At 65.9% G+C, this 115,343-nt stretch carries 102 protein-coding genes and 4 tRNA genes (2 of these 106 only partly in view); 71 read left to right on the top strand and 35 right to left on the bottom strand.

Going from position 1 to position 115,343, the window contains the following annotated elements; all coding sequences use genetic code 11:
- The 8 genes from ABIB27_RS01310 to ABIB27_RS01345 all read left to right on the top strand — a co-directional run.
- Positions 1–624 carry the 3' portion of a tetratricopeptide repeat protein gene (locus ABIB27_RS01310; protein WP_354253393.1) on the top strand. Its footprint begins 402 nt before the window's first position, so 624 of the gene's 1,026 nt are visible here — the last part of the coding sequence; its start codon lies beyond the left edge, outside the window; its stop codon occupies positions 622–624.
- The gene (locus tag ABIB27_RS01315) at positions 625–1,722 is read left to right on the top strand and encodes an NADH:flavin oxidoreductase/NADH oxidase (protein WP_354214046.1); all 1,098 of its coding nucleotides are present in this window, start codon (positions 625–627) and stop codon (positions 1,720–1,722) included.
- Positions 1,723–1,799: 77 nt separating this feature from the next.
- Entirely contained in the window at positions 1,800–2,036 is a 237-nt protein-coding gene (locus ABIB27_RS01320; protein WP_354214048.1) for a DUF3253 domain-containing protein, read from the top strand.
- Between the two features lie 99 nt (positions 2,037–2,135).
- Entirely contained in the window at positions 2,136–2,930 is a 795-nt protein-coding gene (locus ABIB27_RS01325; RefSeq protein ID WP_354214050.1) for an ABC transporter ATP-binding protein, read from the top strand.
- Positions 2,912–4,483 carry a transporter gene (locus ABIB27_RS01330; RefSeq protein ID WP_354214052.1) on the top strand — a complete coding sequence of 524 codons (1,572 nt, stop codon included), beginning with the start codon at positions 2,912–2,914 and terminating at the stop codon, positions 4,481–4,483. The genes ABIB27_RS01325 and ABIB27_RS01330 overlap by 19 nt, the downstream gene beginning before the upstream one ends.
- Positions 4,484–4,529: 46 nt before the next feature.
- Complete coding sequence (gene nagB / locus ABIB27_RS01335; RefSeq protein ID WP_354214053.1) at positions 4,530–5,312, top strand: glucosamine-6-phosphate deaminase; 783 nt, start codon at positions 4,530–4,532, stop codon at positions 5,310–5,312.
- Positions 5,313–5,433: 121 nt separating this feature from the next.
- Positions 5,434–5,775 carry a DUF3039 domain-containing protein gene (locus ABIB27_RS01340; protein ID WP_354214055.1) on the top strand — a complete coding sequence of 114 codons (342 nt, stop codon included), beginning with the start codon at positions 5,434–5,436 and terminating at the stop codon, positions 5,773–5,775.
- Positions 5,775–7,559 carry a DEAD/DEAH box helicase gene (locus ABIB27_RS01345; RefSeq protein ID WP_354253394.1) on the top strand — a complete coding sequence of 595 codons (1,785 nt, stop codon included), beginning with the start codon at positions 5,775–5,777 and terminating at the stop codon, positions 7,557–7,559. Before ABIB27_RS01340 ends, ABIB27_RS01345 begins: the two co-directional genes overlap by 1 nt.
- An 80-nt stretch (positions 7,560–7,639) precedes the next feature.
- Here the strand turns inward: ABIB27_RS01345 and ABIB27_RS01350 are convergent, their stop codons facing one another.
- Together ABIB27_RS01350 and ABIB27_RS01355 are read right to left on the bottom strand one after the other, a co-directional pair.
- Positions 7,640–8,272 (bottom strand): isochorismatase family protein, encoded by a 633-nt coding sequence (locus ABIB27_RS01350; protein ID WP_354214057.1) that lies wholly within the window; start codon positions 8,270–8,272, stop codon positions 7,640–7,642.
- A complete protein-coding gene (locus tag ABIB27_RS01355) occupies positions 8,272–9,600 on the bottom strand; it encodes a nicotinate phosphoribosyltransferase (RefSeq protein ID WP_354253395.1) in 1,329 nt (442 codons plus the stop codon). Before ABIB27_RS01355 ends, ABIB27_RS01350 begins: the two co-directional genes overlap by 1 nt.
- 96 nt (positions 9,601–9,696) lie before the next feature.
- Between ABIB27_RS01355 and clpS the strand changes: the two genes are divergently transcribed.
- The 6 genes from clpS (at position 9,697) to rdgB (ending at position 14,153) form a co-directional block, all read left to right on the top strand.
- Positions 9,697–10,089 carry an ATP-dependent Clp protease adapter ClpS gene (gene clpS, locus ABIB27_RS01360; protein ID WP_354214059.1) on the top strand — a complete coding sequence of 131 codons (393 nt, stop codon included), beginning with the start codon at positions 9,697–9,699 and terminating at the stop codon, positions 10,087–10,089.
- Positions 10,082–10,648 (top strand): DUF2017 domain-containing protein, encoded by a 567-nt coding sequence (locus ABIB27_RS01365; RefSeq protein WP_354214061.1) that lies wholly within the window; start codon positions 10,082–10,084, stop codon positions 10,646–10,648. Before clpS ends, ABIB27_RS01365 begins: the two co-directional genes overlap by 8 nt.
- Before the next feature lie 130 nt (positions 10,649–10,778).
- Positions 10,779–11,807, top strand: coding sequence for a glutamate racemase (gene murI, locus ABIB27_RS01370; protein WP_502909081.1), 1,029 nt, complete (start codon positions 10,779–10,781; stop codon positions 11,805–11,807).
- Positions 11,804–12,601: an MBL fold metallo-hydrolase gene (locus ABIB27_RS01375; RefSeq protein ID WP_354214063.1), complete on the top strand. Its 798-nt coding sequence runs from the start codon at positions 11,804–11,806 to the stop codon at positions 12,599–12,601. Before murI ends, ABIB27_RS01375 begins: the two co-directional genes overlap by 4 nt.
- A gap of 125 nt (positions 12,602–12,726) precedes the next feature.
- Entirely contained in the window at positions 12,727–13,485 is a 759-nt protein-coding gene (rph, locus tag ABIB27_RS01380; protein WP_354214064.1) for a ribonuclease PH, read from the top strand.
- Positions 13,482–14,153 (top strand): RdgB/HAM1 family non-canonical purine NTP pyrophosphatase, encoded by a 672-nt coding sequence (gene rdgB / locus ABIB27_RS01385; protein WP_354214066.1) that lies wholly within the window; start codon positions 13,482–13,484, stop codon positions 14,151–14,153. Before rph ends, rdgB begins: the two co-directional genes overlap by 4 nt.
- A 102-nt stretch (positions 14,154–14,255) precedes the next feature.
- Here the strand turns inward: rdgB and ABIB27_RS01390 are convergent, their stop codons facing one another.
- Positions 14,256–15,026 carry a VTT domain-containing protein gene (locus ABIB27_RS01390; protein WP_354214411.1) on the bottom strand — a complete coding sequence of 257 codons (771 nt, stop codon included), beginning with the start codon at positions 15,024–15,026 and terminating at the stop codon, positions 14,256–14,258.
- A gap of 127 nt (positions 15,027–15,153) precedes the next feature.
- Here ABIB27_RS01390 and ABIB27_RS01395 point away from each other — a divergent pair, with 127 nt between their 5' ends.
- Both ABIB27_RS01395 and ABIB27_RS01400 read left to right on the top strand, forming a co-directional pair.
- The gene (locus ABIB27_RS01395) at positions 15,154–16,155 is read left to right on the top strand and encodes a 3'-5' exonuclease (RefSeq protein WP_354214068.1); all 1,002 of its coding nucleotides are present in this window, start codon (positions 15,154–15,156) and stop codon (positions 16,153–16,155) included.
- Positions 16,156–16,210: 55 nt separating this feature from the next.
- A complete protein-coding gene (locus ABIB27_RS01400; protein WP_354214069.1) occupies positions 16,211–16,729 on the top strand; it encodes a DUF4395 domain-containing protein in 519 nt (172 codons plus the stop codon).
- Here ABIB27_RS01400 and ABIB27_RS01405 read toward each other — a convergent pair.
- Positions 16,716–17,795 carry an ADP-ribosylglycohydrolase family protein gene (locus tag ABIB27_RS01405; protein WP_354214071.1) on the bottom strand — a complete coding sequence of 360 codons (1,080 nt, stop codon included), beginning with the start codon at positions 17,793–17,795 and terminating at the stop codon, positions 16,716–16,718. The genes ABIB27_RS01400 and ABIB27_RS01405 overlap by 14 nt on opposite strands.
- Positions 17,796–17,978: 183 nt before the next feature.
- Here ABIB27_RS01405 and ABIB27_RS01410 point away from each other — a divergent pair, with 183 nt between their 5' ends.
- The 4 genes from ABIB27_RS01410 to ABIB27_RS01425 all read left to right on the top strand — a co-directional run bounded on the left by ABIB27_RS01410 (position 17,979) and on the right by ABIB27_RS01425 (position 24,893).
- Positions 17,979–18,932, top strand: coding sequence for an MIP/aquaporin family protein (locus tag ABIB27_RS01410; protein WP_354214072.1), 954 nt, complete (start codon positions 17,979–17,981; stop codon positions 18,930–18,932).
- A 99-nt stretch (positions 18,933–19,031) separates the two neighbouring features.
- Positions 19,032–20,246 carry an exonuclease SbcCD subunit D gene (locus ABIB27_RS01415; RefSeq protein ID WP_354214073.1) on the top strand — a complete coding sequence of 405 codons (1,215 nt, stop codon included), beginning with the start codon at positions 19,032–19,034 and terminating at the stop codon, positions 20,244–20,246.
- Complete coding sequence (locus tag ABIB27_RS01420) at positions 20,243–23,443, top strand: AAA family ATPase (RefSeq protein ID WP_354253396.1); 3,201 nt, start codon at positions 20,243–20,245, stop codon at positions 23,441–23,443. The genes ABIB27_RS01415 and ABIB27_RS01420 overlap by 4 nt, the downstream gene beginning before the upstream one ends.
- Before the next feature lie 97 nt (positions 23,444–23,540).
- Positions 23,541–24,893, top strand: coding sequence for an MFS transporter (locus ABIB27_RS01425; RefSeq protein ID WP_502909082.1), 1,353 nt, complete (start codon positions 23,541–23,543; stop codon positions 24,891–24,893).
- A gap of 31 nt (positions 24,894–24,924) precedes the next feature.
- Here ABIB27_RS01425 and ABIB27_RS01430 read toward each other — a convergent pair whose 3' ends face one another.
- Both ABIB27_RS01430 and ABIB27_RS01435 read right to left on the bottom strand, forming a co-directional pair.
- Positions 24,925–25,572: a phosphoribosyltransferase gene (locus ABIB27_RS01430; RefSeq protein WP_354214076.1), complete on the bottom strand. Its 648-nt coding sequence runs from the start codon at positions 25,570–25,572 to the stop codon at positions 24,925–24,927.
- 105 nt (positions 25,573–25,677) lie between these two features.
- The gene (locus tag ABIB27_RS01435; protein WP_354214078.1) at positions 25,678–25,965 is read right to left on the bottom strand and encodes a serine hydrolase; all 288 of its coding nucleotides are present in this window, start codon (positions 25,963–25,965) and stop codon (positions 25,678–25,680) included.
- Positions 25,966–25,987: 22 nt separating this feature from the next.
- Here ABIB27_RS01435 and ABIB27_RS01440 point away from each other — a divergent pair, with 22 nt between their 5' ends.
- Positions 25,988–26,128 (top strand): hypothetical protein, encoded by a 141-nt coding sequence (locus tag ABIB27_RS01440; RefSeq protein WP_354253397.1) that lies wholly within the window; start codon positions 25,988–25,990, stop codon positions 26,126–26,128.
- A 62-nt stretch (positions 26,129–26,190) separates the two neighbouring features.
- Here ABIB27_RS01440 and ABIB27_RS01445 read toward each other — a convergent pair whose 3' ends face one another.
- A complete protein-coding gene (locus ABIB27_RS01445; RefSeq protein ID WP_354214080.1) occupies positions 26,191–27,018 on the bottom strand; it encodes an alpha/beta fold hydrolase in 828 nt (275 codons plus the stop codon).
- 218 nt (positions 27,019–27,236) lie between these two features.
- On the bottom strand, positions 27,237–28,616 hold the full coding sequence (locus tag ABIB27_RS01450) for an amino acid permease (protein WP_354214082.1): 1,380 nt from the start codon (positions 28,614–28,616) through the stop codon (positions 27,237–27,239).
- A gap of 174 nt (positions 28,617–28,790) precedes the next feature.
- On the opposite strand from ABIB27_RS01450, the gene ABIB27_RS01455 reads away from it, so the two are divergent.
- The 6 genes from ABIB27_RS01455 to ABIB27_RS01480 all read left to right on the top strand — a co-directional run bounded on the left by ABIB27_RS01455 (position 28,791) and on the right by ABIB27_RS01480 (position 35,270).
- Positions 28,791–29,138 carry an Lrp/AsnC ligand binding domain-containing protein gene (locus tag ABIB27_RS01455; protein WP_354253398.1) on the top strand — a complete coding sequence of 116 codons (348 nt, stop codon included), beginning with the start codon at positions 28,791–28,793 and terminating at the stop codon, positions 29,136–29,138.
- Positions 29,139–29,271: 133 nt separating this feature from the next.
- Positions 29,272–29,982 (top strand): NUDIX hydrolase, encoded by a 711-nt coding sequence (locus tag ABIB27_RS01460; RefSeq protein ID WP_354214085.1) that lies wholly within the window; start codon positions 29,272–29,274, stop codon positions 29,980–29,982.
- A complete protein-coding gene (gene nadA / locus ABIB27_RS01465; RefSeq protein ID WP_354214086.1) occupies positions 29,979–31,313 on the top strand; it encodes a quinolinate synthase NadA in 1,335 nt (444 codons plus the stop codon). Before ABIB27_RS01460 ends, nadA begins: the two co-directional genes overlap by 4 nt.
- A gap of 31 nt (positions 31,314–31,344) precedes the next feature.
- On the top strand, positions 31,345–33,240 hold the full coding sequence (locus tag ABIB27_RS01470) for an L-aspartate oxidase (RefSeq protein WP_354214087.1): 1,896 nt from the start codon (positions 31,345–31,347) through the stop codon (positions 33,238–33,240).
- A complete protein-coding gene (gene nadC / locus ABIB27_RS01475) occupies positions 33,233–34,105 on the top strand; it encodes a carboxylating nicotinate-nucleotide diphosphorylase (RefSeq protein ID WP_354214089.1) in 873 nt (290 codons plus the stop codon). The genes ABIB27_RS01470 and nadC overlap by 8 nt, the downstream gene beginning before the upstream one ends.
- A gap of 7 nt (positions 34,106–34,112) precedes the next feature.
- Positions 34,113–35,270, top strand: coding sequence for a cysteine desulfurase family protein (locus tag ABIB27_RS01480; protein WP_354214090.1), 1,158 nt, complete (start codon positions 34,113–34,115; stop codon positions 35,268–35,270).
- Between the two features lie 19 nt (positions 35,271–35,289).
- Here the strand turns inward: ABIB27_RS01480 and ABIB27_RS01485 are convergent, their stop codons facing one another.
- From ABIB27_RS01485 to ABIB27_RS01495, 3 genes are read right to left on the bottom strand one after another with little or no spacing between them, the layout of a single operon-like run.
- Complete coding sequence (locus ABIB27_RS01485) at positions 35,290–35,781, bottom strand: GtrA family protein (RefSeq protein ID WP_354214091.1); 492 nt, start codon at positions 35,779–35,781, stop codon at positions 35,290–35,292.
- 17 nt (positions 35,782–35,798) lie between these two features.
- Entirely contained in the window at positions 35,799–36,647 is an 849-nt protein-coding gene (locus ABIB27_RS01490) for a fumarylacetoacetate hydrolase family protein (RefSeq protein WP_354214092.1), read from the bottom strand.
- Between the two features lie 60 nt (positions 36,648–36,707).
- On the bottom strand, positions 36,708–37,370 hold the full coding sequence (locus tag ABIB27_RS01495; protein WP_354214094.1) for a DUF1684 domain-containing protein: 663 nt from the start codon (positions 37,368–37,370) through the stop codon (positions 36,708–36,710).
- A 94-nt stretch (positions 37,371–37,464) separates the two neighbouring features.
- Between ABIB27_RS01495 and ABIB27_RS01500 the strand changes: the two genes are divergently transcribed.
- Both ABIB27_RS01500 and ABIB27_RS01505 read left to right on the top strand, forming a co-directional pair.
- A complete protein-coding gene (locus tag ABIB27_RS01500) occupies positions 37,465–38,271 on the top strand; it encodes a hypothetical protein (protein ID WP_354214096.1) in 807 nt (268 codons plus the stop codon).
- Positions 38,272–38,341: 70 nt separating this feature from the next.
- Positions 38,342–39,148: a transglutaminase-like domain-containing protein gene (locus ABIB27_RS01505; RefSeq protein WP_354214097.1), complete on the top strand. Its 807-nt coding sequence runs from the start codon at positions 38,342–38,344 to the stop codon at positions 39,146–39,148.
- 25 nt (positions 39,149–39,173) lie between these two features.
- On the opposite strand, the gene ABIB27_RS01510 is transcribed toward ABIB27_RS01505, so the two are convergent.
- From ABIB27_RS01510 to bcp, 8 genes are all read right to left on the bottom strand, one after another.
- Positions 39,174–39,644, bottom strand: coding sequence for a MarR family winged helix-turn-helix transcriptional regulator (locus tag ABIB27_RS01510; protein WP_354214099.1), 471 nt, complete (start codon positions 39,642–39,644; stop codon positions 39,174–39,176).
- Positions 39,644–40,753, bottom strand: a complete 1,110-nt coding sequence (locus tag ABIB27_RS01515; RefSeq protein ID WP_354214100.1) for an LLM class flavin-dependent oxidoreductase — start codon at positions 40,751–40,753, stop codon at positions 39,644–39,646. The genes ABIB27_RS01510 and ABIB27_RS01515 overlap by 1 nt, the downstream gene beginning before the upstream one ends.
- A 113-nt stretch (positions 40,754–40,866) precedes the next feature.
- Positions 40,867–44,088, bottom strand: a complete 3,222-nt coding sequence (locus ABIB27_RS01520; protein WP_354214102.1) for an efflux RND transporter permease subunit — start codon at positions 44,086–44,088, stop codon at positions 40,867–40,869.
- 66 nt (positions 44,089–44,154) lie between these two features.
- Complete coding sequence (locus ABIB27_RS01525; protein ID WP_354214104.1) at positions 44,155–45,657, bottom strand: malate:quinone oxidoreductase; 1,503 nt, start codon at positions 45,655–45,657, stop codon at positions 44,155–44,157.
- Between the two features lie 79 nt (positions 45,658–45,736).
- Positions 45,737–47,410: an ABC transporter substrate-binding protein gene (locus tag ABIB27_RS01530; protein ID WP_502909083.1), complete on the bottom strand. Its 1,674-nt coding sequence runs from the start codon at positions 47,408–47,410 to the stop codon at positions 45,737–45,739.
- A 159-nt stretch (positions 47,411–47,569) separates the two neighbouring features.
- On the bottom strand, positions 47,570–48,241 hold the full coding sequence (locus ABIB27_RS01535) for a fasciclin domain-containing protein (protein WP_354253399.1): 672 nt from the start codon (positions 48,239–48,241) through the stop codon (positions 47,570–47,572).
- A 217-nt stretch (positions 48,242–48,458) separates the two neighbouring features.
- Positions 48,459–48,540 (bottom strand) — tRNA-Leu (locus tag ABIB27_RS01540).
- A 158-nt stretch (positions 48,541–48,698) separates the two neighbouring features.
- The gene (gene bcp, locus ABIB27_RS01545) at positions 48,699–49,172 is read right to left on the bottom strand and encodes a thioredoxin-dependent thiol peroxidase (RefSeq protein ID WP_354253400.1); all 474 of its coding nucleotides are present in this window, start codon (positions 49,170–49,172) and stop codon (positions 48,699–48,701) included.
- 96 nt (positions 49,173–49,268) lie between these two features.
- Here bcp and ABIB27_RS01550 point away from each other — a divergent pair, with 96 nt between their 5' ends.
- Positions 49,269–49,724: a MarR family winged helix-turn-helix transcriptional regulator gene (locus tag ABIB27_RS01550; RefSeq protein ID WP_354214414.1), complete on the top strand. Its 456-nt coding sequence runs from the start codon at positions 49,269–49,271 to the stop codon at positions 49,722–49,724.
- Positions 49,725–49,865: 141 nt separating this feature from the next.
- Here the strand turns inward: ABIB27_RS01550 and ABIB27_RS01555 are convergent.
- The 3 genes from ABIB27_RS01555 to ABIB27_RS01565 form a co-directional block, all read right to left on the bottom strand.
- Positions 49,866–49,941: transfer RNA gene (locus ABIB27_RS01555), tRNA-Lys, on the bottom strand.
- Positions 49,942–50,056: 115 nt separating this feature from the next.
- Entirely contained in the window at positions 50,057–51,184 is a 1,128-nt protein-coding gene (locus ABIB27_RS01560; protein ID WP_354253401.1) for a PQQ-dependent sugar dehydrogenase, read from the bottom strand.
- A 10-nt stretch (positions 51,185–51,194) separates the two neighbouring features.
- Positions 51,195–52,406 (bottom strand): sunset domain-containing protein, encoded by a 1,212-nt coding sequence (locus ABIB27_RS01565; RefSeq protein ID WP_354214111.1) that lies wholly within the window; start codon positions 52,404–52,406, stop codon positions 51,195–51,197.
- A 324-nt stretch (positions 52,407–52,730) separates the two neighbouring features.
- Between ABIB27_RS01565 and ilvD the strand changes: the two genes are divergently transcribed.
- From ilvD to ABIB27_RS01625, 12 genes are all read left to right on the top strand, one after another.
- Positions 52,731–54,452, top strand: coding sequence for a dihydroxy-acid dehydratase (ilvD, locus tag ABIB27_RS01570; RefSeq protein WP_354214113.1), 1,722 nt, complete (start codon positions 52,731–52,733; stop codon positions 54,450–54,452).
- A 383-nt stretch (positions 54,453–54,835) separates the two neighbouring features.
- Positions 54,836–56,743, top strand: coding sequence for an acetolactate synthase large subunit (locus ABIB27_RS01575; protein ID WP_354214114.1), 1,908 nt, complete (start codon positions 54,836–54,838; stop codon positions 56,741–56,743).
- Between the two features lie 2 nt (positions 56,744–56,745).
- A complete protein-coding gene (gene ilvN / locus ABIB27_RS01580; protein WP_354253402.1) occupies positions 56,746–57,258 on the top strand; it encodes an acetolactate synthase small subunit in 513 nt (170 codons plus the stop codon).
- 101 nt (positions 57,259–57,359) lie between these two features.
- Entirely contained in the window at positions 57,360–58,385 is a 1,026-nt protein-coding gene (gene ilvC, locus ABIB27_RS01585; RefSeq protein WP_354214118.1) for a ketol-acid reductoisomerase, read from the top strand.
- Positions 58,386–58,508: 123 nt separating this feature from the next.
- Positions 58,509–60,098: a phosphoglycerate dehydrogenase gene (gene serA / locus ABIB27_RS01590; protein WP_354214120.1), complete on the top strand. Its 1,590-nt coding sequence runs from the start codon at positions 58,509–58,511 to the stop codon at positions 60,096–60,098.
- A 202-nt stretch (positions 60,099–60,300) separates the two neighbouring features.
- On the top strand, positions 60,301–63,096 hold the full coding sequence (locus tag ABIB27_RS01595; protein ID WP_354214122.1) for an ABC transporter permease: 2,796 nt from the start codon (positions 60,301–60,303) through the stop codon (positions 63,094–63,096).
- The gene (locus ABIB27_RS01600; RefSeq protein WP_354214124.1) at positions 63,093–63,848 is read left to right on the top strand and encodes an ABC transporter ATP-binding protein; all 756 of its coding nucleotides are present in this window, start codon (positions 63,093–63,095) and stop codon (positions 63,846–63,848) included. The genes ABIB27_RS01595 and ABIB27_RS01600 overlap by 4 nt, the downstream gene beginning before the upstream one ends.
- A gap of 33 nt (positions 63,849–63,881) precedes the next feature.
- The gene (gene metG, locus ABIB27_RS01605) at positions 63,882–65,441 is read left to right on the top strand and encodes a methionine--tRNA ligase (RefSeq protein WP_354214125.1); all 1,560 of its coding nucleotides are present in this window, start codon (positions 63,882–63,884) and stop codon (positions 65,439–65,441) included.
- A 264-nt stretch (positions 65,442–65,705) separates the two neighbouring features.
- On the top strand, positions 65,706–66,629 hold the full coding sequence (locus ABIB27_RS01610) for a hypothetical protein (protein WP_354214127.1): 924 nt from the start codon (positions 65,706–65,708) through the stop codon (positions 66,627–66,629).
- A 116-nt stretch (positions 66,630–66,745) separates the two neighbouring features.
- Positions 66,746–67,531 carry a class F sortase gene (locus tag ABIB27_RS01615; protein WP_354253403.1) on the top strand — a complete coding sequence of 262 codons (786 nt, stop codon included), beginning with the start codon at positions 66,746–66,748 and terminating at the stop codon, positions 67,529–67,531.
- Between the two features lie 77 nt (positions 67,532–67,608).
- Positions 67,609–68,661: a 3-isopropylmalate dehydrogenase gene (locus ABIB27_RS01620; RefSeq protein WP_354214130.1), complete on the top strand. Its 1,053-nt coding sequence runs from the start codon at positions 67,609–67,611 to the stop codon at positions 68,659–68,661.
- A 125-nt stretch (positions 68,662–68,786) separates the two neighbouring features.
- On the top strand, positions 68,787–69,899 hold the full coding sequence (locus ABIB27_RS01625; protein WP_354214131.1) for a branched-chain amino acid aminotransferase: 1,113 nt from the start codon (positions 68,787–68,789) through the stop codon (positions 69,897–69,899).
- A 121-nt stretch (positions 69,900–70,020) separates the two neighbouring features.
- Here the strand turns inward: ABIB27_RS01625 and ABIB27_RS01630 are convergent, their stop codons facing one another.
- On the bottom strand, positions 70,021–70,323 hold the full coding sequence (locus ABIB27_RS01630; protein WP_354214133.1) for a hypothetical protein: 303 nt from the start codon (positions 70,321–70,323) through the stop codon (positions 70,021–70,023).
- Between the two features lie 299 nt (positions 70,324–70,622).
- Between ABIB27_RS01630 and ABIB27_RS01635 the strand changes: the two genes are divergently transcribed.
- From ABIB27_RS01635 to ABIB27_RS01650, 4 genes are read left to right on the top strand one after another with little or no spacing between them, the layout of a single operon-like run.
- On the top strand, positions 70,623–71,420 hold the full coding sequence (locus ABIB27_RS01635) for an MBL fold metallo-hydrolase (protein WP_354214134.1): 798 nt from the start codon (positions 70,623–70,625) through the stop codon (positions 71,418–71,420).
- Positions 71,421–71,462: 42 nt separating this feature from the next.
- On the top strand, positions 71,463–72,239 hold the full coding sequence (locus ABIB27_RS01640) for a fumarylacetoacetate hydrolase family protein (RefSeq protein WP_354214135.1): 777 nt from the start codon (positions 71,463–71,465) through the stop codon (positions 72,237–72,239).
- A 59-nt stretch (positions 72,240–72,298) separates the two neighbouring features.
- Positions 72,299–73,813: a glutamate--tRNA ligase gene (gene gltX / locus ABIB27_RS01645; RefSeq protein ID WP_354253404.1), complete on the top strand. Its 1,515-nt coding sequence runs from the start codon at positions 72,299–72,301 to the stop codon at positions 73,811–73,813.
- Complete coding sequence (locus ABIB27_RS01650; RefSeq protein WP_354253405.1) at positions 73,813–74,553, top strand: HAD family hydrolase; 741 nt, start codon at positions 73,813–73,815, stop codon at positions 74,551–74,553. The genes gltX and ABIB27_RS01650 overlap by 1 nt, the downstream gene beginning before the upstream one ends.
- A gap of 270 nt (positions 74,554–74,823) precedes the next feature.
- On the opposite strand, the gene ABIB27_RS01655 is transcribed toward ABIB27_RS01650, so the two are convergent.
- On the bottom strand, positions 74,824–75,129 hold the full coding sequence (locus ABIB27_RS01655; RefSeq protein ID WP_354214140.1) for a hypothetical protein: 306 nt from the start codon (positions 75,127–75,129) through the stop codon (positions 74,824–74,826).
- Positions 75,130–75,295: 166 nt separating this feature from the next.
- Here ABIB27_RS01655 and ABIB27_RS01660 point away from each other — a divergent pair.
- The 4 genes from ABIB27_RS01660 to ABIB27_RS01675 all read left to right on the top strand — a co-directional run bounded on the left by ABIB27_RS01660 (position 75,296) and on the right by ABIB27_RS01675 (position 79,113).
- Positions 75,296–75,367, top strand: a tRNA-Gln gene (locus tag ABIB27_RS01660).
- 144 nt (positions 75,368–75,511) lie between these two features.
- Positions 75,512–75,584: transfer RNA gene (locus ABIB27_RS01665), tRNA-Glu, on the top strand.
- A gap of 200 nt (positions 75,585–75,784) precedes the next feature.
- Positions 75,785–77,500 carry a dynamin family protein gene (locus ABIB27_RS01670; protein WP_502909100.1) on the top strand — a complete coding sequence of 572 codons (1,716 nt, stop codon included), beginning with the start codon at positions 75,785–75,787 and terminating at the stop codon, positions 77,498–77,500.
- A complete protein-coding gene (locus ABIB27_RS01675; protein ID WP_354253406.1) occupies positions 77,497–79,113 on the top strand; it encodes a GTPase in 1,617 nt (538 codons plus the stop codon). Before ABIB27_RS01670 ends, ABIB27_RS01675 begins: the two co-directional genes overlap by 4 nt.
- A gap of 6 nt (positions 79,114–79,119) precedes the next feature.
- Here ABIB27_RS01675 and ABIB27_RS01680 read toward each other — a convergent pair whose 3' ends face one another.
- Complete coding sequence (locus ABIB27_RS01680) at positions 79,120–79,659, bottom strand: DUF1697 domain-containing protein (RefSeq protein ID WP_354214144.1); 540 nt, start codon at positions 79,657–79,659, stop codon at positions 79,120–79,122.
- A 79-nt stretch (positions 79,660–79,738) separates the two neighbouring features.
- The gene (locus ABIB27_RS01685) at positions 79,739–80,458 is read right to left on the bottom strand and encodes an IclR family transcriptional regulator (protein ID WP_354214145.1); all 720 of its coding nucleotides are present in this window, start codon (positions 80,456–80,458) and stop codon (positions 79,739–79,741) included.
- A gap of 113 nt (positions 80,459–80,571) precedes the next feature.
- On the opposite strand from ABIB27_RS01685, the gene leuC reads away from it, so the two are divergent.
- The 6 genes from leuC to ABIB27_RS01715 all read left to right on the top strand — a co-directional run bounded on the left by leuC (position 80,572) and on the right by ABIB27_RS01715 (position 87,135).
- Positions 80,572–82,038, top strand: a complete 1,467-nt coding sequence (gene leuC / locus ABIB27_RS01690; RefSeq protein ID WP_354214146.1) for a 3-isopropylmalate dehydratase large subunit — start codon at positions 80,572–80,574, stop codon at positions 82,036–82,038.
- Between the two features lie 9 nt (positions 82,039–82,047).
- Complete coding sequence (gene leuD, locus ABIB27_RS01695; RefSeq protein ID WP_354214148.1) at positions 82,048–82,650, top strand: 3-isopropylmalate dehydratase small subunit; 603 nt, start codon at positions 82,048–82,050, stop codon at positions 82,648–82,650.
- Positions 82,651–82,831: 181 nt separating this feature from the next.
- The gene (gene murA, locus ABIB27_RS01700; protein ID WP_354214150.1) at positions 82,832–84,157 is read left to right on the top strand and encodes a UDP-N-acetylglucosamine 1-carboxyvinyltransferase; all 1,326 of its coding nucleotides are present in this window, start codon (positions 82,832–82,834) and stop codon (positions 84,155–84,157) included.
- Between the two features lie 10 nt (positions 84,158–84,167).
- Positions 84,168–84,935, top strand: coding sequence for a lysophospholipid acyltransferase family protein (locus ABIB27_RS01705; protein WP_354253407.1), 768 nt, complete (start codon positions 84,168–84,170; stop codon positions 84,933–84,935).
- Positions 84,932–85,984 (top strand): NAD(P)H-dependent glycerol-3-phosphate dehydrogenase, encoded by a 1,053-nt coding sequence (locus ABIB27_RS01710; RefSeq protein WP_354214152.1) that lies wholly within the window; start codon positions 84,932–84,934, stop codon positions 85,982–85,984. The genes ABIB27_RS01705 and ABIB27_RS01710 overlap by 4 nt, the downstream gene beginning before the upstream one ends.
- A 2-nt stretch (positions 85,985–85,986) precedes the next feature.
- Positions 85,987–87,135 (top strand): D-alanine--D-alanine ligase family protein, encoded by a 1,149-nt coding sequence (locus tag ABIB27_RS01715; RefSeq protein WP_354214154.1) that lies wholly within the window; start codon positions 85,987–85,989, stop codon positions 87,133–87,135.
- 43 nt (positions 87,136–87,178) lie between these two features.
- Here ABIB27_RS01715 and ABIB27_RS01720 read toward each other — a convergent pair whose 3' ends face one another.
- Complete coding sequence (locus ABIB27_RS01720) at positions 87,179–87,685, bottom strand: DUF3515 family protein (RefSeq protein ID WP_354214155.1); 507 nt, start codon at positions 87,683–87,685, stop codon at positions 87,179–87,181.
- Between the two features lie 89 nt (positions 87,686–87,774).
- Between ABIB27_RS01720 and thiL the strand changes: the two genes are divergently transcribed.
- From thiL to rsmD, 4 genes are read left to right on the top strand one after another with little or no spacing between them, the layout of a single operon-like run.
- Positions 87,775–88,815: a thiamine-phosphate kinase gene (thiL, locus tag ABIB27_RS01725; RefSeq protein ID WP_354214156.1), complete on the top strand. Its 1,041-nt coding sequence runs from the start codon at positions 87,775–87,777 to the stop codon at positions 88,813–88,815.
- Between the two features lie 22 nt (positions 88,816–88,837).
- Positions 88,838–89,833, top strand: a complete 996-nt coding sequence (locus tag ABIB27_RS01730) for a DAK2 domain-containing protein (protein ID WP_354214158.1) — start codon at positions 88,838–88,840, stop codon at positions 89,831–89,833.
- On the top strand, positions 89,823–92,105 hold the full coding sequence (locus ABIB27_RS01735; RefSeq protein WP_354214160.1) for an ATP-dependent DNA helicase RecG: 2,283 nt from the start codon (positions 89,823–89,825) through the stop codon (positions 92,103–92,105). Before ABIB27_RS01730 ends, ABIB27_RS01735 begins: the two co-directional genes overlap by 11 nt.
- Before the next feature lie 9 nt (positions 92,106–92,114).
- Entirely contained in the window at positions 92,115–92,738 is a 624-nt protein-coding gene (gene rsmD / locus ABIB27_RS01740) for a 16S rRNA (guanine(966)-N(2))-methyltransferase RsmD (protein ID WP_354214161.1), read from the top strand.
- A 35-nt stretch (positions 92,739–92,773) separates the two neighbouring features.
- Here rsmD and ABIB27_RS01745 read toward each other — a convergent pair whose 3' ends face one another.
- Both ABIB27_RS01745 and ABIB27_RS01750 read right to left on the bottom strand, forming a co-directional pair.
- Entirely contained in the window at positions 92,774–93,574 is an 801-nt protein-coding gene (locus tag ABIB27_RS01745; RefSeq protein ID WP_354253408.1) for a spermidine synthase, read from the bottom strand.
- Entirely contained in the window at positions 93,574–94,803 is a 1,230-nt protein-coding gene (locus tag ABIB27_RS01750) for an aminotransferase class I/II-fold pyridoxal phosphate-dependent enzyme (protein WP_354253409.1), read from the bottom strand. The genes ABIB27_RS01745 and ABIB27_RS01750 overlap by 1 nt, the downstream gene beginning before the upstream one ends.
- A gap of 43 nt (positions 94,804–94,846) precedes the next feature.
- Between ABIB27_RS01750 and coaD the strand changes: the two genes are divergently transcribed.
- The 5 genes from coaD to mutM all read left to right on the top strand — a co-directional run bounded on the left by coaD (position 94,847) and on the right by mutM (position 97,978).
- Positions 94,847–95,326: a pantetheine-phosphate adenylyltransferase gene (gene coaD / locus ABIB27_RS01755; protein ID WP_354214165.1), complete on the top strand. Its 480-nt coding sequence runs from the start codon at positions 94,847–94,849 to the stop codon at positions 95,324–95,326.
- 157 nt (positions 95,327–95,483) lie between these two features.
- Positions 95,484–96,008: a YceD family protein gene (locus ABIB27_RS01760; RefSeq protein ID WP_354253410.1), complete on the top strand. Its 525-nt coding sequence runs from the start codon at positions 95,484–95,486 to the stop codon at positions 96,006–96,008.
- A gap of 36 nt (positions 96,009–96,044) precedes the next feature.
- Complete coding sequence (rpmF, locus tag ABIB27_RS01765; RefSeq protein ID WP_056738282.1) at positions 96,045–96,248, top strand: 50S ribosomal protein L32; 204 nt, start codon at positions 96,045–96,047, stop codon at positions 96,246–96,248.
- Between the two features lie 21 nt (positions 96,249–96,269).
- On the top strand, positions 96,270–96,998 hold the full coding sequence (rnc, locus tag ABIB27_RS01770; RefSeq protein WP_354214169.1) for a ribonuclease III: 729 nt from the start codon (positions 96,270–96,272) through the stop codon (positions 96,996–96,998).
- A gap of 8 nt (positions 96,999–97,006) precedes the next feature.
- Entirely contained in the window at positions 97,007–97,978 is a 972-nt protein-coding gene (gene mutM / locus ABIB27_RS01775; protein WP_354253411.1) for a bifunctional DNA-formamidopyrimidine glycosylase/DNA-(apurinic or apyrimidinic site) lyase, read from the top strand.
- On the opposite strand, the gene ABIB27_RS01780 is transcribed toward mutM, so the two are convergent.
- The 3 genes from ABIB27_RS01780 to ABIB27_RS01790 are packed head-to-tail and all read right to left on the bottom strand — an operon-like array spanning position 97,930 to position 102,688.
- The gene (locus tag ABIB27_RS01780; protein WP_354253412.1) at positions 97,930–98,961 is read right to left on the bottom strand and encodes an NAD-dependent epimerase/dehydratase family protein; all 1,032 of its coding nucleotides are present in this window, start codon (positions 98,959–98,961) and stop codon (positions 97,930–97,932) included. The genes mutM and ABIB27_RS01780 overlap by 49 nt on opposite strands.
- Entirely contained in the window at positions 98,958–101,672 is a 2,715-nt protein-coding gene (locus tag ABIB27_RS01785) for an alpha/beta fold hydrolase (RefSeq protein WP_354214172.1), read from the bottom strand. Before ABIB27_RS01785 ends, ABIB27_RS01780 begins: the two co-directional genes overlap by 4 nt.
- A complete protein-coding gene (locus ABIB27_RS01790; RefSeq protein WP_354214174.1) occupies positions 101,666–102,688 on the bottom strand; it encodes a 3-oxoacyl-ACP synthase III in 1,023 nt (340 codons plus the stop codon). The genes ABIB27_RS01785 and ABIB27_RS01790 overlap by 7 nt, the downstream gene beginning before the upstream one ends.
- Positions 102,689–102,968: 280 nt before the next feature.
- Here ABIB27_RS01790 and smc point away from each other — a divergent pair, with 280 nt between their 5' ends.
- Positions 102,969–106,553, top strand: coding sequence for a chromosome segregation protein SMC (gene smc / locus ABIB27_RS01795; RefSeq protein ID WP_354253413.1), 3,585 nt, complete (start codon positions 102,969–102,971; stop codon positions 106,551–106,553).
- 54 nt (positions 106,554–106,607) lie between these two features.
- Complete coding sequence (gene ftsY, locus ABIB27_RS01800; RefSeq protein ID WP_354214176.1) at positions 106,608–107,819, top strand: signal recognition particle-docking protein FtsY; 1,212 nt, start codon at positions 106,608–106,610, stop codon at positions 107,817–107,819.
- A 49-nt stretch (positions 107,820–107,868) separates the two neighbouring features.
- On the opposite strand, the gene ABIB27_RS01805 is transcribed toward ftsY, so the two are convergent.
- Positions 107,869–109,125, bottom strand: coding sequence for an MFS transporter (locus ABIB27_RS01805; protein ID WP_502909084.1), 1,257 nt, complete (start codon positions 109,123–109,125; stop codon positions 107,869–107,871).
- Between the two features lie 226 nt (positions 109,126–109,351).
- Between ABIB27_RS01805 and ABIB27_RS01810 the strand changes: the two genes are divergently transcribed.
- Both ABIB27_RS01810 and ABIB27_RS01815 read left to right on the top strand, forming a co-directional pair.
- A complete protein-coding gene (locus ABIB27_RS01810) occupies positions 109,352–110,710 on the top strand; it encodes an ammonium transporter (protein ID WP_354214177.1) in 1,359 nt (452 codons plus the stop codon).
- Positions 110,707–111,045: a P-II family nitrogen regulator gene (locus ABIB27_RS01815; RefSeq protein ID WP_354214178.1), complete on the top strand. Its 339-nt coding sequence runs from the start codon at positions 110,707–110,709 to the stop codon at positions 111,043–111,045. The genes ABIB27_RS01810 and ABIB27_RS01815 overlap by 4 nt, the downstream gene beginning before the upstream one ends.
- Before the next feature lie 88 nt (positions 111,046–111,133).
- Here ABIB27_RS01815 and ABIB27_RS01820 read toward each other — a convergent pair whose 3' ends face one another.
- Positions 111,134–112,537, bottom strand: a complete 1,404-nt coding sequence (locus tag ABIB27_RS01820) for a glucose-6-phosphate dehydrogenase (protein WP_354214179.1) — start codon at positions 112,535–112,537, stop codon at positions 111,134–111,136.
- 88 nt (positions 112,538–112,625) lie between these two features.
- Here ABIB27_RS01820 and ffh point away from each other — a divergent pair, with 88 nt between their 5' ends.
- On the top strand, positions 112,626–114,215 hold the full coding sequence (ffh, locus tag ABIB27_RS01825; RefSeq protein WP_354214180.1) for a signal recognition particle protein: 1,590 nt from the start codon (positions 112,626–112,628) through the stop codon (positions 114,213–114,215).
- 103 nt (positions 114,216–114,318) lie between these two features.
- Complete coding sequence (locus tag ABIB27_RS01830; RefSeq protein ID WP_354214181.1) at positions 114,319–115,053, top strand: alpha/beta hydrolase; 735 nt, start codon at positions 114,319–114,321, stop codon at positions 115,051–115,053.
- Here the strand turns inward: ABIB27_RS01830 and thiC are convergent.
- A protein-coding gene (gene thiC / locus ABIB27_RS01835; RefSeq protein ID WP_354214182.1) for a phosphomethylpyrimidine synthase ThiC crosses the window boundary here: on the bottom strand, positions 115,036–115,343 show its final stretch. The gene runs 1,537 nt beyond the window's last position; only the last 308 of its 1,845 coding nucleotides appear in the window; the start codon falls outside the window, past its right edge; its stop codon occupies positions 115,036–115,038. The two genes, ABIB27_RS01830 and thiC, sit on opposite strands and share 18 nt — an antisense overlap.

A 115,343-nucleotide genomic window follows, 5' to 3' on the forward strand; every position in this document is an offset into this window, starting at 1 on the left:
CAGCTGGCACAGGCATTCCAGGTCCAGGCCGTCCCCACCGCGGTGGCCGTGGTGAAGGGCCAACCGGTCCCGCTCTTCCAGGGCGCCGCCGACGAAGCCCAGATCCGGCCGCTCCTGGATGAACTATTAAAGGTGGCCGCCGCGAACGGCGTCACCGGCAGCCTCGGCGGGGGGGCACCCTCGGATGCCGGACCGGCACCCCTGCCGCCGCTGCACCAGGCGGCGTTCGACGCCATCGAAGCCGGGGACTACGAGGCGGCTGCCGTGGCCTACCGCCAGGCCCTGCTGGAAATGCCGGCCGATACCGAGGCGAAGTCAGGCCTGGCACAGGTGGAGCTGATGGCACGGCTCCAGCCGCTTTCCGCCCAGGATACTGAGGCTCTGCGCACCCGTGCTGCCGATGAACCTGACAACATTGAGGCCCAGCTGGGCGTGGCGGACCTGGACGTGGCCGGCGGGCATGTGGAGGACGCCCTGAACCGGGTGGTCAGCTTTATCGGGCGGAACTTTGGTCCGGAACGGGAAACTGCCCGCGTCCGGCTCCTGGAACTCTTCGACGTGGTGGGCACCCACGACGACCGTGTGGCGAAAGCCCGGCAGGCCCTGGCACGGGTGCTGTTCTAGATGTCCGCGCTGTTCCAGCCGCTGAAGCTCCGGTCGCTTGAGTTAACACACCGTGGCTGGGTGTCACCGATGTGCCAGTACAGCTGCGGTCCCGACGGCGCCCCGGGGGTTCCGAATGACTGGCACCTGATGCATCTGGGATCCTTCGCCGCGGGCGGTGCCGCGTTGATCCTCACCGAGGCCGCCGCCGTGAATGCGGCGGGCCGGATCAGTCCCCGCGACGCCGGAATGTACAACGACGAACAGGCCGGGGCCTGGGCGCGCATCACTTCCTTTGTGCACCGGCATGGCGTCGCAGAGGCCAAGATCGGCACCCAACTGGCGCACGCCGGACGCAAGGCGTCCACCTACTGGCCGTTCGCCGGGCAGCGGGGCAGCGTGCCCGAAGCCGACGGCGGCTGGGCCACGGTGGGTCCGTCGGCGTCGGCGTTTGACGGCTATGCCGAACCCGCAGCAATGACCGAGGCGCAGATTGTGGAAGTCATCGCCGATTTTGCCGCGGCCGCCGTGCGTGCCGTTGACGCCGGGTTCGACACCCTCGAAATCCATGGCGCACACGGCTACCTCCTGCACCAGTTCCAGAGCCCGCTGATCAACACCCGGACCGACTCCTGGGGCGGGGACGAGGCCGGGCGGAACCGCCTGACGCTCGCCGTGGTTGATGCCGTCCGCAACGTCATCCCCGAAGCCATGCCCCTGCTGCTGCGGATTTCGGCCACCGACTGGGCGGCAAACGGGATAGACATCGCGGCATCCGTCCGCCTCGCCAAGCAGGCCCACGAACATGGTGTGGACCTCATTGACGTCTCCAGCGGGGGAGCCGTAGCCCACCAGGACATCACGCCCGGCCCCGGCTACCAGACCGGATTCTCGGCCCGTATCCGCCGCGAAACCGGTGTTCCCACCGGAACCGTGGGTCTCCTGACCTCCGCCGGGCAGGCGGAACACGCGGTTGCGACTGCCCAGGCCGACGGGGTTTTTATTGCCCGGGCCGCCCTCCGGGACCCGCACTGGTGGCTCCGGGCGGCGTTCGAACTGGGCCACGACATCAAGTGGGCACCCCAGTATGACCGTGCCGTACCGCGGCATTCATTCTGACTGCCGCCCACATGATGGCCCACCAACGGCGCGAACAGGCGCAGTCCTCTGATGAGAAACCCAGTGACAAGCTTGGTATGCAGCTGGAAGAGAGCATCCTAAAACTTCTGGCTGCAAGGGCCGCAACCTCCACGATCTGCCCCTCGGATGCTGCCCGGGCTGTTGGAGATGAGAATTGGCGCGACCTCATGGAGCCTACCCGAAAGGCCGCGCGGCGGCTGGTGGATGCGGGCGAGGTCCAGATCACCCAGGGCGGTTCGGTGGTTGACCCGTCCACTGCCAAAGGGCCAATCCGCATCCGCAAGGTGCGGTAGGACAATCCGGCCAGGTTGGCCCACAGTGCGGTCTTCCGCGTTTTTCTCGACCCCTTCAGGAGGACTCCGCCGGCGAAGGCGCGGGACTAGGCTGGCGGTATGACTGCTCCGAATCCAGATCCGGTGCCGCGCTCCGGCCCGGTACCAGCACTGTCCATCCGCGGTCTCGCCAAGCGGTTCGGCGGAAAAATTGCGGTGGACGGCATCAGCCTTGATGTCCCGGCGGGCTCGTTTTTCGGCATTGTGGGACCCAACGGCGCGGGCAAGACCACGACGCTGTCCATGGCCACAGGACTCCTGCGGCCGGACTTCGGTGCGGCTGTAGTCCACGGCGTTGATGTCTGGGCCAGGCCGCTGGAGGCCAAGAAGCTGATGGGCATCCTCCCGGACGGCGTCCGCCTTTTTGACCGCCTCACCGGCGAGCAGCTGGTCACCTATGCCGGGCTGCTCCGCGGTATGGACAAGGACGTAGTGGCCACCCGTGTTGGGGAACTGCTGTCCGCCCTGGACCTTGGCCAGGATGCCGGGACGCTGGTGGTGGACTACTCGGCAGGGATGACAAAAAAGATCGCTCTCGCCTCAGCCCTGATCCACGCACCGCGGCTGCTGGTCCTCGACGAACCGTTCGAGTCCGTGGATCCCGTCTCGGCGGCCAACATCCGGTCCATCCTGGACAGTTATGTCGCTTCCGGCGGGACCGTCATCGTCTCCAGCCACGTGATGGACCTGGTCCAGCGCATGTGCGACCACGTTGCCGTAGTGGCAGCCGGACGGCTGCTGGCTGCAGGGACGGTGGACGAGGTGCGGGCAGGGCTGTCCCTGGAAGAGCGGTTCGTCCAGCTGGTGGGCGGACGCAACCACACGGAAGGCCTGGAATGGTTGCGCACCTTCTAAAGCTGAAGCTGACCCTGCTCCGCAACGGCCTTCGCCGCAGCCCCTGGCAACTGGTGGGAATGGCCATCGGCGGGCTGTACGCCCTGGGCCTGGTGGGGACTCTGGTGGTGGCCCTGGTCCTGCTGCGCAGCGCAGATACCGGGCTGGCCCAGACGGTTGTGGTGTTGGGTGGCTCGGCCGCCCTCCTGGGCTGGGGCGTCATTCCCGTGGCAGCCTCGGCAGCGGACATGACCCTTGATCCCGCACGGTTCACCAGCTCCGCGATCCCCATGCGCCAACTCCTGGCCGGGCTGGCCCTCGGCGGGCTGATCGGCATTCCCGGGCTCGCAACGGCGCTCGTTGCGCTTTCCACCGTGTGGACCTGGGCCCGCGGCCCCCTGCCCGCGGGTGCGGCACTGGTGGGTGCCGCCGTCGGCGTCCTGAGCTGTGTTGTCCTTTCCAAGGTGGTCACCACGGCCACTGCCAGCCTGGCATCGTCGCGCCGGTTCAAGGACATCAGTGCCATTGCGTTTATGATCCCGTTGGTCCTGATGGGGCCGATTGTGGCCGGCGTTGGCAGGGGTGTTTCCGCGTCGGCCGGATTCCTGCCGGACCTGGCGGCCACCCTTTCGTGGACGCCCGTGGGAGCTACATGGTCCCTCGGCGGAGATGTCGCTGCCGGGCGCTTCGGCGCCGCCGCCATCAAACTCCTGATGGCAGTGGCCACCCTCGCTGCATTGGCCTGGTGCTGGAAGCTGCTTCTCGAACGGGCCCTGGTCAACCCGCCGTACGCGGGGAGCGGCAGCCGGAAGGGCGGAAAATTGGGTTTGTTTGCCCTCCTGCCGGCCACACCGGCCGGTGCTGCCACGGCGCGGTCGCTGACGTACTGGCTTCGTGATCCCCGCTATTCCGGTTCGCTGGTGGTTGTCCCGCTGCTGCCTGTCCTGCTGGTTTTCCAGGGTAGCCAGTCCGGTGATTTCGGGGCCCTGGCGGTGGCGGCACCGTTGGCGGCGTTCCTGCTGGCGTGGTCCATCTCAGCGGATGTTTCCTATGACAACACAGCGTTTGCCCTGCATGTGGCTACGGGTGTCAGGGGCGTGGACGACCGGCTGGGACGGGCGCTGGCATGCCTTGCCTTTGCACTGCCTGTGGTGCTGATCGTCGCTGTGGGCCAGTATTTCTTTACCGGCGGCTGGGAGGCACTGCCGGGCCAGCTGGGGCTGAGCCTGGGCATCCTGTTCACCGGTCTGGGCCTGTCCTCCGTGGTGTCGGCCCGCTACACTGTGGCCGTGCCGCTGCCCGGCGACAACCCGTTCAAGAAGCCGCCGGGCAACGTGGGCCAGACCATGGCGGTGCAGTTCGGCGGCATGGGCGTCCTAAGCCTGCTGGTCCTGCCCGAAGCCGGCCTGTTTATCGCACAGCAGGTCACCGGCAACGCCGCCTTCGGCTGGATCAACCTGGCCGTCGGGACAGTCCTGGGACTTTGCCTGTTTGTGGCCGGCATCCGGCTGGGTGGCAAATGGCTCGATGCCCGCGGACCTGAACTCCTGGCCCAGTTGACCGTAAACCGCTGACCCCGCAGTCCATGAGAGCAGCAGAACACCCGAAAGGTGGCCGGCAGTGGAAGTTGTCATCCTCCCAGGAGGCAGACAGATCGGAAAGCTGGCGGCCGACGCCGTCGAGGCCCTGCTCCGGCGCAGGCCAGGTGCTGTCCTGGGGCTGGCCACGGGCACCTCGCCGCTGCCTGTCTACGACGAGCTGGCAGCACGGCACGAGCGTGGCGGGCTGGACTTCAGCGCCGCGCACGCCTTCGCCCTGGATGAATATGTGGGCCTGCCAACCGGGCACCCGCAGTCTTACCGGGAAGTCCTCCGGCGCGAGTTCACCAACCGGGTGAATATCCTCCCCGAGAACGTGCACACCCCTGACGGGTCCGCGGCGGACATCCCGGCCGAATGCCGGGCCTATGAGGACCGGATGCGGGCGGCAGGCGGCGTGGACCTCCAGATCCTGGGGGTGGGTTCGGACGGCCATATCGGCTTCAACGAGCCGGGCTCCTCACTCGCCTCCCGGACGCGGATCAAGACCCTGATCGAGCAGACCCGCCGCGACAACGCCCGGTTTTTCAACAACCTTGCCGAGGTGCCCCACCATGTGGTGACGCAGGGATTGGGCACCATTCTTGAGGCCCGTCATGTTGTGCTGGTGGCCACCGGGGCGCAGAAGGCGCCGGCAGTCCGCGACTTTGTGGAAGGGCCGGTCTCCGCGCTTTGCCCGGCCTCGGTCCTGCAGTTCCACCCGCACGCCACCATCCTGGTCGATGAGGCCGCGGCATCCTCGTTGAAGCTCGCCGACTTCTACCGGCATACCCATGACCACAAGCCTTCGTGGCAGGGGCTGTAACACCTGACACACCGCGGCGGCCGCCAACCAGCGGATTTATAGGGACCGCACGACGGCGGAGGGTGCGGTGGAAGCAAACGGCCCTCCCGGCGTCGAACGTCAGCCGCCCTTGGACGCTAAGATGGATGCCATGACTAGCATGACGGACCCTCTCGAAAACGACCCGATGCGTGAGCTTTCCGGGGCTGGAACGTCCACGGCCACCATTGAGCGCGAAGAGCTGCGCCAGGAAGTGGAGCCCGGTGACCGGGAACGCTTCTCGCACTACGTGCGCAAGGAAAAAATCATGGAGTCGGCGCTGACAGGCGAGCCTGTCATCGCCCTCTGCGGCAAGGTCTGGACCCCGGGCCGGGACCCGCAGAAGTTCCCGGTCTGCCCTGAGTGCAAAGAGGTCTACGAAGGCCTCCGCCCGGGCGGCGACGGCGGCAAGGGTCCCGGAGGGGACTCAGGCAACAACAAGTAGTGACGGAGACGCTCTTTGGCGGCCCCACCCTGCCCCCGGCGTATCCGGAACGTGCAGCCTGGGGAACCGCCCAAAAACTCCGTGCCTGGCAGCAGGAAGCCCTAGACCTCTACTTCAAGTCCGGCCGCCGGGACTTCCTGGCGGTAGCAACCCCCGGCGCCGGTAAAACAACTTTCGCCCTGCGTGTCGCGTCAATGCTCATCGAATCCGGGGCGGTCAACCGCGTCACCATCGTGGCGCCCACAGACCACCTGAAACGGCAGTGGGCCGACGCCGCCGCCAAGGTGGGTATTGCCATCGACCCGAACTTCAAGAATTCCGATGGCCAGCACGGCCGCGGCTTCATTGGCGTGGCCGTCACGTACGCCCAGGTGGCGAGCAAACCCATGCTGCACCGAGCTAAAACGGAGGCTGCCCGCACCCTGGTCATCCTGGACGAGATCCACCATGGCGGCGAAGCCCTGTCCTGGGGCGATGGCCTGCGCGAGGCATTTGATCCTGCCGCACGGCGGCTGTCCCTCACGGGTACGCCATTCCGCTCCGACACCTCACCCATCCCCTTTGTGGAATACGCGGAAGACCGGGACGGGATCCGCCGCTCGAAAGCGGACTACACCTACGGCTACGGCAACGCCCTCCGCGACCACGTGGTGCGGCCAGTGATGTTTATGGCCTACTCCGGGCAGATGCGCTGGCGCACCAGCGGCGGCGAGGAGATGGCCGCCTCCCTCGGCGAAGCCGCGGTGACCAAGGACGTCACAGCGCATGCCTGGCGTACGGCGCTAAACCCTACCGGCGAGTGGATACCGGCGGTCCTCGCCGGAGCGGACAAACGCCTCAGTGAAGTGCGCCGCTCGGTTCCGGACGCCGGCGGCCTGGTCATCGCCACGGACCATGAGGCTGCCAGGGCTTACGCCGGGCAGCTGAAGCGCATCACCGGCGAGTCGCCCACCGTGATTCTTTCGGACGACGCGAAGGCCTCTGAGAAGATCGAGGAGTTCACCGCGAGCGAGAAACGGTGGATGGTTGCCGTCCGGATGGTGTCCGAAGGTGTTGACGTGCCCCGGCTGTCCGTTGGGGTGTACGCGACGTCCACGTCCACGCCGCTGTTTTTCGCCCAGGCGGTGGGCCGCTTTGTGCGTGCCCGGAAACGCGGTGAGACGGCGTCGGTCTTCCTGCCGTCCGTGCCGCAGCTGATGGCGCTGGCGAACTCCATGGAAATGGAGCGGGACCACGCGCTGGACCGCCCCGACAAGGACGACAGCGACGGCCTGTTCAATCCCGAGGACTCGCTGATGGCTGATGCCAACCGGGAGGACAAGGCGTCGGACAGCCTCACCAAGGGCAAGTTTGAGGCCCTCGATTCGCAGGCGTCCTTTGACCGTGTGCTGTTCGACGGCGGCGAGTTCGGTACTGGGGGAGAGGTGGGCTCCGAGGATGAGCTGGACTTTCTTGGCATCCCCGGGCTTCTGGACGCCGAGCAGGTGGGTACACTGCTGCGGCAGCGGCAGCACGATCAGCTCAACCGGAAGAATCGCCGCGCACCCGCAGCCGAGCCTGCCGCTCCGGTGCCGGCCATACCTGACCACCGGATGCTGATGGACCTGCGCAATGAGCTGGCGAAGAACGTGGCCGCCTGGTCCGCCCGGACCGGGACCCCGCATGGTGTGGTGCACACCAAGCTGCGGACGGTCTGCGGTGGCCCGGCCGTGGCCCAGGCGAACGAGGAGCAGCTGCAGTCAAGGTTGCGGAAGCTTCAGGACTGGTTTATCGGCCGGAAATAGCAGTTTCCGGAAGTAGCAGTGCTTCGGATGAAGGGTGGCCCGGTGCACAGCACCGGGGCGCCCTTGCATTCAGGTTTCTGTCAGGCGACGTCCACGCCGCCGAGCTCCATCTCGGCAACCGCATCGTCCAAGTCCGCAGCGATGCCGGCAGTCAGCGACCGCATCACCGTCACGGAGTAACCCGCCTGGACGGCGTCCAGCGCCGTTGCCATGACGCAGTAGTCAGTCGCGATCCCCACCACCACAACGTCTTCCACATCGTGGCTTTGCAGCCAGTCGTCCAGGCCGATCGCGTCCTCGGCGGCCGCGAAGGCGTCGGCGTCGGCGGGCAGCGAACCGGGCTGGCGTTCCCCGGTAGGCACGGCATCTTCGGGCGCCAGCAGGCCTTCGAATCCGGAGTACGCAGCGGCGAACTGGCCCTTCTGGAAATAGGCCTGGATGTATTCGGTGTCCAGGTCCGGATGGAGCTCCGCGCCGCTGGTGCCGGCGACGCAGTGCCGCGGCCAGCTGTCCTTGAAGTCAGGCGTCCCGGAGAAGTGTGCGCCGGGATCGATATGCCAGTCCTGGGTGGCCAGAATGTGGTCGAACTCACCGTGGTGGGCGTCCACGAACTCGCTGATGGCTCCGGCTACGTCGGCACCGCCGGCTACGGCAAGGGAACCGCCCTCGCAGAAGTCGTTCTGGACATCAACAATGATCAGGGCGCGGGACATCAGTACTCCTCGTAGGTGGTGGGAATGGCTGCTTCGCCGCGCTGCAGGCGGTTGACCACGGCCGGCAGTTCGGCCATGCTGTCCGCATGCCGCTGGCGGGCCCGGACCACGCCCTCGGGGCCGGTCCAGCCCGGGAACAGCTCGCCGTTCTTCATAAACTGCTGCAGCAGGGGCCGGTCATTGCCGTCGTCTTCGGGGCGGTGTCCGATGCCCACGATCTCCTGGGTGGCGATACCGCGCTCGTTGAGCCTGCGCAGCGCGTACTTGCGGCCGCCCATGCTGGTTTTGTTCTTGGCCGCCTTTGCCACGGAGACGAAATTGCCGGCTTCGTCCGTGCGGCTCACCAGTTTGTAGACCATGCTGGCGGTGGGAGCCCCCGAACCGGTAACCAGCGAGGTGCCCACGCCGTAGGAATCCACCGGAGCGGACTGCAGCGCGGCAATGGCGAATTCGTCCAGGTCCGAGGTGACCATGATCCTGGTGTTTTCGTTGCCTAGCTCGTCCAGCAACCGGCGGACCCATGAGGCCTGCGCCACCAGGTCACCGGAGTCCAGACGGACGCCGCCCAGTTTTGGTCCTGCCAACTCAACGGCGGCACGCACGGCCGCTTCGACGTCGTACGTATCCACCAGCAGCGACGTGCCGACCCCCAGCGAGGCGATCTGCGCCGCAAACGCGTCCCGCTCTGAGTCGTGGAGGAGGGTGAAGGAATGCGCGGCGGTGCCCACGGTCTTGATGCCGTAGCGGATGCCTGCCTCGAGGTTGGACGTGCTGTGGAAGCCCGCTATCACCGCGGCGCGGGCGGCAGCCGCGGCCGACTCCTCATGGGTGCGGCGGGATCCCATTTCAATGCACGGCCTGCTGCCGGCTGCCGTGATCATGCGAGACGCCGCCGAGGCGATGGCGCTGTCATGGTTCAGGACCGACAGGAAGTAGGTCTCCAGCATGCAGGCCTCGGCGAACGTGGACTCCACGATGAGAATGGGGGAGTTGGGGAAATACGCTTCGCCCTCCGGGTAGCCCCAGATGTCGCCGGTGAACCGGTAGTTCGCCAAATAGTCCAGCGTCTCCTGGTTGACCACACCGGTGCGGCCCAGGAAGTCGAGTTCGGCGTCACCGAAGCGGAAGTCCGCGAGGCCTTCCAGGAGCCGGCCTGTGCCGCCCACAATCCCGTACCGCCGGCCGTCAGGCAGCCGCCGCGCGAAGGCCTCAAAGACCGACCGGCGGTGCGCGGCGCCCGAGTGAAGCGCCGCCTGCAGCATGGTCAGTTCGTAGTGGTCTGTGTACAGGGACGCGCGGGGATGGTCCCAGCCGGCAGAGTTACTCACGAAATTCACTCTAGTCCCCACCGGCTCCCCCGTCTCGCTTCGCTTCGCCGCGGGGCCCTCGCCGGCGTGGGCCCACACTCCCCATAGAATGGACAGATGACCTTAAGCGTTGCGCTCGGCCCTGACACACAGGAGGGCACCCGGACCGGGACAGAGGCGTCCACAGACTCCCTGACCGCCCCGGACATCCCCTGGAACCTGGTGATCTGGAACGATCCCGTCAACCTGATGAGCTATGTCAGCTATGTTTTCCAGAGCTACTTCGGCTACTCCGAGACCAAGGCCAACAAGCTCATGATGGAGGTCCACAAGAAGGGCCGGTCCATCGTTGCCCACGGCAGCAAGGAACAGGTTGAACGCCATGCCGTTGCCATGCACGGCTTCGGGCTGTGGGCCACGGTGGAAAAAGCCACCGGCGGGAACGGTGGAAATTCCAGAAACGCTGGGAAATCCGGCGGGTCCGGGCAGGGCAAGGGGAAACGTGGCTAAGGCATTCAAATATGGGCTCAAGGGCATTACCGGGTTCCTGGAACCCGCCGAGCGTGAGCTTCTCCGCAGCCTGCTCGATGATGTCATCTCCATGCTCCAGCCGGCCGAACACGCCAGCCAGGATCCCCTGGCCGCCCTGATCGGCCTTGACATGGATGTCCAGGAACCCACGGACCGTGCAGTCAAGCGGCTCCTGCCCAACGTCATGAAGAACGACGACGGCGCGTCACTGGAGTTTCGCCAGCTCACCGAGCGCTCGCTGCGGGAAACCAAGATTGGCGCGCTGCGCGCGGCCGCGCTGGACCTGGACAAGGACGAAGTGGTCCTGACCCCCGACGGGGCCAGGCACTGGTCCATGGCCCTGAACGATGTCCGCCTGGTGCTGGCGGAACGCCTGGACATCCAGGACGAGGAAGACGCCGAACACGTACACCGGATGCAGGACTGGTCCCAGGCCGAGGACGTGGAAAGCTACCTCGCACTGGTGTACAACTTCACTACCTGGCTGCAGGAGTCCCTGGTGCAGGCCATGTTGCAGTCCTTGGATTCACGCGCCTGACCTGCCGGTTCACCGTTCAGTGCGCTCCCCGTGTTGTCCCTGTGGAGGCCGCACTGTGACATATGCGACATGAGTGCGGCGCCACAATGTGATGGCTGCGGCCCCAGGGAAGACCTATCCTCGAATAATCATGACAACAGCCTCGAGCATGGACCCGGCAGCAACAGCAGCAAGGGAAACCGCAGCCAGCAACAGAGCCGGCCTGGTGGGATCCCGGCCCATTGGCGTCTTTGACTCGGGCGTCGGCGGACTGACAGTGGCGCGGTCCATCATTGACCAGCTTCCGAATGAGTCCATCCTCTACGTCGGGGATACCGCCAACGGGCCCTACGGGCCGTTGCCCATCGCCGAAGTCAGGGCGAATGCCCTCGGCGTGATGGACGAACTGGTGGACTCCGGCGTCAAGCTTCTTACCATCGCCTGCAACTCGGCGTCGGCCGCTGTCCTGCGGGACGCCCGCGAACGGTACACCGCGAAATACGGCATTCCCGTCATTGAAGTAATCCAGCCGGCGGTCCGCCGCGCCGTAGCGGCAACCCGTAGCGGCCGGATCGGCGTCATCGGAACTTCCGCCACCGTGGGCTCCCGCGCCTACGAAGACACCTTTGCCGCCGCGCCGGACCTGGCCATCACGTCCGTGGCCTGCCCCGAGTTCGTCAGGTACGTGGAGGCCGGCATCACCACCGGTCCGGCGCTGCTCGCCGTTGCCGAGGAATACCTGGCTCCGCTGAAGGCCGCGGGCGTGGATACGGTGGTCCTGGGCTGCACGCACTACCCGTTGCTGACAGGCGTCATCTCCTTCGTGATGGGCGACGACGTGACGCTGGTGTCCAGCGCCGAGGAGACGGCCAAGGATGTGTACCGGGCGTTGGCCAACCACGATCTGCAGCGCACCATCGCAGCACCCCCGGAGCATCACTTCATTGCCACCGGAGACGCCGCCCAGTTTGAGGCGCTGGCCCGCAGGTTCCTGGGCCCGGAAGTCCTGTCCGTCCGGCACGTGGACCACGTGGCCGCGCAGTACCCCACCGGAAGCCTGGCCCGGATCACCCCGGAAATGATCGAGGCCGCCCAGCGTGCCAGTGCCCGCTCCGGCAGGTCAGGGCCGCGGATCTCCAACTTCGTGGGCGGCCACCGGGCCGGAGGCCCTGCCCAGTGAAACTCACCATCGTCGGCTGCACCGGCTCGTTCCCCGGTCCCGGATCCCCGGCGTCGTGCTACCTCCTGACCGCCAACGACGGCGAGCGGACCTGGAAGATCGTGATGGACCTGGGCAGCGGCGCCCTGGGCGCCATCCAGCGCTACACGGACCTCGAGGACATCGACGCGATTTTCCTGACCCACCTCCACCCGGACCACTGCATGGACCTCTGCGGCCTGCACGTGGCGGTCCGCTGGAAGCCGGGTGGCTGGGGGCGCGGGCGGATTCCGGTGTGGGGCCCGGCGGCCACCGCGGACCGGATGGCCACCGCTTACGGGCTGGACCTGGACCCGGGGATGCACGAGGAATTCGACTTCACCAACTGGACTGAACGGAAACCCGTCACGGTGGGCCCGTTCACCGTGACGCCGTTCGCGGTGAACCATCCGGTGGAGGAGGCCTACGCCCTCCGGGTGGATGTCACCGAGCCGGACAAGCAAGGAAACCCGGTCAGCCGCGTGCTGACATATTCGGGTGATACCGACGTCTCTGCCGGGCTTGAGGAAGCCGCCAGGGACGCGGATCTGTTCCTCTGCGAGGCGGCCTTCGAGGAAGGCCGCGACGACGCCATTAAGGACGTGCACCTGACCGGAAAGCGCGCCGGTGAGGCCGCAGCCGCTGCCGGGGCCCGCAGGCTCCTGCTGACGCACATTCCCGTCTGGACATCGCCGAGCACGGTCATGGCCGAGGCGAAAGAAGTGTTCGGACAGCACGTTGCAGTGGCCGTAGCCGGGGTGCACTACACCGTTTAGGCAGCGCTCGAGCCGCCCGGCGTCACAAGACCATCCCAGGACCATTGGGGGATGCGCAATCCGTTGGGCACCTCGTCCGCGGTTCGCTGGAATTTCGGACGCAAGGCAGTCGATAAGCTAAAGGCATGACTTCTGAAGCAACCGCAGTGCCCGTAGTGCGTGCCGATGGCCGCGCCCCCGACCAACTCCGCCCCATCAGCATCACCCGCGGCTGGTCCAAGCAGGCCGAAGGGTCGGCCCTCATCGAGTTCGGCAACACCCGGGTGCTGTGCACGGCTTCGCTGACGGCAGGCGTGCCGCGCTGGCTCAAAGGCGAAGGCCGCGGCTGGGTCACGGCCGAATACGCGATGCTTCCCCGGGCCACCAACACCCGCTCCGACCGCGAATCGGTTAAAGGCAAAATCGGCGGCAGGACCCACGAAATTTCCCGCCTGATCGGCCGTTCGCTGCGCTCCATCATCGACACCAAGGCCTTGGGCGAGAACACCATCGTGCTGGACTGCGATGTGCTCCAGGCCGACGGCGGGACCCGCACCGCCGCCATCACGGGCGCCTACGTGGCCCTGGCCGACGCCGTCCGCTTCGCCCGCGACAACAAGCTGATCGCCAAGAACGCCCAGCCCCTCGTGGACACGATTGCTGCCGTCTCCGTTGGCATTATTGACGGCGTGCCGATGCTGGACCTGCCCTACGTTGAAGACGTCCGCGCGGAGACCGACATGAACGTTGTGGTCACTGGATCCGGGAAGTTTGTCGAAGTCCAGGGCACCGCTGAGGGTGCTCCCTTCGACCGCGACGAGCTCAACCAGCTGCTCGACCTCGCTCTTCTGGGCACCACACAACTGGCGGCGATCCAGCGCGAAACCCTCGCGGACGCCCTGTGAGTGTGGCTGCCCCCGGCAGCGCGGCCCCGGACGGTGTGGCGCCGCGGCTGGTCCTCGCGTCACACAATAAAGGTAAGCTCCGGGAGCTCCGCGAGCTGCTCCGTGGCCAGGTGCCCGGGCTCGACGTAGACACCCAGGTGGTTGACGCCGCGGCGGCAGGTGCGCCGGACGTCGTCGAAACGGGCGTGACCTTTGCCGAGAATTCGCTCCTGAAGGCCCGGACCGTGGCGGAGGCCACCGGCCTGGTGGCCATAGCCGACGACTCGGGCCTGGCCGTTGACGTCCTGGGCGGGGCGCCCGGAATCTTTTCCGCCCGGTGGGCAGGCCGGCACGGAGACGACGCCGCCAACCTCAGGCTCCTGCTGGACCAGCTCAGTGATGTACCGGATGCGCACCGCGGTGCGGCGTTCGTCTGCGCCGCGGCACTCGCCGTTCCTGCTGCGGGCGGCGCCGGCCACGAGGTAGTGGAGTACGGCCAGTTGGAGGGCACCTTGCTTCGCGAGCCGCGGGGCAGCGGCGGCTTCGGCTATGACCCCGTCCTGCAGCCTGCGGGCGAGGACCGCAGCTGTGCCGAGCTCTCGGCGGACGAGAAGAACGCCATCAGCCACCGCGGCAAGGCCTTCCGGGCACTGCTGCCAGCCGTCGTGGAGGCCCTCGCCCGGCCCTGACCTTCCGTGAGTTTTTGTCCAGATATCGCGGCTAAATGGGGCTGGAACGGGCGATATCTGGACAAAAACTCCGGGTGGTAGGCAGGGGTGAGCGTCGTGGAGCTAGTCCAGGTTGGTCTTGCGTTCCTCGTGGGGCTCGTGCTCTTCGAGGAACTCGTCCACCGGGTCCGTTCCAAAGTGCGTAGCCTTGCGCTTGGCTGACATGCCCCGGAGGACTTCGATGCCGATCGGGATCACGGAGACCAGCACGATGGCGATGAAGATGATGTCGATGTTGTTGCCCACCCAGCTGAACTGGCCCAGCCAGGCACCCAGGAGCGTGACCCCGCCGCCCCACAGCAACGCCCCGATGACGTTGTAAAGGAAGAATTTACGCTTGTCCATCTGGGCGACACCCACGATGACGGGCACGAAGGTTCTGATGATGGGGACGAAGCGGGCCAGAATCAAGGCCTTGCCGCCATGCTTTTCGAAGAACGCATGGGCGCCTTCCACATTTTCACGCTTGAACAGCCTGGACTCGGGCTTATTGAAGATCGCCGGGCCGGCTTTTGACCCAATCAGATACCCGGACTGGTTGCCCAGAATTGCGGCCACAATGATCAGCCCGCACATGCCCCATAAGTTAAAGTCGATGGCGCCGGTGGAGACCAGCAGGCCAGCGGTGAACAACATCGAATCCCCAGGCAGGAAGAACCCAACCAGGAGGCCGGTTTCGGCGAACACGATGGCGCAGACCACCAGGACTACCCACGGTCCGAGCGGGGAATCACGGAGGAAGACGTCGGGGTTCAGCCAATCGGGCAGGAACGAGGCCAGCTGTGGCTGGATCGATCCCGCACCGCCCAGCATGGGCACGGCAAGGTCGCTGATCGCAAGAAAGTTCACCTACTCAGGGTACTTGACGCACCCCGGCCGGCCGCCGCCGGACGGGTGATATCCATGACAGGGCCGCCCCGCTGACACTGGGACAGCCCGGCCCGGCGGTAAAGTATGGGCCGTGGGACTGGACTTTACGGCGATTGACTTCGAAACTGCCAACGGCTTCCGGGGCTCGCCGTGCGCGGTGGGCCTGACGAAGGTACGGGGCGGGCGCATTGTGGATGAAGCGTCCTGGCTGATGCGTCCCCCGGCGAACCACGACCATTTCGACTACCACAACGTCCGGATTCATGGCATCAGGTCAGAGGACGTTGCGGGCCTGCCCCGGTTCGGTGACCTGTTCCCGGAGATTGGCGCCTTTATTGGCGGGGACATCCTGGCTGCCCACAACGCGGCCTTTGATCTCGGCGTGATCCGGTCCGGCCTTGAAGTCTCAGGCCTGGCTGGTCCCGCCTACGAATTCGTCTGCACCGTGATGCTGTCCCGGCGCTGCTATTCACTGGTCTCCAATTCCCTGCCGTTCGCCGCCGAAGAAGCTGGTGTGCCGCTGGTCAACCACCACGATGCCGCGGAGGACGCCCGTGCCTGCGCCGGCATCCTGATCGACATCGCCGCGCGGAACAACGCAAACAGCATTGCCGAGCTTTACCTCTCGCTGGGCCTGGAGCTGCCCCGCCAGGAAGCGTTCGACCCGGCGCACGACGACTTGTCCAAAGCCAGCCGCGCCGCCCTTTCCGGCGGCCGCGCCGGGCTGGTGCGGCCTTTCCTGTCCGGCTGGCCGGAGGAGGGGGCCAACCCCCTTCCCAACGCCGACGCCGAACCGTCGCATCCTCTGTACGGCCAGACCGTGGTCTTCACAGGCCAGCTGGCCATGGGCCGGCCGGAAGCCAAGGTGCGATCTGCTGAGATGGGGGCCAGACCGGAAAGCCGGGTGACCGCCCGCACTACGGTGCTGGTGGTGGGCGACGGTTTTGTGGCCTCGGACCTGCGGTCCGGACGGCTGACGGGCAAGGCACGCCGCGTCCTGGAACTTCATGACCGTGGGCAGCCCATTGAGGTTCTCTCCGAGGGAGAGTTTGTGCAGATGGTGGGCGGCTGCGCCGGCGCGGCTGCCGTCTAGTTCATCCGGCGCAACAAATCTTCCCAGCCGTGCGGGGCACTCCTAGCCTTGCAGCATGAGCAAACCGACGCACGGCCCCGAGAGCAGTATCAACTGGCCCGCGGTGTTTGCCTTTCCGAATCCCGTCAACGAATACGCAGCCCGGATCACCGCCGGCCTCGTGGTGCTCCTGGCCGGCGCCACCCTGTTGTCCGGATCCGGTGGGGGCCTGGTCCTGATCGCCGTGGGATTCTGGCTGCGGGCGCTCTTTGGGCCACGGATATCGCCGCTGGCCCTGCTGTCAGTAAAGGTGCTCGCGCCCCGGCTGGGCCGTGCACGCCTGGTTCCCGGGCCGCCGAAACGATTCGCCCAGGGCATAGGCACGGTGGTCTCCACCCTCGCGCTGATCCTCTTCGTCGCCGGGGCCGCGCCGGCCGCCTGGATTGTGCTGGCAGTCCTGATAGCGGCCGCCTCGCTGGAAGCCTTCGCCGGATTCTGCCTGGGCTGCGTGATCTTCGGATTCCTCCAGCGCCGGGGCCTGATCCCGGAGGACGTCTGCGAGGCCTGCAACAACGTCGCGCTCAGGCGGTCGTGACCCCCACCAGCAGGTCGGCCATGCCGCGGATGACTTCCGGTGCTTCCAGGGCTTCCAGCCATCCGGCCGGCAGGCACTGCTCGCCGTACAGGGCGCCCAGGATGTTCCCTGCGATGGACCCCGTTGAGTCGCTGTCCCCGCTGTGGTTGACGGCCAGCGCAACGGCTGCCCGGAAATGGTCTTCGGGCAACAACGTGGAGCCAGCCCCCGGCGCAGTAGCCAGGACAGCGTACATCCCGACGGCGAACGCTTCCTCCGCGACCCAGCCCTCTCCCAGTTGCCGCACGAGTTCCTCCGGGGACAAAACGCCCGATTCTGCACAGCGGATGGCTGCCTTGAGCCGCTCCGGGAGCTCGGCCGCCACATCCTTCAGCCCGCGCACCTCCTCAAGGACCGCCGCTGCGGCGTCCTGCAGGCTCTCGCCGGAGACCAGCCGGTGGATCAGCAGGCTGAAGCTGCCGGCACTCTGCCTGGCGGAGGGATGGCCGTGGGTCAGGGAGGCGGCGTCGGCACTCAACTTGTAGACGGCGTCGGACGCTATGTGGGGTATCAGGCCGAACGGCGCTGAGCGCATCACGGTGCCGCAGCCTTTCGAATCCGGGTTGACCGGCCGGTAGACCGTCCCCATTTCACCGGTGGCCAGTCCGCTGATGCAGGCATTTCCGGGGGCCCGGCGGTGCCGCAGGACCTCATTGCTGTCAATCCACCGCTTCGGCTGCGCCGGGGCCGCCGGGGGCACTGACTCGCCCTGGGTGTCCAGCCAGCGGAGGTATGCCAGCCACAGGCAGGCATTAACATCGGCGCCCACCCCGTCGTTGGCCCATTCCAGCGCCTCCACGAGGCCGTCCACCGTATAGAGCGTCATTTGCGTGTCGTCGGAAAAGTGGCTGCCGCGCTCGAGCATTGCCAGGTCCGTCACGCCGGCGGAGCCGAAGCGGCCACGGATCGCCTCGATGGAATCGAACTCCACGGCATAACCCAGCGAGTCGCCCAGGGCGCCGCCCAGCAGGCAGCCGTGGATGCGGGATGTCAGCGAGGGCACGGCGGCGCCCGGATCATTGCTCATACCAGCCAATTTACCGTGAAGCGGAGGCGGGGGCGCCCGCTGCCGCACCAGCCATCCACTAAGCTCGGACTCAGCCAACGCCCAGAATTCCTTGGCACAATACAGGGGCCGCAGCGGACACGTTCCGCCGGCACCCTCAAGACTTCGCCGCCCAGCGACGCTCCAACGATAAGGACTGCCCTTATGACCACGCCTGTTCCCGTCCACCGTGATTCAGCCTCCGGGCCGGCAGCAAGCAACCATGCTGACGTCCGGCATGGGCTGGTGTCCAGGCTGTCCGCGGAAGCGTTCGGCAGCCTGTTCATTGTGGTGGCGGGCCTGGGCGTGCCGCTGTTCTCCATTCCCCAGTCGAGCCCCCTGCCGTCAGCGCTCGCGGCAGGCCTGGCCGTGACTGCGGCCATGCTGGCCTTCGGCTATGTCTCCGGCGGTCACTTCAACCCGGCCGTGACAGTTGGCCACGCCGTCGCAGGCCGGATCCGCCTGGGTGATGCGGCGGCGTACATCGCCGCACAGCTGGTGGGCGGACTGCTGGGTGCCTTGGCACTGTTCGGCATCCTCCGGACCCTCCCGGGCATCCAGGACAGCAGGGCCGCGTTCGACACCGTCACAGCCGGCTTCGGCGAGCACTCGATCATCCAGGCGCCCCTGGCCGGTGTGCTCCTGCTGGAAGTTCTCGGCGCCGCCATCCTGGTAGCCGTCTTCCTGGGCACGACGGCCCGCAACAACGTGAACAAGGCCGCCGCTGCCCTTTCTGTCGGCCTCGCTTTCGCCGTTTTGCTGCAGCTTGGCCTGGCGGTGGGCAACGCCCCGTTCAACCCGGCCCGCGCCACCGCCTCCGCCGTGTTCAGTTCCAGCTGGTCGCTCGAACAGCTGTGGCTATTCTGGGTTGCGCCGGTTGTGGGCGCGGCCATCACCGGCCTTGTCTTCCGGGGCTTCGCGGCATCGGACGCTCCCGCCACCGTTCCGTTTGCTGACGACTTTGATTCTGCGGACGGTGACAAGGCTGACGACGACGCTGTCGTTGAAGCCGCCGCGGACCGCGACGCCGGGACCCCGGAGGTCCCCACAGCGGCTGCCGTGGCAGAGCCCGCCCGCCGCGACGAGGCCCAGGAATTCTTCGACGGAAAGCGCGGTTAGCCGGCCCGGGCCGGGGCAGCGGGGTCACCGGGGACGGATGGGCGACAGGCAGCTGCGGCGGTTTCCTTAACTGTCAGTGGCAGCCTATAGCGTAGGAATATGCGGTTATTGCACACTTCGGACTGGCATTTGGGCCGGTCGTTCCACGGCGTCGGGATGCTGGACGCCCAACGGTCATTTATTGATCAGCTCGTCAGCGCTGTCTCGTCGCATGCCGTTGACGTTGTCCTGATTGCCGGCGACGTCTACGACCGCGCCCTGCCCGGCGTCGACGTCGTGCGCCTGCTGGACGAGGCCCTGGTCCGGCTGACCGCGGCAGGCGCCACGGTTGTGCTGACCAGCGGTAACCACGACTCCGCCGTCCGGCTGGGCTTCGCCTCCCGTTTGCTTGAGCGTGGCGGCGTGCACTTGCGGACCAGGCTGGCGGACCTGGACCATCCTCTCGTCCTGCCTTTGGAATCCGGAACTAAAGCCGGCGGGCAGCCCGGCGGGCCCGGCGCAAGTGATGAGCCGGGCGCCGTCCTGGCCATCTATGGGATCCCGTGGCTCGAACCACGGCTCGTCGCGGAGCCGCTCGGTGCGGAGCCGGCAAGCCACTTCGCGGTGACCCGCGCGGCGACCGGCCGCATCCGGGCGGACCTTGAACGGCGCAGCGCCAAGGGAACCGTGCATTCGGTGGTCCTCGCCCATACTTTCGCCAGCGGCGGCATCAGCTCAGACAGCGAGCGGGACCTCAGCATCGGGGGAGTGGGTGCCGTGCCGCTGGACCTGTTCGATGGCTTCAGCTACACGGCCCTGGGCCACCTCCACGGCCGGCAAACCCTGTCGCCGCAGGTCAGGTATTCCGGCTCGCCCCTGGCCTACTCGTTCTCCGAAGCCAAGCACACCAAGGGAAGCTGGCTTATCGACGTTGGCCCGGACGGCGTCACCGGCGTCTCCGGACTGGCCTGGGAGGCGCCCCGGAAGCTGGCGGTGCTCCGCGGCGGGATTTCCGAACTGCTGGAGTCCGGCGAACACGCGTGGGCCGAGGATGCGTATTGCCAGGTCACGCTGACGGACGCGCAACGGCCGCAGCAGGCCATGGAGCGGCTGCGGGTGCGCTTTCCGGACACGTTGGTTCTCGGGTTTGATCCGCAGGGCGGCACCGCGAAGGCGTCCACAAGTTACAGCACCCGGCTCGCCGAGGCCCAGGATGACGTGTCGGTCTGCTGCGGTTTCCTGGACCACGTGCGGGGTCGGGACGCGGACGACGCCGAGCGGCTGGCAATCGCCGGTGCGCTCGAGAACGTGCGTCTCCGGGAGGCATCGCTGTGAGGATCCACCGCCTGACCCTCTCCGCGTTTGGGCCGTTTGCCGGCACCGAAGAGGTGGACTTCGACAGATTGAGTGCCCACGGCCTCTTCCTCTTGAACGGACCCACTGGAGCCGGTAAAACCAGCGTGCTGGACGCTGTCTGCTTCGCACTCTACGGATCGGTGCCGGGCGCCCGCCAGGACGCCAAGCGCCTCCGCAGCGACCACGCCGAGCCGGCCCTGGAGCCGTCGGTCACCTGCGAGTTCTCCGCACAGGGACGCCATTTCGAGGTCACCAGGTCTCCCGCGTGGGACAAGCCCAGCGCCCGCGGGAAGAACGGATTCACTGCCCAGCAGGCCAAAACGCTCCTGCGGGAACGTGTGGGCGGGGCGTGGACGGACAAGTCCGGACGCAACGACGAAGCCGGCGCCGAAATCACTGCCCTGCTGGGCATGGACCGGGAACAGTTCACCCGGGTGGTTATGTTGCCCCAGGGTGACTTCGCCGCTTTCCTGAGGTCCAAGGCAACGGACCGCCTGGAACTGCTGCAGAAGCTTTTCGGAACTCAGCGGTTTGAGGCCCTGGAGCAGGAGCTGTCCGCCCAGGCGCAGGCCGCGCGCAACGATGTGGCCAAGCTCAATGGCGAGCTTGAACTGCTTGCCGCGCGTGCGGAAGCCGAGGCCTCGGCGCTGGCGATTGATGACGCAGCCTTCGCTGGCTCGGCCGGTGATCCTGCCGGTGATGCCGCTGGTGTGGGTGGGGGCCTACCCTCCCCGGAGGAACCCGGTGCCCGGATCGGGTGGCTCCAGGCCGCCGTGGCAAGGCACGCAGCGGACCTGACTGCCGCAGCGGAGGCCGCGGCGTCGGTGAGTAAACTCTCATCGGCCCGGCTCGACAGTGAAGCGGCACGGCGGGATCGGCGGCGCAGGCTGGCTGCTGCCGAGGTGCGGAAGGCGGCCTCTGAGGAGACTCTTCCGTCTCTGCGGATGAAGGCGGCGCGGCTCGAACAGCACCGGCGCGCCGAGGTGCTCACCGGGCAACTGCAGGCTGTCCAGTCCAGCGAAACACAGGTCAGGCACGCGGCGGGCGCCATGGAATCCGCCATCACGCTGCTTCGGCTGGCGGCGGGCGAAGACCCGGAGCTGGAACACCTGGACCTGTCTGCTTTGGACGCGGCAGGCACCGGCGGCGGGCCCGCCGAAGGTAAGGGTGACGCCGTCGTCGACGTGGAGTCTGTAGCCGCCACTGACGTGGCTGTCACCCTCGAGTCGGTCGTAGCCCTTGACATCGCCGGCGAGCTGAGCAGCATCCGGTCATTGCTGGCCGTCGTTGAAGCCAGGTTGCCGGACGAAGAGCGCCTCCATGCCCTGGCCGCCAGGCGCACCTCGCTCGGGACACAGCAGAAGGAACTGACCCAATCCAGTACCGGACTGGATGAGCGGTTGGGGATCCTGCGGGCGGAGCAGGCAGACCTGACGGCCGGACTGCAGCCCTTGGATGTACTTGCGTCCGCCGCCGTCCTACACGCGAAGGAAGCCGCCGCGGCGGACGAACTCCTAGACATTGTCCGCAGGTACGGGGCGGCAGTCACGGCACAGGAGCTGGCCGCGCACCGCCACTCGGCGGGGCGTGAGACCCAGCTTGGGACGAAGGCGCGCTGGCTGGACCTGCGCGAGGAAAGACTTGCCAATGCCGCAGCCGAACTCGCGGCCCAACTGGCCGATGGGGCCGCGTGCCCGGTCTGCGGAAGCGAGGACCACCCGGCTCCCGCGGAGGCAGCAGCGTCCGCGCTGGGGCTCAGCCAGGCAGAGGAAGCCGCACAACAGGCCTATGAGGCCGCAGAGGCGAAGCTGGCGGCGCTCAGCGCCGCGCTGGGTGAGGCAAACCAGGTGGTGGCCGTCCTTGCCGGCCAGGGCGGTGACACTCCCGAGGACGAGGCTGTTCAGGGTGTGGTGGCGGCCCGCCACGCTGCCGGACGGTCCCAGCTCGCCGTGAAGAATCTTGCGGAACTCCGCCATCAGATTGATGCTGTGGAGGCCCGGATTGCAGCCGCGGAGGCCGCGAAGAACACCGGTGTGGCTGAGCTCGCCCAAGTGAGCGCTGCAATGGCGGAGGTGGCGGACACGGTGGCATCCCTGGACCAGGCTCTGTCCGGCCTGCGTGGCGCTCACCGCAGCCTCACCCGCAGGCTGCGGTCGTTGCAGGACGCCGCGGCCACGCTGGAAAAGGCTGTGGCGGCCCGGGAACTTCTGGACAAGGCCAAAGCCCGGGCGGAGGAAGCCCGTCTCCAGCTCGAGCAGGCCCTGCCCGAGGCCGGCTTCAATACTGCCGGAGAAGCCAGGGAACAATTACTGGCGGGCGCAGAAGCAGCAGCCCTGCAAGGTGAGGTCCGGGCCGGCCACGATGAGCAGGCGCGGATTACCGAGCTTTTCGCATCGGATGAGCTGCTCTTGGCATTGAAGGAATCGGCTTCAGATCCGGTGGTGGACGAGGATCTGCTTGCGGAACTTCAGGACGCTGCCGCGAACGCCGCGCAGGAGGCACGCGACGCCGACCTCGCCGCCGGGATGGCTGCACATTGCGCTGCGTCGCTGGCCACGATCCGCCACGACTATGACCAACTCGCCGGAACCGGACGGGGGCCCAGGGAACACGCCCAACTGCTCTCAGCGCTCGCCGACACCGCGGCCGGCCGCGGCGAGAACACGTACCGCATGAGCCTGAACAGCTACGTCCTCGCCGCACGGCTGGAGCAGGTAGCGTCGGCTGCCTCGGAGCGCCTTGTTGCCATGAGCGGCGGCCGTTACCTGTTGCAGCATTCCGACGCCAAGGCTGCCCGTGGGGCGAAATCCGGGTTGGGCCTGGAAGTGGTGGATCAGTGGACCGGGCACCGCAGGGATACCTCCACGCTCTCCGGTGGCGAATCGTTTATGGCCTCACTCTCCCTGGCACTGGGCCTGGCCGACGTCGTCCAGCAGGAGTCCGGCGGCATCCAGATTGACACGCTCTTTGTGGACGAAGGCTTCGGCAGCCTGGACGAGCAATCCCTGGAACAGGTCATGGATGCCTTGGAAGGGCTCCGCGACGGCGGGCGCGTTGTGGGACTCGTCAGCCACGTGGGGGAGATGAAGCAACGCATCGGCACGCAACTCCAAGTCCTCAAGGGCCGCAACGGTTCCACCCTCCGCATATCCGACGCCGCCGAGGTGCTGGTGTAAGCCGGGGCGGCCCGTAAGCCCGTATACAATGGGACAGTTACCGGGTCGCGCGCATCGGGAGGAGGGACGGTGCGCATGACTGAACGAGCCCGAAATCTTGAACCCTTCACCAGCGTCTTCCCTGTCAGCTGCCCACGAAGTATCCGATGACCCGGCACCTTCACTGCTGCCTGAGGCCGCGCTGTTGCCTGAGGCAGCACCGCCGTCACCGCCAAGCGGCCGCTTTGCCCGGCTCCCGCAGCTTGCTGGCCGCAGTTTTATCCCCATCGGCCTGTTTGCACGTCTGCCGCTGGCCATGCTCACCGTTGGCGCCCTCACCCTTGTCACATCGGTCACCGGCTCCTACGCCTTAGGCGGCACCGCCGCCGGTGCTGTAGGAATCGGATCTGCGCTCGGAGCGCCGATTTTCGGAGCCATGGCGGACCGCCGCGGGCAGCGTCCCGTGCTGCTGGTGACCGCCGGGCTTAATGCCCTGGCGGTGCTGGCCCTCATCGGCGCGTCCTGGGCTATTCCGGCAGACGGATTTCCGGTCGCCCTGATCGTGGCAGCCTTCCTCGCCGGCGCAAGCTGCCCGCAGGTGGGGCCGCTCGCCCGCGTCCGCTGGATGGCCCTGACCTCCCGGGGGAAAGGCAAGGAAGCGGGCCAGGATCTGGATACTGCCCTGTCCTACGAGGGCACGGCCGACGAACTCACCTTTGTTCTGGGCCCGGCACTCGTGGGAATCCTCGCCAGCATGGTGGCCCCATGGCTGCCGCTGGCATTGGGGGTTGTCATGACCATCACGCTCGTTCCCGCTTTTGCCGTGCACCCCACGCACCGGGCGGTGCCCGTGAAGCAGGCGACCGGGGCCAATGCCACCGGGGCCAGTGCCACTGAATCCCGTGCCGGCAGGATTCCCGCCGCCGTCGCCCTTCCTGTCCTGGCCATGGTGGCCATGGGCACCTTCTTCGGATCCACCCAAACGGCCCTGAGTTCCTTTTCCGCGAGCTTCGCCACCTCAGAAATCGCGGGCCTTCTGTACGCAGTGATGGGGTTGAGTTCCGCCGCCGCTGCCCTGTCCGTGGCTTATTGGCCCCGGAGTTTCAAACCGGCCGCTCGCTGGATGGCCAGTGCGGCACTCATGGCCGGCCTCGCCCTCCTGCTTCTGGTGCCGGACTCGCTGGGCGGAATGGTCGGCGTGCTGCTGGTCCTGGGACTGCCGGTGGGGCCCGTTATGGTCACCGTATTTGCCATCGGCGGAATCGTGGCCCCCGCGGAAAGGCTGGGAACAGTGATGACCGCCCTGGCCAGCGGGATCGTGGCGGGCACGGCGCTCGGAGCGTCCGTTGCCGGCCAGCTTGCCCAGCAGGATGGCTACCGGGCCGCGTTCGTGGTTCCCCTTGCTGCCGCCGGTGCGCTGTTTGTACTCGGCACGGCTGCTGCGGCCATGCTCAGGAAACGCCAAGGCTAAGGGAAGCATCCCGCTCAGGGAAGCATCCCGCTTAGGGCTGCAGCAGGCTGATGGCGTCCTCGTCGGTCAGTTGCTCGAAGTGCCGGTAGAAGCTCCCCACAGCGCGGAACTTGCCTGGCAAGTGCAGGCACAGCACGGCATCGCAGACCCGGGACACGGCCGTGTAGGCCTCCACCGACCCCACCGGAGCGGCGACCACCACAGTTCCTGCTCCGGCGGATCGGACGGCCTCCACTGCGGCGCGCATGGTGGCGCCGGTGGCCAGGCCGTCGTCGAGCAGGAGGACTGTCCTGGCCGTGAGATCATGGCTGATTCCAGGATAAGTCTCCACCCTGCGAAGCAGTTCGGCCCGCTCGCGTTGTTCCACCTCATCCAGCCACTCCTGCCGGACACCGTGCTCGAGGACCCGGCCTATGAGGGGGCGGTTCAGCAGCCTCACCACTCGTCCACCGGACCACGCCAGGGCGCCGTACGCCGTTTCGTCGTGGCCCGGTATGCCGAGCTTCCTGACCAGGACAGCCCCGAGGGGCAGGTAGAGCGCCTTGGCAGCTGCGGCCGCCACGGGGATCCCGCCCCGAGCCAGGCCCAGCACAATGGCGTCAGGGCGTTCACGGAATTGCGTCAGGACCGCCGCCAGCTGCTCACCGGCATCGGTGCGGTCTTCAAAACGCGTGTTCATTGGCCTCTCTCCGGCTGTCTCCGCACTCTTCCAGCGTACCCTCTGCTGCCGTGCCGGAAGCGGTGAACTTGTCGCCGGGCGCCGTGGAGTCAGGGCAGTGCGGCGCTAACGGCCATGGTGATTTCCCGAATCACCGCCGTCCGGGACCGCGGCTCGAATCAGGCTTTCGTTAGCGGTGTCCTGCATGTAGGACAGTAGCTGCGCAGTGTGCTCCGGGTCCAGCAGATGGCCGTCAAACAGTTCCACGAGGAGGTGGGCCTTATCGGAGGTCGAAAGGGTGTTCACGTCCGGGCGGTCGGAGACATCGATGGCGGCTGCGTAGTCCGAGAGGCCGGAAAGGCCCACAGCCTCTAAGAGCAGGGTCCACGAATCGTTATTGCTCTCCTGGACCATGGCCTGGAGTTGGAGGCTCGAGGTGAAGGCACCCAGCCACGGGCTGCATCCACAGCGCCACACCCGCCTGGTATGCGCTGTCAGCGCCGATAACAGCTTCGATGCCCGCGTCGAGGTCCGCGTTGACGGCGGCGGAGGCGGCACGGGCTTGAGCGCCTGTTGAAGTGAGCGACGGCGCTCCCTGCAGCCGGACCAATGCGGGAGCTATGAAACCCCTGTCAGGAATCAGACGCCGAGGAAGGCGATGGCACCCTGTTTGAAGGCCCGGCTGGTGATGGCGTTGGTGTGGTTCCGGCCGGGCAGCACAAGCTGTTCCGCCATGGAGCCGGCCCGGACGCCGAGATCGGCAAGCTGCGGCATGGTGCCCGCGCGCTCGTCCTTGTCGCCGGCCACCAGGAGCATGGGCATATGCGGGACGGCTTCGGCAGGATCGAACGGCTCGGCTTTGATGGCCTCCACCAGCGACAGGAGCGCAAAGATGTTGTTGCTGGGCAGGAGCATCGCCATTTTCAACAGCCCGGCCGTGGACTGGTCCGCAATGGGCGTCCCGTCGGCCAGGTAGCGCTGGGCTGCGATGAGGTCGAACTCGGCCAGCGGATCAGCGATGTTCGGTCCGCCCAGGACCATGCGGTGGACAAGCTCGGGCTGTGTGGCGCCGAATTCCCAGGCGAGCCGGGAACCCAGGGAATAGCCCACAACGTCAACCCCGCTGGTGGGGTCGCCGTCGTGCACCGGCCGCACACCGGCGTCGAACGCTATCTGCAAGAGATCGGCTCGGATCCGGCTGGGGGCGTAGGAGTCCATGTCCTCCGGGGCGCCGCTGCGGCCGTGGCCGGGCAGGTCCACGGTAATGACCCGGCGTCCTGCGTCCAGGAGTGCAGCCAGCCAGCCCGTGTCCTCCCAGTTCAGTTTGCTGGAGGAAGAGAAACCGTGGATCAGCAGGACAGGCCGGAGCCCCGCATCAGCAGCAGGATCATGCACCTCGACATAGAGTTGCGGGTCCGTGCCCTCAACGGTGTGCGAATGCAGTTCGCCGGTGTGCCTGCCGCTCATAGTGTCAGTCCTCGTCAAGTACGGCGCTCAGGCGGACCCGGCGCTCCGGTGCGTCATCCTTCGGGACTGTGCCCACGATTCCGGCGGTGTTGTCCGGAACCTCGAACACGATCAGCGGCCCGCCGACATTGATCCTGTCGTCTGGCCCCCGAAGGTACGCACCACTTTACCTGCCTGCGGACTGCGCCGTTCAGCAGCGGATTTGCGTCTGCTGCGACCTACTTCGGGTGGCGCCCGCGGGCTGCGAGCCGCGCGCCGAGCCAGCAGGCGCCGGCGAGGCACGCAACCAACGCAAAGGTGCTCAGGAGCTGAATCCGGCTGCTTTCCGCGCTGAAGCCGACGGCGAAGATCAGCGCGAGCAGTACCAATCCGAATGTCGTCAGGCCAGGGAAGCCCTTCATCCGCAGCGGCAGCGCGGTCCCGTCCCGGTCTGCCCGGCGCCGGAGGATGAGCTGCGACACAAGGGCCGTTCCCCACACCACCAGGCACGTGGACCCGACCAGCTGGAAGAGGGCCGGCAGGATCCGGTTGGGGAAGAGAAGCTCAAGGACGGTGGCGAAGAAGCCGAAGGCCACCGAGATACCCACTGCGATCATGGGCACGCTGGCGCCGCTCAACCGGGACAGGAATCGGGGCGCTTCGCCGCGTTCGGAGAGTGAATACGCCATGCGGGATGCACCGTAGAGATTGGCGTTCAGGGCAGAGAGAAGCGCGACGACGGCGACAAGGGTGATTGCCGTGCCGGCACCCGGGATCCGGGCTGCGTCGAGCACACCCGCAAACGGCGAGGCCAAGCCCTCGGAGCTGACCGGCAGCACGGCCGCGATGACAAAGACTGATCCGATGTAGAAGACCAGGATGCGCCACAGTACGGTCCGGACTGCCCGGCCGATGCTATGCTCCGGATCCTCGGTTTCCGCTGCGGCTACGGCCACGATCTCGGTCCCGCCAAAGGCGAAGATCACCACGAACAGGGCCGTGGCGACGCCGCCCAGCCCGGCAGGAGCGAAGTCGGTGGTGATGTTTGACAGGCCTGGCGACGCCACGTCGGGGAGGAGTCCCAGCAGCAGGGCGGCACCTACGGCGAGAAACAGGACGATGGCGGCAACTTTGAGGATGGCGAACCAGAATTCGAACTCGCCAAAGTTTCTGACACCGGTGAGGTTGATGCCGGTGAAGACCACCATAAAGACCAGTGCCAGGGCCCAGACGGGGATCACGGGCCACACGGTGCACAAGAGGCCCGCGGCGCCGAGGGCTTCGGCGGCGATGACCACCACCAGCTGGAGCCACCAAAGCCAGCCCACCGTGGCGCCGGCCGTTTTGCCCAAAGCCCGCTCCGCGTACACCGAGAAGGCGCCGCTGGTGGGATTGGCCGCAGCCATCTCGCCCAGCGCCCACATCACCAGGATGATGAGCGTGCCGGCCACCAGATAGGACACCAATACGGCCGGACCGGCTGCCTGCACGCCGGCCCCGGAACCCAGGAACAGGCCAGCGCCGATGGCGCTGCCCAGGCCCATCATGGTGAGCTGCCGTGGTTTCATGGTGTGGCCGAGCTGGGCTTCCGGACGCACTGCCGTGGACTTCGATGTCATGCCTGTGAACTTTCTCGGGGTAGGGGGTGCCCGCGAAAGGGACCACTTGAATTTACCGCCTCTGCCGGTGGCCCCGCGGCACGGGGCGTACGACGATGGGTGCGGAGTGTATGACTAATCCGCCCCACGGCTGGCAATCTGCCCTACGAAGCAGCGATTCACAGGGGAGTTTGTGTGAAATTCGAGGCCTTGGACGCCAAAATTGTGCGATTCTTCAGCGACACGCCCCGGGCGTCGGTGCTGGAAGCCTCGCAGGGCCTGGGCCTGGGCCTGGGCCACGGGCGGGTGGCCGACGCACTAGCTGCCATCCCGGAACTGATCGAGGTTCACACGGTCTGGGGCAGTTCAGATCTCATGGCCAGGATTGCCGCGCGGTCCGATGCCGACCTGCAGCGGGTTCTTGACGCCATGATCGCCACGATGACGGTGCTTCGGGCGTCGATGGTCATCGTCCTCAATACCCACTTCCAGGGCAGGACGCTCAACCTGCCCGAAGCCGCGGCCAGAAACGGAACGGCGTAAGCCGCGCAGAAGGAGCAACATTTTGTATCGCGGGAAAATGGCCGTAGCATCAGTTCTAGTCAAATTGACCATAACTTGGCATGGTGCAATGCGGCACAGAGACCACGGAGCAACAGGAGGCGGGTGAGTCGCCATGTTCAGCAGTTCAGCAAATGTGTCGGAGCGGGCCACGGCCGCACCCTCGCTTGCCATCTCCACCGTCATCTTTGCCCTCCGGCCAAGTGAATCCTCGGGCCGCCCCACGCTTTGGATTCCCCTGGTCCGCAGAATCCGTGAGCCGTACAAGGACCTCTGGGCACTTCCCGGCGGACCACTGACCCACACGGAATCCCTGCAGGACGCGGCCTCGCGCAACCTTCGGGAGACCACCGGCCTGGCCCCGAGCTATGTGGAGCAGCTCTACGCTTTTGGCGGCCTGCACCGCTCGCCCACCCAGCGCGTCGTATCGATCGTCTACTGGGCCCTGGTCCAACCCACCGAAGCGGCACTGGCCGACGAATCGGAAAACGTGAAGTGGTTCCGGGCAGACAAGGTGGGTGAGCTGGCCTTCGATCACAACGCCATCGTGGACTACGCCCTGTGGCGGCTGCGGAACAAGCTGGCCTATGGCTCCGTGGCCTATCACTTCCTGGGGGAGTACTTCACGCTTGCCCAGGTCCGTGAGGTGTACGAAGCCGTCCTGGACACCAGGCTGGATCCGGCCAACTTCCGGCGCCAGCTGAAATCCACGCCGGAGATCGAGGACACCGGCGAATACCTCCAAGGCGGCAGACACCGCCCACCACGCCTCTACCGCTTCACCGGCCGCCCCGGCCTCGACCCCGACAACAGGAGCACACCATGAGCAGCGTCAACACAGCAATCCAGCTGATCACGCGCGAACAGGCCGAAAGCGCGGCAGGCGCCGCGGCACGGACCGCGGCTGCAGGCAAAGCAACTGCCACCTGCAGCCCGGCCCTGGCCAAGGGCCCGTGGGAGTACGACCTCGCCGAGGCGCTCGCCGGTGCCCCGGCGTACGGGCCCGGCGCCTCCAGTTCGGACGTCGCGCCCGCAGCCACCCCCCGGCAGGGCCAGCTGCCGGAAGAGTACAAGCTCGCCTGCGATGCTGAACTCGATGTGCGCATCCGCGCGGCCAAGGACAAGCTGGGCGACCGGGCAGTGGTCCTGGGCCACTTCTACCAGCGCGATGAGGTCATCCAGTACGCCGACTTCGTGGGCGACTCCTTCCAGCTGGCCAACGCCGCCCTCACCAGGCCTGACGCCGAGGCCATCATCTTCTGCGGCGTGCACTTCATGGCTGAGACTGCCGATATCCTCTCGACGCCGGACCAGGCAGTCATCCTGCCCAACCTCGCCGCCGGCTGCTCCATGGCGGACATGGCAGACACCGACTCCGTGGAGGAATGCTGGGAACAGCTCGAGGAGATCTTCGGTTCGGAGAAGGACGACGACGGCCGCGTCCCGGTCATCCCGGTCACCTACATGAACTCCTCCGCTGCCCTGAAGGCTTTCTGCGGGCGTAACGGCGGCATCGTCTGCACCTCATCCAACGCACGGCTGGTCCTGGAATGGGCCTTCGAGCGGGGCCAGCGGGTCCTGTTCTTCCCCGACCAGCACCTGGGCCGCAACACCGCCAAGGCCATGGGCGTGCCGCTGGAACAGATGCCCATGTGGAACCCGCGCAAGGAACTCGGCGGCAACGACGAACAGGCGCTGCTCGATTCCCGCGTCATCCTGTGGCACGGCTTCTGCTCGGTTCACAAACGCTTCAACGTCGGTCAGATCGAAAAGGCCCGTGCCGAGTTCCCCGGCGTGAACGTGATCGTGCACCCCGAATGCCCCATGGAGGTGGTGGATGCTGCCGATTCGGCCGGTTCCACCGACTTCATCAAGAAGGCCATCGCGGCGGCCACCGATCCCACTACGTTCGCGATCGGCACCGAGGTCAACATGGTCAACCGGCTCGCGGCCGAATACCCGCAGCACACCATCTTCTGCCTGGACCCGGTCATCTGCCCGTGCTCCACGATGTACCGGATCCACCCCGGCTACCTCGCCTGGGTCCTGGAGGAACTCGTCGAGGGCCGGATCGTCAACCGCATCAGCGTGGATGAATCCGTGCAGGACCACGCCAAAACCGCGCTCGAGCGCATGCTCGCGGCGCGTCCACTGTAGTAGCTGTAGTACCGGAGGAAACGAGCCCCACATGAGCGCAGCGAACCCAGCCGGTGGTACGGCACCCCGGCGGCTGATCGTCGTCGGGAGCGGCATTGCGGGACTGTACTCCGCGCTGCTCGCCGCCGAAGCGGGTGCCCAAGTGGTGCTGCTGACCAAGGGGGCGCTCGCGGACAGCAACACCTACTTCGCCCAGGGCGGCATTTCCGCCGTCCTGGACGAGCCCGCGCCTGGGGACACCGTGGCCGCCCACATCGCGGACACGCTGAAGGCCGGGGGCGGGCACTGCCACCAGGACGCCGTCCGGGTACTCTGCACCGAGGCCCGCTTCGACATTGCCGGGCTGCAGCGCTTCGGCGTGCGTTTTGATCCGGACCACGACGGCGATCCCGCCTTGGGTCTCGAAGCCGCCCACTCCGCGCCACGGATCCTGCACGCCGGCGGCGACGCCACCGGCGCCCGTGTGGCGAAAGCTCTTATCCGCGCCGTACAGGACGTCCAGGCAGCTGGAACAATCCAGGTGATCGGGAACGCCTTGGTGACGTCCCTGTTGCAGAGCGGAGGCCGCGTGTCCGGGGTCAACTTCCTCCACGACGGGCGGGAACTGGGAGTCCACGGCGACGCCGTCCTCCTGGCCACCGGGGGAGCAGGACAGCTGTTTGCCCAGACCACCAACCCCGCCGTGGCCACCGCAGACGGCCTCGCCCTGGCCTGGCGGGCGGGCGCCGCCGTGGCGGACCTCGAATTCTTCCAGTTCCACCCCACCTGCATGGTCCGTCCCGGCGGCGCCCGCGAAGCCGAAGCTGGCGGTAACGGAACAGAGCCGCTCCTGATCTCCGAAGCTGTCCGCGGCGAAGGCGCCATCCTGGTGGACGCCCTAGGTGAGCGTTTTATGCCCGCCTACCACCCCGACGCCGAACTAGCGCCCCGGGACGTCGTCTCCCGGAGCATCGCCCTGCACCTCGCGGCCCTCGGCGACCCCAACGGCCACGTGTTCCTCGACGCACGTGTGATCGAGGCCGGCAGGGGCAAAGGTTTCCTCGCCAAGCGATTCCCCACCATCAGCGCACGCACCCGCGACGCCGGCATCGACTGGACCCGTGAACCCGTTCCCGTGGCTCCTGCGGCCCACTACTGGATGGGCGGCGTTGTCACGGACCTCCACGGCCGGACCTCTGTCCCCGGGCTGCTGGCTGCTGGGGAAGTCGCCTGTACCGGGGTGCAGGGGGCTAATCGCCTTGCCAGCAACTCGCTCCTCGAAGGCCTTGTCTTCGGGCGCCGGGCTGTTGCTGCTTTCTTAAGCGACGGCGCTGGTTGGGTGTCGCCCGACGCTGTTCCTCCGCTCGCTCCCCACGATCTCCCTAACCTCGCAAGCTCGGCCAGGGAACCCGGATCGTGTGGGTCCACGGCCGCGGGCGGCCTCCCCTTGACGCCCGCTTCCGGAACACCCTCGGGCGACGATGCATCGCTCCCGTTGAGAGGTGTCGACGGCAGACCCGTCACCTTGGGTGCACTTACTGAAGCCCCCGCCGACATCGCCTGGGAGTTTGAGCTTGACCCGGCTCCTGGGCCTGTTGAGGTGTCCTGTGCGGATCCCGGGCCGTTTTCGCGGGGGGCTCTTCGTCGGTTGATGACTGCGAAGGCAGGCGTCCTCCGTACTGGCGGGCTGTTGCGGGAGGCCGGCGCGGATTTGGCGGCCTGGGCCGGCGTTGAGAATCCTCTGAACGTGCCTGACTCCTTTGATGTGGAGGAGCATGAGGATGCCAGTCTTTTGCTGGCTGCGCAGCTGTTGGTGCATGCCGCCCGGGAGCGGCGGGAATCCCTTGGCGCGCATTACCGCAGCGACAGCAGGGCGGCCGCTACCGCCGTCGAACCTTTTGACCAGCGTTACACCATGAGCCGGAAAGCGAGCCTCGTCAATGACTAGCCTGACCCTCCCCGCAGCACCCGTCCGGGACATCCTGGAACGTGCCTTTGCCGAGGACGCGCCCAACGGCGATATCACCTCGCAGTTGCTGATCCCGGCTGACGCCCGTGCCACCGCGGTGCTCAACGCCCGGGTGTCCGGTGTGCTCAGCGGCGGGACCGTGTTCCGTGACGCCATGAAGCTCGTGGACCCGGACACCGAAGTGGAGTTGCTGCTTGCCGATGGAGAATCGTTCGACGCCGGGACGCACCTTGCGCGCGTCACGGGCAGTGCCCGCTCAGTGCTGCTCGCCGAACGGGTGGGGCTGAACCTGGTCCAGCGCATGAGCGCCATCGCCACGAAGACGGCCGAATTCGTCCGACTTGTCGACGGCACCAAGGCCCGCATCACTGATACGCGCAAGACCACCCCGGGCCTGCGGGTGCTGGAGCGGTATGCCGTGCGCTGCGGCGGGGGAGCGAACCACCGCTACAGCCTGTCCGACGCCGTCCTGGCCAAGGACAACCACCTCGCCGTGATGACAGGGGGAGAGCCGGCCAGGCTCACCGCCCTGCTGGCCGCCGCGAAAGCCCAGCTGGGGCACACCACCCACTTTGAGGTGGAAGTGGACAGCGCCGACCAGATCGAACCGGTCCTCGCCGCGGGCGTGGACACCATCATGCTGGACAACTTTTCCCTTGAGGACCTGCGCGCCGGCGTGAAACAGGTGGCCGGGCGGGCGATTGTCGAAGCCAGCGGCAATGTTAACCTGGGCACCGTGGCGGCCATCGCCGCCGCGGGAGTGGACGTCATCGCGATCGGGGGGCTCACCCATACGGTTGCCGCTCTGGACCTTGGCCTGGACGTCGAACTGAGGGCAGGCTGAAACGGCCATGATCTTCCTCGACGCCGCCGCCACCACGCCTGTCCGCCGCGAGGTCCTGGATGCGATGTGGCCCTACCTGACCGGTGAATTCGGCAACCCCTCGAGCCATCACACCCTCGGCGAGGCCGCTGCCGCTGCACTCGCGGACGCCCGGAGTGCGGTCGCCAAGGTACTGGGCTGCAGGAGCGGGGAGGTCACCTTCACCTCGGGCGGCACGGAAGCGGACAACCTGGCTGTTAAGGGCATCGCCCTGGCCCGGCAGGCGGCGGACACTGCGCGCAATCGGGTGGTGATCAGCGCCGTCGAACACCCAGCCGTCGAGGAATCCGCGCGATACCTGGCGCGGTTCCATGGGTTCGCCGTGGACGTTGTGCCCGTGGACAGCACCGGGCTGGTGACGCCCGCGGCGCTCGCCGCCGTGCTCCGGCCGGAGACGGCGCTGGTGAGCATCATGTATGCGAACAACGAAGTGGGTACCATCCAGCCGGTGGCGGAACTGGCCGAGCTGGCACGTGCCCAAGGCATCCCGTTCCATACGGATGCGGTCCAGGCCGCTGGCTGGCTTCCACTGGATGTCAAAGCACTGGGTGTTGATGCCCTCAGCATGTCCGGCCACAAGCTGGGGGCTCCGAAAGGCTGCGGTGTGCTGTACGTCCGCGGCCGGACCCGCATTGAACCGCTGCTGCACGGCGGGGGCCAGGAGCGGGGCAGGCGGTCCGGGACTGAGAATGTGGCCGGTGCTGTGGGTCTCGCCACCGCCCTGACTCTGGCACAATCCGCGCAGCTGCAGACCGCAGAACATGTGTCGGCGCTCCGGGACGGTTTCATCCGGAACGTCCTCGACGCCGTTCCCGGTGCTGTCCTGACCGGCCACCCCACGGAGCGGCTCCCGTCCGTGGCGTCCTTCTGCTTCCCCGGAACCAGCGGGGAATCGGTCCTCCTGGGGCTGGAGCGGCAGGGCGTGGTGTGTTCGAGCGGCTCAGCATGCGCCGCGGGCTCCGACGCGCCGTCGCCGGTCCTGACGGCGCTCGGCTTCCCGGCGGAAGTGGCCCAGACAGCGGTGCGGTTCAGCTTCGAGTCCACCGTCAGCGCCGCTGACCTGGCCGCGGCCGCCGAAGCCGTGGGCACCGCCGTCGGAAGCGTCCGCACCCTCGGCCGCAACTAACCCAAGGTGGGGGAGTGGCCTAAATGTGGCGGGCGCGGCGGAAGATCCAATGCCGCAGCAGCGTGAAGCGGACAGCCGTGGCGAGGAAACCGGACAGTGTGGTGGTCCAGAGCTCATCGGACACGGTGGCTGCAGGGTGGACCCAGTGCAGGATCCCCAGGCTGCCGCCGGTGATGACCAGGGCGATGGCGAGCACCATCAACCCATTGAGGTGGTCCTGCGTCCTCTTCCTGGTGGACGTGATTTTAAAGGTCAGCCGGCGGTTCAGTGCGGTGTTCATCACTGACGTGACGATCAGGGCCGCGGCGTTGGCGAGCTGTGGGTCGATCCACTGGCGGAGCAGGGCGTAAAGCGCCAGAGAGGTTGCCGTGCAAATCAGGCCCACTCCGGTGAAGCGGAGGAGTTGACGCACTACGGGAAACCTGAAGATGCCGCGGTAATGTTTGGTGGCCGGGGCGCCGCGGGTGTGCTGCTGCGCCAGCTGGGCGGCGGGCGCAGCAGACGATTCCATGGGTCAAGCCTGACATATCAGGCCGGGGTTTCCTCCCAGGACGCAGCCTTGACCGGATTGCTGAGTTCGCCGATCCCCTCCACGCGGCACACCACAGTGTCACCGGGGTGGATGCGTGCGCATTCGGCCGGGAAACCGGTGAGGATGATGTCGCCGGCGTGGAGCGTCATAAAGGAGCTGAGGTAGACCAGGATTTCGTCCACCTTCCAGCCAAGATCCGAGCTGGACGCGGGCTTCAGTGCGGTGCCGTTGAGGACGATGCCGATGGAGAGGCTGGAGTCGTCGAGGCCGGTGACAATCCAGGGGCCAAGCGGTGTGAAGGTGTCCTGGCTCTTGGCGCTGATCCACAGTTCGTCCGACTTCTGCAGGTCGCGGGCGGAGACGTCGTTGCCGATGGTGAATCCGAGGATGGCGCCCCGGGCGGTTTCCAGCGTCAGGCCGCGCACCGTGCGTCCGATAACGACGGTCAGTTCGGCTTCCGGGTCGACGTACCCCACGGTGGAGCTCAGTTCGATGGCGTCGCCCGGGCCGATCACGCTGGACGCGGCCTTGTGGAACGCCTGCGGCGGAAGATCGCGGCCTGGCTGCCCGGTGTTGTGGGCCATGCCCAGGACATTGACCGGGACCGACGGCGCCAGGAAGGTGAAGGAATCCTGTGCCACGGTGGCACCGGTCTCCCAGCCGGCCCGTGCCCGGCTGTTGGTATTGGCGCGGGATGCCGCCAACGGGGAATCAACAACGGTCCAGTAACGGCCGGCCACGGAGTCGAAGTCCAGGGCATTGTTGGCGACGAAGAAGTGTTCACCGGGAGCTGCGGCGGAGAGCGGGCGGACTCGGGCAATGCGGCGGGGAGCGCTGGCGGTCATGATGACATCCTACGTCCTCGACGGTGCCGGCAGGCAGGCAGACCGCCCGGCGGAACCCGTTCAGTAAAGCTCGCCCACCGGGATTTCCACAGCCAGCCGGTTGGACGGGCCCGGGAGCGGGCAGGCCCAGGCCTCGTTGTAGGCGCACGACGGGTTGTAGGCGAAGTTGAAATCCAGCACGTACTCCGCGCCGGGCCCGGAGCCATGGACGCCATGGAATGCACCCTTGATGGTGTCCAGGAGGTATCTGCCGGCACCGTACGTTCCGCCGGGTTTCCCCGCCGTGGCGTCCCGGAACGGCACAAAGATCCCGCCCCCATAGCCTTTCAGTTTCCAGACGCCGAGCTGCCCCATTTCGGGAAGGTCGAACGTGCCCAGCCGGACGAGGTGCACCACCCCGTCGGTGGCTGTCTCCACGCTCTTCTCCCGGCCCGCACCCTCAAGGGTGAGTGGCACGTAGAACCGGTAGATGGGGTCGTAGTCGGCAGTCTTCAGGCCGGAGAACTGGGCCTTGTCCTGTGCGGTGAGCGCTGAGGCCGGATGCGTTGCAAACATGCGGTCACGTTCGTGCCGCCAATGGGAGTGGGCTTCCTCCGGACTTTCCGCCGCAATTTTCCGGACGGTGTCATACAGGGCAAACGTCCGCAGCCGCCAGTCGGCTATGTCGAGGGCGGAGATGTCCGCCAGGCTCCCGTGGTCCACACCCTGCTCATCTTCCGACATAGCCCCCAGCCTAACCCTTGGCCGGGGGGAACCTCCGACGGCGACACGCGGCGCCGGCCCCCGCCGCGCCGCCGTCCGCAGCTAGGCTGGCTGCATGACAAGCACGGCGACATCCTGGGGACTGCGGACCGCGGCGCTTCTGATGGCGGGCGCCCTGGTGGCCGGGTGCAGCAGTGCCCCTGGCGGCAGCGGCACTGCGTGGACTGCGGAGCCCGGCACTTCCACCGGCACCGGCGCGCCCACGTCCGGCGCCAGCGCACCGGCGTCGGGTCCCGCGGCTACGCCTAGTGGATCGCCCTCCACAACTTCCGGGCCGGCCGCGACAGCATCAGCCTGGAAAACCTTTACCGACCCCGGGAAGACAGTCGGTTTTGACCTGCCCGAAGAATGGATCGCCCAGTCCGTCACCCCCGGGGAGGGGACGCTGCCGGGTGCGCTGAAGATCGAGGTGAAAAAGCAGGACGGCACGTTTGTGGCTGCACTGCGGACGGGCCTGCCGCCGTCGGAGTCCGTCTGCCCGGACGCCGGGAAAAAGCCCTACCTCGTCATCAGCAGCGTGCCGGTGAAGCTTCCCGGACTGATGGGCGAAGGTACCATCGCGCCGCATGCTGTGTTCCGTGTGATCCAGGGCTACCGGTACTTCGGTTCGTACGGCATCACCAACATTGTGGGCGGATCGGACGGACAGGCCTGCGAGCTGCGCAACGTGGTCCGCGGGCCCGCCGGCAAAGGGGACTACTCGTTCGGGGACGTCGGGGTCCTGAAAGTATTCGCTGCGGACGAAAAGGTGGCCCCGGCCAGGGCGTTTGACACCCTGGACCAGGCGGCAAAGTACGTTGACGAGAGCTCGGACTTCGCGAACGTGCAGCGGATGCTAATGTCTCTGGAGATCAAAAACTAGTCCGCCGCCGGCTCCATCCCACGCCGGGCCAGGGCGGCTGTTCTGCCACTACCTCACACCCCGGAGAGACATGGAACGCACTGTTGCCGCACGCATGGTTTTTAGGAACGTGGCCGACACCAAGGCAGCCTTGGCCATCGCCGTAGCCAAAAATTCCGGCTACACATCGTTTGAAGAATCTTTGACAGTCACGGCCGGCGGGGATCCGGTTCCGGTGCGTGAACTTGCCGACCATCACGGTGGCCGCCTCCACTATATGGAGTTCGCCGAGCCCGCCGAAGTGACAGTGGAGTACTCTGCGACTGTGGCGGGCAAGGCAGTACCTGAGGAGGTCACACTGGCGGACCTCATCCGCTATGTCCGCCCGAGCCGCTACGCCGAATCCGACAGGCTCCTTCCCACCGCCTACGCCGAATTTGGCGGCCTGCACGGTGTGGAACTGCTCCAGGCCGTGCGGAGCTGGGTCTACGGCGAGTTGAGGTACATCAGTGGTTCCTCCCGGGGCACGGACGGTGCCGTGGAGACGCTCCTGCACCGTCGTGGCGTGTGCCGGGACTTCGCGCATCTGGCCATCGCGCTCCTCCGCTCAAAGGACATCCCGGCACGGCTGAGCGCCGTCTACGCGCCGGGGCTGTCGCCGATGGATTTCCACGCCGTAGCAGAGGCCCACGTCAATGGTGCATGGCATGTCATCGACCCCACGGGGCTGGCCCCGCGGGAGTCGATGCTGCGGATTACGGCCGGCCGGGACTCGGCCGACACCGCGTTCCTGTCCACCGTGGGCGGCCGCCTGACCCTCAACGAGCTTCGCGTCACCGCTGTGGTTAACGGCACGCTGCCGTCCGAGGATCCTGCCCGGCTGGTGGTCCTGGGCTAGCTTTGCTCTGCAGCCCTGCGGCCAGTCACTTTCCGGGCCGGGCGCTCACGGCATTGCGGAGCTTGTCAGTCAGCCGCTGCAGCTCCTTTTGCTCGGCAGCTGTCAGTGCGGGCCCCACCAGGCTGGAGATGTCCCGTACGTGCTCACGGCCGATCTCCTTCTGGAGCGCGGCGCCTTGCTCGGTCAGCTTTAGGAGCACACCACGGCCGTCGTCCGGGGCGGGCTGCCGGACCACGAGTCCGCGCTTTTCGAGCCGCTCGACCAGCCGGCTCAGGCTCGACTGGCTCAGCAGGACGTGGTCATTGAGTTCGTTGAGCCGCAGCCAGCCGGACGTGCACCGGGAGAGCGTGAACAGGACGTCGTACTCGGTGATGGCCACATTCTTGAAGGCCTTGCCTGCCTGGAGTTTCCGCATGACCGCAACCTGGGCCCGGAACAAGGATTCCCAGGTTTCCGCCGCCAGCCGGCTCCGAGCCTCCTTATCTTCGCCAGCCATCACGCCTCCGAAGAAGCTTTGTCGCTGGCCCGGGATGCCATGAGGGCAGCAACGCGGCCAGCGTGGGTGGGAGGATCCGGCACGTGGGCAGGCTTCAGCGCGGCGTACTCCTTCCGCAGGACCGGGAGGACTTCCTCGCCGAACAGATCGAGCTGCTCCAGGACAGTCTTCAGCGGCATGCCCGCGTGATCGATCAGGAACAGCTGGCGCTGGTAGTCGCCGAAGTACTCGCGGAACGCCAGGGTCTTTTCGATGACTTCCTGCGGGCTGCCCACGGTGAGGGGCGTCTGTGACGTGAAGTCCTCCAGCGACGGGCCGTGGCCGTAAACGGGAGCGTTGTCGAAGTAGGGCCGAAATTCCTTGACGGCATCCTGGGAGTTCTTGCGCATGAAGAATTGACCGCCGAGGCCCACGATGGCCTGGTCCGCTTTTCCGTGGCCGTAGTGCTCGTAGCGCTCACGGTAAAGGCTGATCAGCTGCTGGTAGTGCTCCTTGGGCCAGAAGATGTTGTTCGCAAAGAAGCCGTCGCCGTAGTACGCGGCCACTTCGGCGATCTGCGGCGTGCGGATGGAACCGTGCCACACGAAGGGGGCAACGCCGTCGAGCGGCCGGGGAGTGGAGGTGAAGTTCTGCAGCGGGGTGCGGAACTTGCCGGACCAGTTGACAGTGTCCTCGTCCCACAGCCGGCGCAGCAGGCTGTAGTTCTCAATGGCCAGTTCCACGCCGTCATGGATGTTCTTGCCGAACCAGGGATACACAGGAGTCGTATTGCCGCGGCCAAGTACCAAATCCACACGGCCGTCGGCCAGGTGCTGCAGCATGGCGAAATCTTCGGCGATCTTGACGGGATCGTTGGTGGTGATCAACGTGGTTGCCGTCGAGAGGGTGATCCGCTCAGTCTGCGCGGCGATATACGAGAGGGTGGTGGTGGGGGAGGAGGAGAAGAATGGGCGGTTGTGGTGCTCGCCGATGGCGTAGACATCCATGCCGATTTCTTCGACCTTCTTGGCGATCGCTACGGACGCCTTGATGCGTTCATTCTCCGTGGGCGTCCGGCCGGTGGTGGGGTCAGTGGTGATGTCGCTGACGCTGAATACGCCGATCTGCATGGTGGGCCTTCCGATCCTGGACTTCTCTGGGGTGGCTCCTACTATAGCTGATTTTCATGCATTTGCATGTATCGCAGGGTAAAACGCCTCGCGGGCGAGAATATTCCAGGACGCTACTCGGGCTCGCCAGGCCCCGCGCGGCGGCCGCTTACTTTGGGAATCGCACCGGTAGTCCAGTCGCTGAACTCGGCGTCGACGTCGTTCGCGGCCGCAAACTCCGGGCGCCCCTGCATGGCACGGAGCAGCGCTTTGCGTTCCCGCCGCCCCTCCACAAGCCGGTACAGCACGGGTACCAGCACCAGCGTCAGGGCGGTGGAGGAAACCAGGCCGCCGATCACCACCACTGCCAGCGGCTGGGAGATGAAGCCGCCGCCCCCGGTCAGGCCCAGCGCCATGGGCGTCAGGGCGAATACGGTGGCCAGGGCGGTCATCAGAATGGGGCGGAGCCGCTGCCTCGCGCCATGCGTGATGGCGTCCGCCACCCTCATCCCCGGCAGGCCGTTGCGGGGCTGCCGGTATTGGTTGATGAGGTCGATGAGCACAATCGCGTTGGTGACCACGATTCCCACGAGCATCAGCATGCCGATCAGGGACGGCAGGCCGAGGGGAACGCCGGTGGCCAGCAACAGGGCAACGGCCCCGGTGGCCGCAAACGGGACGGAGACCAGCAGGATCAGGGGCTGAATCAGGGACTTGAAGGTTGCCACCATGATGACGTAGACAATAGCGATGGCCGCGAGGAGGGCAAGGCCCAGCTGCTGGAAGGATTCTGCCTGCTGGGTGGTGGCACCGCCGATTTCCGCGGTGACTCCCGCGGGGAGGGTGACTTCCGTGAGGCGTTTCTGCACCTCAGTGTTCACCGCGCCAAGGTTGGAGCCCGACGGCGTGACTGACACTTTCGCGGTCCGCTGGCCGTTGCTGGCGGTGATGGATACTGGCACTTCCACCTGCTCCACGGTGGCGATGCTGCCCAGGGTCACCGGTCTGGCCGCAGCCGGCAAAGCGATACTGCGCACCGCATCGATGCTGGTGAACCGGGTTCCTTTGCCGATCTGGACGGGGAAGTCGTTGGTGTCGATCCGGACTGTCCCGGCCGGAATGGGGCTGATCGTGGCAGCCAGGACACCGGCCACCTGTTTCTCGTTGAGTCCTGCGGCGGCGGTCTTGTCCCGGTCCACCTTGACCTGGACCACCGGCTGGCGGCCCGCTAGGTTGGTTGCCACTTCACTGGTTTCCGGCACGCCGGTCATGGCGCCCACCATGGCGTCGCTGGCTGTGCGGAGGTCCTCGGAGCTTGCTGCCTTGATGGTGATGTCCACGGTGGAGGACGTCCCGAAGCCGCCCTGCTGGGAGCCGACAGTGACCTTCCCGGAACCGGGCATGTTGCCCAGATCCGTTCGTACGGTTTCCTGGAGCTTGGCCTGGTTCACTTTCTCGTCGGTCACCACGGTGAACGTGGAGTTGGAGGAGCCGGAGGAGGTCAGGGCGGCAAAGCCCGCCTGGGCGTTGCCGGAGGTCACCTGGACATTCTTGACGCCCTCGATGCCGCGGAGGACTTCCTCAAGCCTTACCGCGGCCGAGCTGGTGTCGGCCAGGCTTGTCCCCGCCGGCATCACCTGGCGGACGGTCATGCTGTTCTGGCCGGAATCGCCGAGGAGGTTGGTGGCCAGCAGTGGCGTCATGGCGCCCGTGCCGCCGAGGACCAGCAAGGCGGCGACGAGGGTCCACACCGGATGCTTCTGGGTCTTGCTGAGAATCGGCAGGTACGCGCGTTGGAGCGGACTCTTCTGTTCGGACTCGTGTGCCTTGGCCCGGGCGGCGGCAGCCGCTTCGCGGGCAGCGGCAGATCCGGGCGCGGCGACGGCCGGACTCTTGAGGAACCAGTAGGCGAGGACCGGGACAATGGTCAACGAAACCAGCAGGGATGCCAGCAGCGCCATGGTGACCGTCAGTGCGAAGGGGCGGAACAGTTCGCCGGCCAGCTCGCCCACAAAGGCGATGGGGAGGAAGACCGCCACGGTGGTCAGCGTCGAAGCGGTGATGGCGCCGGCCACTTCCCGGATGGCGGTGAGGATGGCGGCGACTTTCTCCTCACCGTAGCTGAGGTGGCGTTTGATGTTCTCGATTACCACAATCGAGTCGTCCACCACGCGCCCAATCGCGATGGTGAGCCCGCCAAGGGTCAGGATGTTCAGCGAGTAGCCCGTCGCCGAAAGACCGATGAAGGTCACCAGGAGCGAGAGCGGAATGGACACCGCTGTCACCAGGGTGGAGCGGGCGGACATCAGGAACACCAGGATGACGGCGACGGCAAAGCCCAGCCCGAGGAGCCCCTCTGTGGTGAGGTCCTTGATGGACTTTTCGATGAAGGGCGCCTGGTCAAACACGGCGGTGAACTTAGCGTTGGACCCCAGTTCCGCCTCGAGCTCGTCCAGCGAATCGTTCACGGCGTGGGAGATGCCCACAGTGTCGCCCTCGGGCTTCTTGGTGACCGACACCGCCAGCGTTTCCTCGCCGTTGGTCCGGGTGATGGAGGTGCGTTCATTGTCCTGCAGGCTGACGTCCGCCACTGAACCGATCGTGGCACCCTTGGCTGCCCCGCCCAACGGCAGCGACTTGATGGTATCGAGGGAGTCCACCGGGCTGCCGATCTGCAGGGACAGGGTCTTGCCCTGTTCCTCGATCGTGCCGGCCGGGATCAGCGCGCCGTTGTTGCCCAGCGTGTTCCGGATGGATTCGATGGTGGCGCCGCTGGCAGCCATCGCTTCCGGCCGCGGGAGGACCTCGATGTGCTGGGTGGGCCCGCCGGTCACATCGGCGCCGCGGACGCCGTCGATCTTCTGGAGCCGGGGAACAGACAGTCGCTGAAGGTCCGCGTTCAGTTCGCTGAGCGGCCTGTCCGAGGACACGGCGAGGAACACGATGGGGAAGTCGCTGATGCTCCCGGCGAAAGCCTGCGGCTGCACATCCGCCGGCAGGGAACGCTTGGCGTTGGAGATGGCCCGGTCGATCTGGTTTCGGGCACGGTCAAGGTTCGTCCCGTAGGCGAAGACCATGGTGATCTGAGAGGTGCCGTTGCGCGACGTCGAAGACGTGGACTTCAGACCCTCAACCCCGTTCAGGGCTGTCTCCAGCGGCGCGCTGACCTGCTTGTCCACAACTTCCGGCGAGGCGCCGGGCATGGCAGTCAGCACGGTGATCTGCGGGAACTCGATGGAGGGAATGAGTTCCTGCTTCAGCGATGACATGGTGATCACGCCGAACACCGATGCGAAGACGGTGATCAGCGCGATCAGCGCCCGGTTTGCCAATGAAAGTTGTGCCAGCCGGAACATCGCGTGGTCTCCTGAGGGGTTGTCGGAGTGCTGGGACCGGACCTGCCCGCCAGGGCCGGCGATGCGTCAGTTGTTGGCGGGAACGTTTTCCAGCCGGAGTGCCTTGGCGGTTGCGGCTTCGAGCTCGGCAGCCAGGCCCGGGTTGTCGTCGAGCTTCACGCCGTAACCGGGCATCATATCCTTGAGCTTGCCCTGCCAGCCCTTGAAGTCCTTGGGGAACGCCCTTTGCAGTAGTTCGATCATGATCGGCACCGCTGTGGAGGCCCCGGGCGAGGCACCGAGGAGGGCGCCGATCGAGCCGTCGCGGCCGGCGATGACTTCAGTCCCGAACTGCAACACCCCGCCCTTCTTCGGATCCTTCTTGATGATCTGTACACGTTGGCCGGCAGCGATCAGTTCCCAGTCGCCGTCCTTGGCCTCGGGGTAGTACTCGCGGAGCGCCTCAACTTTGTCGCCATGGCGCTTGGCCACCTCTTTGACGAGGTAGGCCGTCAGGTCCATGTTGTCCTTGGCAACGGCAAGCATCGGAATGATGTTGCTGGGACGGATGGACAGCGGCAGGTCCAGGTACGAGCCGTTCTTCAGGAAGTTGGTGGAGAAGCCGGCGTAAGGGCCGAACAGGAGGGAGCGCTTGCCGTTCACGTAACGGGTGTCCAGGTGCGGCACGGACATGGGCGGGGCGCCTACGGAGGCCTGGCCATAGACCTTGGCGCTGTGCTGTGCCGCGAGAGCCTCGTCGGTGCAGCGGAAGAACTGGCCGGACACGGGGAACCCGCCGTAGCCCTTACTCTCCGGGATCCCGGAAGCCTGGAGGAGGTGAAGCGCGCCGCCGCCGGCACCGACAAATACAAACTTGGCGTGGATCGTGCCGCGTTCCCCGGAAGTCGGATGCTTCAGCGAGAGGTCCCAGCCGCCGTCGGACGCCTTTGAAATGCCGGTCACGTCGTGGCCGTAGTTTACTTCGACGCCGTTGTTCCCGAGGTACGTGGTCAGCTCACGGGTCAGTGCCCCAAAGTCGACGTCGGTGCCTTCCGCTGCGCGCGTGGCGGCGATGGGCTGCTTCGGGTCGCGGCCCTTGACGATCAGCGGCGCCCACTTGGCGATCTGCGCGTGGTCCTCGGAGTACTCCATGCTGTGGAACAGCGTGTGGGACTTGAGCGCTTCGTAGCGGGTCTTGAGGAACTTGGAGTTGTTGTCACCGATCACAAAACTCATGTGCGGGACGGTGTTGATGAAGCCCTTCGGCGAGCCGATCAGCTGCTGTTGAACCAAATGCGACCAGAACTGCCGCGACAGCTGGAACTGTTCGTTGATCAGCAGGGCCTTGGCAGGGTTCACCGAGCCGTCTTTGGCCGCAGGGGAGTAGTTGAGCTCGCACAGCGCGGCGTGGCCTGTTCCGGCGTTGTTCCAGGGATCGGAGCTTTCCAGCCCCGGCTGGTCAAGGCGTTCGAACAGGGAAATGGTCCAGTTCGGCTCGAGCTGCTTGATGAACGCCCCAAGGGTGGCGCTCATGATGCCGCCGCCAATCAGTACGACGTCGGCATGTTGGGTCTTTGATATGAAGGTCACAATCAGTCTCCGATAGCAGCGGCTCTGGCTGTCAAAGAATATCCCCGCACGGCCCACTAACTGAAATTGGTCCCTCCCGTCAAGGCCTTAACACGACCTTGGTGAAAACTTCACTCAGCACCGGGGACGCCGGGTAGCTGCTGACACGGTCGGACAATGCAAGGGCCGAGATGGGGAAGGCGATGGGAACGGCCGGGACCGTGGCAGCGATCTGGGTGTTGATGGTGTGGTACTGCTCGTCACGTTCCCTTCCGGCGGGCAGGCCGCGGGCCCGGTTGATCTTGGAGAAGACCTGCGGGTCCTGGTAGCCGAACTCACCGTTCTTTTCGCCGAACAGGGGTCCCACAAAGTTTTCGGCGTCAGAGTAGGCGCCGTTCCAGCCGAGCAGGTGCAGCGCATGCTCGCCGCGGGACTGGACTTTCTGGAGGTAGCCGTCAGACCAGTTGACGGGGACAGGCTTGATGTTAAACCCGACGGCGGTCAGTTGCCGGCTGAGCTCTGCGTAGATCTTCTCCGGCGTGGGGAGGTACGGGCGGGTGGCGTTGAGCGGGTAGTAGAACTTGAGTTCTTCCCCCATGTAGCCCGCCTCGGCAAGGTAGGCCTTCGCTTTAACCGGATCGTGGCCCAACGCTGGGGCTACGTTGTTGAAGCCGCTGATCTTGGGCGGGACGAATTGTGTGGCCTTCGCCGTGTTGTCGATGAAGAACTTCCGGATCAGGGTGTCTTTGTCGATCGCCAGCTCAAGGGCTTGGCGGATCTTGAGGTTCTGCAGGATCGGGACTTCCTGGTTGATCCCCAGGTACATGACCGAGAACGGGTCGCGCTGGACAATCTGCATCCCCCGTTTGACGAGCTGATCGAAGTTGCCTACCGTGACGGCGTCGTATCCGTCGATCCTGCCGTCGAGGAGGGCCTGGAGCCGCGTCTGGGGGTGGTCGTACGTGACGAAATTGATGCTGGCGATCTGTCCTCGGTCACCCCAGTAGTCCTTGTGGCTGAGCAGGCGGACGGTGGTTTCGTCCCAGGCCGCCAGGCTGAAGGGTCCGGTTCCCACTGGGTTGGTGGCGAAGGCGGAGACGGAGTTGCTGTGCCGTGTCTGGTTCAGGACATCCGCGGTGCCTGCGGCCAGGGCTGCGGGCGAAGCAATGGCAAAGGCCGGCATGGTGAGTGCCTGGAGGAACGCGGTGAAAGGCTGGGTGAGGTCGATCCGGACGGTATCAGGGGATAGCGTGGTGCAGCTCTTGAAAATGGACAGGGCGGCGTCGTCGGAATGCGCCTTGAACACGCTCTTGAAGGAAATCCCCGGCGCCTTGGCCCGGAGGTCAGCGGAGAAAGCGAACCAGCGGTTGAAGTTGTGGCACACGGCATCTGCGTCAAACGGTGTGCCGTCCTGGAACGTGACGCCGCTGCGGAGCTTGAAGGTGTAGCTGCGGCCTTCGTTGGATTCGGTCCACTCCGTTGCCAGTAGCGGGGTGGGTTTGCCGGTGGTCTGATCCACGCCCACGAGGCCTTCGAGGATCTGCCGGGTAATCCGGTAGCTTTCAACGTCGCTGGAGAGCGCCGGGTCCAGTCCCAGGGGCTGGGATGCTGTACCGAATGTGAATGTTTCGGTGGGCTCCAACCCGGTAGGAGACGTTGAAGGGGAGGTTGCCGAAGGTGACGGCGGGGGAGTGCCGGTACAGGCGGTCAGGCCTAACGCCATAAAGACGGCGCCGGTCTTGATGACCGTTCGCCGCGAAGTACTGCTGGGCACTCGTGTATCACCTCTGGGCTGTTCCTGGCCGGCACCGCCGACTGCGGGCCAGGGACACAGTCTAATTGACCAGCCTTGGGGTTCCCTGTTATCCCACGGAGGGTCGTGTGCACATGACAGCGGCCCGTTCCTGTCGGAACGGGCCGCCTTGATGCTGGATTACTTGGGCATCAGCACCGAGTCGATGAGGTAGACCGTGGCGTTTTTGGTCTTCACGCCGCCGCAGATGACCTTGGCGCCATCAACCATGAGGGCATCCTTGCTGCCGGTCACCGTGACAGAGCCGCCTTGGACGGTGGCGTGGGTGCCGGCGATCTTGTCAGGCGTGATTTGGCCGGGAACCACGTGGTAGGTCAGGATCTTGCTCAGGAGGGCGTCGTCGGTCTTGAGTGTCTCAATGGTGGCTGCATCGATCTTGGCAAACGCGTCGTCCACCGGGGCGAAGACCGTGAATTCGGCTCCGTTGAGCGTGTCCACCAGGTTAACCTTCGGGTTCAGCTTGCCGGAGACGGCGGCCGTGAGAGTGGTCAGGATGGGGTTGTTGGATGCCGCGACTGCTACCGGGTCAAGTGCCATGCCGGCCACCGAACCTGCACCCGTCGGGACCTTTGCGGCGTAGCCGGCGCAGCCCGGACCCACGAGGTTCGCTGCGGGATCCATGGTTTTTGCACTGGCGGACGGCGACGGAGCCATACTGGAGGCCGACGGCGCGGCGGCGGGAGCGGAGGAGCTCGGGGTTGTTGTTGCTGGTCCACCGCAAGCCGTGAGGCTTAGCAGGGCTGCAGCAGCTACGCCTGCGACGGTGAAGGATGTGCGCTTGAATGACTGCATTTCGGTTCTCCTTGTTTGTGCCGATTTCTTGCCTGCTGCAGACGTGGCGCTGCTTGTGGCTTTTCCGACTATCGGGCACCTGCCGTTGGCTGGTGTCTCATGGGGTATTCGGGCGGAGTGCCGAAATGGATGGGTGGATTGAAAATACTTTTTTGCGCCGCTGATTTGGGTTAACGGCAGAGATCCCGGGCCGTGGGGCCCGGGATCTCTGTTTGTGTGCGCAAGGGGGGACTTGAACCCCCACGCCCGAAGGCACAGGAACCTAAATCCTGCGTGTCTGCCAATTTCACCACTCGCGCTTTGGCGTCCGGCGTCATTTCCGCTCCCCGCCAGCTGACTGGACGGGAATAAAAAACATACGGCGGCGGATGCCAGGTTCCATTGTAGCCTCGGGCGGGGGAGGATCCTGTCAGTCCTTGCCGCCTTGGGTCCTGCGTCCCCTGGAGGTGCGTCAGTGCTACGCGTCCAGTTTGAGGTCGCGCCGCAGCTTTGCCACGTGCCCGGTGGCCCGGACGTTGTACTGGGCAAACGCCACCTTGCCGTCGGGATCAATCACGATGGTGGAACGGATCAGTCCTTCGTAGGCCCGTCCGTAGTTCTTCTTCGCACCCCAGGCCCCATAGGCCTCCGCCACGGCATGGTCCTCGTCTGAAAGCACGGGGAAGCTGAGATCTTCCTTGGCGGCAAAGGCGGCAAGCTTTGCCACGGAATCGGGCGAGATCCCCAGCACGCGGTAGCCGGCCGACTTAAACGACGCCAGGTTGTCCCGGAAGTCGCACGCCTGTTTGGTGCAGCCGGGCGTGGAAGCGGCGGGGTAGAAATAGACGACGGTGCTCGCGCCGCTGCCCGAGGCCAGGCTCACGTCCTGACCGGTCGAATCCTTCAGGGTGAAACCGGGCGCCACGGCGCCGGTCAAGAGTTTGTCAGCCAATGTTGGTCTCCTCGTTGCAGGCGGGAAATACCACTCTAGTAAGCATCCAGAACGGGTGCGAACCGGGCCTTGGCTATACTTGCATGTATGCCTGACATGGATCGCTGGCCCACAGGGCGCTTATTGTCCACCGCGGCGCGCCTCGTGGAACACTCCTGGAACGAGAAACTCAGCGCCATTGGCCTGACACACGCCGGCGTTATCGCCATCGAAGTGCTCGCAGCCCAGGGCCCCATGACCCAGGCCCAGTTGGCCCAGTTTGTGCGGGTCCAGGCCCAGACCATGGGAAAGACGCTGACCCGGCTGGAGTCGCACGGACACATCGCCCGCGTGCGCAGCACCTCTGACCGCCGCAGCCAGGTGGTTTCCCTCACCGACAGCGGCCGGGAAGCAGCAGTTGCTGCTGTGGAAATGGAGCGCTCGGTGCTGGCCGCGGCAACCATCGATCCCGATCTCCTGCGACAGGAACTTCAGGCTGTTGTCAGCGAGCTTGCCCGCCAGTTCGTATCGCCGGCTACCCGTGCCTTGGTGGACGGCGCCCCCCTCGGCTAAAACTGGATTCCGGAATATCCCACGGCATCACAGCTGCGTGTCTGCGGCGGTGGTGCCGGATTTATTTGGTCCTGAAGTCCTGGATGTTAAACAAAAACAGCCTCTGGCAGCGTTTCCGCCTGCCAGAGGCTGTTTTCCCCTTGGTGCACCCCCCGGGACTTGAACCCGGAACCCATTGATTAAGAGTCAATTGCTCTGCCAATTGAGCTAGAGGTGCATCTCTGTGCGGCGATCCCCGGGGCTTTTTCTTTCCCGGTTGTTCTCCGCAACGACATGAAACTCTACACGAACTTCCGGCCCATGTGAAATCGCAGCCGTGGAACTCCTGCCGCTCAGGCCGGAGGGGCCAAAACCAGCACGAAATCAGGGTTTTGGTTGTTGGTGAGCAGCCATAAACCGCCTTCGGGAGTGCGGATGACGTCGCGGATCCGGCCATATTCGCGTGTGAAATGGGCCACAGGCGCGTGGGCTTCCTCGCCGCTGAGGGCAACGGTCCAGAGGCGCTCGCCCCGCAGGGCACCGACGAAGGCCGTGGAGCCCACAATTTCCAGGCCGCTGGGGGATGAGTCCGCCGTCGAAGGCCACACCACTTTCGCGTCGCAATAGCCCTGGCGGTGGGGCGCGCCTGTGACCACAGGCCAGCCATAATTGCCGCCCGGTACGATCAGGTTGAGCTCATCATTCACATCCGGGCCGAATTCGCTCGCCCAGAGCCGGCCCTGGCCGTCCCACGCAAGACCCTGGACATTCCGGTGGCCCAGGCTGTAGGTGGCGTTGCCGAAGGGGTTGCCGGGTGCGGGCGTGCCGTCCGCTGTCAGCCTCAAGATCTTCCCGCCCAGAGCATTCGGGTCCTGCGGCTGGTCCCGGCGCTGGGAGTCACCCGTGCCCACGTACAGGAAGCCGTCCGGGCCAAACCGGATCCGGCCGCCGTTGTGCGTCGAAGCCTTGGGGATACCGGTAAAAACAACCTCAGGCTCGCCAAACGAAAGGGCCCCGCCGGGCTCTTCTGCCAGCTTGACCCGGGCAATGCGATTGTCCTGGGCTGAGGTGAAGTATAGGTAAAGGTAGTTGTCCGTTGAATAGCCGGGGGACAGTGCCAGCCCCAGCAGGCCGCCTTCGCCGGCCGGGATGACGCCGGGGACCTGGCCTATCGCGGTTGCGCGGCCATCCTTGACTACCTTAAGCAGCGCCGACTCGCGCTCGGAAATAACGGCCGTGCCGTCCGGCAGAAATACGGCGGCCCATGGAATATGGAGCTGTAGATCAAGCCGTTTCAGAACCTCGGGTGAAACGGCATTTCCGGTCCCCGGTGCCGCCGTCGCGGTCCCGGGGCCCGTGCCCGTCATAATGCCGGTTGGGGCGTCGTTTCCGTTCCCGGTGCAGCCGGACAACGACAGCGCCACGCAAAGCGCCAATGCGCCCGCGCGGCGCGTTGGGGCTGGCAAGGGCCAGCCGAACATCCCAGTGTGGTTAAAGGCGGGTTCTCCGGGGAGCCCGGAATCCGGCGGCCTCGGCGTGGGCCGCCGATTCGAACCAGACATCTGCAGTGGTCTGCTCATAGTCAGGGCGCCCTTCCTCGTAGTAGACCATCGCGCGTGCATCGCCCTTGACCACGAAATCGGCCGGGCCACTGCCGCCCGGACCGGGGGACGCCGATCCGGCGCCGTAGGGCTGGTCCGCGGCCAGGTGGCCGATAGCTTCCGCCGTCGGCGCCATCGGTTCCGATGGTGCCGCCATAGGTTCTGCGGGCGGCGCCATAGCTTCTTCCGGGGGCTCGATCTCCGTGGGCGCCGGGCCCCGACCGTCGGCTGCGGGGTAGTCCCTAGTGAAAGCATCGGGCGTTGCTGTTTCCGATGTGGATGTTTCGGCTGTAGCTGCTTCTGCGGCGGCCGTTTCTGCTCCGGGCAGTGTGGGGGAGTGCGGGTCGGTGTACTCGGTGTGATGGACGTAGCCGGTGTCCTGGGTGGGTTCCCCGTAGGGTTCTGTGGCGCCGGCGCTCCCGCTGGATACGTCTGCCGCGGGCCGGTGGCTGGCCGCAGGGGCTGACCCGCTGGCTTCTGACCACTGCGTTTCCCATTCGTCCTCTGCCGGCCGGCCCGCGGCCTCTTCGGTGGCGCCCGGCTCCGAGCGTGCGGAGTCGATGTGCGCCCCGGCGTCGTGGGACGGCACAGGCCCGGCGGCAACGGGGTGCTCCGGGACCAGCGGGTCCGCTGGTGCTGCAGGTTCGTGGGCGGACAATTCTTCGTGCCAGGCGGCGGCAGACTGGCCGGCCGTCGCAGCCGTTTCAGCAGGGATGCCCTCTTCGGCGGCGGCCTCCGGCTGGACATCAGTCCGGTGCCCGGCAGCGGCCGGGGCGACTGCGGCGTCTGGCCGAGCGACGGTCTGCTGCCCGGCATCGGCCATTTCCTTCCTGGCGGAGTCGGAGAGTTCGGGTTCGTCGTCCGCGGTTGTGGGGGGAACCGGTTCCGCGGGGCGGCCGAATCCCGCCGCGCTGGGGAGGCCGGCAGTACCGGCGGCGTCAGCGGAGGCGGCCGCGCTGCCGCCGGCCAGTCCGCCCTCTGCCCGGCCACTCTCTGTCCGTGGGGCCGCGCCGCCGGTGTTGGCGGAGCTGTTGCGGTTCAGCAGCCACCACACAACGCCCACAATCAGCACAATCGCAATGATCCAGAAGACAAAATCCATAACAGGGCCCTTCATTCCAGATGGCATGGTTGCCGTTCTCTGACGGTACGTCGGCGTGAACGGGGCTGTCTAGGTCGCAGCAGGTCAGCGCACCAAGTCGCCGCAGGTCAGAGCTGGAGTTTGCAACCGGCCGGGGGTTGTTGATTCGACGGCGGTCACTGGCCCTTGTGTCGTGGCGAGGCCCCATCCGTCGGAGAGTCCGCATCCATGCCGTCTCAATATTTGAGATGGAAGTCCACTATTTGAACGAATTATTCCCCAAAGTTGGGATTCTGCGGCGGCGCCTGGTCGTTCGATTCCGATCGGAGTCATAGACTTTGACCCATGAGTGCCGACAGCGAAACATCAACTGAGAACAAGCCTGACATCAAGCCGCGCAGCCGGGTCGTCACCGACGGGATTCACGCAGCTCCCGCGCGAGGCATGTTCCGTGCCGTGGGTATGGGTGATGACGACTTCGCGAAGCCCCAGATCGGCGTCGCAAGTTCCTGGAATGAAATCACACCCTGCAACCTGTCGCTGAACAGGCTTGCCCAGGGCGCCAAGGAAGGCGTCCACGCCGGCGGTGGTTTCCCCATGCAGTTCGGCACCATTTCCGTTTCGGACGGCATCTCGATGGGCCACGAAGGGATGCACTTCTCCCTGGTCTCGCGCGAAGTCATCGCCGACTCCGTGGAAACCGTAATGCAGGCTGAGCGCATAGACGGCTCGGTCCTGCTGGCCGGCTGTGACAAGTCGCTGCCGGGCATGCTCATGGCTGCAGCCCGCCTGGACCTGGCCAGCGTGTTCCTCTACGCCGGCTCCATCATGCCGGGCTGGGTCAAGCTCGAGGACGGGTCGGAGAAGGAAGTCACGCTCATTGACGCCTTCGAGGCTGTCGGCGCCTGCGCCGCGGGAAAGATGAGCCTCGGAGACCTGGACCGCATCGAGCGCGCCATATGCCCGGGTGAAGGCGCCTGCGGCGGCATGTACACGGCCAACACCATGGCCTGCATCGGCGAAGCGCTGGGCATGTCACTGCCGGGATCCGCAGCTCCGCCCTCGGCAGACCGCCGTCGTGATGAATTTGCCCGCAAGTCCGGCGAAGCAGTGGTCAACCTGCTCCGCCTCGGCATCACAGCCCGGGACATCATGACCAAGAAGGCGTTCGAAAACGCCATCGCCGTCACCATGGCCTTCGGCGGTTCCACAAACGCTGTCCTCCACCTGCTGGCCATCGCCCGCGAAGCTGAAGTCGAGCTGAACCTCGAGGACTTCAACCGCATCGGCGACAAGATCCCGCACCTGGGTGACCTGAAGCCGTTCGGCCGCTACGTGATGACCGACGTCGACAAAATCGGCGGCGTACCGGTCATCATGCGTGCACTGCTGGACGCCGGCCTGCTGCACGGTGACTGCCTCACCGTCACCGGCAAGACCGTCGCCGAAAACCTCGCAGCGATCAACCCGCCGGATTTGGACGGCAAGATCCTGCGCGCCATGGACAACCCGATCCACAAGACCGGCGGCATCACCATCCTGCACGGTTCGATGGCTCCGGAAGGCGCCGTCGTCAAGAGCGCCGGCTTCGACGCAGACGTGTTCGAGGGTACTGCCCGCGTGTTCGAGCGTGAGCAGGGTGCCCTGGATGCGCTCGACAAGGGCAAGATCAAGGCCGGCGACGTCGTCGTTATCCGCTACGAAGGCCCCAAAGGCGGCCCGGGCATGCGCGAAATGCTCGCCATCACCGGTGCCATCAAGGGTGCCGGCCTCGGCAAGGATGTCCTGCTCCTGACTGACGGACGCTTCTCCGGTGGAACCACCGGGCTGTGCATCGGCCACGTTGCACCGGAAGCGGCCGACGGCGGACCCATTGCCTTCGTCAAGGACGGCGACCGGATCCGCGTGGACATCGGCGCACGCTCCTTCGACCTCCTGGTCGACGGGGCCGAGCTCGAGTCCCGCAAGGTCGGCTGGGAGCCGCTGCCGGCCAAGTTCACCAAGGGTGTGCTGGCCAAGTACGCCAAGCTCGTCCACAGCGCCTCCACCGGCGCCTACTGCGGGTGAACCCTTCCCCTTTTCTGAGGCGCTGAGCGACTCAGAAAAGGGGCCCCTTGGCATCACCCTTATTAAGCCCTTCCGCCGAAGCGGTCGGGCTGCGGTTGGATCCTTCCATTAAAGGATCAATACGTGGACGATGATGTCCATATGGTGAGATGTGCACCACCCCCGTTGACATGCATCTCGCCCAGAGGGAAAACTGAACGCATGATCGCAAACGTTGCCAGTTGCGCCGCTGCAGATGCAGTGGTCGTCCTTACCAAGCGCGTGGCTGAATAGCCCGACTGGTAACGTACCGTCACGCGCAACCCCTCGAAGAGCCGCCAGGCTGAGGGGTTTTTTTATTTTCCGCAGTTTCGAGAAACAAATGATCCACAAGGAAGAGTCCGATGAGCAAAGGATCGCCCATCAGCCCCTCGCTGATGGCTACCAAGTCCGCTGGAGCCCCCAAGGCTTCGGAACGTGCCGACCGAACGGCTGACCATGCCGCCGTCGTCACTGATCTTGCTGCTGTCTCTCCTGTCCTTGGGCCGAACAACGTTGTACCCCCAACGGTGATGACCGGCTCAGAAGCTATTGTCCGCTCGCTCGAAGAACTCGGCGTCGACGATATTTTTGGTTTGCCCGGTGGCGCGATCCTGCCTACCTATGACCCCTTGATGGCCTCCAGAATGAACCACGTCCTGGTCCGTCACGAACAGGGAGCCGGCCACGCCGCGCAAGGCTATGCCATGGTTACCGGCCGGGTGGGCGTCTGTATCGCCACCTCCGGCCCCGGTGCCACCAACCTCGTTACCGCCATCATGGACGCCCACATGGACTCCGTACCCGTGGTGGCCATCACCGGCCAGGTATCCAGCGGCGTGATCGGCACCGACGCATTCCAGGAAGCCGACATTGTTGGCATCACCATGCCGATCACCAAGCACTCCTTCCTGGTGACGGACGCCAATGACATCCCGCACGTCATGGCCGAAGCGTTCCACCTGGCCTCCACCGGTCGTCCCGGTCCGGTGCTGGTGGACGTGGCCAAGGATGCCCAGCAGGGCAAAATGACGTTCTCCTGGCCGCCGAAGATCGACCTCCCCGGCTACCGCCCGGTGACCCGGGGACACAACAAACAGGTCCGGGAAGCAGCCAAGCTGATCGCTGCTGCCAGCAAACCCGTCCTGTATGTGGGCGGCGGTGTGGTGAAAGCCCACGCCTCTGCTGAACTGCGGGAGTTGGCCGAACTGACCGGCGCCCCCGTTGTCACCACGTTGATGGCCCGCGGAGTCTTTCCGGACTCCCATCCGCAGCACGTCGGCATGCCGGGCATGCACGGTACGGTTTCGGCCGTGACCGCGTTGCAGCAGTCCGACCTCCTGATCACGCTGGGGGCACGGTTCGATGACCGCGTCACGGGAATCCTGAAGTCCTTTGCGCCGCACGCCAAGGTGATCCACGCGGATATTGATCCCGCCGAAATCTCCAAGAACCGTGCTGCCGACGTCCCGATCGTTGGATCCGTCAAGGAGATCATCCCCGAGCTGACAGAGGCCGTCCGCTCACAGTTCGAGTCCGCCGGCACGCCGGACCTCACCACGTGGTGGGCGTTCCTTAACAACCTCAAGGAAACCTACCCGCTGGGCTGGACCGAACCGGAGGATGGCCTCAGCGCCCCGCAGCGCGTCATCGAGCGTATCGGCGCACTTACCGGCCCCGAAGGCATCTATGTTGCCGGCGTGGGCCAGCACCAGATGTGGGCCGCGCAGTTCATCAAGTACGAGCGCCCGCATGCCTGGCTGAACTCCGGCGGTGCCGGCACCATGGGCTATGCAGTACCGGCTGCCATGGGTGCCAAAGTGGGGGACCCGGACCGAGTGGTCTGGGCGATTGACGGCGACGGCTGCTTCCAGATGACTAACCAGGAACTGGCCACCTGTGCCATAAACAAGATTCCCATCAAGGTTGCCATCATCAACAACTCCTCGCTGGGCATGGTCCGCCAGTGGCAGACCCTCTTCTATGAGAGCCGCTACTCCAACACGGACCTGAACACCGGACACGAAACCGTCCGTATCCCGGACTTCGTCAAGCTGGCGGACGCGTACGGCTGTGCATCGTTCCGGTGCGAACGTGACGAGGACATTGATGCGACCATCAAGAAGGCCCTCGAGATTAATGACCGCCCCGTGGTCATCGATTTTGTGGTGAGCCCCGACTCCATGGTGTGGCCGATGGTGCCCGCCGGCGTGAGCAACGACCAGATCCAGTTTGCCCGAAACATGACCCCCGAATGGGAAGAGGAGGACTGATCATGACCCGCCACACACTGTCCGTTCTGGTTGAAGACAAGCCCGGTGTACTGACGCGCGTCGCGAGCCTGTTCGCCCGCCGCGCCTTCAACATCAATTCCCTGGCCGTCGGCCCGACGGAAGTCCCGGGCATGTCCCGGATGACCGTCGTCGTCGACGCCGATGGTGAGCTCATTGAACAGGTCACCAAGCAGCTCAATAAACTGGTCAACGTGATCAAGATAGTTGAGCTCACCCCCGAATCTTCCGTACAGCGAGACCACATCCTGGTCAAGGTACGTGCGGATGCCGCAACTCGTCTGCAGGTGACCCAGGCTGCAGACCTGTTCCGAGCTTCAGTGGTTGACGTCTCCACAGACTCCGTGGTCATTGAAGCAACAGGCCACCCCGAAAAAATCACGGCACTGCTGTCAGTGCTTGAACCCTTCGGCATCCGCGAAATTGTGCAGTCCGGCACCCTGGCCGTTGGACGGGGATCCCGCTCCATGAGTGACAGGGCATTGCGCAGCGCTTAATACGCGGGCGGGCTCCGGCCCCCTGCGGCGCAACGCCCGTGCAGTACCGCAGCACCACAGACTAGCTACACCAGAAAATCCACTCAAAAGGAGTTACGCAAGTGACTGAAATGTTTTACGACGACGACGCCGATCTGACCATCATCCAGGGCCGCAAAGTCGCAATCGTCGGCTATGGCTCACAGGGTCACGCCCACGCTCTGAACCTGCGCGACTCCGGCGTTGAGGTTGTCATCGCCCTCAAGGAAGGCTCGTCCTCGATCGCCAAGGCCCAGGACGCCGGCTTCACGGTCAAGACTGTTGCCGACGCCGCCGAATGGGCCGACGTCATCATGATCCTGGCTCCGGACCAGCACCAGCGTGCCATCTATAACGACTCCATCAAGGACAAGCTGACCGCCGGCAAGGCCCTCGCCTTCGCCCACGGCTTCAACATCCGCTTCGGCTACATCGAGGCGCCTGAAGGCGTTGACGTGATCCTGATCGCGCCGAAGGCTCCGGGCCACACCGTCCGCCGCGAATTCGAAGCAGGCCGTGGCATCCCGGACATCATCGCCGTGGAGCAGGACGCCACCGGTTCCGCCTGGGACCTGGCCAAGTCCTACGCCAAGGCCATTGGTGGCACCCGTGCGGGCGTCATCAAGACCACCTTCACCGAAGAGACCGAAACCGACCTCTTCGGCGAGCAGTCCGTCCTGTGCGGCGGCGTGTCCCAGCTGGTCCAGTACGGCTTCGAAACCCTGACCGAAGCCGGCTACCAGCCGCAGATCGCCTACTTCGAGGTGCTCCACGAGCTCAAGCTCATCGTTGACCTCATGTGGGAGGGCGGCATCGCCAAGCAGCGCTGGAGTGTCTCCGACACGGCCGAGTACGGCGACTACGTCTCCGGCCCGCGCGTCATTACCCCCGAGGTGAAGGAAAACATGAAGGCGGTCCTCGCGGATATCCAGAGCGGTGCCTTCGCCAAGCGCTTCATCGACGACCAGGACAACGGCGGCGTCGAGTTCAAGGAACTCCGCGCCAAGGCTGAAAAGCACCCCATCGAGGGCGTTGGCCGCGAACTGCGCTCCCTGTTCGCCTGGCAGCAGCAGGATGCGGACTACGTAGAGGGTTCTGCAGCCCGCTAAGGCTGCTCTGCCGGCGCCCCAACCGGTGCCAACTGAGGCCGGGTTCACTTAATAATGTGGGCCCGGCCTTCCGTCCGCCTAGACTTGTTACATCCCAAAGGACTGCAACGCAGAGGATCGCCCGTGTCAAAACCCGTAGTACTGCTCGCCGAAGAACTTTCGCCCGCCACGATAGAGGCTCTGGGCCCGGACTTCGAAATCCGCCAGACTGACGGCTCAGACCGCTCCCAGCTTCTTTCGGCCATCGTGGATGTGGACGCCATCCTGGTACGTTCTGCCACGCAGGTCGATGCCGAAGCAATCGCCGCGGCGAAGAGCCTCAAAGTCATTGCCCGTGCAGGCGTCGGACTGGACAACGTGGACATCAAGGCCGCCACCCAGGCCGGTGTGATGGTGGTCAACGCCCCTACGTCGAACATCATCTCTGCCGCAGAACTAACGGTCGGCCACATCCTGAGCCTGGCCCGCCACATCCCGCAGGCCAGCGCCGCACTGAAAAACGGCGAGTGGAAGCGCTCCAAGTACACAGGCATCGAACTGTTCGAGAAGAAGATCGGCATCGTCGGCCTGGGCCGTATAGGCGCGCTGGTAGCTGCCCGCCTGCAGGGCTTTGACACCGAGATCCTCGCCTATGACCCGTACATCACCTCAGCCCGCGCCGCCCAGTTGGGCGTCAAGCTCGTCACCCTGGACGAGTTGCTGAGCCAGTCGGACTTCGTCACCATCCACATGCCCAAGACGCCGGAGACCGTGGGCATGCTGGGCTCAGACGCCTTCACCAAGATGAAGTCCACCGCCTATGTGGTCAATGTCGCACGCGGCGGCCTCGTGGATGAGAAAGCGCTGTACGCGGCCCTGGAGGACCGCCAGATCGCCGGGGCCGCCGTCGACGTGTTCGTCAAGGAGCCCAGCACGGACCTGCCGTTTTTTGCCCTCGACAACGTAGTAGTCACCCCGCACCTGGGTGCCTCCACCGACGAGGCCCAAGAGAAGGCAGGCGTCTCGGTTGCCAAGTCTGTACGCCTCGCACTGGCAGGAGAGCTTGTGCCTGACGCCGTCAACGTCGCCGGCGGCGTCATCGCCCCGGATGTCCGGCCGGGCATTCCCCTGATCGAGAAGCTGGGCCGGATCTTCACCGCGCTGACGCACGCTTCCCTGACCCAGGTCGATGTGGAGGTGGCCGGCGAAATCGCTGCCCTTGACGTCAAGGTCCTGGAACTCGCGGCACTGAAGGGCATTTTCGCCGACGTGGTGACCGAACAGGTTTCCTACGTCAACGCCCCGGTCATAGCGGAGCAGCGCGGCATCAACGTGCGTTTGATCACCACGCCGGACACGGAATCGTACCGCAACGTCCTGACGCTCCGCGGTGCCCTCAGCGACGGATCCCAGATCTCCGTGGCCGGTACCCTCACGGGCCCGAAGCAGATCCAGAAGCTGGTGGGTGTCAACGGCTACGAGGTGGAAATTCCCATCAGCGAGCACCTCGTGGTGGTCTCCTATGCCGACCGGCCGGGCGTGATCGGAACCATCGGACACATCCTGGGCATGAACAACATCAACATCGCCGGCATGCAGGTGGCGCGCCAGGCTGAGGGTGGCCAGGTGCTTGCCCTGCTGACCATCGACACGTCCGTGCCGCAGCAGGTGCTTGACGCCATCAAGGCCGGCATCGGCGCTGACATGGTCCGCGAAGTGGACCTCGAAGACTGAGTTCCTCACCGCCATGAATAACGCGTGACCGGGGCTTCACCCCGCCACGTATGATTGGTCGGTCTGCCTACAATGGCTAGGTCCTGTTTCAGGACAGCGCCGGCAGACCGGCCAATATTTTTTGCACACCCGGAGGAATTCCATGATGTCCGCCGCCCGCGGACCGTGGTGTGCGCACGCAATCCAGGTTTCAGGGAGCCCAATGAACGCCGTCCAGAGGTTCATCAGAAGCAAAGTGCTACTGCTGACCGCGGCCATCTTGATCGCAGCAATGTGCCTGTCGGTCCTCGTCCAAAGTCAGTCCCAGGCAGCCCTTCACCGGACGGTGGATGAGAACTCGCGGGGGCTGTACGACGTCCTTGTCCAGGCCAAGGCCGGGTCCTCTGCGCTGATACAGCCGGAGATCGCCAGTGGCGGGGGCGGCATCAGCTTCGACCAGCTGGCGTCCATCCGGAAGCTGTCCGAAACCTCCGTGGCAGCCCCCATCAGCCTGGTGTCACGCGTGACGCAGAACCTGGAAGCTCCCCGGCTCGATGCCATGGATTTCCTCGGCTATAACGCAGGGCTCGCAGGCACCGCCACCACTGACAAGGCGGCAGGCGCCACAGACCCCGCCAAGTGGCCCGCGGCCGAATCAGTGCTCAGCGACACCCCAAAGAAATACCGGCTCACCGCCAGCGCAGTGAGTTCCGACGGCGTCTCCGAACAGGTCCTGTTCAAGTCCTCCGCGGAGGGCACGCTGGGCAAGGCCAAACTCGTCGAGGAAAAAACGGTCGGCGGCACCAGCATTCGGATCGCACCACCGGCAGGGGAGAACGGAATCAAGTTCCCCGCCCCGGCCGGTGGCTCCGAACACAATCTCTTCAACCTCTCGGTGTCCCTGCCCCTCTCACCCGAGGTGACCGAGTCCGTCGTCGCCGTCGACCCCGTGGCCGAGCGTGCACTGCTGGGCTCCGCGGGCGACTTCCTGGCTCCGCTGGAGAAAGCACCGCCCGCCGGCGCCCGGAACGCCGGCGCCATCGGCCGCCACTTCGAGAGCCTCTTCACTAACGGCATCAGCCTGGAACAGCTGGAAGAGGGCCCGGACTTCCTGGGCGTCAAGCTCAAGTACTGGGCCCCGTTGATGACCCAGTACCAGCAGGCCAAGCGCAGCGGACAGCTGACTGCCGACTCCCAGGGCATCCCGCTGATCGTGCGCTCCGGCACGTCCCTGGACCTGAAGTACAACGTCAAGATCGAGGAGATCGACGGCGCCGGCAAGGTGGTCAAGGACGTCGGGACGGCAACCCGCTCGCTGGACAAGGATTACCTGCCGTTCGTTTCCAAGGACCCCTTCGCCCTTTCCTGGCCCGGTTCCACCGACCACTCATCGCTGCTGGGCGCCCAGGGCAATTTCAACCAGGGCCTCTACACTCCGGCCACCTGGACCACCGATTTTGCCGCCGCGCCGAAGTACGTTGACGGCGACGCCGCTGCCAACGGGGCAGTCCAGAAATCCGCCACTCCGGGGGACTGGGTCACGGTCAATCGGTTGCCGGAGAAGGGCGCCAATGGAGCCCCCGTGGACCAGACGCAGCGTGAACCCGTGGACGAACGGTCCTACCGCGAGAACCTGGCAACAGGGCAGAAGCTCGCCGCTCCGCTGGCCATGGTCTACGGAACTTTTGACCCCGCGGCAGTGAAAGCGGCCGCCGGCGACGTCAACCGGCTCCCGCTGGGTGGCTACGACCCGACGCCGCTGACCCTCACCAAGGATGCCAACGGCAAGGCCACCGCCGCCACGGAGCTCAAGCCCTCGCTCAGCGCCACCGGACTGGCAAGCCAGTCGGCCGGCGCCATCACCGACTACTACGGCCTTGCCGCTGCCCGCGGCTACAAGGACAACGCGGCCGTGATCGACGCCGTCCGGGTCCGGGCCAAGGCTCCCGGCAGTTGGAAGGAAGCCCAGCCCGACGTCGAAAAGCTCGCCGCTGCGATCCGTGACATGGGCCTGGAAGCCACCGTCGTGGCCGGTTCAGCGCGCGAGGACGCCAGCATCTTTGTCCCCGGCTACTCCAAGGACGACGCCGGCAAGGAATCTCCGCTGGGTACGGTTCAGCAGTCCTGGGTCCGGCAGAACGCGGCCGACGCCGTCACAGGCTCACTGACCGGAACCAATGTCACGCTGCTGTTCCTCACCCTGTGCGGGGCTGCCCTGCTGACCGGCGCTTCCACCGTCAGCTACATCAGGAAACGTAAACGCGAAGCCGGAACCCTGCGCGCCATGGGCTGGACCCAGCAGCGGATCCGCATGTGGGTGCTGGAGGAATTCGGCGTCGGCGCGGCACTGCTCGCTGTGGCCGGGATCATCCTGAGCCTGGTGAGCTGGAGCCTGACTACAGCTGTCGTCTCAGCCGCCGTTCTGGCCCTCTACGCGGCAGCGGCGTTCTTTGCAGCCCAGCAGTTGCGGCACCGCGACGAGGTGGACCAGGAACCGCAGCACGATGACCGGCTGATCCCCGTGGATTCACCCCTGACCTTCGCCAACCGCCAGCTCAGCACCAACAAGTTCAACACGGTTTCCCTGGCCGTCGCGGTTGGCGTGTTCGGGGCAGCAGTGGGCGGGCTGGTGGCTCTGCTGATTGACATTCCCCGGGCTGCGGGCGCCAGTGCCCTCAGCGGGTTGGCTGCGGCCAGCGTAGCCCTGCCGAGCATGCTCCTGGCTCTCGCCGGGGTCGCGGTGGGACTCGTCCTGACCCTGGTCACTGGCCGGTTTGAGCTAAACGCCAAACGCCAGTACCTGGGCATCCTCGAAGCCATGGGCTGGAACCCGGACATGCTCCGCCAGGTCCGCCTCTTCGAAAATGCGCTGGTGGGAACGGTGGCCCTGCCACTGGGCGTCCTGGGCGCGCTGGGCATCGGGCTCCTCCTCGCCCCGTATGCCGCGCTGTGGGCCGGCGTCGCCGGCCTCGTGGCTGTACTTTGCTGGATACCGATTGCAACGAAAGTAGTCCAATGACAAACCAGGCGAATGTTCACCGGAGCCGGAGGTCCGGCGCCGCTGAGACGCCCCTGCAGACCCGTGCCAACACCATCGTCAAGGCCGCGGAACACGGGACCCCGCTGGAGCTGAGCGATATCACCATTCGCTATGGCGGTGGTAAGAGCGGTGCCGACTCCGTCAGCGTGGTGGAGGGCTTCGACCTGGCCCTGCACGCGGGAGAGATGCACTGCGTCGCCGGCCGAAGTGGCTCGGGCAAGACCAGCATCCTGACCGTCGGCGCCGGACTGACGCTGCCGACGTCGGGCCGCGTCTTTTGGGAAGGCGATTCGCTCGAAAGCATGGGCGACGACGAAATCGCCGACCGCCGTCGGGCTCTGATCGGCTATGTGGATCAGGGCGGCGCCCTGATTGACGGCATGAGCGCCCTGGAGAACGTCCTCCTGCCCGCCGTGCCAGACGGCGAGGTGGACCAGCGCCGCGACATGGCCAAGGACCTCCTGGACCTGGTGGGCCTGGGCCGCCGCATGCGCCACCGCCCCGCGCAGCTTTCCGGCGGTGAACGCCAGCGTGTGGCGATCGCCCGGGCACTGATCCTGGGCACCCGCGTGCTGGTGGTGGATGAGCCCACCGCCAGCCTTGACAGGGCCTCCGCCAACCGCATCATCAGCATCCTCAAGGACACCACCTCGGATGGAATTGCGGTTCTTGTCGCTTCGCACGACCACGAACTGGTCCGCCTGAGCGATACCCTGACCGAACTTATCTAACCCGCCCCTCCGCACCGAAGGTACCGTCCGCACGTGACTGCTTCAGAGAAAACCCCGTTCTACATCACCACGGCCATCACCTACCCGAACGGCGTGCCGCACATTGGTCACGCCTACGAGTACATTGCCACCGACGCCATGGCCCGCTTCAAGCGGCTTGACGGGCATGAGGTGATGTTCCTGACCGGTACGGATGAGCACGGCATGAAGATTGCGCAGGCGGCGGAGAAGGAAGGCGTTACGCCCAAGGAACTGGTTGACCGCAACGCCGAGGTGTACAAGGCTGCGCACGCCGCGCTGGGCATCACGTTCGACCGCTTCATCCGGACCACGGACGCGGACCACTTCGCGGCGTCCCAGGCCATCTGGAAGAAGATGGAAGCCAACGGGGACATTTACCTGTCCAAATACGAGGGCTGGTACTCCGTCAGGGACGAGGCGTTCTACGTGGAGGACGACACCGTGGTCAAGGACGACGGCGTGCGCTACTCCAAGGAGACGGACACCGAAGTGACGTGGACCGCGGAGGAGAGCTACTTCTTCCGGCTGTCCTCCTACCAGGACCGTCTGCTGGCTCTGTACGAGGAACAGCCCGAATTCGGCGCCCCGCAGTCCCGGTTCAACGAAGTCATCAGCTTCGTCAGGCGTGGCCTCGAGGACCTGTCCATCAGCCGCACCACCTTTGACTGGGGCGTTCCCGTGCCCGGCAATGACAAGCACGTGATGTATGTCTGGGTCGACGCACTCACCAACTACCTGACGGGGGTGGGCTACCCGGACGTTGAGTCGGAGCAGTTCCGCAAGTTCTGGCCAGCCGATGTGCACGTCATCGGCAAGGACATCTCCCGGTTCCACGCCATCTACTGGCCCGCGTTCCTGATGAGCGCCGGCATCGAACTGCCCAAGCGGGTTATGATCCACGGCTTCCTCCACAACAACGGCGTGAAGATGTCCAAATCCCTGGGCAACGTGGTGGCCCCTGCGGACTTCGTGGCACAGTACGGCCTGGACCAGGTGCGGTTCTTCTTCCTCCGCGAGGTCCCGTTCGGCGCCGATGGCAGCTACAACCACGAGGCCATTGTCGGACGGATGAACTCGGACCTGGCCAACAACTTCGGCAACCTGGCGCAGCGTTCGCTGTCCATGGTGGCGAAGAACTGCGAAGGCAAGGTCCCGGTCCCTGCCGCCTTCACCGCCGAAGACGCAGCTATCCTGGCGCAGGCCAACGGCCTCCTCGCCACTGCGCGGGCTGCCTTCGAGAAGCAGGAGTTCAGCCGTGCGCTGGAAGCCATCTGGGGTGTGCTGGGGGACACGAACGCATACTTCGCTGAGCAGGCCCCCTGGGTGCTGCGGAAGACCGACGTCGAACGCATGAACACCGTCCTGTACGTCACCCTGGAAGTGTTGCGGATTGTGTCCATCCTGGCACAGCCGGTCATGCCCACCGCCACGGCAGCGTTGCTGGACACCCTGGGCCAGCCCGAGGGCGAAGCACGCCAGTTCGCCGCGCTGTCCACGCCGATCGTCGCCGGAACGGCGTTGCCCGCACCCGCGCCCGTGTTTCCCAAGTATGAGGGGCCTGCCGAGGCCTAGGATTTTCCCGGCCGGCTACTCGTTGGTAGCCGGACTGAGTACGGTTCCGGCAATGTCAGTACGGACAGTCCCGGAATGTGGGTATCGAGTACTGGAGACGCGCCGGTGGCCGCTGCATAGCCTTGTCGGGTTAGCAAACTGATGATTCGCATCTGGGAGAACCGTCGCACCGGTGCAATCTGTTTGCCTTTTTCGCTCTTGCATCGGGGCGCGGTTTTTCCTCCCGTCTGATCAGTTTGGACCAGACAATGGATGGAGACGGAAATGAAACGTATCCTTGCCGCCTTGGGCGTTACGGGCCTCGCATTACTCGGTGCCACCGCTCCGGCTGCAGCAACTGACGAGGCAGAAGCTGATCACAAGATCACGATTTGCCACGCCACTGGCTCGGAAAGCAACCCCTACGTGTCGGTGACGATCGACCTGCATGCGCTCAAAGCCCACCTGGACCACCAGAACGGGGACGATATCATCCCGGCCAACGACGGGAAGGTTCTTCCTTGGGGCCAGAACTTGGACAAGCTGGACATCTGGAATGCCGGCTGCGCGGTCCCCGAAGACCACGGAAACGGCCACGGCCACGGAAACGGCGAAGACGGCCACAAGGTCACGATCTGCCACGCCACCGGCTCGGAAAGCAACCCTTATGTGGAGATCACGGTTGACTTTAAGGGCGTGAAGGCGCATGCCCAGCACGGTGATGACATCATTCCTGGGAACAGCAAGTGGGAAGGCCAAAACTGGGACGAGGACGGGCAAGCGACCTACAACAACGGCTGCGTTCCCTGCCCGCCTGAGGTTGTCACTCCTGAGGAGCCTGTGGAGACACCAGTGGAAACTCCGGTGACTCCAGTGACGCCGGAGACTCCTCCGGTGACTCCGGTGACTCCAGTGACGCCGGAGACTCCTCCGGTGCCTCCGGTGACGCCGGAGACTCCTCCGGTGACGCCGGTGACTCCGGTGACTCCGGTTGAAACTCCCACTGGCGCCGTGGTCGGGCCGCCTGCCGGGGCAGGAGTCGTGGTTGCCAACAACCCCGGGTTCAACGTCCAGACTGCCGTTGCGCCTTCTGGCACGGTGCTTGCCCCCTGGGCAGCCGGCCTGATCGTGATGTTGCTGGCAGTGGCGGGCGTGGCTGCCCGAAGAGTGCTGCCGGTAGGCAGCGCGTCCGGGGACCGCAAGGACTAACCCCGGTACCGGGCGCCCGCAAGGGCGTTGAGTAATATCCTGGCAGGCGCCGTGGCCGGAAGGGCACGGCGCCTGCCGTCAACCAGGCAGATTCCCACGACTGTGTGAGGTGAACGATGGACAGCATCCGCCAGTCACTCTTCCCTAATTCTCCCGAAGGGGATTCCCCCGGGGCCGATTCTCCGGAGCCGGGGCCGGCCGTCAGGCGGCGGCGGACGTTCAATACCAGGAGCATCCTGTTCGTGCTCCTCTGCGGGCTTGTGGGTTACTTCGCCTTCGCGGCCCTTCCCCTCCTCAACGGGCCCGATACCCCACCCGGCGACGTAAGCGGCATTGTCCGGCAGATGCCGGCAGCAACTGCTCCTGCCACCCCGACGCCGACGCCCACTGGCACCCCGATGCCGACGCCCGCCGGCACCCCGACGGCGGCAGTTCCGGCCGGCCCCGCGGCGGCACCGCCGGAGCGGCTGATCTATCCGGCGGCGGACATCGACGTGGTGATCCACCCCCTCGAACCCAGCGGAACGGACCAGGCAACCCAGACCATCGTGCCTCCGCCCACCATGGACGGCTACTGGCTGACACCTTACGGAGTACCCGGAGCTGGCTCCGGAAACACCACCTATGTGGCCGGCCACAGCTGGGTGGACAGGGATGCGCCCTTCAACCGGCTGAGCATCAGGGCCGCGGTAGGTGACCGGCTCACGGTAACTACCGCCACCGGCGAACTGGCTTACCGAGTGGACTCGATTGCCACTTACAACAAGTCGGGCCTGAAGAACAGTCCCATCTGGCAGGTGGCGCCCAACCGGCTGGTTCTTATTTCCTGCTACACGGATGACTTCTGGGGCACGAACGTCGTGGTGGTGGCCTCACCGGACATGAGCGTTCCACTCTCCTGACGCCTCTAATGATCGATACCATCTCAATTAGTGAGACTGATTGTCCGGCATTCGGATTCTGTTAATATTCTTGGACCATGAGCGCACCCACTATCGATCTCGCAGTTATTCCAGGTGACGGCATTGGCCCTGAGGTCATCGCTGAGGCACTGAAAGTCCTCGGGAAGGCCGTGGCCGCCGAGGGCGTAAGCCTCAAGCAGACCCACTACAAGCTCGGTGCGGAGCACTGGCTGGCGACCGGCGAGACCCTGCCGGACGAGGTCTTGCAGGACATCCGTACTCGGGACGCCATCCTGTTCGGCGCGGTGGGTGCAGCCCCCGGCGACACCAGGATCCCGTCCGGAATCATCGAGCGGGAAATGCTCCTTAAGCTGCGCTTTAGCCTGGACCACTATGTCAACCTGCGGCCGTCGCGCCTGTACGGAAAGGCGGGCAGCCCGCTGGCCAATCCCGGCGTCATTGATTTCATCGTGGTCCGTGAGGGCACCGAGGGTCCTTATGTGGGCAATGGCGGCTCACTGCGCACCGGTACCCCGCACGAGGTGGCCACCGAGGTCTCCCTGAACACGGCGTACGGCGTGGAGCGCGTGGTCCGGGATGCCTTCCGCCGCGCCAGCGCCCGGGAACGCAAGCACGTTACCCTAGTGCACAAGCACAACGTGCTGGTCTTCGCCGGCCACCTGTGGAAGCGCACGGTCGAAGCCGTTGCCCAGGAGTTCCCTGAGGTCACCCACGACTACCTGCACGTGGATGCTGCCACCATCTTTATGGTTACCGACCCCTCCCGCTTTGACGTCATTGTCACGGACAACCTCTTCGGCGACATCCTTACAGACCTCGCCGCAGCCATCACCGGCGGCATCGGGCTGGCTGCCTCCGGCAACATCAACATGGACCGCACCGCCCCGTCCATGTTTGAACCGGTCCACGGCTCAGCCCCGGACATCGCCGGCCAGCAGAAGGCCGATCCCACCGCGGCCATCCTGTCCGCCGCGCTCCTGCTGGACCACCTCGGCTACACCGGGGCAGCCCGGAAGATTGAGGCTGCGGTGGTTGCCGACATCGAAAACCGCGACGGCGGCGCCCGCAGCACCAGTGCCGTTGGCGACGCCATCGCGGCAGCGCTCTAGGCCTGCTCCCCAGGGACTGCCCTTCGGACTGGGTTAACGGGCGTAAGCTTATTTTCGAATCACCAAATGCTGCCCTGCGGTTCACTGCCGAACCATGTTCACGGGCGGCCGATCGCGGAGGAACCATGACTCAGACTGCCCATGGCGTCGAATTTAACCAGCAGCCCTCGGCAACCCCGAAGTCAGCTGACGAGCGTGCAGCTATCCTGGCGAACCCGGGATTTGGCAACTACTTCACCGACCACACAGCCGTGGTGGACTACTCGGTCGACGAACAGGGCGCCGGTGGCTGGCACAACCCGCGCATCGAAGCGTACGGGCCCATCACCCTGGACCCGTCGGCAGCAGTGCTTCACTACGGCCAGGAGATTTTTGAAGGCCTCAAGGCCTACCGCCACGGCGACGGGTCCGTCTGGACGTTCCGGCCCGAGGCGAACGCGGCCCGGCTGAACAAGTCGGCCCGCCGGCTGGCGCTGCCAGAGCTCCCCGTTGAGTACTTCCTGGGCGCCATCCGGGAGCTCGTGGCCGCCGACAAAGAATGGGTTCCTGCCGGCGACGGCGAGGCCCTTTACCTGCGCCCGTTCATGATCGCCACCGAGGCGTTCCTGGGTGTCCGGGCCGCACGCGAAGTCTCCTTCCGCGTGATCGCTTCGCCCGCCGGCAACTATTTTGGCGGCGAGCTGAAGCCGGTTTCGATCTGGATTTCCCGCGAATACGCCCGAGCGGGCCGCGGCGGCACCGGCGCAGCTAAGTGCGGCGGCAACTATGCCGCCTCGCTGATCGCCCAGCAGGAAGCAGAAGCCAACGGCTGCAAGCAGGTGCTCTTCCTGGATCACTTCAACGACGACGCCGTGGAAGAACTCGGCGGTATGAACGTGTTCTTCGTAATGAAGGACGGATCACTGGCCACTCCCGCGCTCACCGGCACTATTCTGGAGGGCGTCACACGTTCCTCAGTGATGCAGGTGGCCAAGGATATGGGCCGTAACGTGGCTGAGCGCAAGATCACCCTGGCCGAATGGCGCGACGGCGTGGCCTCGGGCGAGATCGCCGAGGTCTTTGCCTGCGGCACCGCGGCGGTGATCACTCCCATTGGCGTCCTGAAGGATGTCACCGAGTTCATCGGCTCCGAGGATGCGAAGGCGGGGGAGACCACCATGGCCATCCGCGAACAGCTCCTGGGCATCCAGACCGGAACCGTGCCGGACCGGCACGGCTGGCTGACGCGGCTCGCCTGAATACCTGCGACGCCTGATTCCTGCAACGCCTGATTCCTGGAACGCGGGGTCACTTTTCGCCCAATATCCCTGTCGGGATGGGCGCAAAGTGACCCCGCGTTGTTTTCAGCGCCGGGCTGTTTTAGCGCCGGGCGGCCTTGCGGGCTGCGTTCTTGAGCGCTTTGCGGGAGACAGGCTTCAGGGCCTTGCGTGCGGCTTCGTCGGCCACGGCGCGGTTGCGGCGGGCATCGATGAGGTCGTTCCAGGGCGCGGTGGCGAACGCGCCGCCATCCTGGGCATAAACGTCATAGGGGTAGTCGGCAAAGACCGACGGCGTGCTGCCGCCTGAGGGCATGTCCTTCCCGGTTATCTCGGCGACGGCGTCGGCCACAGCCCAGGTCCGGGTCAGGTGCCTGGTCAGGTTCCTGGACGAAGATGTTCGCATCACTGGCTGCGGCGGCGCGCTTCACGAGTGACTCCAGCTCTCCGGTGAGCGAACGGGTCGCCACCTTTTCCACCAGCGGTGAACCCGATTTGAGGTCCTCAGCGAGAGCATCGACTTCCTCGGGCCAATCGGTGGTTTCACGGTACTTCTTCCACGTGGGGAACCAGACGATGGCGCCCGTCGCGTTGTTATGGATGTGCTGAAGGCCCTTGTTTTCCTCCGTTGTTCACCAGCCACAACCTGCCGGGGGACCTGACTTATTCTGCGCTCCGCCGGCAGTGGGATGCGAGGATAGTGCCGTGAACCCGATTCCCAGCGGCGGCTTCCGGCCCTCCAGCACCCTGACAGCGTCCCTCCTGGCACCCAACCCCGGACCGATGAGCCTGGACGGTACCAACTCCTACGTGATCTCGGCAGGCGGAGCCAGCGCTTCTGTGGTGGTGGATCCGGGGCCGTTTGACGCCGCCCACCTCCGGCTGCTGGCTGACGTGGGCCGGGTGGAGTTGATCCTGGTGACGCACCGGCACGCAGACCATACGGCGGGTTCGCTACGGCTCCATGAGCTAACTGGCGCCCCCGTCCGGGCGTCGGATCCCCGCCACTGCCATGGTGGCGGCCAACCGCTGCAGGATGGTGAAACCATCCAGGCTGCCGGTGTGTCCATCAAGGTCCTGGCCACGCCGGGCCACACCTCGGATTCCGTGTGCTTCCACCTCCCCGACGACGGCGCGCACGGCTCCGTGCTGACCGGCGACACCATCCTGGGCCGCGGGACCACCATGTTGGACTACCCGGATGGCACACTGGGGGATTACCTCGCGTCCCTGGACCGGCTGGAGGTTCTCGGCCAGGCCACCGTTCTGCCGGCGCACGGCGCAGTGCTACCGTCCCTTGAAGTTGTCACCGCTGCCTACCGTGCACACCGCCTCGAGAGGCTGGGGCAGATCCGGGAAGCGCTGGAACGGCTTGGCCGGGATGCGGCCGTGGCGGCGGTGGCAGACGCCGTCTACGTCCACGTGGAACCGTCCGTCCGGCGGGCGGCCGAAATGTCAGTCGCCGCCCAGCTTGATTACCTGCGCGGACGGCCGGAGGACTGACCGGAGCCAAGGGGAACCGGTCAAGACTGTAGGCTGGGAACCATGCGTATCGCCCGGTTTGTAGTCGATTCTGGTCCCCTCTACGGCGTTGTTGAAGGTGAGCCCGGCAGTGAGGAGATCACTGTCATCAACGGCGACCCCTTCTTCAATGGAGTGGAGCGGACCCACGTCAAGCACAAGCTCGAAGATGTCCGGCTGCTGGCCCCCATCATTCCGCGCAGCAAGGTAATCGGCGTCGGCCGCAACTTCGTGGAACACGCGGCCGAACTTGGCAACGAAGTACCGGCCCAGCCCCTGCTGTTCCTCAAGCCCAACACCGCAGTTGTGGGGCCGAACGATCCCATCGTGCTGCCGGACTTTTCCGAGGAGGTCTCCTTCGAGGCCGAGCTGTGCGTCGTCATCGGCCGGATCTGCAAGGACGTTCCGGAAGAGCGCGTTGATGACGTGATTTTCGGCTACACCTGCGGCAATGACCTCACGGCCCGCGACGTCCAGAAAACGGACCTGCAGTGGGCCCGTGCCAAGGGCTTCGACACCTCAGCACCGCTGGGCCCGTGGATCGAAACCGAACTGGATACCGAGGACCTGGCCATCCAGGGCCGCCTCAACGGCGAACTGCGGCAGGACGGCAGCACCAGCCAGATGATCCGCGGCGTCCGCGAAATCGTCTCCATCGTCTCGCAGGCCTTTACGCTGCTGCCCGGCGATGTCATCATGACCGGCACCCCCGCCGGCGTGGGGCTGGTGCAGGCCGGCGACCGCTTCGAAGTGGAAATCGAAGGTATCGGACGCCTGTCCAACCCCGTCGTCCGGCGCTAGCAGGACGCGCCTGGCCCGGGCAGTGGCACTCCGCGGCAAGCGGTAAAGTTGAAGCCACTATGACTACTGCTTCTGCGTCGACTGCTGCCTCCGTCCTGTCCGTCACTGCCGATACTCCGGTGCGCGTCCGGTTCTGCCCCTCGCCTACTGGAACACCGCACGTAGGCCTCATCCGGACAGCCCTGTTCAATTGGGCCCACGCCAAGCACACCAAGGGCACGTTCGTGTTCCGGATCGAGGATACGGACGCGGCACGGGACTCGGAAGAGAGCTACCAGCAGTTGCTGGAGGCCCTGAAGTGGCTGGGGATCACCTGGGAAGAGGGTGTGGAGGTCGGGGGTCCGCACGAGCCTTACCGGCAGTCGCAGCGGCTTGACCTCTACAAGGACGTCGTCGCGAAGCTCCTTGCCGCCGGTTACGCCTACGAATGCTATTCCTCCCCGGAGGAAGTGGAGGCACGTCACCGGGCCGCGGGCCGCGACCCCAAGCTCGGCTACGACAACTTCGACCGCAAACTCAGCGAAGCGCAACTCGCGGCCTTCAAGGCCGATGGCCGCAAGCCCGTCCTGCGGGTCCGGATGCCGGACGAGGACGTGGTGTTCACCGACCTGGTCCGGGGCGAGATCACATTCAAAGCCGGAAGCATTCCGGACTACGTCATCGTCCGCGCTGACGGGTCGCCGCTGTACACGCTCGTCAACCCCGTGGACGACGCCCTGATGGGTATCACCCACGTCCTGCGCGGTGAGGATCTCCTTTCCTCCACACCCCGCCAGGTAGTGCTCATCCGCTACCTTATCGCCATCGGTGTGGCCAGCTACCTGCCACACTTTGGCCACCTCCCGTACGTTATGGGTGAGGGCAATAAGAAGCTGTCCAAGCGTGACCCGGAGTCCAACCTTTTCCTGCTGCGTGACCGTGGGTTCATCCCCGAGGGCCTGCTGAACTACCTGTCGCTGCTGGGCTGGAGCCTGTCGGCAGATGAGGACATCTTCACCGTGGACCAACTGATTGAAAACTTCGATGTCCAGGATGTCCTGGCGAACCCGGCGCGGTTCGACATCAAGAAGGCGGAGGCCATCAACGGCACGCACATCCGCATGCTCAATCCGGAAGACTTCCGTTCCCGGCTTGTGCCGTACCTGCGGACCGCCGGCTTCGTCGGGGAGCAGCTCACGGCACGGGAGGAGCAGATCCTCACGGAAGCTGCACCCCTCATCCAGGAACGCGTGACCCTGCTGGGCGAAGCACCGGAGATGCTCGGCTTCCTGTTCAAGTCCGACGATGCAATCGACGTCGCCGATGACGCCAGGAAGGGGCTGCCGGCTAACCTGACCGAAGTCCTGGACGCTTCCCTGGCCGCCCTTGAACCTGTCCAGGACTGGACCCCGGAGAACATCCAGGCGGCCCTGAAGGAGGCGCTCGTGGAGGACCTCGGCCTCAAGCCCCGGCTGGCATTCGGGCCGGTGCGCACTGCCATTTCCGGACGCCGCATCTCACCGCCGCTGTTCGAATCCATGGTGATCCTGGGCAAGGACTCGTCCCTGAGCCGGCTCCGCACCTTCCGCGGCTGATGACGGTCACCGGCACGGCGGCGACTGACGGGGTCCTGAAGACACGCTTCGGGACCATCAGGGGTGTCCTCTTCGACATCGATGACACCCTTGTGGACCTCGAATATGCCATGACCACCGCCCTGCGCGAGGTCAGCGAACACCTGCTCCCGGGTATGGACCAGACCGGGTGGCAGCGTTTCGGCAGGATCTTCACGCACGAAACAACGCACTTCTACGACAGGTACCTCGCGGGCGAACTGACGTTCAACGACCAGCGCCTGCTGCGGGGCCGGGCCGCCCTGGGCCACTTCGGAGTGGACCTCGCCGACGGCGAAGAGTCGCACCGGTGGTTGACGGCGTACAGCCAGCTGCAGCCTTCCTATGTCCGGGCTTTTGAGGACGCGCTTCCGCTTCTGGACCTGCTGGATACTGCCGGCATCCCCTACGGTGCGGTCAGCAACAACGTGCACGACTACCAGCGCGCGAAGCTCGACGGCGCCGGGCTGGCGCGCATTACACGCCTGGTGGGTACAGACACCGTAGGCGTGGCCAAGCCTGAGCCCGCGATCTATCTCGAAGGCGTCCGTCTCCTGGGGACCGCTCCGGCGGAGACACTCTATGTGGGGGACAACAGGCTGCTGGATGCTGAAGGTTCGACGGCGGCAGGACTGGTGGGTGTCTGGCTCAACAGGGCGGGGGAGACTGTGCCGGCGTTTAAGGGTCACGAGGTCAGGTCGCTGGCGCAGCTCCTGGCGTAGCTTCCCGCCTAACCTGCGGCCGGCACCCTTCGCAGGATCCCCCTTGATGCAGGCGTTCAAAGTCGTGGTTCCGTCTGCCATCGCGACCGCGCTCATAAGACCGGGACGGTCGGGGTTGCCCCGAACACCGTCCATGCCGGTCCGGATCTGGGCCGAACCGGCGGCGAGCAGTTCGGTTCCCAACACCACACCCTGGTCCGGGTCGCGGCTGTTGAGCTTGTTACCCAGCGTGGCGAAGCAGGCAGTGAGGCGGCCCGTTGCCGCCTGCAGCTACGCCGCGCCATCGTTGAGCTTCCCGGCGCCGGCCTGAAGGACGGAGGTCCAGGCGTCGAGCTTGTGGGCGCAGCCGGAGATTTTGGCGATCCTATCCTTGACGGCGGCAAGCGGAACCGCGCCCTGCAGCGGATCCGAAGCGGCCGCCTCAGCCAGCTCGAGGGCCTGCTCGAGGGCGGCGGTGCCGGTGCCTGCCTCGGGGGAATTGTTCGCACCCCGGGAGCTTTTCAGCTGTCCCGCTCGGGCGGCCAGATCGCCAGTCCCGGAGACCAGCCGGGCAGCACCGGCGTCCACGCCTGACAAGGATTCGGCAGTGGCTCGGCGGCCCCGGGGGCCCGGCGCCGTGGCGTGTGACGGCCGGTTCAGCGGCTCGATTTGTGCCAGCCCAAACTCTCAGGTAAAGTAATTTCTCGTGCTGAGGGGCACGGAGCGCGGGTTGAGGCCTGAAACTCCGGCCCAAAAGTGTCATTGGGATATGGTGTAATTGGCAACACTACGGTTTCTGGTACCGTCATTCTAGGTTCGAGTCCTGGTATCCCAGCTCTGGTTTGAGCGCTGAACATGCACTGCTAACCAGGCGTTTCAAGCCGGTCCGCCGATTTGAAACACCCGCTGAGTCTATGAAGTACTGACTCAGCATTCCGGCCAGAAGCCGGTTGGAAGCGCGAGTTTCCTGGAAGTACGCGGCCCCATCGTATAGCGGCCTAGTACGCTGCCCTCTCACGGCGGTAACGCGGGTTCGAATCCCGCTGGGGTCACAAGATAACGGTCCCGGGCATCAGCCCGGGGCCGTTTTTGTTTTGATCGGCTCACGCCGCGGCTGAAGCGCCGGTTGAACTGGCATGATGATGCTGTGACCTCCGCCGACGGTTTTACATCACCACCACCCCCGCCCCGGCCGCCCCGAGCGCCGGGCGGCCAGCCTGGCCGCCCGGCGGACCAGTCCGTGCTGGCCGCTGTGGGCCTGCTGGAGGTGGTGCGTGAGGATCTTTCCGCCGTGGCACTGCCGCTCGCACTGGCGAATGTTGGGCAGGCCCGGATGGAAGTCCGGAACGCCGTCGCCCAACTGGACGATTACATCCTGCCGCGATATCGAAGCCTGCACGCCCCGCTGCTCGCCGTCGTCGGGGGTTCCACAGGCGCCGGCAAGTCAACGCTGGTGAACGCGCTCATGGGGCACCCCGTCAGCCGCTCCGGGGCTATCAGGCCCACCACCAGGCAACCCATTCTCCTGCACCATCCTGCCGATGCCGGCTGGTTCGAAGGCCAGCGGGTGCTGCCCACCCTCAATCGGATCCGGGGCACCATCTCCGCGGAGCCCGTCCCGGCGAGCCAGGCAGGTGCAACACCGGACGCGGAGGCCATTTCCTCGCTCGTGCTGGTGGCCGATCGGGCAGCCCCGCAGGGCATTGCGCTGCTGGACGCTCCGGACGTCGACTCCATTTCGGACGACAACCGCAGGCTGGCCGGGCAGCTGCTGGCCGCCGCGGACCTCTGGGTCTTTGTCACCACAGCAAACCGCTACGCGGATGCGGTTCCCTGGAAGCTGCTCCTGGACGCGTCGTCGCGGGACATTATGGTCGCCGTGGTGCTGGACCGGGTACCGGCAGATGCGGAAGCCGAAGTCAGCGCCGATCTCCGCACGCTGCTGCAGAAAGAAGGACTGGGGAGTGCCGGGCTGTTCATCGTGCCTGAGACGGACCTCGACGGCCTGGGCATGCTGCCGCAGCAGTCGGTGGAGCCGCTGCGGGTCTGGCTGCAGGAACTTGCCGCAGACGCGGCAGGACGGTCGGAGATTGCCCGCCGGACGCTCAACGGAACCGTCAAGGCCTTGGCTGGCCGCGTCGGCACAGTGTCGGCGGCTGCCCACGAGCAGGAGAACGCAGCGGCCACGCTAAGGTCCGGTGCCGTGGCGGCCTACCGCGATGCCGTTACCCGGATTCTGGGCGCCACGAAGGACGGCGCGCTGCTCCGCGGCGAAGTGCTGGCGCGCTGGCAGGACTTTGTCGGCACGGGGGAGTTCTTCCGGACCCTGGAGCAGAACATCGGGCGGCTGCGTGACCGGGTGGGAGCGTTCTTCCGGGGCGAGCCGACCCCTGCCATCCGGGTTGAGGTGGCCATCGAAACGGGCCTGCACGCCGTCATCCTGGACGAAGCCGCCAAGGCGGGCGAGGAGACGGACCAGCGGTGGCGCTCGGACCCGGCCGGCCGGCAGCTTCTGGGCACCGACGATCTGTCCGGAACCAGCGCCGGTTTTGCGGACGTGACGGCAGCGGAAATCAGGGCGTGGCAGACCGGCCTGATGGAGCTGATCCGCACCGAGGGGCAAGGTAAGCGCACCCAGGCCAGGTGGCTCTCATTTGGCATCAACGGGCTGGGCGTCGCGCTGATGATCGTGGTTTTTTCCATGACCGCAGGCCTCACCGGGCTGGAGATCGGTGTGGCGGGCGGCACCGCCGTCGTGGGCCAAAAACTGCTGGAAGCCGTATTCGGTGAGGACGCGGTCCGCCGGCTGGCCCGGACGGCGCGGGATGACCTCCACGAGCGCTGCCAACGGTTGCTGCAGGCCGAGCAGCAGAAGTTCCTCGAACGGCTCCCGGCGGGCGGCACGGACACCTCCCGTGTCCTGGCAGACCATGCCGCTGCCCTCGCGCGGCTGGCAAACCACACATGAGCCGCCATAGCGTTGCCCGCGACGCGTCGCAGCTGGACCGTCGGCTCGCAGCACTCAATGATGCCCGGGAATTGGCAGAAGGCGTATTGCCCGATGCTGCTTTGGAGGACGTGTTCCTGCTCCTCGAACGGGCAAGCTCCCGGCGGTCCCTGTCCGCGGATCACACCGTGGTGGGCTTCTTCGGTGCCACCGGCAGTGGCAAGTCGTCACTGTTCAATGCGGTCAGTGGTACTCAAATCGCGACGGCGGCGGCCCGCCGGCCCACCACATCGGAACCTTTGGCGGGTGTTTGGGGAGCGGACGGCAGCGAGCCCCTGCTGGATTGGCTGGAAGTGCGAAACAGGCATCATGCCGTTCCAGTCACAGGTTTCGCGGACGAGGGCACGGGCCTGATTCTGCTGGACCTGCCGGACTTTGACTCCACCCGGGCGGCCAACCGCGAGATCGTGGAGCGCATGGTGGGCCTTGTTGATGTCCTGGTCTGGGTGTTGGACCCGCAGAAATACGCCGACGCAGCAGTTCACAACGACTTCCTGACACCTCTGGCTGCGCACGGAGCCGTGACCCTGGTGGTGCTGAACCAGGTGGACAGGCTGCCCGAAAGGGACGTCCAGCCTGTTCTGGCCTCCCTCAGGGGGATCCTGGCCCGCGACGGGCTGGGCAAAGTGCAGGTGCTGGGCGCATCCGCGCTCAAGGGCACCGGCGTGGATGAGGTTCGGGGCGCCATCCGAGGCGTGGTGACGCAGCGGCAGGCGCTCTCACAACGGCTCGGTGCTGACGTATCGCGGGCCTCACAACAACTCAGGGACGTCTCCGGCGTTGGCGAAGCGGCCGGCGTGAGGCCAGCGTCAACATCCCGGCTCACCGGTGAGCTGGCCACGGCGGCGAATGCGCCCCTTGTGGTGGATGCCGTGGCTACGTCCTACCGGCTGGAATCGACGCGGCGCACCGGCTGGCCGGTGACGCGGTGGCTGCTGCGCTTCAGATCCGATCCCTTGCGGCGACTTAACCTGAAGAGTTCGGCCCCATCCCAACTCAACCGCACCTCGCTCCCGGCCGCCGGCGCCCCGGAGCGGGCCCGCACGGATGCTGCGGTCCGGGAGTTCGCGGACGCTGCCAGCGAGGGTGCCCCGGGACCGTGGCGGGCGGCCATCCGCGGCGCGGCCCGCGAAGGCCGGGAGTCGCTGCCGGATGCCCTTGACCAAGCCATCGCCGGAACGGACCTGATAACCTTCCGGAAATCGTGGTGGTGGGGCGTCTTCAATGTGGTCCAGTGGCTGGCGCTGGCAGTAGTGGTTGGTGGCCTGGGCTGGCTTGGCGTGCTGGCAGGGCTTGGGTACCTCCAGATGCCTGTCCCGGAGGTACCTCGCATTGACGGTTGGCCTGTTCCTACGCTCATGATTGCAAGCGGTGTGGTGCTGGGAATCTTCCTGGCCACAACCGGGAGGTTCATCGGTGCGGGGGCCGCGAGGGCGCGGGCGGCCAGGGCACGGAAACGCCTCAGGGCTGCAGTGGGCGAAGTGGCCCGTGAACTGGTGGTGGAGCCGGTGGAAGTCGAGGTGACCAGGCTCAGTTCCTTCAATGCGGCGCTGAAGGCCGCAGGCGGAACGTGAAGGCACCTAGGAGAGGGATGCGGCGGCGTCCCTTACCTTGATCATGGTGCGCAGGTTCCGGGTGGTGGTGCTTGTCTTGAACTTCGCCTTGGCAGAGATCTTGCTGAAAGGACTGTCCAGTGTCCCGCCCACCGGCGCGAGCCAGGCCAGGGCCTCCGGGCCGAGCCGCTTCTGCTCCGAGCCTTCGAGTGCTGCCCCGGCTGTGTCCAGCTCGTCGAGCCTGGCGGTGTCAGAGGCGAGGGTGATGTACGTGTGCGTGGCCGTGTCGTCCTCCGGATAGGGGCAGGCATCGACCAGTTCGGCCACACGTTCTGCGGTCAGAACAACCACCCAAGCGTCGTAGCCGAAGCTGTCCCGCAGGCATTTTTCGAACTTCTGCTTGACCGCTGCAGGGTTTTCCCCGCTGGCGAGCACCACGTTTCCGCTGGCCAGGAGGGTCCTGACACCGGCGAACCCGGCAGACGCGAGGGCATCCTTCAGCGCTGCCATTTTGATGTTGATCCCGCCAACGTTGATGCCGCGGAGAAAGACTGCGTAGCTGTTCATGCGGACAGCATAGCCATGGCGTGCAGGGTGTGGATGGCGCCGGCGGCCTATCCGGGGAGGAGCGTGTCTGCAGTTTGCGTCAGTCGCTGGTCTTACGCAGCGCCTCGGTCAGGAGCCGCCCGGCGTTGCAGACCACCTCGGCATGGAGGCGGCCCGGCTGGCGCGTCAGGCGTTCGATCGGCCCGGAGATCGAGACGGCGGCGATGACCCGGCCGGACGGTCCCCGGACGGGGGCCGAGACCGACGCAACCCCGGGCTCACGTTCGCCGAGGCTCTGTCCCCAGCCCCGCCGTCGTACGCCTGCCAGGACCGTGGGCGTAAAGCGGGCGGCCTGCAGTCCCTCCAGTAGCCGGTCATGGTCTTCCCAGGCCAGCAGCACCTGCGCGGCCGAACCTGCCTTCATGGACAGTTGCGTGCCCACGGGGATGGTGTCGCGAAGGCCGATGGGGCGTTCAGCGGACGCGACGCAGACGCGCCAATCGCCCTGGCGCCGGAAGATCTGGGAGCTTTCGCCGGTGGCGTCCCGCAGTTGCATCAGGATGGGCCCGGCAGAGGCAATGAGCCGGTCCTCGCCAGCGGCGGACGCGAGCTCCACGAGGCGGCTGCCGAGGACAAACCTGCCCTGGATGTCCCGGCTGACCAGGCGGTGGTGGATCAGGGCCAGGGCAAGCCTGTGGACCGTAGGCCTCGCCAGCCCTGTGGCGGCCACCAGCTGTGCCAGCGTGGTGGGCCCGGCCTCCAATGCGTCAAGCACATGGGCCGCTTTATCAATGACGCCGACTCCACTAGAATTGTCCATGTAATGATATTGACGTCTCATTATCTGAGATGCAAATCTTTTGAGTGGCATATTGCCCGGCCCTGCTGGTTCAGTGGAGCTTAACAGCCAAACAGCAGTGAAGGGAGATGGCCGTGGCAAAGACACTGGCCGAGAAAGTCTGGGACGCGCACGTGGTGCGCAAGGGCGACGGCGAGGGAGCTAACGCCCAGCCCGATCTTCTCTTCATTGATCTCCACCTTGTCCATGAGGTCACCTCCCCGCAGGCATTCGAGGGCCTGCGGCTGACCGGCCGCAAGCTGCGGCGCCCTGATCTGACAATTGCCACCGAGGACCACAACACTCCCACGCTGGACATCGACAAGCCCATTGCTGATCTCACCAGCCGCACCCAGATCCAGACCCTGCGCAACAACTGCGCCGAGTTCGGCGTCCGGCTGCACTCACTTGGCGATGCCGAGCAGGGCATTGTGCACGTTGTGGGCCCCCAGCTGGGCCTGACCCAGCCCGGCATGACTGTGGTCTGCGGCGACTCCCATACCTCCACTCACGGTGCTTTCGGTGCCCTTGCCATGGGTATCGGCACGTCCGAGGTGGAGCACGTCATGGCCACCCAGACGCTGTCCTTGAAGCCGTTCAAGACCATGGCCATCAACGTTGAAGGCACGCTGCGTCCGGGCGTCACTGCCAAGGACATCATCCTCGCGGTAATTGCCAAGATCGGCACCGGCGGCGGCCAGGGCTACGTCCTGGAATACCGTGGTTCCGCCATCCGCGCGCTGTCCATGGAAGCCCGGATGACCATCTGCAACATGTCCATCGAGGCCGGCGCCCGCGCCGGCCTGGTGGCCCCGGACCAGACCACATACGACTACATGTTCGGCCGCCCGCACGCGCCCCAGGGAGCGGACTGGGATGCCGCCGTCGAATACTGGAATACGCTGCGTACCGACGACGACGCCACCTTCGACGTACAGGTTGACCTGGACGCCGACACACTGGAGCCCTTTGTTACCTGGGGCACCAACCCCGGCCAGGGTGTTTCGCTCTCTGCATCAGTTCCGTCGCCGGAGGATTTCGGCGATGAGAACGCAAAGGCTGCCGCCGAGCGCGCCCTGCAGTACATGGGCCTGACGGCGGGCACACCCATGAAGGACATCCGGGTGGATACCGTCTTCCTGGGTTCCTGCACCAACTCACGCATGGAGGACCTCCGGGCTGCTGCGGACATCATCCGCGGGCGGCAGAAGGACCCGAATATCCGGATGCTGGTTGTCCCCGGCTCGGCCCGCGTGCGGCTTGAAGCCGAAGCCGAGGGCCTGGACAAGGTCTTCAAGGACTTCGGGGCGGAGTGGCGCTTCGCCGGCTGCTCCATGTGCCTGGGCATGAACCCGGACCAACTCGAGGTGGGGGAGCGTTGCGCGTCAACTTCAAACCGCAACTTCGAAGGCCGGCAGGGCAAGGGTGGACGCACGCACCTTGTCTCGCCAGTAGTGGCAGCTGCCACGGCCATCCGCGGCACGCTGAGCTCGCCGTCGGACCTAGACCCCGACCCGGTGGCAGGCCGTGTCGAAGCCCAATCAGTAACCGACGCAGCCTAGGAGACCGCCATGGAAAAGTTCACCACGCACACGGGCATCGGCGTCCCGCTGCGCCAGAGCAACGTTGACACGGACCAGATCATCCCGGCCGTATACCTCAAGCGGATCACCCGCACCGGCTTTGAAGACGCGCTCTTCTCCGCCTGGCGCAAGGATCCTGCCTTCATCCTCAACCAGGCGCCGTTCAACGCCGGCTCGGTACTCGTCGCAGGTCCGGACTTCGGCACCGGGTCCTCCCGCGAGCACGCCGTTTGGGCGCTGAAGGACTATGGCTTCAAAACCGTCCTCTCGTCCCGGTTCGCTGACATTTTCCGCGGCAACTCAGGCAAGCAGGGCCTCCTGGCCGCCGAGTTGGCCCAGGATGACATCGAGCTGATCTGGAAAGAGCTCGAGAACGCCCCGGGCACCGAAGTCACTGTTGATCTGGTCTCCAAGACGGTCAGCTGCGGCAACATCGTGGCGCCGTTCGAGATCGACGACTACACCCGCTGGCGGCTCCTCGAAGGCCTCGATGACATCGGCCTGACGCTCCAGCACGAAGAGGACATCACGGCCTACGAAGCCACCCGGCCGGCCTTCAAACCCACCACGCTGCCGGCCCGGCTTTCCTAAACACCCGCGGAGCCTGCAACGCGGGGTCACCTACCCGTCTTGGCCCCTGGTGTGGGCCGAAAGGGACCCCGCGTTTGTTTGATGGCGGCACGGCGTATTTCGGTTCGGTAACGCGACCTCCTATGCTTAGCTGGAGCCTTTGCAAGGATTTTGGGGCGAGTAATCGTAAGGAAACCGGTATATGAGTAGTGTTCTGACAATCCGCGGCGGAGTCCCGCTTACAGGCCGCGTCAGCGTCCGGGGGGCCAAGAACCTTGTCCCCAAGGCGATGGTGGCCGCATTGCTGGGCAACGAACCGTCGGTGTTGCGGAACGTTCCGGAAATCAAGGACGTGGAGGTTGTTACCTCCCTTCTGCAGTTGCACGGAGTGACGGTTGAAAAGGATCCCGTGAGCGGTGACCTGACCCTGGATCCGACGTCGGCCAAAACTGCCCCGAGCACGGCGATCGATGCCCATGCGGGCGATTCGCGGATCCCCATCCTGCTCTGCGGACCGCTCATCCACGCCATCGGTGAAGCCTTCATCCCGGACCTGGGCGGTTGCAAGATCGGCGACAGGCCCATCGACTACCACCTCAACGTACTGCGCCAGTTTGGCGCGGTCGTTGAGAAGCGGCCGGGCGGCATCCACATTTCCGCCCCGAGGGGCCTGCAGGGCGCCAAGATCTCACTGCCCTATCCTTCCGTGGGCGCTACGGAGCAGGTACTGCTCAGTGCCACCCGGGCCGAAGGAATCACGGAACTCTCCGGTGCAGCCACGGAACCGGAAATCATCGACCTTATTGCCGTGCTGCAGAAGATGGGCGCCATCATCAGCGTCCAGACGGACCGCACCATCCGCATCGAGGGAGTCAAAGACCTTGGCGGCTACAACCACCGGGCACTCTCGGACCGCAACGAATCGGCGTCGTGGGCCTCGGCCGCGTTGGTCACCCGTGGCGACATTTTTGTTGAAGGCGCCTCGCAGCGGGACATGATGACGTTCCTGAACACCTACCGGAAGGTTGGCGGCGGCATGGACATCGGCGAGGACGGCATCCGCTTCTACCACCGCGGCGGCAAGCTCAATCCGCTGGTCCTGGAAACAGATGTCCACCCCGGCTTCATGACCGACTGGCAGCAGCCGCTGGTGGTGGCCCTGACGCAGGCCGAGGGGGTTTCGATCGTGCACGAGACTGTTTACGAAAACAGGTTCGGCTTCACCGATGCGCTCATCCGGATGGGCGCAAGCATCCAGGTGCACCGTGAGTGCCTCGGCAGTGTGCCGTGCCGATTTGGCCAGCGAAACTTCCTCCACTCGGCCGTCATCTCCGGTCCCACCCAGCTCAAGGGCACGGACATTGATGTTCCGGACCTGCGCGGCGGCTTCAGCCACCTGATCGCTGCGCTTGCCGCCACCGGCACGTCACGCGTGACCGGGATCGACATTATCAACCGTGGTTATGAACGGTTTACTGAAAAGCTGGCCGGCCTCGGCGCCGACTTCGATATCTCCTCGACAAAGTAGCGGTGGACACGTGAAGGAAACGGCCAAGAGCCAGGCCACGTTTGTTGTGGTGGCAGCCATTGTGCGCACCGTCCTTAACGGCATGATGAACAAGAAGTGGGAGGGCCTGGAAAACCTTCCCGCGGGCGGTTTTATTGCCGCGCCCAACCACTGCACGGAAATCGACCCGCTCATCGTGGGGCACCTGCTGTACAACCAGAAGCGCGCGCCCCACTTCCTGGCCAAAGCCGGGCTCTTTAAAGTGCCGGTCGTCGGCGCCATCCTGCGCGCCACCCGCCAGATCCCGGTGGAACGCTCGACGGCGGGAGCGAACCGCTCGCTGCTGCTCGCCCAGGAGATCGTGGCCGATGGCGGTGCCATCATCATCTACCCCGAGGGGACGCTCACCCGCGATCCGGACCTGTGGCCGATGAAGGGCCATACCGGCGCGGCCCGCCTCGCCCTTGAAGGGGGAATTCCCGTGGTGCCGATCGCGCATTGGGGCGCCCACGAGGTGTTCCCGCGCTATGCGAAGCGCTTCCATCTTTTCCCGCGCAAAACGTCGCGTGTGGTGGTGGGGAAACCCGTGGACCTCAGCCCCTTTACGGGCAGGCCGCTGGACAAAGCGACGCTGACCGCTGCCACTGAGGCCATCATGGATGCCGTGACTGATCTGCTGGCCGGTATCCGGGGCGAAGAACGCCCGGCCGAGCGCTGGGATCCGGCCAAGAACAACCAAACCACGCATGGCCGCTTCGTTGACCGGAAACGGCCTGATGACGCGGCGGACGCCACGTGACGGATGACAGGACCCGTCCAGGCTCGGCCCGGTCTGTCGCCGTCCTGGGAGCAGGCTCCTGGGGGACCACATTCGCGAAAATCCTCGCGGACGCTGCCAGTGCAGCCGGCGTGGAGCGCAGCATCAGACTGTGGGGCCGGCGCAGCGAGGTGGTGGAAGAGATCAACGCATCCCACCGCAACGTGCAGTATTTGAAGGACACGGTGCTGCCATCCAGCATCACGGCCTCCATGGACGTGCGTGCCGTCCTGTCCGGCGCCGACCTGGTGGTCCTGGCCGTACCGGCCCAGTCCCTGCGCCTGCAGCTCCGCGAATGGAAGCCGCTGATCGCACCAGACGCAGTGGTGGTGTCCCTGATGAAGGGTCTGGAACTGGGTACCGATGCGCGCATGAGCGAGGTCATCAGCGACGAACTGGGGATCCCCGAAAGCCGGATTGCCGTGGTTTCGGGTCCCAACCTCGCCATGGAAATCGCCCGTGAGGAACCAACGGCGTCCGTGGTGGCGTGCACCGACGACATGACTGCAGGCTGGATCGCCCGGAGCTGCACTGCCCCCTACTTCCGGCCGTACACCACGGGCGATGTGGTGGGCGTCGAGATCGGTGGCATCGTCAAGAACGTCATAGCGCTGGCTGTCGGTATTTGTGAGGGCAAGCAGATGGGGGACAACACCAAGGCGTCCGTCATCACCAGGGGACTGGCGGAAACGTCCAGGCTGGCCCTTGCGCTCGGCGGTGACGCCCGGACCATGGCCGGACTGGCCGGACTTGGGGACCTGGTGGCCACCTGCTCCTCGCCGCTGTCCCGAAACCATACGGCCGGCCGGATGCTGGGCCAGGGGCTTACGCTTGATGAGCTGGCACTGAAGATGACCCAGACCGCCGAAGGCATCAAATCGGGCCAAGCTGTGAATGACCTGGCGGGGAAGCTGGGAGTCGACATGCCCATCACCGCTGCCGTTGTGGCCGTCCTGGCCGGGAAACTGTCCGTTAACCAACTGGGGCCTCTCTTGCTGTCCCGGGACCTGAAACCTGAAGGCGACTACTGACGATGTCTGACCAAAACCTGGCCGCACCGGACCCGGCCTCCCGCGTCAAACCCCGCGTGGCGGTGCTTTTTGGCGGCCGGTCCAGCGAACACGCGGTGAGCTGCGTGACTGCGGCCGGTGTGCTGGGCGCCATTGATAAAGACAAGTACGACGTTATTCCCATCGGCATCGCAAAATCCGGGCAGTGGGTCCTGGCCGGAGCGGATACAGCACAGTGGTCGCTGACCGCGGCGTCGCTGCCGGAAGTGCCGCCGTCGTCCGAAACCGTGACCCTGGCCGAAATCGGCGGGGAGCACCAGCTGATTGTGGCCTCCCCGGACGCGGTTCCGCGCGAACTCGGTACCGTTGATGTGGTGTTCCCGCTGCTCCACGGGCCGTTCGGTGAAGACGGAACCATTCAAGGGCTGCTGGAACTGTCCGATACCCGCTACGTGGGCGCCGGGGTGCTTGCCTCAGCCCTGGGTATGGACAAGCACTACATGAAAGTCGTCTTCGAGGCAGCCGGACTTCAGATAGGACCCTACGTGGCCGTCACGGACCGTCAGTGGCTTAACGACGCGGAAGCTGTCCGCAAGCAGGTGGACCGCCTGGGATTCCCCGTGTTCGTGAAGCCGGCGCGGGCCGGATCATCCATGGGTATCTCCAAAGTGGATTCGATGGAGGGCCTGGATGACGCCATCGAGGAAGCCCGCCGCCACGACCGCAAACTGGTCATTGAGGCTGGCATCGTTGGACGGGAAATCGAGTGCGCAGTCCTGGAAGGCCGCGGCACCGCGGCGCCGCGCACGTCCATGCCCGGTGAAATCTCCGTCGCAGGGGGCGGGCACGAATTTTACGACTTCAACGCGAAGTACGTGGAGGACGACGCCGCGTCGCTCAGCTGCCCGGCCGACATCCCCGAGTACGCAATCGCCCGCGTGCGTGAACTGGCGGCCGCCGCGTTCGAGGCCGTGGGAGCCGAAGGCCTGAGCCGGGTGGACTTCTTCTACACGCCGGACGGCGACCTGATCATCAACGAGATCAACACGATGCCGGGATTCACGCCCAAGAGCATGTACCCACAGATGTGGGCAGCCTCCGGCCTCGTTTACGCGGACCTTATCGACGAACTGATCTACCTGGCCCTGAACCGGAAGACCGGCCTCCGCTGACCCTGGCGGTTGAGCTGACCCTTGCGGTTGAGCCTGTCGAAACCTAGCTCGTGGGCAGGTTCTGTAGGTCTGCCTGGCCCACGCACTTCCCCGTGGCGGGGATCTTCGCGGCGGCCGCCGACAGATCGGCGAGTACGGTGGCGGAGCTGATGGTCTCCTGGTCCTTAGTGAGGAGGATCTCGGTGGCGGGCTCGCGGCCGAAGGTAGTCAGGGTCCAGGCAGCGTTCCCTTCCTTGATGACCCAATCCACGCCGTTGACGCTCACGCAGCGGTCCGTCGTCGGTCCGGGGACGTTCACGCCGCAGCGCAGGATCACCTGGGAGGGATCCCCCCAGGCTGCCGTGGCCTGGCTGTTTGTTTTCCGCAGCGCCGCATCGCCGATTGCATCCGGAAGGGCCACCATCATGGGAGCGCATGCCGGGTTCGCGGCATCGGCGGCGGCAGTGACATCCACGGTCGGTGCGCAGCCGGACAGGACAGCGCCGGCCAGGGCTGCGGCCAGCAGGCCCATGGACACACGGACAGGCAGGGGCAAAAGGGCATGTTGCATCCTTCAAGCCTAGCGCCGCCACGCGCTGCGCCGGGACGCCATCCGGGGGCAGAAGCAGCATTGTCCGTGCCGCGCTGTAGCGTAGGGGCGTGCCTGAAAATCCGCTGAATGCCGAAACTCTCACTGTCGCCGCACTGTCCGAATCCGAACTTCTTGCCCGGATATTTCCCCTGCTGGCCTTGGGCGGCGCCCACGGATCGGCCACGCTGCTCGGCCCGGGGGACGACGCCGCGCTGGTGTCGGCCCCGGACGGCCGAACCCTGATCTCCATCGACACGCAGGTCCAGGACCAGGACTTCCGCCTCGAATGGAACAACGGCTACCAAACCACTGGCTTTGACGTCGGGTGGAAAGCAGCAGCCCAGAACCTCAGCGATATCAACGCCATGGGCGGCACAGCCACGTCGCTGGTGGTCAGCCTCACGCTGCCGCCTGAGACACCAGTCAGCTGGGTGGAGGACCTCGCATACGGACTGAGCGCGGGAATCAAGGAACTGGGGGCCGCTGACTGCTCGGTGGCCGGCGGCGACCTTGGCCGCGGCCGGGAAATCTCCGTGACGGTGGCTGTGCTGGGCACCCTCGCCGGCGGAAGGGCTGTGTTGCGCTCCGGTGCCCGCGCAGGCGACGTCCTGGCGCTGGCAGGAACCGTGGGCAGGGCCGCTGCCGGACTCGCGCTCCTGGAATCGGAGACCCCCGTACAGTCCCTAACCGGGCCGCAACGCTCCCTCGTGGAAACGCAGTGCCGCCCGCGGCCACCCTTGTCCGCTGGCCCGCTGGCCATGGCGGCCGGTGCCACCGCCATGATGGATATCTCGGATGGACTGGTCCGCGACGGCGGCCGCCTCGCCGCCGCCAGCGGTGTGGTGCTGGACCTGGACCCGGTGGAACTGAAGCGCCACGCGGAAGGCCTCAGCCCTGCGTCGGACATCCTCGCAAGTGACCCCATGGCATGGGTGCTGGGCGGGGGAGAAGACCACGGGCTACTTGCTACATTCCCTGCAGGCATTCAGCTTCCGGCCGGATTCACTGCGATAGGCTCAGTACAAGCCCCGGGAACCGACATTGACCCGGGCGTCACAATTGCGGGCCGCGTCGCTGGCGCCACGGGATGGGATCACTTTGCAGACTAAGGTTGCCGCCAATGCGCAAGCGATGAAGCGGTGGTTGGACAAGGCTGAAACGGCCATCGGTAACCACAGCGACCGCATCAATGCCATCAACATTTTCCCCGTAGCGGACGGCGATACCGGGACTAACCTTTACCTCACCGTCCGCGCCGCAGCACGTGCCCTGCAAGGCAGCGGCGCAGGCCCCTCCGACGCCGGCCAGGCGGATGTGGGAGCCTGCCTCGCGGCGGCCGGCCAAGCTGCGATGGAGCAGGCGCGGGGTAACTCGGGCACACTGTTTTCCGTCTTCCTGTGCGCCGCCGCTGAGCCGCTGACAGGCCATACCCGGCTGACGTCCGCCCTCCTCGCCGCAGCGCTGAACCGGGCGCAGCTCCGGGCCTGGTCCGCCTTGAGCGACCCCGTCCCCGGCACCATGTTGTCCGTGATGGAGGCAGCGGCCCGGGCCGCCGCCGCAGTGGACGCACGGCAAAATGGCGACGACAGCAACCACGCCCTTGGCCTTGCCCTCGACGCGATGGTAAAGGGTGCCTTGGCGGCAGTTGTCCACACCGAGGACCAGTTGGACGCCCTCCACGCAGCGCACGTTGTCGATGCGGGAGGTGTGGGCATGCTCCTGATCCTCGACTGCCTCCGCTCCGCCGTCCTGGGAATAGAGCTGCAGAGCGAACTCCTGGACGGGCTCCACGGCTATGACGTCCAGGACCCGCACATCCACACCAGCCTGCCGGACGACGACGGTGTGGAGGTCATGTGCACCATCAGCCTCTCGCCACTGAACGCAGCCACCCTCCGTCAACGGCTGGACGAGATCGGCGACTCCGTCATCATGAGCCAGGTGGGCAGCGCCGCGGATCCGGTCGGCAACTACCGCTGGCGCGTCCATGTCCATGTCGCAGAGGCCGAACCGGCCGTCACGCTTATCCGCGCCTTGGGGGACCCCACGGATATCACGGTCAGCGAGCTGGCGCTGCCGCGCGACCCCGAAGCAGATCCAGTGGGCTCCAACGGGCATGAGCGCTGAACTGCACCTGGGTCTGGAACGCCGGATCGGGAAACGCTCAGCTTCGGTCATTGAGAAGCACCTGGGAATCACCACTGTCGGCGGGCTGCTGAACTATTTCCCCCGGCGGTATCTGACCCGAGGTGAGCTGACGCCCATCAGCGAGCTGCCTGTGGATGAGGAAGTTACCCTGATTGCGCGGGTGCTGTCCAACAGCACCCGAAAGATGCATACCAAAAGCGGTTCCATCACGGACGTCATCGTCACCGACGACGCCGAATCCCACGGCCGTCCGCGCCTTTCGGCGGTAGGCCCCGGCACCGGGCACGGCACGCTCAAGATCACTTTCTTTCGCGGATTTCGGGCAAAGGCCGAGCTCCTGCCCGGCCGTCGTGTGCTGTTCTCCGGCAAAGTGAAGCGGTATGGCCCGTCGCTGGGTCTGACCAACCCCGAATTCCACCTCCTCGAAGACGATCCGGATTTGCCGCCTATGGACCCGGAAAAGTTGGCTGCCGTCCCCATCCCGGTGTATGCGGCCACCGCCAAGCTCACCAGCTGGTCGATCCAGAGGGTGGTCGCCACGCTGCTCGAAACAGTGGATCTGGATGCGCTGCCGGACCCACTGCCCGACGCCGTTGCCCGCCGGGAGAATTTCCTGCCTGTGGCCGAGGCTTACCGCCTTATCCACCAGCCCGCATCGAAGCCCGACTGGTTGCGGGCCCAGGACCGGCTCCGCTACCAGGAAGCCCTGGTCCTGCAGGCTGCCCTGGCACGTCGCCGTGCCCAGCTCGCTGTCGAAGAAGCCACTGCGCGCCGACCGGCGGCCGAGGGGCTGCTGACGGCCTTCGACCGGCAGCTACCCTTCACACTGACCGCCGGGCAGGCCGCCGTCGGAAAAACCGTTGCCGGTGAACTTGCGCAGGCCAGCCCCATGAACCGGCTCCTGCAGGGCGAGGTGGGCTCCGGCAAAACCATCGTCGCGCTCCGTGCCATGCTGCAGGTGGTGGATGCCGGTGGGCAGGCAGCACTGTTGGCGCCCACCGAAGTCCTCGCGGCCCAGCATTTCGAATCTATCCGCCGCACGCTGGGTTCCCTGTCCCGCCATCCCATGCTGTCCTCGGACGGGCTGCTCGGCGGCCTCGCCAATAATGCTGTGCAGGTCACGCTGCTCACCGGTTCCATGCCCGCCGCCGCCCGCAAACACGCACTGCTCGATGCCGCTTCCGGTGCGGCCGGGATTGTGATCGGCACGCACGCGCTGCTCAGCGACAACGTGGCGTTTTATGACCTTGGCCTGATCGTGGTGGACGAACAGCACCGGTTCGGCGTGGAGCAGCGGGACGTTCTCCGCTCCAAGGCCATCAAGCCGCCACACCTTCTTGTTATGACGGCGACGCCGATTCCCCGGACCGTTGCCATGACGGTGTTCGGCGACCTTGAAACATCGGTCCTGGACGAGCTCCCCGCGGGCCGGGCACCGATTTCCACCCACGTGGTGGGCCTCGCCGAGAACCCCGGCTGGGCGGGGCGCATCTGGTCCCGTTCACGGGAGGAGATCGACGCCGGGCACCAGGTGTTTGTTGTGTGCCCCAGGATCGGGACGGACGACGACGGCGATTTCAGTCCGGGGGAAGCGGAACCTTCTGCGGCTGAGCTGGGCAGCGATGGCGGGGCGCGCGAGCTCGCGTCGGTGACCGCCGTCGTCGAACAACTCCAGCAGGAGCCCGCCCTGGCCGGTGTGCCGATGGGGCCGATGCACGGCCGGCTGGACGCTGCGGTGAAGTCCGCCGCGATGGCGGATTTCACCGCCAACCGGACCAGGCTCCTGGTCTCCACTACCGTCATCGAAGTCGGGGTCGACGTCCACAACGCAACGTTGATGGTGATCCTCGATGCCGACCGCTTCGGCATTTCGCAGCTGCACCAGTTGCGTGGCCGGGTGGGCCGCGGCGGCCTCCCCGGAACCTGCCTGCTGGTCACGAGCCTCGAGCCCGGGCACCCGAGCCGGCGAAGGCTGGACGCCGTGGCGTCAACCACCGACGGCTTCGAGCTGTCCCAGGAGGACCTCAAGCTGCGGCGGGAGGGCGACATCCTGGGGGCGTCGCAGTCCGGCGGCCGTTCCACCCTGAAACTGCTGCGCGTCCTCGAGCATGAGGACATCATTGCCCGCGCCAGGCAGGACGCCCAGGACGTAGTGCGGAAAGACCCGTCACTGGCGCGGCATCCCCGTTTGGCTGAGGCCATTGACGAATATTTGAACCCCGAAAAGGAGGCGTTCCTTGAGCGCGGATAGCAGGCGGGCATGAGCCGCATCATTGCGGGTGCCGCAGGCAGTACCCCATTGGTCAGCGTGCCCGGTTCCCTCACCCGTCCCACCACGGACCGCGTCAAGGAAGCATTGTTCTCCCGCCTTGACGCCTTCGGGATCATTGCCGGAGCCCGGGTTTTGGACCTCTACGCGGGGTCGGGATCGCTGGGTCTGGAGAGCGGCAGCAGGGGGGCCGACACCGTCGACCTCGTGGAATTCGATGCCAAGGCGAGTTCAGTGTGCCAGCGCAACGCCGACCTCATCAACGGCGTGCTGGCCCGCAAAGTTGTGACCGTCCACCGGTCCAAGGTGGAGTCCTTCCTGGAGCGCGCACCGGAGGCGGTCCGCTGGGACCTCGTTTTCCTGGACCCGCCCTATCCATTGGATGAGCCTGCCCTGTCCGCGGTGCTGGCCAAGCTTGCAGACCATCTCACTCCGGCGGCGCTGGTGGTGGTGGAACGGTCCTCGCGTTCGCCTGAGCCAACCTGGCCGGCCGGCCTGGAGCGGTTTGCGGAGAAGAAATACGGTGAAACCAAACTGTGGTTCGCGGAGCCCTCCGTCCCGGACGCCATCACGCCGGACGTTGTCGTTGACGGGCAGGCAGCGGGCGAGGTCTGACGCGGGTCAGGAAGCGGAGGCGTGGACCGCGCCGCTTAGCTCGCGGCCGGCCCTGCGAGGGCGTCCAGGTCCACGCCCGCCATAACCTTCGCCGGGTGGGGGCCGCGCGCTGTCAGTTCGGCGGTCCAGTCCGCAGGCCACGCCGTCTGCGTGCCGGTCAGGATGATGTTGCCGGGGTAGCGGCCGCCAAACATGCCTGTTTCGGCGAACGCGGCTACATCGGTTATAGCGCGGCGCAGGGCAGCAACCTGGCTTCGGACCAGCGTGAGGCCGGGTTCATCGCCCACGTTGACGATCAGCAGGCCCTGGGGGCCGAGGTGTGCACGGGCCTCCTCGTAGAACTCCGTGCAGGCAATGTGCGCCGGCGCTTCGGGCCCGGAGAAAATGTCCAAGATGACGACGTCGAACTCAAGGTCCGGATTTAGGACGGACAGGGCGTCGCGGGCATCGCCGATGATGGTGTGCAGGTCGCTTCCGACGGGCAGGGGGAGCTGCTGCAAAACAAAATCGAGGAGCTCCCGCTCCAGCTCCACTGCGTACTGGACCGAACCGGGCCGTGTCGCCTGGATGTACCGTGCAAGGGTCAGCGCCCCTGCGCCTAGATGCAGCGCTGTGATGGGCCTGCCCGCCGGAGCCGCAAGGTCCACCAGGTGGCCGATCCGCCGCAGGTATTCGTAAAAAATCTCCTCCGGGCGGGCCAGATCGACGTGGGACTGCTCGGCGCCGCCGATGCTCAGGACATAAGCGCCGTCGGTGAAGGAATCGGGCTCGATGGCGGCGTGCTGTCCCGTGGTCCGCAGGAACCGGTTGGACCGCGGGCTGCCGGCCTCCGCCATCACAGCTTTCCGCTGAGTGTGGCCAGCCGGGCGGCGGCCTCTTCGAGGACGGCCACCTTCTTGCAGAAAGCGAATCTCAGCAGGCTGCGGGTCCGTTCCGCTCCTTCCGGATGACAGAACACGGGGACGGGGATGGCCGCCACTCCCACCAAGGCCGGAAGCCGGCGGGCAAGGTCCACGGAGTCGGCAATGCCAAGGGGCGCGGTGTCCACATTGACGAAATATGTGCCCTGCGGGATAAAAACGTCGAATCCGGCGGTGCGGAGGCCTGTGCTCAGGATGTCCCGCTTCCGCTGGAGGGTGGCAGAAATGCCGTGGTAAAACTCATCCGGCAGGGCCAGCCCTGCCGCAATGGCGGCCTGGAACGGGGTGCCGGAGCTGTAGGTCAGGAATTGCTTGACGGTGCGGACTGCTGCCACCAGCTCTTTGGGGCCGGTCAGCCAGCCGATCTTCCAGCCGGTGAAGGAGAAGGTCTTCCCTGCCGAGGAGATGGTGAGGGTCCTGTCCGCGGCACCCGGCAGCGTGGCCACCGGAATGTGACCGGAGCCGAAGGTGAGGTGCTCATACACCTCATCGGTGACGATCAGGCAGTCATGCTTGCGGGCAAGTTCGACGACTCGCTGCAGAACCTCGCGTGGGAAGACCGCGCCGGTGGGATTGTGCGGGTTGTTCAGCAGCACCACCCGGGTCCGGTCACTGAAGGCGGCTTCCAGGGCCGGCATGTCCGGGTAAAAGTCGGGCGCCAGCAGCGGTGCCGTGATGTGGGTGGCGCCCGACAGCCCGATGACAGCGCCGTAAGAGTCATAGAACGGCTCGAAGGTCAGCACTTCATCGCCCGGCCCGATGAAGGCCAGCAGGGCGGCCGCGATGGCTTCGGTTGCTCCGGTGGTGACGATCACCTCGGTCTGCGGGTCCGGGGCCAATCCGTAGAACCGTTCCTGGTGGACAGCAACCGCCTCACGCAGTTCCAGGATGCCCTTGCCCGGCGCATACTGGTTGGCCCCCGCCGCAATGGCCGCCATGGCTGCGGCTTTGATTTCCGCGGGACCGTCCTCATCCGGAAAGCCCTGGCCCAGGTTGATCGCGCCGGTCTGCAACGCCAGGGTGGTCATCTCCTCGAAGATGGTTACGCCAAGCTGCCCGGCCGGGCCCAGGAGGTTGGCGCCGGCCGCGGTGCGCTGCCACGGAGCCGGTGCGGCGGGCAGGTAAAGTTCCCGTGGTGGATGCATCCAGTCATGGTATCCCGGCCGTCCCATGCGGTAGGTTCGGTGCATGAGACGCGCTGTCTGCCCCGGATCCTTTGACCCCATCCACAACGGTCATCTCGAGGTCATTGCCCGTGCGGCGGGCCTTTTTGATGAAGTGATCGTGGCTGTTTCCAACAACTATGCCAAGAAGTACAAATTCAGCCTCGGGGACCGCATCGACATGGCGCGCGAAACCCTGGCATCCCTGCAAGGCATCGTGGTGGAACCTGTAGGGGAGGGCCTTTTGGCGGAGTATTGCCGCCAGCGCGGAGTGTCGGCAATCGTGAAAGGCCTCCGCTCGTCGTCGGACTTCGATTACGAACTTCCGATGGCCACCATGAACCGTCAGCTCAGCGGGGTGGAGACGGTGTTCCTGCCTGCCGAGGCGCATTACCTGCATCTGTCCTCCACGCTCATCAAGGAAGTTGCCAGCCTGGGCGGCAGCGTCTCCGATTACGTGCCGCGGTCGGTTCAAAAAAGGCTGCTCGCTGGCGAGTCGGCATAGGATCGACTGCCAAGAGGGTAAGCTAGTGCGGTACTTCGACGTCCGCCCCAGCACGGGGCACTGGCCTGGTTTGAGTCCCCGCGGTTCTTCAGGCTAAGATGGTACGTCGGTCATATGTTCAACAGGAGTTCTCATTAAACGAGATGCTAGTTCGCCCTTGGCGTTCGACGTCAAGGATCTCGGGCGCAGCCCGGGCAGCATGCGGACACTGAAAGAACATGTACCCGCGCCAAGTGATCTTGGTGTGGCGCTGATTGGCGTTCAGGAAGGCTCGGATATCGAGCTGGACATGAGGCTTGAGGCCGTACACGAAGGAATCCTGGTATCAGGAACCGCTATCGCTGCAGTAACGGGCGAATGCGGGCGATGCCTGGATCCCCTTGCGTATGACCTTGAGGTCAATGTGCAAGAACTTTTCTTCTATGAGGGCGTCGTGCTTTCGGATGAAGAAGACGAAGAAGAGCAACGTCGAGTCGAGTACGATCTGATCGATCTTGAACCGGTGTTGCGGGACGCAGTCATAACCATGCTGCCGTTCCAGCCGGTGTGCCGGGAAGACTGCCAGGGCCTTTGTTCCGAATGCGGAGTTCGCCTGGAAGACGAGCCGGGGCACCACCACGAGGTCTTGGATCCTCGCTGGGCTGCCCTAGCTGATATGGCTAAGCCTGACCGGCAAAATTGATTTGTACGTGTTTGTCTAGAGAGAAATGAGTTAGCCGTGGCTGTTCCCAAGCGGAAAATGTCTCGCTCGAATACCCGCGCCCGCCGCTCCCAGTGGAAGGCAACTGCCCCCCACCTGGTGAAGACCGTAGAGAACGGCCAGGTTGTTTACAGCCTGCCGCACCAGGCAAAGGTCGTCACCGACTCGGCTGGCACTGCGCTGTTCCTTGAGTACAAGGGCCGCAAGGTCGCAGACGTCTAATCGGCCCCCTAGGCTGAGATGATGTCTTCAACTGAAGAGCTTCTGAAGCGTCTCGGTGTCTCTATTGACGCCGGGACGCTTCGTCTTGCTCTGACACACCGTTCCTACGCCTACGAAAACGGCGGCATCCCCACCAACGAGCGGCTGGAGTTCCTCGGCGACTCCATCCTGGGCTTCTCCGTCACGGACGCCCTGTACCGGGACAATCCCACATTGCCTGAAGGCGACCTGGCCAAGCGCCGTTCCGCGGTGGTCAGCACCCGCGCTCTGGCCGGCATCGGCCGGAGCCTCGGCATTGGGGACTACATCTACCTGGGACAGGGCGAAAAGCTCACCGAGGGCAAGAACAAAGCCTCCATCCTGGCCGACACCATGGAGGCACTCATCGGTGCCACCTACGTGTCCAACGACATTGAAACCGCACGCCAGCTGGTCATGCGCCTGATCGGCCCTCTCCTGAAGGACGCAGCCGCCCTCGGCGCCGGAACCGACTGGAAGACCAGCATCCAGGAGCTCGCCGCCAGCCGGCAACTCGGCACCATCTTCTACGCAGTCGACGGAGCCGGTCCGGACCACGCCCGCACCTTCAAAGCTGTCCTGAACATCGGTGGCAAGCCGTACGGCAACGGCTCGGGCCACTCCAAAAAGGAAGCCGAGCAGGAAGCCGCCTCAGACGCCTGGCGTGCACTGTCCGGAACCAAGGAATCGGCCGCGGCAGGCGGACCAGCCGAGTCCGCTTCCAGCGTCTAGGTCAAGCGTTGCCCGAACTTCCTGAAGTTGAAGTGGTCCGGCGCGGGTTGGTGAACTGGCTCCGCGGCCGGACCATCACGTCAGTGGACGTGTTGGACCCCCGCTCCCTCCGCCGTCACACACTGGGCCCGGAGGACTTCATCGGCAACCTCCAAGGCACCACCGTGACGGATGTGGTCCGGCGCGGAAAGTTCCTGTGGATGCCGCTGCGCGAGGCCCCGGAGATCGCCACCGCCGATGGATTCTCAGGAACCGCCGCACCTGCCATCGCCCTCATGGCGCACCTGGGCATGAGCGGCCAGCTGCTGATGCAGGACCCGTCCGTGCCGGATGAAAAGCACCTGAAGGTGCGGCTTCGCCTGAGCCCGGGTGACGGTATGCCGGGCGAGCTCCGGTTTGTGGACCAGCGCATTTTTGGCGGGCTCTTCGTGACGGACATGGTCCCTACGGGCGACGGCGGCCCCGGCGGCCTCGCCGAATCGCCGCTTCCCCTGATTGCCGAAGAGGCAGCCCACATCGCCCGGGACCCCCTGGACCCGGCGTTTTCCTTCGACCTGTTCTACAGCCGGCTCAAGAAGCGCAGGACGGGCCTCAAACGCGCCCTCCTGGACCAGGGACTGGTCTCGGGAATCGGCAACATCTACGCCGACGAGGCACTGTGGCGGGCCGGCCTGCACTACGCCCGGCCTACCGACAAACTGCGCCGTGCCGACGCTGAACGCGTCCTCACGTGTGCCCGCGAGGTCATGCTGGACGCCCTGGCAGCCGGCGGCACCAGCTTCGATTCCCTGTACGTCAACGTCAACGGTGTTTCCGGCTACTTTGACCGCTCCCTTAATGCGTACGGCAGGGAAGGGCAGCCCTGCAACCGGTGCACCGCCGTCGGAATTAACTCCACCATTCGCCGCGAACAGTTCATGAACCGCTCGGCCTACACGTGCCCGGTGTGCCAGCCGCGCCCGCGGAACGGACGCTGGTAGGGGAGTCGAATTGATGGCGGACCGTAGTAGTCGGCCAGCCTCGCCAGGCCTTCGTCAATCGAGACGGCGGGGGCCCAGTTGAGGAGTTCGCGGGTCTCGCGCTGGTCGAACCAGTGGGCGGTGGAGAGCTGCTCAGCAAGGAATCTGGTCATGGGCGGCTCCTCCTCCCGGCCGGCCCGGATCCAGACCCTCTCCACCACGGATCCCGCAGCCCGCGCCAGTCTGCCCGGCACGCTCCACGACGGTGCCGGTACCCCGCCCGCTGCGCAGATGCCTGCCAGCAGCTCGCCAACCGGCCGGGGTTCGCCGTTAGTGACCACCAGCGCCCGGCCATGGATGTGCTCGCTGCGGTGCAGCGCGGCGACCAGGGCCGAGGCGGCGTTGTCAACGTAGGTTGTGTCGATCAGTGCCGCGCCGGCGTCGAGCAGCGGCAGGCGGCCGCGGCCGGCACGTTCCAGCACCCGTTCCACCAACTGAGTGTCGCCCGGGCCCCAGACGATGTGCGGGCGCACCGCCGCGACCCGGAATTCCGGTGAGTCCGCGGCCAGCGCCAGCAGTTCGGCCTCGGCTTTGGTGCTGGCGTAGTGGCCGTGCGCCCGGTCCGGGTCCGCCGGCCCGGCGCCCAGCCCGGCGATGGCGGTCCCGGAGTTGGCCACGGACGGGGAGGAGACGAATACGAAATCCCGGACGCCGCCCTCCCGGGCCGCCCGGAGCAGGCGGCGGGTTCCTTCGATATTGACCTGGTCGAAATCCGCGGCGCGGCCGGTGAAGGAGACCTTCGCGGCGAGGTGGATGACGCCCTCGGCGCCGGTGACGGCGCGGCGTACGGCCTCGACGTCCGCAACTGACCCGGTGAGGTCCTCGACGCCGTCCACAACCGCGGGACGCCGCTGGAACGTGGTGACTGCGTGTCCCTGCCGCACCAGCAGCCGGGCGACTTCACGGCCGAGCAGGCCGCTCGCTCCTGTGACGAGGACCCTCATGGCGTGCCCGGCCGGCCGCCGGCCAGTACGGTCGTCGCCCACCGGGAGAGGCGGGTCCGGTCAATCTTGGCGTTGTGGCGGATATCGGTTGGCTGGGCAGGGACTGCGAGCACCGCAGAGACGCTGACGCCTGCCTGACGGGCCGCCTCCCGTACCCGCCCGGCGAGTTGCGGCGCGGCAGGGCCGGCCCGGCGGGCAGGAGGTACAGTCTCGACGACGGCGACGACGGCCTGCGTCCCGGCCGGGCCCACCCCAACGACGGCGGCAAGGCCGACGTCGGCCAGGCGTTCGATGGCCTGCTCGGCGCCCACTGGCGTCACCACAGAACCGGCCGCCGTCACGAGGTGCGCGAGGCGTCCCTCCACCCAGAGGCGGCCGGTGGCGTCGAAGTGCCCGACGTCGCCGGTGCGGTGCCAGCCGTCCGTGCGCACGCTTTCGCGCTGGGTCAGCCAGAGCCGGTCGTAGGCATCCTTCACATGCGGGGCGCTGACCAGGATTTCACCAGTGACCCCAGCATCTGTGACCGGGTGGTTTCCCGGCGCGGTCCCGTCTGCAGCGAGCGGGATGACGGCCACGCGGGCGCCGTGCACCGGCAGGCCCACGCACACGCCATTACCGGCCCCCGCCATGGTCCCCGCGCCGGCGTCGGCCTCAGCGGCGCGGATATCTTCGAGGCTGATGTCGGTGACGGGCAGCGCCTCGGTCATCCCGTAGGGCGTGTGGAGCGAGGCGCTGGGCAGCAGCAGCTGCAACTCTGCGAGGAGGGACTCGGGGACGGGCGCGCCGGCGGAGAGCAGCAGCTCCACGCGTCCCAGTGCCTCGTTCCCGGCGCCGCTCAGGCTGCCCTTGGTGGCCAGGACATTGCGCAGCGCCGCGGGTGAGGCGAAAACCACGGTGGCGTCGATGGCCTCGGCGGCTTCCGCCAGCGCGCGGGCCGTCAGGGTGCGGGGCGCCGTGACGTCCATGGCGGGTGTCACCGAAACCGCTCCGAGCGCGGGTCCCAGCAGGGCGAACGGCGCGAAGCCCGCCACCAGGCGGGCACCGGGACGGATCCCCAGCGTTGTTGCCACGGTATCCCGCATCGCGGCTAGCTGCCGGTGGGTGTAAAGCACGCCCTTGGCGGGACCGGTGGAGCCGGAGGTGAAGAGCACGGCGGCCGGTGCGCCCGGTTCCGGGGCGCCCTGGGACGGAGCCTGCAGCGGCGGGTTGCGGCTGAGGAGGCTGGTTCCGCGGCGGACGAGGGCGGTGAGCGAGGTTTCGACGCCGAGGAGGCGGCGGCGGGCGGCCGGCAGATCCCGCACACTGACGCGCCTGCCCGGCCAGCCGAGCATCGAGGCGGCCGCCAGCGCCTTGTCGATTCCAATGAGGAAATCCGGGGTGGCGCCCTTCACGGCGCGGCTCAGGCCGCGGGTGCCCAGGCCGGCGTCGGCCACGACCACCACTGCGCCTAGCCGCAGGCAGGCGTAGAGCACCACGGTCAAATCCACGCCCGGCGGAACCATCAGGCTCACCCGGCTGCGACGCCCTACTCCGATTTCGTCCAGGCCCGCCGCGAGGACGGCAATGTTCTGTTCCAGCTCCCGCCAGTTGAGCGAGCGGGAGATGCCACCGTCCGCGGACATTTCCGCGACGGCGGTGTCCCCGCCCGCGGGTCCAGTTGCCAGCTCAATGAGGGGATCCCACAGAGGCGGGATTCCGATGCCGGACTTCTGGGTCCCGGCGTTGTACTCCAATGCAGGGGCGCCGCTCATGTCCTTCCCCTGGAGGCCGGGCCCACTGTCCCCACCGAGCTCGGCCAGCCATTCGAAGACCGGCGCGGCGATGTCACGGTCTTCGGCGACAAGATGGCCGGCACCCTCGAAGCGGTGCACTTTCGCGTGTGGCAGCCGGCCGATGAGGTCCTTCAGGTACCGGTCCGAAAAGATCGGGTCCCGGGGGCCCCAGAGCATCAGGGCAGGAACCTTCAGCCCGCGCAGTCCTTCGGCAACGTGGCTGAGCACGGCGAAGCTGGGATGGGACGGGTCCGCTGGAATGTCCGCGACAAAATTGCCCACCCCGGCGCGGAGGCCGGCGCGGCGGTAGGGGGCCATGAAGGCACTGCGGACATCCGCGGCCAGCGGCGGGTGCGCCAGGGAATGCGTCACCCGCAGGAAGGCGTCCGACGTCGTCGTTCCCCAGCGGTGGACGGCAGGGTGCAGGGCAAGCCGCAGCGCCGGCGGGATGGGGGAGTCGGACGGCTGGTGGACGGCAGTGTTGGTCAGCACAACGCCGGCCAGCTGCTGCGGATGTGCCAGGCCCCAGCCGAGGCTGATGACGCCGCCCCAGTCGTGGCCGACGGTGATCACCGGTCCGGCCAGCTCCAGGGCGGCGGTCAGGTCGCCCAGGTCGTTGATCCGGTCCGCTAGCCGCCGGAACGTTCCGGTGCGCTCGGAGTAGCCCATGTCCAGCTGGTCCACCGCCACCACCCGCCATGGGTGGGCGGGGTCGGATCCGGCGGCCAGCAGGGTCCGCCAAAGAAAGGACCACGTGGGATTGCCGTGCACGCACAGCAGGGTGCCGGCCGGAGTCAGGCCGCGGCGTGCGAGCTGCGCGCCGTTATCGAGCAGGTGCCAGCGGCGTACGGTTGCGGGCTCATCTGTGTCGGAGGTGGATGCAACCTCGATTTCGCGCGACCACTCGGGGTCCACGCCGGGCCAGTCGGCGGCTACCACGCAATTTCCATTAGGGCGGTGTTCAGGCCGGAACCGACGCCCATGCACAGCACGCGGTCCCCGGTTCCCAGACTCTGAGCTTCGGCAGCGAGGGTCATGGGAAGGGATGCCGGCCCTACGTTGCCCCAGTGCGGGAACGTGATGGGGACCTTTTTCGGATCCAGGCCGATTGCCTCGATGATCGCTTGTGTATAGGCATTGCTCACCTGGTGCGTAACGTAGCGGTCCATTGAGCCCCAGTCCCACTCGGGCTGGGCCTCGTGCCAGGCGTCGACGACGAGCCGCAGGCCGCCATCGAGCAGGCCCTTGGTGTCGGTGGCCATGCCGTCTATGCCGCCTACGCACAGTTCATGGTGCTCGGTGCCGGCGCGCATCACGCCGCCGACGATCCGGTGCGCCCCGGGGTGCTGGTCCGCCGGGCCCAGAACGGCCGCGGCGGCTCCGGAGCCCAAGGTGAGCGTGGCGAACTCGCGGCCGAAGTCCTCGCGTGTGGTCTCGGGCCGCAGTAGCCGGGCCAGGGTTGCCTCCTGCGTGGCCTGGGCATCCTCACCGTTGACGATCATTGCGTATTTGATCTGGCCGGAGTCGATCATGTTGGCCGCCAGTGTCAGGCCGTTGACGAAGCCGAGGCACGCGTTGGCCAGGTCGAAGTTCATCGCCGACGACGGCAGGCTGAGTCCGTGGTGGATTTTCACCGCGACTGACGGTTCGAGGCTGCGCCGCGTGACCGAAGTGTTGATCAGCAGGCCCACCTCGGACGCTTCGACGCCGGACTCGGCCATGGCCTTCGCGCCGGCCTCAATGGCGGCATCGTCGAACGCTGTCCCGGGGGCCCACCAGCGCCGGTGCGTGATGCCGGCGACACGTTCAAGCAGCTTTGGCGGGAACTTCAGCCGCCGCAGGGTCGGGGCCAGCCTTCGGTCGAAATCCGCGGAACTGACAATCTTCGGAGCTTCGACGCTGCTCACCGAAAGCAAGGCGGTGTTGTCGTGCCGGAATGTTGCATTCCCTGTCAAATCAAAGCCCCTGTTCGTATTCGTCCTGCACTCCCGCGGTTGACCGCACTATCCAGCACAAGCCCAAGGGTTAACTATGCCCGGTGTTGCTTAGTTCCTGCACATGCCGCCTGGAGCGGTTTCGCACGGATCTGCGCGGAATTGTCGCAGCCCCGCAGTAGATTGTAGGTAGCCGGGGCCGTCCCCCGGGCACCCGAGTGAGTCCGAACACTCGGGTATGTCTGAATGATATTCCGGATCAACAGCGCGCCCAGTCCGCCGAGCAGGAGCCAGAAACACCTTGCACCTCAAGAGCCTTACCGTCCGGGGATTCAAGTCGTTTGCCTCGGCCACGACGTTCGACTTCGAGCCCGGAGTCACGGCCGTAGTGGGACCGAACGGCTCCGGGAAGTCCAATGTGGTGGACGCCCTGTCCTGGGTGATGGGGGAGCAGGGCGCCAAAACCCTGCGCGGCGGCAAAATGGAAGACGTGATTTTTGCCGGGACGTCCGGGCGGCCGCCACTGGGCCGTGCCCATGTCTCCCTGACCATCGACAACACTGACGGGGCGCTGCCCATTGAGTACAGCGAGGTCACCATCTCACGGACCTTGTTCCGTGCCGGCGGATCCGAATACGCCATCAACGGGGCCAGCTGCCGCCTGCTCGACATCCAGGAACTGCTCTCCGACTCGGGCCTCGGCCGGGAAATGCATGTCATTGTGGGCCAGGGACAGCTGGACAAGGTCCTGCACGCCACTCCTGAGGACCGCCGCGGTTTCATCGAGGAGGCCGCAGGTATCCTCAAACACCGCCGCCGCAAGGAAAAGACAGTCCGCAAGCTCGAAGCCATGCAGGCGAACCTGCAGCGACTGAACGACCTGACGGGCGAGATCAGGCGCCAGCTCACACCGCTTGGTAAACAGGCTGACGTGGCGCGCCGGGCCCAGCGGGTCCAGTTCGATGTCCGCGACGCCCGTGCGCGGCTGTTGGCCGACGATCTGGTCCGGGAGCAGGACTCCCTTGAGCAGGATGTGGCGGATGAGGCGGCCCTCAAAGCCCGCCGGGCGGTTGTGGAGCAGGAACTGGAAGCCGGGCGCCGGGGGCAGGCCGGGCTGGAACAACTCGCCGCCGAGGCCACGCCCAGGTTGAACTCAGCGCGCGACTCCTGGTACCGGCTGACCGCAGCACGGGAACGCCTCCGGTCCCTCGGCGCCCTTGCCCAGGAACGGGGCCGGCTGCTCGGGGCAGTAGGCGCCGACCCGTCCTCGGGGAGGGACCCGGAGCAGCTCGAACGGCAGGCCGCCAGAGTCCGGGACGAGCTGACAGGGCTCGAGCGCCACATCCTTGACCGGCGCAGCGCCCTCGAGTCAGCTACAGCGGCCAGGACCGAGGCCGAACGCGCCGCCGTGGCCGAGGACAAGCGGCTCACGGCTGTCCTCCGCGCCGCAGCAGACCGCCGCGAAGGGCTCGCGAAGCTCGCCGGCCAGGTAGGTGCGGCGAGATCGCGCGTGGAGTCCGCCCAGGCCGAACTGGGCAGGCTCCGCGAGTCACTCGCCGCCGGCCAGGAACGCCGCCGTAAGGCCCAGACCGAGTTCACCGCCCTGGAAACCCAGGTGGCAGGTGTCGAGGAAGGAGAAGAAGGCCTCGACGCCGACTACGAGGACGCCAGCGCCGAACTCGACGCCGTCCAGCAGGAGATTGCCGGCCTAACTGCCAGCGGGGGAGAAGCAGTCCGCGAACGCGAGGCCCTGGTGGCCCGGCGCGACGCACTGCAGCTTGGACTCAACCGCAAAGACGGCGCGGCGCACGTACTCAGCTCCGGCCTCGACGGTGTCCGCGGCACCCTGGCTTCGTCCCTGGCTGTTGAAACAGGGTACGAGACGGCGATTGCCGCCGCACTCGGGGATGTCTCCGAAGCGATCGTGGTCCGGGATCCCGCGGTGGCCGCCGCCGTAGTGCAACTCCTGAAGGATGACGACGCCGGCCGGGCCGCCCTGCTGCTGGAATCCGCTGCACCACTGGCACGCCCCAACCCCGCATCGGCCGGGTCCTTGCCCGCGGGTGCCCGCTGGGCTGTCGACCTGGTCTCCGCCGACGACGGCCAGGCGGTGGCAGCACTCCTCGCCGGGTTCGCCGTCGTTGAAGATTTGCCCGGCGCAGGCAAGCTGGTGGCCGAACGGCCGGACCTGACAGCTGTGACCAGCGCAGGGGACGTCCTGACCGCACTGACCGTCACCGGAGGCTCCGCGAAGGTGCCGTCGCTGCTTGAGGTTCAGGCCGCCGTCGACGACGCCGAAACCCGGCTCGCCGCCGTCGCAGCCGAGCTCGAACGGAAGCGGTTTGCCCTGGCAGGCGCTGAGGCAAGGCGCACCAACGCCCAAGCGAGGGCCGAGACCGCGCTGGACAGGCTCCATGACTCAGACGCACGGCTGGCGGCTGTCGCGGAACGGCTGGGGCATTTGAACTCGATCCTGCGAAGCGCCGTGGGTGAAAGTGACAGGCTGGCCGACTCGCTGGCCAGGGCTGAGGCGAATGTGGGCACGGAGGAAGAGGCGCTGGCGGCCATAGCCGCAAGGCTCGGAGCGGCGCAGGAGGCGCCCGCCGAACAGGAGCCGTCTACGGAGCAGCGCGATGCCCTGGCTCTGGCGGCGTCCCTTGCCCGGTCCGCGGAGATGGATGCCCGGCTGGCGCTCCGCAGTACCGAAGAACAAATGGCGGCCAGCCGGAACAGGGCCGTCTCACTGGAGCGGGCCGCCGCAACTGAACGCAAGGCCAGGGAAGAAGCTGCGGAACGTGCCCGCCGCCGGCGGCTCCAGGCACGGCGCGCGGCCGCCGTGTCAGCAGGCGTGGAGCTGGCCGTCCGCTTCATCGATGTGTCTGTGGAGCTGGCACGTGGGGGGCGCGATCTCGCCGAGGAAAACCGGGAACAGCGGGACCGTCAATTGCAGGCGATCAGGACCAGCAACGATTCGTTGGCCCGCGAGTTGGCGGAGCTGACCGATTCGGTCCATCGGGACGAGCTGGTCCGGGCCCAGCACCGGGCACGGATCGAAGCCCTGGAAACGCGGTCCATCGACGAACTCGGCATTACCCCGGACGTTTTGGTGGCAGACTACGGTCCCGACGTGCCCGTGCCTGTCCCCGCCGGGGAAAGCGGCGACAAGTGGGCTGCCCTCAGGGCCCCGGTGGATGAGAGCGGCGCTCCGGTGATCGAGGGCAAACCGTTTGACAGGGCGGAACAGGAGAAGCGGCTGCGAAAAGCCGAACGCGACCTGTCCGCCCTGGGCAAGGTCAACCCGCTGGCACTGGAGGAATTCGCGGCCCTCGAAGAGCGGCACCATTTCCTGAGCACCCAGCTTGAGGACCTCAGATCCAGCCGTAAGGACCTGCTGGACATCATCAAGGAAGTGGACCACCGGGTCCAGAGGGTATTTGCCGAGGCATTTGAGGACACCCAGGCCCAGTTCGTCCACGTTTTTGGCCGGCTCTTTCCCGGTGGGGAAGGACGTCTGGTCCTCACCGACCCCTCAGACATGCTCACCACAGGCATCGAGGTAGAGGCGCGGCCGGCGGGCAAAAAGATCAAGCGGCTCTCACTGCTCTCGGGGGGGGAACGGTCCCTCACCGCCGTCGCACTGCTGGTGGCCATCTTCAAGGCCCGTCCCTCGCCGTTCTACGTGATGGATGAAGTGGAGGCGGCCCTTGACGACACCAACCTGGGCCGGCTCATCTCTATCTTCGAGGAACTGCGGGAGTCCAGCCAGCTGATCGTGATTACGCACCAGAAACGGACCATGGCGGTGGCTGATGCGCTCTACGGCGTCACAATGCGCGGCGACGGCGTCTCCACCGTCATCAGCCAGCGCCTGGGAGCTGAGGTCTAGAGTCTGTGCAAGTGGCCGCCGCAATCGGATGCTGCGTTGTGAGAAGCTAGGGGAGTGAATGACATCCTCCCCATTATTCTGTCCATTGTTGCTGCCCTGGCGATTATTGGCGGGCTGATCCCGGTCCTGTTGAAGGCGCGGAAGAACATCACGCAGTACCCCGGGACGCGTGACGCCAATGACCCCGTCGCCGGCGGGGGAACACTGCTCGAAGACGCTCCCGTGGTTCCGGCCGAGCGGAAGGCTCCAGCCGGCGTCGACCTCGAAGACCTCGAAGGCCTCGAAACCACTGACGTGCCCGACGACGCGGCGGGCCTTGAAACCATCCAGGTGGAAACCCCCCTGCCGGTGGCCGGCCGCCTGATGCGCCTGCGCGAACGCCTGGTCCGGTCCAACAACATCCTGGGCAAGGGCCTGCTGGCCCTGCTCTCCAGTGACAAAATCGATGAAAACGTTTGGGACGAAGTTGAGGAAACCCTCCTTCTGGCGGACCTGGGAACCGAACCGACCATGCAACTGGTTGACGCGCTCCGGGAACGGGTCAAAGTCCTCGGCACCCGGACACCGGAGCAGGTCAAGGCACTGCTGCGCGAAGAACTCATCAAACTGGTGGATCCGACCATGGACCGCAGCCTGCGCACGGACAGGCAGGGCGACAAGCCAGCCATCGTGCTGGTGGTGGGCGTCAACGGCGTGGGAAAGACCACCACAGTGGGCAAGCTCGCCCGGGTGCTCGTGGCCGAGGACAAGGACGTGCTGCTGGGTGCGGCGGACACGTTCCGCGCTGCCGCGGCGGAGCAGTTGGCCACGTGGGGACAGCGCGTGGGCGTTGCCACGGTGAAGTCCGACGTCGACGGCGCGGATCCCGCGTCTGTCGCCTATGAGGCGGTCAAGGCAGGCATCGACCAGGAAGTCGACGTTGTCATGATCGACACGGCGGGCCGCCTGCAGAACAAGACCGGCCTGATGGACGAACTCAGCAAGGTCAAGCGCGTCATCGAGAAGCTTGCCGAAGTGGACGAGGTCCTGCTGGTGCTGGACGCCACCACTGGCCAGAACGGCCTCAACCAGGCCCGCGTCTTCGCCGAGGTAGTGAACATCACCGGCATCGTCCTGACCAAGCTGGACGGCACGGCCAAGGGTGGAATCGTGGTGGCCATCCAGAAGTCACTGGGTGTGCCGGTCAAGCTGATCGGTCTTGGCGAAGGTGCCGATGACCTGGCTCCGTTTGACGCTGAAGGCTTTGTGGACGCCCTGCTTAACTAAGGGCCGGCTCCGACAATCGAGGGGTGGGATCCCGCGGCTAAGCGCATGCTTAGGCGGTGGGATCCCACCCCTCGGTACGTTTTAGCGGCTCGCGCGTGACTGACCAGCAGGCGGCGGCCACCACCAGGACCCCGCCGGTGACGCCGAACGCCCAGCCGTAACCCAGCTGATCGGCGAGGAATCCCACCAGCACCGGGCCCAAAATCGCACCGATGTCCGTAGTCATCTGGTACGCGGCCAACACGCGCCCGCCTGACCGCTCGTTCCCGATGACGTCGGCCACGGCTGCCTGTTGCGCGGGACCCAGAAGGCCGGACCCCACCCCGGCCACTGCGGAGGCCGCCAGGAACCAGCCCAGGTGGGAGGTGAAGCCGATGGCTGCCGTGGCGGCCCCGGCGACAAGGAGCCCCGCAATCATCATCGGCTTCCGGCCCAGGCTGTCGGCCAGCCGGCCGGAAAACGTCAGCGCGGCAGCGTTTCCGCCGGCAAACACGGCAAGCGCCAGGCCGGCAGTTTCAGGACCCGCGCCGAGCGCAGCAACAGCGAAGAGGGGCACGGTGGCCATCCGCACGCCGAAGGTTGCCCAGCCGTTGGCGAAGCTGGAAACCAGGACCGAGCGGTAGGCGCCGATCCCGAGGGCATCCGCGAAACGCATGGCCGGAGCGTGGTCCCCGGCGGACCTCGCCGAAGTGGGTGTGTGGCTGAGCTGGGTCTGCACCACGATGGCAGCGAGGACAAGGGCAGCGGCGTAACAGAGGAACGGCACCCTCAGCCCGAAACCTGCGAGCAGGCCGCCCACCACCGGGCCCAGGACGCTGCCGATCAGGAAGGAGGATGCGTAGGCTCCGGACACCCGGCCCCGGCTTTCCGGCGGTGACAGCCGGACCACAAGAGACATCGACGCCACGGTGAACATCACCGAGCCCACCCCGCCCAGCCCCCGGAAGACCAGGAGCTGCCAGTAGTTTTGTGCGAAAGCGCAGGCCGCCGTCGACACCGCCACGATCAGCAGGCCGCCAACATAGACAGGCCGTTCGCCGAGCCGGCCGATGAGGGCGCCTCCGGCGGGCGCGAACACCAGCCGCATAAAAGCGAAGATGCTCACGATCACCGCGGCGGCCGTCGCCCCCACGTCGAAAGTTGTGGCGAATTGCGGCAGCACGGGCGCAACAAGTCCGAAACCGAGGGCAATCAGGAAGGCAGCCGCCAGCATCACCTTCACGTCGCGGGGGAGTCCGGGCCGTTGGGGTCGGATAACGGACAGAATCCGCATTGTGGCCCGGCTCACACGTGTGGGTGCCGTCATAGGGCTGGGTTCCTTGCTTGGTTGGCGGCCGGCGGCCTGTGGAGCGGGTGAAACATAACCGTAACAAGCCAGATATGCACCATTTACTTCCTAGAGGTTCTTGTAACAAATCAGCAATGCAATTCCCCAGCGGGCGAAACACTGCACGGACAAACTCATTTCAGGACGCAAAAGGCGTTGGCAGGCGGAACTATCCGCAGCGTCGAGAAGAGGGAGGACGTGCACCATGGAACTTACAGCAGGTCACGTATGGCTCATGGTGGCGGCAGCACTCGTGCTGTTCATGACACCGGGTCTGGCATTTTTCTACGGCGGTATGACGCGCGCCAAGGCTGCACTGAACATGATGATGATGAGCTTCATCTCCATCGGCATGGTCGGCGTGGTCTGGGTGCTCTGGGGCGCATCGATGAGCTCCGGCGAAGGATTCCTCCAAATCGTCGGGAACCCGTTCGCCACCTTCGGCCTTGAGGGAATCACCTCCCCGGACGGCCTGATCAAGGTGGGTTACGCAGCGACCTTCGCCATTATCACGGTGGCTCTCATCAGCGGTGCGATCGCTGACCGCGCCAAGTTCGGCGCCTGGACCGTCTTTGTGCCCGTGTGGGTCACGCTCGTGTACTGCCCGCTGGCGTACATGGTGTGGGGCGGCGGCTTGTTCGGTCCCGAAGGCGCCATTGGCCAGGCACTCGGCCCTGCCATCGACTTCGCAGGCGGCACCGTGGTCCACATCAACGCTGGTGTGGCGGCCCTCATCCTCGTCCTGATCATCGGCAACCGCCGCGGCTTCGGCAAGGACCCCAACCACCGCCCGCACAACATCCCCTTCGTGATGCTCGGTGCAGCCATCCTTTGGTTCGGCTGGTTCGGTTTCAACGGCGGCGCGGCCACCACTGCCGAGCAGGGCGGCCTGATCTGGGTCAACACCCTCGCAGCCCCGGCCGCGGCCATGCTTGGCTGGCTCGTCACCGAACGCATCCGCGACGGCCACCCTACCTCGCTGGGTGCTGCCTCCGGTGTCGTGGCCGGCCTGGTTGCCATCACCCCGGCCTGCGCCAACGTCAGCCCTGTGGGAGCCCTCGGCCTCGGCGTCATCGCCGGCGTTGCTTCCGCCCTGGCCGTCGGCCTCAAGTTCCGTTGGGGCTTTGATGACTCCCTGGACGTTGTCGGCGTGCACCTGGTCTCCGGCATCATCGGCACGGTTGCCCTGGGCTTCATTGCCCTGCCCAACGACGGTGTGGGCGGCGGCCTCTTCTACGGCGGCGGACTGACCCAGCTCTGGGCCCAGCTTGCAGCGGCCGGCACCGCCATCGCCTACTCTGCAATCCTGACGTCGATCATCGCCTTGGCCATCCACAGGACCATGGGTTTCCGCGTCTCGCAGGAGCAGGAAACTGTGGGTGTTGACCTCAGCCTGCACGCTGAGACTGCCTACGAGTTCGGCGTGGGCGGCCAGGGTGGCAGCTTCCAGCCGCTTCACGAATTGATCACCGGCAAGGCAACATCCCCGGAGGGCGCCACCGCCGAATCGAACGGTGCAAGGAAGACTCAGCCGGCAGCCGGTAAAGAAAGCGTGGAAGCATGAAACTGATCACAGCCATTGTCCGCCCGGAGAAGCTGGACGCGATCCGGGAAGGTCTGGAGTCGTACGGGGTGCAGGGGCTGACGGTCAGTGCAGCCAGCGGCTACGGCCGCCAGCGCGGCTACACGGAGGTTTACCGCGGCGCGGAGTACAACGTGGACCTCCTGCCCAAGATCCGGGTGGAAGTGCTCGCCACTGACGAACAGGCCGACGATATCCTCGATGTCATCATCGCCAGCTCCAACACCGGACGTGCGGGAGACGGGAAGGTGTGGACCATGGACGTCTTCGAGGCAGTCAGGGTGCGCACAGGCGAGCGCGGCGTAGCAGCGATCTGACACTCACGCCACGTCAGGCAGTTCCAGCAGCAGACAGGGAGCGGGCAGGGAACCTCACAGGTTCCCTGCCCGCTCCCTGTTGTTCGGGCTACCCGGCCGGCGCCGAACCTGACCAGCCTGCGGGACCCGACGAGCCGGCGTCGTACTCCTCCAGCGGCACCGTCCCCCGCTGCCAGGCCTTCAGCACGGGCTCAAGGATCCGCCAGCAGTCCTCCGCGGTGTCGCCGCGGACGGACAGCAGGGGATCGCCGTTGAGCACCCCCTCCAACACTTCGCCGTAGGGCAACAACTCCGACGCGCTGAGTTCGGCATCCAAAGTCACGCGGCCGAGACTGAAGATGCTGCCAGGACCGTTGACATCGACGTCGAACTGGAGCGTGTCCGGCCCGAAACCGATCCGCAACTGGTTAGGGGAGTCCACCCCGGTGAACCCGGCCGGGAGGTGCGGGACCGGCCGGAAAGTGATCACCGCCTCCTTACGCTTGAGGCCCAAAGCCTTGCCGGAACGAAGGATGAAGGGAACGCCCTGCCAGCGCCAGTTGTTGATGTCCACCCGGACCTCGGCCAGGGTTTCTGTGCCGAGGTCCGGGTCCACGCCGCCTTCCTTGGCATAGTCCGGGACCTTCCGGCCCGCGATCGACCCCGCTGTGTAGCGGGCCCGGCGCGTGGATTTCGCGTACGGCGCGCTGATGTTGCTGGCGCGCAGCAGAGTCGCCACCGCGTCGCGCAGGTCGCGCTCGCCGATGGTCGCGGGCGGTTCCATCGCCACGAATGCCATGATCTGCAGCAGGTGGCTCTGGATCATGTCGCGCAGGGCGCCGGCACCGTCGTAATAGCGTGCGCGCCCTTCCAGTGCCAGGTCCTCGTCGAAGATGATTTCCACCTTCGCCACGTGCTCACGGGTCCAGACCGGTTCCAGGAAGTTGTTCGCGAACCGCAGCCCCAGAATGTTCAGGACAGTGGCTTTGCCCAGGAAATGGTCAACCCGGTGGATGTGGTCCTCCGGCACGAGGGACGCCAACGTCCGGTTAAGGGACCGGGCGGACGCTTCGCTGGAGCCGAACGGCTTTTCCATCACCAGCCGTGTTCCGGCCGGCACCTGTTCGGGACGCAGGGACTCGCAGGCCAACTGGCTGATCCGGGGCGGCAGGGCAAAGTAGATGGCGGTGGGGCCTTCGAGTCCTGCCAGCAGCGAGGCCAGCGCTCCCTCCGCCGTGACATCGACCTGGTGATAGGCCGTGGCTTTTTCAACATCGGTGAGCGCTTTGCGCCCGGCCGGATCTGCAGTCTCGGCCGCCGCCGCGAAGGCCTCGCGGACCCGGACCTGCCATTGTTCCGGGGTCCACGCATCAGAGCCGGCGCCTACCAGGTCCAGTCCTTCGGCGCGGCCCTTGGCCACCAACCGGGCAAGGCCGGGAAGGAGCAAGCGGCCGGTCAGGTCGCCGGAGGCCCCCAGGATGAGCAGGGTTTTTACACTCGTTTGGCTGGTCACCTTGCCAGCATGCCATCATGCATGCCCGACTTGGTACCCTAGATAGTCGAGTCCCCCCTGTAACTCCACTGAAAGAAGTGCGCGGCGCGTGTTCAATTCACTCTCTGACCGGTTGACAGCAACCTTCAAGAACCTCCGTGGCAAGGGCCGCCTCACCGAGGCAGATGTTGATGCCACAGTCCGGGAGATCCGCCGCGCCCTCCTGGATGCCGACGTCGCTGTTCCCGTTGTGCGCGAGTTCACGGCCAGGGTCCGGGAACGTTCGCTCGGTGCCGAGGTATCCGGGGCGCTGAACCCCAGCCAGCAGATTGTTAAGATCGTCAACGAGGAACTGGTTGAGATCCTCGGTGGCGAGACCCGCCGCATCCGCCTGGCGAAGAACGGCCCCACCATCATCATGCTTGCCGGCCTTCAGGGCGCAGGCAAGACCACCCTCGCCGGCAAGCTCTCCAAGTGGCTCAAGGCCCAGGGCCACAGCCCCATCCTCGTGGCATGCGACCTCCAGCGCCCCAATGCCGTCACCCAGCTTCAGGTTGTGGGCAAGCGCGCCGGTGTGCCCGTCTTCGCGCCGCACCCGGGGGCCACCTCTGAACTGGAGCACCCGGCCGGTGACCCTGTTGCCGTCGCCCGCGCCGGCGTCGAGGAAGCACGCCAGAAACTCCACGACGTCGTGATTGTTGATACCGCCGGCCGCCTGGGCGTGGATGCCGAGATGATGGAGCAGGCGAGCCAGATCCGCCGGGCCATCGTCCCCAACGAAGTGCTGTTCGTGATCGACGCCATGATCGGCCAGGACGCCGTGAACACGGCAATGGCCTTTGACGAGGGTGTGAACTTCACCGGCATCGTGCTGTCAAAGCTCGACGGCGACGCCCGCGGCGGTGCTGCGCTTTCGGTGGCGTCGGTCACCGGCAAGCCCGTGATGTTCGCGTCCACCGGTGAAGGCCTGGACGACTTCGAACTGTTCCATCCGGACCGGATGGCCTCCCGCATCCTGGACATGGGCGACGTCCTCACCCTGATTGAGCAGGCAGAGAAGAACTGGGACAAGGACGAAGCCGCCCGGATGGCGAAGAAATTCGCCGACCAGGAAGACTTCACCCTGGACGACTTCCTCTCGCAGATGCAGCAGATCCGCAACATGGGCTCCATGAAGAAGATGCTCATGATGATGCCGGGTGCGGCCGGGATCAGGCAGCAGCTGGAAAACTTTGACGAGCGCGAGATCGACCGCGTCGAGGCGATCGTCCGCTCCATGACGCCGCACGAGCGCGTCGCCCCGAAGATCATCAACGGCTCCCGCCGCGCTCGCATCGCCCGAGGTTCCGGCGTGCACGTGTCCGAGGTGAACGGCCTGCTGGAGCGATTCGCCCAGGCCCAGAAGATGATGAAGAAGATGGCCCAGGGCGGCGGCATGCCGGGAATGCCAGGGATGCCAGGGATGCCCGGCATGGGTGGCCCCGGTGGTGCGCGCAAGGGCGGCAAGAACGCCCCGAAGAAAAAGGCACGGTCCGGCAACCCGGCCAAGGCTGCCCAAGAGCTCAAGGATGCCGAGGCCCGGCGGGCCGGAGCGGCTAAGGCCCTGCCGACGGGCGCAGCCTTCGGCCAGCAGTCGGGCGACTTTGATCCCTCGCAGCTGAACCTGCCCAAGGGGTTCGACAAGTTCCTCGGCAAGTAGACGCGTTTTGCCGGGTGGGCAGCAGCCGGTGCGCTTTTGAGGGCTGGCAACGACGCTGCTGCCATCCGGCAAGGATGTGGGGGCTCTGGAATAAGGTTGGGTCATGTTCAAGCAGAGGGTAGTTTTCGTGCACGGCGGCGGGCCGTTCGGGGCGGCAGCGTGGCCGCGCCAGCACGGGATGGCGCTGGCCTACGATGCCCTGTTCCTGCGACGCCACGGCTACGACCCCCTGGCTGAACCCGTGGAATCCTCGTTCACCGAGGACACCGCCATCATCCTTCGTTCACTGGCGGATGACGGGCGCGGTGCCGCCGGCGGGCATGTTGTTGCCCATGCTCAGGGCGCCATCGCAGCCATGATGGCGGCCGTCCAACGCCCCGACCTCGTGTTTTCCCTGACGCTGGTGGAACCCGCCTGCCTGTCGCTCACCGCCGAACTGCCCGCCACCTCAGCGCACGTGGCGCTGATGCAGCCGCTTTTTGAGGTCCGTTACGAGTTGGGCGATGAGGAATTCCAGCGGGAGTTCGTACGCCGGATGTTCGCGGCCGACCTTCAGGAGCCCTCCACGCCGGAGGAAAAACGGTCAGCGCGCCGGCTTCGCCTGCAGGCCCCATCCTGGGAAGCCCCGCTCCACATTGTTCCCGGCGTCCCCACCATGGTCCTGACCGGAGGCTGGGAGCCTCTCTACGAGGAAATCGCGGTATACCTGCGGGAAACCGGTGCCCTGCACCGCATCGCTGCAGGAGGGCACCGGCCACAGGACTCGGTTGAAGGTGACCGGGCCATCCGGTCCTTCATCGCCGAGGTCAGCAGGTCAGTCTCAGTTCAGGCTTCCTGACGCCGCTTCGCCGCCTGCGCCCGGAAGCTGCAGTTCAGGCAGATATACCTTGCCGCCGGAGGCCAGGAATTCCGCGCTCTTTTCCCGCATGCCGCTGTAGGCCTCGGCGATGGCTGCCTGGGAATCGGCTGAACCATACTCGTCCCGGATGTCCTGGCTGATTTTCATGGAGCAGAACTTCGGCCCGCACATGGAACAGAAATGCGCGGTCTTGGCCGGTTCGGCCGGCAGCGTTTCGTCATGGAAGGCTTCCGCCGTGACCGGGTCCAGGGACAATGCGAACTGGTCGC

The organism is Arthrobacter sp. UYEF21 (assembly GCF_040546085.1).
Lineage (GTDB): Bacteria > Actinomycetota > Actinomycetes > Actinomycetales > Micrococcaceae > Arthrobacter.

Excerpts from the sequence above, each read along its gene's own strand:
- ABIB27_RS01315 (WP_354214046.1), top strand. The coding sequence starts at position 625 with ATGTCCGCGCTGTTCCAGCCGCTGAAGCTCCGGTCGCTTGAGTTAACA.
- ABIB27_RS01320 (WP_354214048.1), top strand. The coding sequence starts at position 1,800 with ATGCAGCTGGAAGAGAGCATCCTAAAACTTCTGGCTGCAAGGGCCGCA.
- ABIB27_RS01325 (WP_354214050.1), top strand. The coding sequence starts at position 2,136 with ATGACTGCTCCGAATCCAGATCCGGTGCCGCGCTCCGGCCCGGTACCA.
- ABIB27_RS01330 (WP_354214052.1), top strand. The coding sequence starts at position 2,912 with ATGGTTGCGCACCTTCTAAAGCTGAAGCTGACCCTGCTCCGCAACGGC.
- ABIB27_RS01340 (WP_354214055.1), top strand. The coding sequence starts at position 5,434 with ATGGATGCCATGACTAGCATGACGGACCCTCTCGAAAACGACCCGATG.
- ABIB27_RS01350 (WP_354214057.1), bottom strand. The coding sequence starts at position 8,272 with ATGTCCCGCGCCCTGATCATTGTTGATGTCCAGAACGACTTCTGCGAG.
- clpS (WP_354214059.1), top strand. The coding sequence starts at position 9,697 with ATGACCTTAAGCGTTGCGCTCGGCCCTGACACACAGGAGGGCACCCGG.
- murI (WP_502909081.1), top strand. The coding sequence starts at position 10,779 with ATGACAACAGCCTCGAGCATGGACCCGGCAGCAACAGCAGCAAGGGAA.
- rph (WP_354214064.1), top strand. The coding sequence starts at position 12,727 with ATGACTTCTGAAGCAACCGCAGTGCCCGTAGTGCGTGCCGATGGCCGC.
- ABIB27_RS01400 (WP_354214069.1), top strand. The coding sequence starts at position 16,211 with ATGAGCAAACCGACGCACGGCCCCGAGAGCAGTATCAACTGGCCCGCG.
- ABIB27_RS01405 (WP_354214071.1), bottom strand. The coding sequence starts at position 17,795 with ATGAGCAATGATCCGGGCGCCGCCGTGCCCTCGCTGACATCCCGCATC.
- ABIB27_RS01410 (WP_354214072.1), top strand. The coding sequence starts at position 17,979 with ATGACCACGCCTGTTCCCGTCCACCGTGATTCAGCCTCCGGGCCGGCA.
- ABIB27_RS01415 (WP_354214073.1), top strand. The coding sequence starts at position 19,032 with ATGCGGTTATTGCACACTTCGGACTGGCATTTGGGCCGGTCGTTCCAC.
- ABIB27_RS01430 (WP_354214076.1), bottom strand. The coding sequence starts at position 25,572 with ATGAACACGCGTTTTGAAGACCGCACCGATGCCGGTGAGCAGCTGGCG.
- ABIB27_RS01435 (WP_354214078.1), bottom strand. The coding sequence starts at position 25,965 with ATGGTCCAGGAGAGCAATAACGATTCGTGGACCCTGCTCTTAGAGGCT.
- ABIB27_RS01445 (WP_354214080.1), bottom strand. The coding sequence starts at position 27,018 with ATGAGCGGCAGGCACACCGGCGAACTGCATTCGCACACCGTTGAGGGC.
- ABIB27_RS01450 (WP_354214082.1), bottom strand. The coding sequence starts at position 28,616 with ATGACATCGAAGTCCACGGCAGTGCGTCCGGAAGCCCAGCTCGGCCAC.
- ABIB27_RS01460 (WP_354214085.1), top strand. The coding sequence starts at position 29,272 with ATGTTCAGCAGTTCAGCAAATGTGTCGGAGCGGGCCACGGCCGCACCC.
- nadA (WP_354214086.1), top strand. The coding sequence starts at position 29,979 with ATGAGCAGCGTCAACACAGCAATCCAGCTGATCACGCGCGAACAGGCC.
- ABIB27_RS01470 (WP_354214087.1), top strand. The coding sequence starts at position 31,345 with ATGAGCGCAGCGAACCCAGCCGGTGGTACGGCACCCCGGCGGCTGATC.
- nadC (WP_354214089.1), top strand. The coding sequence starts at position 33,233 with ATGACTAGCCTGACCCTCCCCGCAGCACCCGTCCGGGACATCCTGGAA.
- ABIB27_RS01480 (WP_354214090.1), top strand. The coding sequence starts at position 34,113 with ATGATCTTCCTCGACGCCGCCGCCACCACGCCTGTCCGCCGCGAGGTC.
- ABIB27_RS01485 (WP_354214091.1), bottom strand. The coding sequence starts at position 35,781 with ATGGAATCGTCTGCTGCGCCCGCCGCCCAGCTGGCGCAGCAGCACACC.
- ABIB27_RS01490 (WP_354214092.1), bottom strand. The coding sequence starts at position 36,647 with ATGACCGCCAGCGCTCCCCGCCGCATTGCCCGAGTCCGCCCGCTCTCC.
- ABIB27_RS01495 (WP_354214094.1), bottom strand. The coding sequence starts at position 37,370 with ATGTCGGAAGATGAGCAGGGTGTGGACCACGGGAGCCTGGCGGACATC.
- ABIB27_RS01500 (WP_354214096.1), top strand. The coding sequence starts at position 37,465 with ATGACAAGCACGGCGACATCCTGGGGACTGCGGACCGCGGCGCTTCTG.
- ABIB27_RS01505 (WP_354214097.1), top strand. The coding sequence starts at position 38,342 with ATGGAACGCACTGTTGCCGCACGCATGGTTTTTAGGAACGTGGCCGAC.
- ABIB27_RS01510 (WP_354214099.1), bottom strand. The coding sequence starts at position 39,644 with ATGGCTGGCGAAGATAAGGAGGCTCGGAGCCGGCTGGCGGCGGAAACC.
- ABIB27_RS01515 (WP_354214100.1), bottom strand. The coding sequence starts at position 40,753 with ATGCAGATCGGCGTATTCAGCGTCAGCGACATCACCACTGACCCCACC.
- ABIB27_RS01520 (WP_354214102.1), bottom strand. The coding sequence starts at position 44,088 with ATGTTCCGGCTGGCACAACTTTCATTGGCAAACCGGGCGCTGATCGCG.
- ABIB27_RS01535 (WP_354253399.1), bottom strand. The coding sequence starts at position 48,241 with ATGCAGTCATTCAAGCGCACATCCTTCACCGTCGCAGGCGTAGCTGCT.
- ABIB27_RS01550 (WP_354214414.1), top strand. The coding sequence starts at position 49,269 with ATGGATCGCTGGCCCACAGGGCGCTTATTGTCCACCGCGGCGCGCCTC.
- ABIB27_RS01560 (WP_354253401.1), bottom strand. The coding sequence starts at position 51,184 with ATGTTCGGCTGGCCCTTGCCAGCCCCAACGCGCCGCGCGGGCGCATTG.
- ABIB27_RS01565 (WP_354214111.1), bottom strand. The coding sequence starts at position 52,406 with ATGGATTTTGTCTTCTGGATCATTGCGATTGTGCTGATTGTGGGCGTT.
- ilvD (WP_354214113.1), top strand. The coding sequence starts at position 52,731 with ATGAGTGCCGACAGCGAAACATCAACTGAGAACAAGCCTGACATCAAG.
- ABIB27_RS01575 (WP_354214114.1), top strand. The coding sequence starts at position 54,836 with ATGAGCAAAGGATCGCCCATCAGCCCCTCGCTGATGGCTACCAAGTCC.
- ilvN (WP_354253402.1), top strand. The coding sequence starts at position 56,746 with ATGACCCGCCACACACTGTCCGTTCTGGTTGAAGACAAGCCCGGTGTA.
- ABIB27_RS01595 (WP_354214122.1), top strand. The coding sequence starts at position 60,301 with ATGAACGCCGTCCAGAGGTTCATCAGAAGCAAAGTGCTACTGCTGACC.
- ABIB27_RS01600 (WP_354214124.1), top strand. The coding sequence starts at position 63,093 with ATGACAAACCAGGCGAATGTTCACCGGAGCCGGAGGTCCGGCGCCGCT.
- ABIB27_RS01610 (WP_354214127.1), top strand. The coding sequence starts at position 65,706 with ATGAAACGTATCCTTGCCGCCTTGGGCGTTACGGGCCTCGCATTACTC.
- ABIB27_RS01615 (WP_354253403.1), top strand. The coding sequence starts at position 66,746 with ATGGACAGCATCCGCCAGTCACTCTTCCCTAATTCTCCCGAAGGGGAT.
- ABIB27_RS01620 (WP_354214130.1), top strand. The coding sequence starts at position 67,609 with ATGAGCGCACCCACTATCGATCTCGCAGTTATTCCAGGTGACGGCATT.
- ABIB27_RS01625 (WP_354214131.1), top strand. The coding sequence starts at position 68,787 with ATGACTCAGACTGCCCATGGCGTCGAATTTAACCAGCAGCCCTCGGCA.
- ABIB27_RS01630 (WP_354214133.1), bottom strand. The coding sequence starts at position 70,323 with ATGCGAACATCTTCGTCCAGGAACCTGACCAGGCACCTGACCCGGACC.
- ABIB27_RS01640 (WP_354214135.1), top strand. The coding sequence starts at position 71,463 with ATGCGTATCGCCCGGTTTGTAGTCGATTCTGGTCCCCTCTACGGCGTT.
- gltX (WP_354253404.1), top strand. The coding sequence starts at position 72,299 with ATGACTACTGCTTCTGCGTCGACTGCTGCCTCCGTCCTGTCCGTCACT.
- ABIB27_RS01650 (WP_354253405.1), top strand. The coding sequence starts at position 73,813 with ATGACGGTCACCGGCACGGCGGCGACTGACGGGGTCCTGAAGACACGC.
- ABIB27_RS01675 (WP_354253406.1), top strand. The coding sequence starts at position 77,497 with ATGAGCCGCCATAGCGTTGCCCGCGACGCGTCGCAGCTGGACCGTCGG.
- ABIB27_RS01680 (WP_354214144.1), bottom strand. The coding sequence starts at position 79,659 with ATGAACAGCTACGCAGTCTTTCTCCGCGGCATCAACGTTGGCGGGATC.
- ABIB27_RS01685 (WP_354214145.1), bottom strand. The coding sequence starts at position 80,458 with ATGGACAATTCTAGTGGAGTCGGCGTCATTGATAAAGCGGCCCATGTG.
- leuD (WP_354214148.1), top strand. The coding sequence starts at position 82,048 with ATGGAAAAGTTCACCACGCACACGGGCATCGGCGTCCCGCTGCGCCAG.
- murA (WP_354214150.1), top strand. The coding sequence starts at position 82,832 with ATGAGTAGTGTTCTGACAATCCGCGGCGGAGTCCCGCTTACAGGCCGC.
- ABIB27_RS01715 (WP_354214154.1), top strand. The coding sequence starts at position 85,987 with ATGTCTGACCAAAACCTGGCCGCACCGGACCCGGCCTCCCGCGTCAAA.
- ABIB27_RS01720 (WP_354214155.1), bottom strand. The coding sequence starts at position 87,685 with ATGCAACATGCCCTTTTGCCCCTGCCTGTCCGTGTGTCCATGGGCCTG.
- ABIB27_RS01730 (WP_354214158.1), top strand. The coding sequence starts at position 88,838 with ATGAAGCGGTGGTTGGACAAGGCTGAAACGGCCATCGGTAACCACAGC.
- ABIB27_RS01735 (WP_354214160.1), top strand. The coding sequence starts at position 89,823 with ATGAGCGCTGAACTGCACCTGGGTCTGGAACGCCGGATCGGGAAACGC.
- rsmD (WP_354214161.1), top strand. The coding sequence starts at position 92,115 with ATGAGCCGCATCATTGCGGGTGCCGCAGGCAGTACCCCATTGGTCAGC.
- ABIB27_RS01745 (WP_354253408.1), bottom strand. The coding sequence starts at position 93,574 with ATGGCGGAGGCCGGCAGCCCGCGGTCCAACCGGTTCCTGCGGACCACG.
- ABIB27_RS01750 (WP_354253409.1), bottom strand. The coding sequence starts at position 94,803 with ATGCATCCACCACGGGAACTTTACCTGCCCGCCGCACCGGCTCCGTGG.
- coaD (WP_354214165.1), top strand. The coding sequence starts at position 94,847 with ATGAGACGCGCTGTCTGCCCCGGATCCTTTGACCCCATCCACAACGGT.
- rnc (WP_354214169.1), top strand. The coding sequence starts at position 96,270 with ATGTCTTCAACTGAAGAGCTTCTGAAGCGTCTCGGTGTCTCTATTGAC.
- ABIB27_RS01780 (WP_354253412.1), bottom strand. The coding sequence starts at position 98,961 with ATGAGGGTCCTCGTCACAGGAGCGAGCGGCCTGCTCGGCCGTGAAGTC.
- ABIB27_RS01805 (WP_502909084.1), bottom strand. The coding sequence starts at position 109,125 with ATGACGGCACCCACACGTGTGAGCCGGGCCACAATGCGGATTCTGTCC.
- ABIB27_RS01810 (WP_354214177.1), top strand. The coding sequence starts at position 109,352 with ATGGAACTTACAGCAGGTCACGTATGGCTCATGGTGGCGGCAGCACTC.
- ABIB27_RS01815 (WP_354214178.1), top strand. The coding sequence starts at position 110,707 with ATGAAACTGATCACAGCCATTGTCCGCCCGGAGAAGCTGGACGCGATC.
- ABIB27_RS01830 (WP_354214181.1), top strand. The coding sequence starts at position 114,319 with ATGTTCAAGCAGAGGGTAGTTTTCGTGCACGGCGGCGGGCCGTTCGGG.